74 protein-coding genes and 5 pseudogenes (1 of these 79 cut by a window edge) are annotated in these 90,234 nt (G+C 72.3%); 43 read left to right on the forward strand and 36 right to left on the reverse strand.

Features of this window, described 5'->3' with window-relative positions:
- A protein-coding gene (locus tag CG719_RS06585) for an ABC transporter permease (RefSeq protein WP_100567526.1) crosses the window boundary here: on the forward strand, window positions 1–880 show its end. 1,670 nt of this gene lie to the left of the window's left edge; the window shows 880 of its 2,550 coding nt (coding positions 1,671–2,550); its start codon lies off the left edge, out of view; the stop codon is at window positions 878–880.
- A gap of 717 nt (window positions 881–1,597) precedes the next feature.
- Here CG719_RS06585 and CG719_RS06595 read toward each other — a convergent pair.
- Window positions 1,598–2,149, reverse strand: a complete 552-nt coding sequence (locus CG719_RS06595; RefSeq protein ID WP_100567527.1) for an ATP-binding protein — start codon at window positions 2,147–2,149, stop codon at window positions 1,598–1,600.
- A 182-nt stretch (window positions 2,150–2,331) separates the two neighbouring features.
- Window positions 2,332–2,655, reverse strand: a complete 324-nt coding sequence (locus CG719_RS06600; RefSeq protein WP_100567528.1) for a hypothetical protein — start codon at window positions 2,653–2,655, stop codon at window positions 2,332–2,334.
- Between the two features lie 383 nt (window positions 2,656–3,038).
- Between CG719_RS06600 and CG719_RS06605 the strand changes: the two genes are divergently transcribed.
- Window positions 3,039–4,163: a PLP-dependent cysteine synthase family protein gene (locus CG719_RS06605; RefSeq protein WP_100567529.1), complete on the forward strand. Its 1,125-nt coding sequence runs from the start codon at window positions 3,039–3,041 to the stop codon at window positions 4,161–4,163.
- 22 nt (window positions 4,164–4,185) lie between these two features.
- Here CG719_RS06605 and CG719_RS06610 read toward each other — a convergent pair whose 3' ends face one another.
- Window positions 4,186–5,013 (reverse strand): DeoR/GlpR family DNA-binding transcription regulator, encoded by an 828-nt coding sequence (locus CG719_RS06610; RefSeq protein ID WP_100567530.1) that lies wholly within the window; start codon window positions 5,011–5,013, stop codon window positions 4,186–4,188.
- 292 nt (window positions 5,014–5,305) lie between these two features.
- On the opposite strand from CG719_RS06610, the pseudogene CG719_RS06615 reads away from it, so the two are divergent.
- Window positions 5,306–6,493: pseudogene (locus CG719_RS06615) on the forward strand (hypothetical protein); the annotation flags it as partial.
- A gap of 112 nt (window positions 6,494–6,605) precedes the next feature.
- Here CG719_RS06615 and CG719_RS06620 read toward each other — a convergent pair.
- The 4 genes from CG719_RS06620 to CG719_RS06635 form a co-directional block, all read right to left on the reverse strand.
- Entirely contained in the window at window positions 6,606–9,044 is a 2,439-nt protein-coding gene (locus CG719_RS06620) for a right-handed parallel beta-helix repeat-containing protein (RefSeq protein ID WP_199836536.1), read from the reverse strand.
- A gap of 111 nt (window positions 9,045–9,155) precedes the next feature.
- Window positions 9,156–9,755: an Rv1733c family protein gene (locus CG719_RS06625; RefSeq protein ID WP_100567532.1), complete on the reverse strand. Its 600-nt coding sequence runs from the start codon at window positions 9,753–9,755 to the stop codon at window positions 9,156–9,158.
- A gap of 182 nt (window positions 9,756–9,937) precedes the next feature.
- Window positions 9,938–10,762 (reverse strand): MOSC domain-containing protein, encoded by an 825-nt coding sequence (locus tag CG719_RS06630; RefSeq protein WP_100567533.1) that lies wholly within the window; start codon window positions 10,760–10,762, stop codon window positions 9,938–9,940.
- A 41-nt stretch (window positions 10,763–10,803) separates the two neighbouring features.
- On the reverse strand, window positions 10,804–11,271 hold the full coding sequence (locus tag CG719_RS06635) for a DUF6643 family protein (protein WP_199836537.1): 468 nt from the start codon (window positions 11,269–11,271) through the stop codon (window positions 10,804–10,806).
- A gap of 293 nt (window positions 11,272–11,564) precedes the next feature.
- On the opposite strand from CG719_RS06635, the gene CG719_RS06640 reads away from it, so the two are divergent.
- Complete coding sequence (locus CG719_RS06640) at window positions 11,565–12,950, forward strand: TerD family protein (RefSeq protein ID WP_100567535.1); 1,386 nt, start codon at window positions 11,565–11,567, stop codon at window positions 12,948–12,950.
- Window positions 12,951–12,962: 12 nt separating this feature from the next.
- Here CG719_RS06640 and CG719_RS06645 read toward each other — a convergent pair whose 3' ends face one another.
- A complete protein-coding gene (locus CG719_RS06645; RefSeq protein WP_100567536.1) occupies window positions 12,963–14,162 on the reverse strand; it encodes a glycosyltransferase in 1,200 nt (399 codons plus the stop codon).
- A gap of 39 nt (window positions 14,163–14,201) precedes the next feature.
- Here CG719_RS06645 and CG719_RS06650 point away from each other — a divergent pair, with 39 nt between their 5' ends.
- The 6 genes from CG719_RS06650 to CG719_RS06675 all read left to right on the forward strand — a co-directional run bounded on the left by CG719_RS06650 (window position 14,202) and on the right by CG719_RS06675 (window position 20,871).
- Complete coding sequence (locus CG719_RS06650) at window positions 14,202–14,987, forward strand: glutamate racemase (RefSeq protein ID WP_100567537.1); 786 nt, start codon at window positions 14,202–14,204, stop codon at window positions 14,985–14,987.
- Between the two features lie 102 nt (window positions 14,988–15,089).
- Complete coding sequence (locus CG719_RS06655; protein WP_100567620.1) at window positions 15,090–15,626, forward strand: hypothetical protein; 537 nt, start codon at window positions 15,090–15,092, stop codon at window positions 15,624–15,626.
- Between the two features lie 73 nt (window positions 15,627–15,699).
- A complete protein-coding gene (lnt, locus tag CG719_RS06660; protein WP_100567621.1) occupies window positions 15,700–17,310 on the forward strand; it encodes an apolipoprotein N-acyltransferase in 1,611 nt (536 codons plus the stop codon).
- A gap of 191 nt (window positions 17,311–17,501) precedes the next feature.
- Window positions 17,502–17,981 carry an NUDIX hydrolase gene (locus CG719_RS06665; RefSeq protein ID WP_100567538.1) on the forward strand — a complete coding sequence of 160 codons (480 nt, stop codon included), beginning with the start codon at window positions 17,502–17,504 and terminating at the stop codon, window positions 17,979–17,981.
- A 54-nt stretch (window positions 17,982–18,035) separates the two neighbouring features.
- On the forward strand, window positions 18,036–18,830 hold the full coding sequence (locus CG719_RS06670; protein ID WP_100567539.1) for a 3-hydroxybutyrate dehydrogenase: 795 nt from the start codon (window positions 18,036–18,038) through the stop codon (window positions 18,828–18,830).
- Between the two features lie 100 nt (window positions 18,831–18,930).
- Window positions 18,931–20,871, forward strand: a complete 1,941-nt coding sequence (locus tag CG719_RS06675; RefSeq protein ID WP_100567540.1) for a helix-turn-helix domain-containing protein — start codon at window positions 18,931–18,933, stop codon at window positions 20,869–20,871.
- A gap of 64 nt (window positions 20,872–20,935) precedes the next feature.
- On the opposite strand, the gene CG719_RS06680 is transcribed toward CG719_RS06675, so the two are convergent.
- Window positions 20,936–21,556, reverse strand: coding sequence for a TetR/AcrR family transcriptional regulator (locus CG719_RS06680; protein ID WP_100567622.1), 621 nt, complete (start codon window positions 21,554–21,556; stop codon window positions 20,936–20,938).
- A 279-nt stretch (window positions 21,557–21,835) separates the two neighbouring features.
- On the opposite strand from CG719_RS06680, the gene CG719_RS06685 reads away from it, so the two are divergent.
- From CG719_RS06685 to CG719_RS06705, 5 genes are all read left to right on the forward strand, one after another.
- Window positions 21,836–23,455, forward strand: a complete 1,620-nt coding sequence (locus tag CG719_RS06685) for an MDR family MFS transporter (RefSeq protein WP_234375463.1) — start codon at window positions 21,836–21,838, stop codon at window positions 23,453–23,455.
- 209 nt (window positions 23,456–23,664) lie between these two features.
- Entirely contained in the window at window positions 23,665–24,519 is an 855-nt protein-coding gene (locus CG719_RS06690) for a class I SAM-dependent methyltransferase (RefSeq protein WP_100567541.1), read from the forward strand.
- Window positions 24,520–24,956: 437 nt separating this feature from the next.
- The gene (locus tag CG719_RS06695) at window positions 24,957–27,263 is read left to right on the forward strand and encodes an AbfB domain-containing protein (protein ID WP_442802714.1); all 2,307 of its coding nucleotides are present in this window, start codon (window positions 24,957–24,959) and stop codon (window positions 27,261–27,263) included.
- Window positions 27,264–27,302: 39 nt separating this feature from the next.
- Complete coding sequence (locus CG719_RS06700; protein WP_100567542.1) at window positions 27,303–29,147, forward strand: glycoside hydrolase family 76 protein; 1,845 nt, start codon at window positions 27,303–27,305, stop codon at window positions 29,145–29,147.
- 150 nt (window positions 29,148–29,297) lie between these two features.
- Complete coding sequence (locus CG719_RS06705; protein ID WP_100567543.1) at window positions 29,298–29,669, forward strand: FKBP-type peptidyl-prolyl cis-trans isomerase; 372 nt, start codon at window positions 29,298–29,300, stop codon at window positions 29,667–29,669.
- 66 nt (window positions 29,670–29,735) lie between these two features.
- On the opposite strand, the gene CG719_RS06710 is transcribed toward CG719_RS06705, so the two are convergent.
- Window positions 29,736–30,812 (reverse strand): fatty acid desaturase family protein, encoded by a 1,077-nt coding sequence (locus CG719_RS06710; protein WP_100567544.1) that lies wholly within the window; start codon window positions 30,810–30,812, stop codon window positions 29,736–29,738.
- A gap of 136 nt (window positions 30,813–30,948) precedes the next feature.
- Window positions 30,949–33,036 (reverse strand): SpoIIE family protein phosphatase, encoded by a 2,088-nt coding sequence (locus tag CG719_RS06715; protein ID WP_100567545.1) that lies wholly within the window; start codon window positions 33,034–33,036, stop codon window positions 30,949–30,951.
- A gap of 493 nt (window positions 33,037–33,529) precedes the next feature.
- Between CG719_RS06715 and CG719_RS35765 the strand changes: the two genes are divergently transcribed.
- Both CG719_RS35765 and CG719_RS35770 read left to right on the forward strand, forming a co-directional pair.
- Window positions 33,530–33,955 carry a cupin domain-containing protein gene (locus CG719_RS35765; protein ID WP_442802715.1) on the forward strand — a complete coding sequence of 142 codons (426 nt, stop codon included), beginning with the start codon at window positions 33,530–33,532 and terminating at the stop codon, window positions 33,953–33,955.
- A complete protein-coding gene (locus CG719_RS35770; protein ID WP_199836540.1) occupies window positions 33,952–34,140 on the forward strand; it encodes a helix-turn-helix domain-containing protein in 189 nt (62 codons plus the stop codon). Before CG719_RS35765 ends, CG719_RS35770 begins: the two co-directional genes overlap by 4 nt.
- 25 nt (window positions 34,141–34,165) lie before the next feature.
- On the opposite strand, the gene CG719_RS06725 is transcribed toward CG719_RS35770, so the two are convergent.
- A complete protein-coding gene (locus CG719_RS06725; RefSeq protein ID WP_100567546.1) occupies window positions 34,166–34,873 on the reverse strand; it encodes a MerR family transcriptional regulator in 708 nt (235 codons plus the stop codon).
- 107 nt (window positions 34,874–34,980) lie between these two features.
- Between CG719_RS06725 and CG719_RS06730 the strand changes: the two genes are divergently transcribed.
- Both CG719_RS06730 and CG719_RS06735 read left to right on the forward strand, forming a co-directional pair.
- A complete protein-coding gene (locus CG719_RS06730; RefSeq protein WP_199836541.1) occupies window positions 34,981–36,135 on the forward strand; it encodes a PP2C family protein-serine/threonine phosphatase in 1,155 nt (384 codons plus the stop codon).
- 241 nt (window positions 36,136–36,376) lie between these two features.
- The gene (locus CG719_RS06735; protein WP_234375464.1) at window positions 36,377–37,591 is read left to right on the forward strand and encodes an MFS transporter; all 1,215 of its coding nucleotides are present in this window, start codon (window positions 36,377–36,379) and stop codon (window positions 37,589–37,591) included.
- 64 nt (window positions 37,592–37,655) lie between these two features.
- On the opposite strand, the gene CG719_RS06740 is transcribed toward CG719_RS06735, so the two are convergent.
- Window positions 37,656–40,196: an ABC transporter substrate-binding protein gene (locus tag CG719_RS06740; protein ID WP_159024833.1), complete on the reverse strand. Its 2,541-nt coding sequence runs from the start codon at window positions 40,194–40,196 to the stop codon at window positions 37,656–37,658.
- Window positions 40,197–40,524: 328 nt separating this feature from the next.
- On the reverse strand, window positions 40,525–41,025 hold the full coding sequence (locus tag CG719_RS06745) for an inorganic diphosphatase (protein ID WP_100567549.1): 501 nt from the start codon (window positions 41,023–41,025) through the stop codon (window positions 40,525–40,527).
- 131 nt (window positions 41,026–41,156) lie between these two features.
- Here CG719_RS06745 and CG719_RS06750 point away from each other — a divergent pair, with 131 nt between their 5' ends.
- Complete coding sequence (locus CG719_RS06750) at window positions 41,157–41,336, forward strand: hypothetical protein (protein ID WP_100567550.1); 180 nt, start codon at window positions 41,157–41,159, stop codon at window positions 41,334–41,336.
- 15 nt (window positions 41,337–41,351) lie between these two features.
- Here CG719_RS06750 and CG719_RS06755 read toward each other — a convergent pair whose 3' ends face one another.
- Window positions 41,352–41,819: a hypothetical protein gene (locus CG719_RS06755; protein WP_100567551.1), complete on the reverse strand. Its 468-nt coding sequence runs from the start codon at window positions 41,817–41,819 to the stop codon at window positions 41,352–41,354.
- Window positions 41,820–42,129: 310 nt separating this feature from the next.
- On the opposite strand from CG719_RS06755, the gene CG719_RS06760 reads away from it, so the two are divergent.
- From CG719_RS06760 to CG719_RS37090, 3 genes are all read left to right on the forward strand, one after another.
- Window positions 42,130–42,363: a hypothetical protein gene (locus tag CG719_RS06760; RefSeq protein ID WP_100567552.1), complete on the forward strand. Its 234-nt coding sequence runs from the start codon at window positions 42,130–42,132 to the stop codon at window positions 42,361–42,363.
- A 209-nt stretch (window positions 42,364–42,572) separates the two neighbouring features.
- A complete protein-coding gene (locus CG719_RS06765; RefSeq protein WP_100567553.1) occupies window positions 42,573–45,287 on the forward strand; it encodes a thiamine pyrophosphate-requiring protein in 2,715 nt (904 codons plus the stop codon).
- A gap of 51 nt (window positions 45,288–45,338) precedes the next feature.
- The gene (locus CG719_RS37090; protein ID WP_267895332.1) at window positions 45,339–45,638 is read left to right on the forward strand and encodes a hypothetical protein; all 300 of its coding nucleotides are present in this window, start codon (window positions 45,339–45,341) and stop codon (window positions 45,636–45,638) included.
- Between the two features lie 41 nt (window positions 45,639–45,679).
- On the opposite strand, the gene CG719_RS06775 is transcribed toward CG719_RS37090, so the two are convergent.
- A complete protein-coding gene (locus CG719_RS06775; protein WP_100567554.1) occupies window positions 45,680–46,414 on the reverse strand; it encodes a CAP domain-containing protein in 735 nt (244 codons plus the stop codon).
- Between the two features lie 449 nt (window positions 46,415–46,863).
- Between CG719_RS06775 and CG719_RS06780 the strand changes: the two genes are divergently transcribed.
- From CG719_RS06780 to CG719_RS06800, 5 genes and pseudogenes are all read left to right on the forward strand, one after another.
- Window positions 46,864–47,301, forward strand: a complete 438-nt coding sequence (locus tag CG719_RS06780; protein ID WP_100567555.1) for a Fur family transcriptional regulator — start codon at window positions 46,864–46,866, stop codon at window positions 47,299–47,301.
- 32 nt (window positions 47,302–47,333) lie between these two features.
- Window positions 47,334–49,565 (forward strand): catalase/peroxidase HPI, encoded by a 2,232-nt coding sequence (katG, locus tag CG719_RS06785; RefSeq protein WP_100567556.1) that lies wholly within the window; start codon window positions 47,334–47,336, stop codon window positions 49,563–49,565.
- A gap of 170 nt (window positions 49,566–49,735) precedes the next feature.
- Entirely contained in the window at window positions 49,736–50,194 is a 459-nt protein-coding gene (locus CG719_RS06790; protein WP_234375465.1) for a MarR family winged helix-turn-helix transcriptional regulator, read from the forward strand.
- 52 nt (window positions 50,195–50,246) lie between these two features.
- Window positions 50,247–51,462, forward strand: a pseudogene (locus CG719_RS06795) (MFS transporter); the annotation flags it as partial.
- A gap of 222 nt (window positions 51,463–51,684) precedes the next feature.
- Window positions 51,685–52,209, forward strand: a pseudogene (locus tag CG719_RS06800) (universal stress protein); the annotation flags it as partial.
- A 72-nt stretch (window positions 52,210–52,281) separates the two neighbouring features.
- Here the strand turns inward: CG719_RS06800 and sbnA are convergent.
- Genes sbnA through CG719_RS06825 form a run of 5 tightly spaced genes read right to left on the reverse strand, consistent with a single transcriptional unit; the run spans window position 52,282 to window position 61,323 of the window.
- Entirely contained in the window at window positions 52,282–53,334 is a 1,053-nt protein-coding gene (gene sbnA, locus CG719_RS06805; RefSeq protein WP_234375466.1) for a 2,3-diaminopropionate biosynthesis protein SbnA, read from the reverse strand.
- 36 nt (window positions 53,335–53,370) lie between these two features.
- Window positions 53,371–54,450 (reverse strand): 2,3-diaminopropionate biosynthesis protein SbnB, encoded by a 1,080-nt coding sequence (sbnB, locus tag CG719_RS06810; protein ID WP_100567558.1) that lies wholly within the window; start codon window positions 54,448–54,450, stop codon window positions 53,371–53,373.
- Complete coding sequence (locus CG719_RS06815; protein ID WP_100567559.1) at window positions 54,447–55,451, reverse strand: TauD/TfdA family dioxygenase; 1,005 nt, start codon at window positions 55,449–55,451, stop codon at window positions 54,447–54,449. The genes sbnB and CG719_RS06815 overlap by 4 nt, the downstream gene beginning before the upstream one ends.
- A 56-nt stretch (window positions 55,452–55,507) precedes the next feature.
- The gene (locus CG719_RS06820; protein WP_100567560.1) at window positions 55,508–58,777 is read right to left on the reverse strand and encodes a non-ribosomal peptide synthetase; all 3,270 of its coding nucleotides are present in this window, start codon (window positions 58,775–58,777) and stop codon (window positions 55,508–55,510) included.
- Window positions 58,778–58,791: 14 nt separating this feature from the next.
- On the reverse strand, window positions 58,792–61,323 hold the full coding sequence (locus tag CG719_RS06825) for a Pls/PosA family non-ribosomal peptide synthetase (RefSeq protein ID WP_100567561.1): 2,532 nt from the start codon (window positions 61,321–61,323) through the stop codon (window positions 58,792–58,794).
- Window positions 61,324–61,759: 436 nt separating this feature from the next.
- On the opposite strand from CG719_RS06825, the gene CG719_RS06830 reads away from it, so the two are divergent.
- Window positions 61,760–62,704 carry an MIP/aquaporin family protein gene (locus CG719_RS06830; RefSeq protein WP_100567562.1) on the forward strand — a complete coding sequence of 315 codons (945 nt, stop codon included), beginning with the start codon at window positions 61,760–61,762 and terminating at the stop codon, window positions 62,702–62,704.
- A gap of 66 nt (window positions 62,705–62,770) precedes the next feature.
- Here CG719_RS06830 and CG719_RS06835 read toward each other — a convergent pair whose 3' ends face one another.
- From CG719_RS06835 to CG719_RS06850, 4 genes are all read right to left on the reverse strand, one after another.
- A complete protein-coding gene (locus tag CG719_RS06835) occupies window positions 62,771–63,265 on the reverse strand; it encodes a hypothetical protein (protein WP_234375467.1) in 495 nt (164 codons plus the stop codon).
- A gap of 35 nt (window positions 63,266–63,300) precedes the next feature.
- On the reverse strand, window positions 63,301–63,795 hold the full coding sequence (locus CG719_RS06840; RefSeq protein WP_100567563.1) for a lamin tail domain-containing protein: 495 nt from the start codon (window positions 63,793–63,795) through the stop codon (window positions 63,301–63,303).
- A 173-nt stretch (window positions 63,796–63,968) separates the two neighbouring features.
- Window positions 63,969–64,994, reverse strand: a complete 1,026-nt coding sequence (locus CG719_RS06845) for an alcohol dehydrogenase (protein WP_100567564.1) — start codon at window positions 64,992–64,994, stop codon at window positions 63,969–63,971.
- A 97-nt stretch (window positions 64,995–65,091) separates the two neighbouring features.
- Window positions 65,092–65,898, reverse strand: coding sequence for a thioesterase family protein (locus CG719_RS06850; protein WP_100567565.1), 807 nt, complete (start codon window positions 65,896–65,898; stop codon window positions 65,092–65,094).
- 131 nt (window positions 65,899–66,029) lie between these two features.
- Here CG719_RS06850 and CG719_RS06855 point away from each other — a divergent pair.
- Window positions 66,030–66,545 (forward strand): annotated as a pseudogene (locus tag CG719_RS06855) (GNAT family N-acetyltransferase).
- Between the two features lie 11 nt (window positions 66,546–66,556).
- Here CG719_RS06855 and CG719_RS06860 read toward each other — a convergent pair.
- Complete coding sequence (locus CG719_RS06860) at window positions 66,557–67,711, reverse strand: Gfo/Idh/MocA family protein (protein WP_100567566.1); 1,155 nt, start codon at window positions 67,709–67,711, stop codon at window positions 66,557–66,559.
- Between the two features lie 157 nt (window positions 67,712–67,868).
- On the opposite strand from CG719_RS06860, the gene CG719_RS06865 reads away from it, so the two are divergent.
- From CG719_RS06865 to CG719_RS06875, 3 genes are all read left to right on the forward strand, one after another.
- A complete protein-coding gene (locus CG719_RS06865) occupies window positions 67,869–68,876 on the forward strand; it encodes a LacI family DNA-binding transcriptional regulator (RefSeq protein WP_100567567.1) in 1,008 nt (335 codons plus the stop codon).
- Window positions 68,877–69,116: 240 nt separating this feature from the next.
- Window positions 69,117–70,178, forward strand: a complete 1,062-nt coding sequence (locus tag CG719_RS06870) for a PP2C family protein-serine/threonine phosphatase (RefSeq protein WP_324838192.1) — start codon at window positions 69,117–69,119, stop codon at window positions 70,176–70,178.
- A 169-nt stretch (window positions 70,179–70,347) separates the two neighbouring features.
- The gene (locus CG719_RS06875) at window positions 70,348–70,755 is read left to right on the forward strand and encodes an SseB family protein (RefSeq protein ID WP_100567568.1); all 408 of its coding nucleotides are present in this window, start codon (window positions 70,348–70,350) and stop codon (window positions 70,753–70,755) included.
- A 102-nt stretch (window positions 70,756–70,857) separates the two neighbouring features.
- Here CG719_RS06875 and CG719_RS06880 read toward each other — a convergent pair whose 3' ends face one another.
- Complete coding sequence (locus tag CG719_RS06880; RefSeq protein ID WP_100567569.1) at window positions 70,858–71,202, reverse strand: VOC family protein; 345 nt, start codon at window positions 71,200–71,202, stop codon at window positions 70,858–70,860.
- A 374-nt stretch (window positions 71,203–71,576) separates the two neighbouring features.
- On the opposite strand from CG719_RS06880, the gene crcB (CG719_RS06885) reads away from it, so the two are divergent.
- The 5 genes from crcB (CG719_RS06885) to CG719_RS06905 all read left to right on the forward strand — a co-directional run bounded on the left by crcB (CG719_RS06885) (window position 71,577) and on the right by CG719_RS06905 (window position 74,724).
- Window positions 71,577–72,038 carry a fluoride efflux transporter CrcB gene (gene crcB / locus CG719_RS06885; protein WP_100567570.1) on the forward strand — a complete coding sequence of 154 codons (462 nt, stop codon included), beginning with the start codon at window positions 71,577–71,579 and terminating at the stop codon, window positions 72,036–72,038.
- Window positions 72,035–72,415, forward strand: coding sequence for a DUF190 domain-containing protein (locus tag CG719_RS06890; RefSeq protein WP_100567571.1), 381 nt, complete (start codon window positions 72,035–72,037; stop codon window positions 72,413–72,415). The genes crcB (CG719_RS06885) and CG719_RS06890 overlap by 4 nt, the downstream gene beginning before the upstream one ends.
- Window positions 72,412–72,780 carry a fluoride efflux transporter CrcB gene (gene crcB, locus CG719_RS06895; protein ID WP_100567572.1) on the forward strand — a complete coding sequence of 123 codons (369 nt, stop codon included), beginning with the start codon at window positions 72,412–72,414 and terminating at the stop codon, window positions 72,778–72,780. Before CG719_RS06890 ends, crcB (CG719_RS06895) begins: the two co-directional genes overlap by 4 nt.
- A gap of 98 nt (window positions 72,781–72,878) precedes the next feature.
- On the forward strand, window positions 72,879–73,715 hold the full coding sequence (locus CG719_RS06900) for an undecaprenyl-diphosphate phosphatase (protein WP_100567573.1): 837 nt from the start codon (window positions 72,879–72,881) through the stop codon (window positions 73,713–73,715).
- A gap of 76 nt (window positions 73,716–73,791) precedes the next feature.
- Entirely contained in the window at window positions 73,792–74,724 is a 933-nt protein-coding gene (locus CG719_RS06905) for a glutaminase (protein WP_100567628.1), read from the forward strand.
- Between the two features lie 153 nt (window positions 74,725–74,877).
- Here CG719_RS06905 and CG719_RS06910 read toward each other — a convergent pair whose 3' ends face one another.
- The 4 genes from CG719_RS06910 to CG719_RS06925 form a co-directional block, all read right to left on the reverse strand.
- A complete protein-coding gene (locus CG719_RS06910; RefSeq protein WP_100567574.1) occupies window positions 74,878–76,095 on the reverse strand; it encodes a D-alanyl-D-alanine carboxypeptidase family protein in 1,218 nt (405 codons plus the stop codon).
- A gap of 152 nt (window positions 76,096–76,247) precedes the next feature.
- Window positions 76,248–77,396: a transcription termination factor Rho gene (rho, locus tag CG719_RS06915; RefSeq protein ID WP_100567575.1), complete on the reverse strand. Its 1,149-nt coding sequence runs from the start codon at window positions 77,394–77,396 to the stop codon at window positions 76,248–76,250.
- A gap of 472 nt (window positions 77,397–77,868) precedes the next feature.
- Window positions 77,869–78,837 (reverse strand): acetylxylan esterase, encoded by a 969-nt coding sequence (locus tag CG719_RS06920; RefSeq protein WP_100567576.1) that lies wholly within the window; start codon window positions 78,835–78,837, stop codon window positions 77,869–77,871.
- Window positions 78,838–78,958: 121 nt separating this feature from the next.
- Window positions 78,959–79,447, reverse strand: coding sequence for a MarR family winged helix-turn-helix transcriptional regulator (locus CG719_RS06925; RefSeq protein WP_442802711.1), 489 nt, complete (start codon window positions 79,445–79,447; stop codon window positions 78,959–78,961).
- A 242-nt stretch (window positions 79,448–79,689) separates the two neighbouring features.
- Here CG719_RS06925 and CG719_RS06930 point away from each other — a divergent pair, with 242 nt between their 5' ends.
- The 4 genes and pseudogenes from CG719_RS06930 to CG719_RS06945 form a co-directional block, all read left to right on the forward strand.
- Window positions 79,690–80,505: a putative protein N(5)-glutamine methyltransferase gene (locus CG719_RS06930; protein ID WP_100567577.1), complete on the forward strand. Its 816-nt coding sequence runs from the start codon at window positions 79,690–79,692 to the stop codon at window positions 80,503–80,505.
- A gap of 220 nt (window positions 80,506–80,725) precedes the next feature.
- A complete protein-coding gene (locus tag CG719_RS06935) occupies window positions 80,726–81,097 on the forward strand; it encodes a hypothetical protein (protein WP_100567578.1) in 372 nt (123 codons plus the stop codon).
- Window positions 81,098–81,175: 78 nt separating this feature from the next.
- A complete protein-coding gene (locus tag CG719_RS06940) occupies window positions 81,176–83,191 on the forward strand; it encodes an NADPH-dependent 2,4-dienoyl-CoA reductase (RefSeq protein ID WP_100567579.1) in 2,016 nt (671 codons plus the stop codon).
- Between the two features lie 64 nt (window positions 83,192–83,255).
- A pseudogene (locus CG719_RS06945) lies at window positions 83,256–83,798 on the forward strand (PadR family transcriptional regulator); the annotation flags it as partial.
- A 292-nt stretch (window positions 83,799–84,090) separates the two neighbouring features.
- Here CG719_RS06945 and CG719_RS06950 read toward each other — a convergent pair.
- A complete protein-coding gene (locus CG719_RS06950; protein WP_100567581.1) occupies window positions 84,091–84,759 on the reverse strand; it encodes a hypothetical protein in 669 nt (222 codons plus the stop codon).
- 205 nt (window positions 84,760–84,964) lie between these two features.
- Window positions 84,965–85,990: a fibronectin type III domain-containing protein gene (locus CG719_RS06955; RefSeq protein ID WP_100567582.1), complete on the reverse strand. Its 1,026-nt coding sequence runs from the start codon at window positions 85,988–85,990 to the stop codon at window positions 84,965–84,967.
- Between the two features lie 381 nt (window positions 85,991–86,371).
- On the opposite strand from CG719_RS06955, the gene CG719_RS06960 reads away from it, so the two are divergent.
- Entirely contained in the window at window positions 86,372–87,157 is a 786-nt protein-coding gene (locus tag CG719_RS06960) for a glycoside hydrolase family 75 protein (RefSeq protein ID WP_159024834.1), read from the forward strand.
- A gap of 134 nt (window positions 87,158–87,291) precedes the next feature.
- Here the strand turns inward: CG719_RS06960 and CG719_RS06965 are convergent, their stop codons facing one another.
- The 3 genes from CG719_RS06965 to dhaK are packed head-to-tail and all read right to left on the reverse strand — an operon-like array spanning window position 87,292 to window position 89,346.
- On the reverse strand, window positions 87,292–87,702 hold the full coding sequence (locus CG719_RS06965) for a PTS-dependent dihydroxyacetone kinase phosphotransferase subunit DhaM (protein WP_100567584.1): 411 nt from the start codon (window positions 87,700–87,702) through the stop codon (window positions 87,292–87,294).
- A gap of 1 nt (window position 87,703) precedes the next feature.
- Window positions 87,704–88,309 carry a dihydroxyacetone kinase subunit DhaL gene (dhaL, locus tag CG719_RS06970; RefSeq protein WP_100567585.1) on the reverse strand — a complete coding sequence of 202 codons (606 nt, stop codon included), beginning with the start codon at window positions 88,307–88,309 and terminating at the stop codon, window positions 87,704–87,706.
- A 44-nt stretch (window positions 88,310–88,353) separates the two neighbouring features.
- Window positions 88,354–89,346, reverse strand: coding sequence for a dihydroxyacetone kinase subunit DhaK (gene dhaK / locus CG719_RS06975; RefSeq protein WP_100567586.1), 993 nt, complete (start codon window positions 89,344–89,346; stop codon window positions 88,354–88,356).
- Window positions 89,347–90,234 lie beyond the last annotated feature (888 nt).

Here is a 90,234-nt window from a genome sequence, read left to right on the forward strand (position 1 = left end):
GCGGCTGCCAGAGGTGGACACGGCCGTCGGACTCGGCCGGGGTGTCGCCGAGGTCGACGGCGAGGGGCGAGCCCTGACCGTCACCGACCCGGCCGCGCTCGCCCGCACCTTCGACCTCGGAACCGTGCGCGGCTCCCTGAACGGCCTGGGCGCCGACGGCATCGCCATCACCCGTGACGAGGCCGGGCGGCGGGGCCTGAAGACGGGGGACCGGACACGGCTCACCTTCACCGACGGCACCACGGAGACGTTCACCGTCCGCGCGGTCTACGGCCGGTCCGAACTCGCCGGCGACTACGTCGTCAGCCGCTCCGCCTGGGCCCCGCACCGTACCCAGGACTCCGACGGGCTTGTCGCCATCTCCCTCCGGTCCGGTGTGAGCGCGGAGGCGGGCAAGGCGGCCGTCGAACGGGTCGCCGCCCGGTACGGCGACCCGCAGGTGCAGACCCGGGACGAGTACGCGCGGTCCTCGGCGGGCGCGATCGACATGATGCTGACGCTGGTCTACGCACTGCTCGCCCTCGCGGTGCTCATCGCGCTCCTCGGCATCGCCAACACCCTCACCCTGGCGATCCACGAGCGGACCCGCGAACTCGGTCTGCTCAGGGCCGTCGGCCAGACCCGGTCTCAGCTGCGGGCCATGGTCCGCTGGGAATCGGTCCTGGTCGCCGCGTTCGGCACGGCGGGCGGGCTTGCCCTGGGCGCTTTCCTCGGCTGGGTCCTGGTGAAGGCGTCGGACGGCGAGAGCGGCACCGCGTTCGCCTTCGCAGTACCGCCGATGCAGCTGCTCGTCGTGGCACTGGTGGGGATCGCGGCGGGCGGGCTCGCCGGTCTGCGCCCGGCCCGGCTGGACGTGCTGAGGGCCGTCGCCACCGAGTGAGCGCCGGGACCGGTGCCACCGTGCCCCCGGCCCCGACGTCCACCGCAGGACTCCGACCACACCACCGGGCAGCGACCGCGTGACCATGACCGGCCCGCGCCGCGTTTATGGTCCGGGGCCCGGTCAGGGTCCGCGATCCGGTCACGGCCGTGTCCTGGTCCCGGTCCGTGTCCTGGTCTCGGTCCGCGTTCCGGTTTCGGTCCGCGTCCTGGTCTCGGTCCGCGTTCCGGTCTCGGTCCGTGTCCTGGTCTCGGTCCGCGTCCCGGTCTCGGTGCGCGGTCCGGTCTCGGCCGCGTCCCGGTTTCGGTCCGCGTCCCGGTTTCGGTCCACGGTCCGGTCTCGGCCCGTGGCGCGGTCTCGGTGCGCGGTCCGGTCACGGCCGCGTCCCGGTCTCGGTCCGGGGGCCGGTTATGGCCTGAGGCGCGGTCTCGGTCCGCATCCCGGTCTCGGCCGCGTCCCGGTTTCGGTCCGCGTCCCGGTTTCGGTCCGCGTCCCGGTTTCGGTCCGCGTCCCGGTCTCGGTCCACGGTCCGGTCTCGGTCCGTGGCGCGGTCATGGTCCGCGTCCCGATCTCGGCCGCATCCCGGTCTCGGTCCGGAGCCTGGTCACGGCCCGCGGTCCGGTCGCCGTCCGCGGGCCGTCAGCCGTCACGGTCCCGGCACCGCCGCCCCCGCTGTCGCCCGTTCGGGCGACGGCGGGGATGCGGATGTGGACGTGGTCAGCCGACCACGGCCGATCCGGCCGGGGCGTGGACGGGCCGGACGGGCCGTATGCCGTCGAGCGCGGAGGCGGCTTCGGCCAGGCGACGCGAGGAGTGCTCCCCGGTCACGAGCGCCGGCACCCGGGCCGGCACCGCGATCGAAGGGGCGGCGGTCGGCAGGATGAACCAGACGACCTTCCCCTGCTCGCCCTCCGGCCGCGCGCCCCAGCTCTCGCTCATCGCGGCCACCATCGCCAGCCCCCGCCCTTCGGTGGCCAGCGGCGCGATGTCGCCCATCTCCTCCACCACGGGAAGACGCGGGTCGTGGTCGCGCACGGACACCGTGAGCCGCTCGAGCAGCAGTTCGAGCTCCACGGTGCACAGCTTGTCGGGCCGGGCATGCTGGTGAACGTTGGTCAACAGCTCCGTCACACCGAGCGCGGCTCGGTCTATCAGAGCGTCAAGATGCCAGTAGCGCAGATGCGCCGATACGATTCTGCGGACCTGGCCGATCCGCGACGGCAGGGCTTGGAGCTCCACCGTGCAGTGCCTGCTTGGGTGACTGATCACGGCTGCGACTCCCCGACGTTGAGGTCCGGAAGAACACGACGTTTCGGATGCAGCAGGACGCCTGCGTGACATTGCCGCCTGCTGTCTGACCGGCGGGCTGGTTCGCAGCGTTATCGCCGGTAAACCCTGAGTGACGTGAGACCAGCGTGACCCACGGGGTGATGTCACGCAACTCGCCTCGCTCAGCCGCCGCGCCCCGCCGCCCGGCGGACGGCCTCGACGAACCGGCGGGCCGCGGGCGGCCCCGGTTCGCCCGGTGCGGGGTCGTGCTCGCCCAGGGTCAGCAGGTACCGGTTGCCGCCCAGGTCGGCCAGCGCCCGGTCGTCCGGGGCGTACCAGGGCTGGGACGCGCGCACCGACTGCACCGGTGCGCTGTCGATCTCGCTGCCGTAGCTGGTCAGCAGCTCCAGCCTGCCGTTTCGGATCCGGACCCGTCCGGCCCGGGTGAGTGAGCGCAGCCGCTTGTCGATCCGTACACCCGTGGCCGTGAACTCCGGTTCGGCCATCTCCCCGCCCCTTCGTGCGTGTCGCCTTCGTGCCTGTCGCCGGCTCCCGTTCCGCCCGGTTCACGAGCCGGCCCGGCTCGTTCCAGATTGCTGTGTCCCGTCGGGCCCTTTGTCCCGCCGCGGTGCAGTCTGCACGCCTTCGGCACGCAGCACCAGTGCGCGGGGAGCGCTCGCGGGCGGCACCCGGAGCACTCGCGCGCATGCGCCCCCCGGCCCGTGCGCCCCCTTGTCGTCGGCCAGCTCGGGCGAGAGGCGCTCCCAAGCGTCGCCTTGAGCCGCTCAAAGGTGCGTTTATGCAGGTGAGAAGAGTGTTGAAGGTGTCTATCATCGAGGGCGTCCGGCCGCGCGCGACGCCGTCGGCGCACAGCGTAAGGAGCCCCGCCGTGAGCACTGCCGAGCAGCACAGGACCGGCGACACCCTCGACGTCGACCGCAGCGACGGCGGTTACCGGGACTGGCTGAAAGAAGCCGTCCGCAAGGTGCAGGCCGACGCCAACCGCTCGGCCGACACCCATCTGCTGCGCTTCCCGCTGCCCGAGGCGTGGGGCATCGACCTGTACCTGAAGGACGAGTCGACGCACCCGACCGGCAGCCTCAAGCACCGGCTGGCGCGGTCGCTGTTCCTGTACGGCCTGTGCAATGGCTGGATCCGCCCGGGCCGCCCGGTCATCGAGGCCTCCAGCGGCTCGACGGCCGTCTCGGAGGCGTACTTCGCGAAGCTGATCGGCGTGCCTTTCATCGCGGTCATGCCGCGCACGACCAGCGCGGAGAAGTGCCGCCTGATCGAGTTCCACGGCGGGCGCTGCCACTTCGTGGACGACCCGCGCACCATGTACGAGGCCTCCGCCGCCCTCGCGGCCGAGACCGGAGGCCACTACATGGACCAGTTCACCTACGCCGAGCGCGCCACGGACTGGCGCGGCAACAACAACATCGCCGAATCCATCTTCCGGCAGCTCGAGTTGGAGCGCTTCCCGGAGCCGGCGTGGATCGTCGCCACCGCGGGCACCGGCGGCACCTCCGCGACCATCGCTCGCTACGTCCACTACATGCAGTACGACACCCGTATCTGCGTCGCCGACCCCGACAACTCGTGCTTCTTCGAGGGCTGGACCACCGGCGATCCGGACGTCACCTGCGACAGCGGCTCGCGCATCGAGGGCATCGGGCGTCCGCGCATGGAACCGAGCTTCGTGCCCGGGGCCGTCGACCGCATGATGAAGGTGCCGGACGCCGCCGCCGTGGCCGCCGTACGCGCCCTGGAGGGGGCCATCGGCCGCAAGGCGGGCGGCTCCACCGGGACCGGCCTGTGGAGCGCCCTGAAGATCGTCGCCGAGATGCTCCAGCAGGGCCGCCGGGGCAGCGTGGTGACCCTCCTGTGCGACCCGGGCGACCGCTACCTCGACAAGTACTACTCCGACGCCTGGCTGGCCGAACAGGGCCTCGACAGCGCCCCGTACACGCGGACGCTGGAGTCGTTCCTGACGACCGGGGTGTGGCCGGGCTGAGGCGGCCCTCGACGACGGGCCCTCAGATGTCGGTCTCGTCCTCGGGTTCGCCCGCCACCACCAGCCGCAGGTGCTCCGCGATCTCGGCGCGTGCCTCCGCGGGCAGCCCCGCGTCCGTCACCAGGGTGTCGATCCGGTCCAGCGCGGCGAAGGAACTCAGGCCCACCACACCCCACTTGGTGTGATCGGCGACCACCACCACCCGGCGTGCCGACTGCACAAGACGCCGGTTGGTCTCGGCCTCCGCCAGGTTCGGCGTGGACAGGCCCGCCTCGGCCGATATCCCGTGCACACCCAGGAACAGCACGTCGAAGTGGAGCGCGGCGATCGCCTGGTCGGCCACCGGGCCCACCAGCGAGTCGGACGGCGTGCGCACCCCGCCGGTCAGCACGACCGTCGCCGCGCCCTGCCGCTGACCGGAGGTGCGCTGCGCCGAGTGGAAGACGTCGGCGACCCGGACCGAGTTGGTGACCACGGTCAGATCCGGCACGTCGAGCAGGTGCTGGGCCAGCGCGTACGTCGTCGTACCGCCCGAGAGGGCGATCGCCGTGCCCGGCGCGACCAGCCGGGCCGCCGCCCGTGCGATGTCCTCCTTGGCCGTCAGCTCCAGACCCGACTTGGCCTCGAAACCCGGCTCGTGCGTACTGGCCTCGACCACCGGGACCGCGCCGCCGTGCACCTTCTCCAGCACACCCTGCCGGGCCAGCGCGTCCAGGTCGCGGCGCACCGTCATGTCGGACACGCCGAGCTTCCGGGTCAGCTCGTTCACCCGGACACCGCCGCGGCGCCGGACCTCGTCCAGGATCAGGGCGCGCCGCTGCTCCGCGAGGAGGTTCTGATTCTCACTCACGTGTGCTCCGGTTCCTTTCGCCTCAAGCCGTCCGACCCGCCCCGCTCACCCGCCGGCGACGAGAAGGACCGTCATGCCCTCCGGGGCGTGGACGTCCCATCCTGTCATGGGGCGGTTCCCACCGCGTCGGCACCCGACCCACGCGCACATGCCGCCTTCGCCCCCGTGCGCGGCTCCCGTCACCCGGATCGGGGAGATTCGGTGACGAGGGGTGTGCCGTGTGCCGCGTGAGGCGATCCTGGTGTCCGCACGGACACGGACCGACGGACGCGTCAGGGGAGAAGTGCGAACAGTGGAACGTGCGCAGCGGCACCCGGAGACCGCCGGGCCGGACGCCCCCACCGCACCCGGCGAGCCGACCGGATGCGCCCTGGAGCTCCTGGTCCACGGCGTCGGCGGCACCACGCCGGAGAAGATGCTCGACGCCCCGCGCACGGTGCGGATCACCGGCGACGACACCGCGGCCGTCTTCCGGCGCGCCGAGGACGTCGACGCCGAGAACCGTCCGCGGGAACAGCGTGAGCGCCCTGGCACACCGGTGCCCGAGGCGTACGTCTGGTGCAACCTCACCTCCGGCAACGGCGCCCGCGCCCTGTGGCTGTTGCTGCTGCCGTTCATGGTCGTCAACCTCGCCCACTGGATGCGCCCCGGCGCACCGGGCCGCCCACGCGTGGTGAGCCTGTACGGACTGCTGGTGCGGCTGGCGGGCCTGACCCTGACGGTGCTGTTCGTCGCCGCCGCCTGCGAGGTCGCCCTCGACCTCACGGCCTGGCAGTGCGCGGGCACGCACGCGTGTGCCGCACGGCACTCCTGGCTGGGCTTCCTGTCGCCCGCGGCCGGCGGCTGGTGGAGCGCGCCCGGCCGCCGCCTCGCCCTGGCCGCCCTGGTGCCCGCCGCGCTCACCGGGCTCCTGTGGTACCTGGCGCACCGCACCTGGAGCGCCTACGAGTCCACCCAGCCGATCTCCCGCGACCTGGAGCCCGAGGACGGCACCGGCAGCGCATCCCTGAGCCGCCCCGGCTTCTGGTACGGGCGCCGCCTGGTGGCCCGGCTGCGGGCCGCGCACACCGCCGCGGGCCTGCTGACGGTGGCCGCGACGATCGCCGTGCCCACGGCGGCTCTCGACCGCGGCCCCGGCGGCGACGGGGCCCTCGACACTGCGGGCCGGCTCCTGCTCACCGCACTGCTCGTCTGGGCCGCCGCCGTGATCTGGGTCGTCTGCCGCCGCGGCCGCACCGAGCACCTGCTCGACCGGCAGCTGGACCGCCACCTCGTCCGGCGGCTGCCGCTCGGCGCCCTCCTGCTGCTCCTGCTCACCGCGGTGTACGCCGGATGGTCGCGCCCGGGCTGGGAGTCGGCCAGCCGGCTGGCGGGCGACACCGCCTTCGGCGGCATCGCACTGGGCCAGGGCCTCCTGGTCGTCGCCCTCGCCGTCGTCGCCCACGTCCTGTACCGCACCCGGCCTTCGACGAGGAACGCCGGTGGCTGCTCGCCCGGCTGCGCCCGGACCTGCCGGCACCCCGCGACGGGCAGCTCGACGTCCCGGCCGGAACAGCCCACAACGGCCCCGAGCCACCGGACGATCCCGCCTCTCAGGGAAGCGCGGGCAGGTCCTCGGCGTAGAGCAGCGTCAGATCGTCCGTGCTCGGCTCGGCGAGCTGGGCGACCCGCCCGGCGTGCCGCTCCACCATCGCCTCGAAGGTCTGCCGCGCCGTACGGCCGTTGCCGAACGCGGGTCCCTTGGGGATCGCGGAGAAGTACGCCAGGAGGGCCTCGGGCGTGTCCGGGGCCAGCCGGTACTCGTGCTCCTCCGCCTGCTGCTCCACAATCCTCAGCAGTTCGTCGGGGCCGTAGTCGCTGAAGGTGATGGTGCGGGAGAAACGGGAGGCCACACCCGGGTTGACGGACAGGAAGCGCTCCATCTCCGCCGTGTAGCCGGCGACGATCACCACCACCGCGTCCCGCTGGTCCTCCATCAGCTTCACCAGCGTGTCGATGGCCTCCTTGCCGAAGTCGCGCCCGGCGTCCTCCGGGGAGAGCGCGTACGCCTCGTCGATGAAAAGCACGCCGCCACGGGCCCGTTCGAAGGCCTCCTGGGTGCGGATCGCGGTGGAGCCGATGTGCTCGCCGACCAGGTCGACGCGGGACACCTCCACCAGATGGCCCTTCTCCAGGACACCGAGGGAGGCCAGGATCTCGCCGTACAGCCGGGCGACCGTGGTCTTGCCGGTGCCGGGGGAGCCGGTGAAGACCAGATGACGCTTGACCGAGGCGGCCTTCAGACCGGCCTGCTGACGGCGCCTGCCCACCTCGATCATGTCGGTCAGGGCGCGCACCTCCCGCTTGACGCTGTCCAGGCCGACCAGTGTGTCGAGTTCGCCGAGGACGTCCTTCGCCGTCCGCGCGGGCGCCTCCGGTTCGGCCGCGGCCACCAGCGGCTCCTGCTCGGTGGCGCGCTGTCCGGGGATCGCGCCCAGCAGACCGGTGGTCGGGAGCGCGGTCTGCACGGCCGTCTCCCGGGCAGCCGGCGGGCGTACGCCGCCGCTCTCGTCGCTCGTGCAGTCCTCGACCACGGGGCCCGAACCGTTCCCGGCGTCCGGCCCGCCGTCCGCGAACTCGTAACCCCCGCGGGCGCATCGCTCCGTACGGCACTTCCTGAGCGTCGTACGACAGCCGTCGATCACATGGAAGCCGTAGCCGCCGCTGCCCGTCACCCGGCAGTCCAGGAAACTGCCGCGCCCCCCGGCGGAGACGTAGAAACCGGCCTCGGCGGGGGAGGCGACCGTGCACCGCTCGATGGTCGGGTCGGCGCCCTTGGTGACGATCACGCCGGTCTGGATGTCGTCCAGGGTGCAGTTGTTGAGGGTGCCGCCGCTGCCGTGGTCGCGGAACCAGGCACCCGTGGCCGCGTCCTTGATCCGGCAGTCGTCGAGCTGCGCGGTGGCGCCGTCGCTCACCGACACCGCCGTGTTGCGCACCTGCGACAGGTCGCTGTCGACGACGTCCGCGCGGGAGCCGCGGTCCAGCACGAACAGCGCGTCGGGCACGTCGTGCACCCGGCAGGAGTCGAGCACCGCGGTGGCGCCGTCGCTGATCCACACCGCGGGGTAGTCGCCGGTGCTGTCGAAGATCTCGCACTGGTTGGCGTCCACGCGCGTGCCCGGGTCCCACACCGAGAGGCCGTTGCGCCCGAACTGACGCACCGTGGTCCGGGTCAGGGTGAGCACGGAGCGGGAACGCAGGTCCACCGCGTTCTCCGGGATGTCGTGGATGCGGCAGTCGGCCAGGGTCAGCACGGCGTCGGTGTCGAGCGTGATGCCGTCCCCGGCGGTGCGGTGCACATCGCAGTCGGTGAGGTGCGCGGTGGCGCGGCCGGTGATCTGGACACCGCTGCCCCGGACCTCGTAGACCTCGCAACCCACCGCCTCCAGGGCGGAGTTGTCGCCCGTCGCGGTCAGGCCCGCGCCGGAGACATGGTGGACACGGCAGTTCTCCAGCCGGGGGTGGGCGCCCCCGCGGACCGTCACGCCCGACTGCCCGGCGGCGACCACCTCGCACTCCTCGAACACCCCGCCGGCGCCGTCGAGTACGGCGATCCCGATGCCGGCCGGATTGTCGACCGTGCAGCGGCGCACGGTGGGCCGGGCGCCGCCGCGCACCTCGATGCCGGCCGCGGACCGGGTCACGATCCGCACGTCCCTGAGTTCCGGCGCGCCCTCCTCCACCAACAGGGCGGGCGCGGTGGAGTCCTGGCCCTCGACGTGCAGGTCCTGGACCACCGCGGAGGCGCGCACGGTCAGCGGTACCCCCTCCGTGGGGGCGATGCGCACCGAGCCCGGGGCGCCCTCGGGGCCGCGCAGGGTCACCGCCCGCTGTACGACGAGGTTCTCCCGGTAGGTGCCCGGGGCGACGGTGAGCACGTCACCGTCGGCCGCGGCCTCCAGGGCGGCGGCGAGCGATGCGTACTCACCCGTGCGGCGCCGCCACCGCGATGTACCGGTGTGCGTCACCTGGACCGTGCCCTGTGCCATGGCGCTGCTGAGCCCCCACCTCGTGGTACGCGGGTTGGTTGATGCCGAGTGCGTCGGCCGGTCCACCGTAGCGTGCGCGCGGACGCTCGGTTGACCAGAGCCCAAAGGCCGTCAGCTGCCTGTGCCGGTACGCCCCCAGTCCGGGCCCGCGCGGTCCCAGGCCTGGTCCCAGAGCGCGTCCCGCCGGCGGTCCAGGCGCCAGACGATCAGCCGGCGTATCCCCTCCACCAGGAGCGCGGTCAGCATGCCCGCGCCGCAGCCGGCCAGCACGGCATGGGCCGTGGCCGTCGTGGAGTCCAGGGGGCGGGTCACCGTCCGGCCGTGCTCGTCCGTCCACAGCGTGAAGTGGTCGCCGGGGCGGGGGGATCTCAGGGTCGTCGTGACCGGGCCGTGCCGGCGGGTGCCGTCCGGGGCCGTCCAGTCGGCGAGGACGCGGCTGCGCGGGTCCCGTCCCGTGGTGATCTCCGGATCCGGATCGAGCCGGTTCAGCCTCTGCACCACCGTGGCCGTCACCGGGTGCCGGGAGCTGCCCTGTTCGCGGACGGACTGCTGAAGGGCGTCCTGGGCGAGGAATCCGACGAGGCAGCCGACCACGGGGGCGGCGACGAGGACGAGCAGCAGCGCGACCAGGGCCACCCGGGCCTCGGCGAGATCGGTCCCGCGCCGCAGTGGGTTGTTCCGCCAGCGCCAGAGTCCGGCGATCGCTCGCACCGTTGTCGCACCCCCCTTCCCCTCCGCGACGACTCCGGTCCGTGATAACTCCGGACGGAACCGTTCGCCCCCTCGTCGGCCGAAAAGAGAGGGAAATCACCTCGGGCCGGTGGATGTCATCCCTTTCTCACGAAAGCCCAACGACCGGGCCCCGCTCCCGGGTTCCCGACCGCGGCCGGTGGTCATTCGAGAACGGTGACCGGGTCGCCGAGCCGGATGGTGCCGGTGGACTCGGGCACCAGGTTCTGGCCGAAGATCAGCTCGCCGCCGAAGCGGCGGTGGCGGCCGAGGGTGCGCAGCGGCTCCTTGCCGCGGACGCCGGTGTCCTGGTCGGTGGTGGTCACCACGCAGCGGCCGCACATCTTGACGACCCGGAAGGCGACCTCCCCGATCGCGATGCGCGTCCAGTCGTCCTCGGCCCAGGCGGGGGTCCCCGCCACCACCACGTTGGGCCGGAAGCGGTTCATGGGGAGCGGGCCCTCGGCGGCGTGATCGCCCTCGGCGATCAGGGAGTTGAGGGAGGCCAGGGAGGAGACCGCGGTGAGCAGCAGCGGGAAGGCGTCGGCGAAGCTCACCGTCTCGCCCGGCAGGGCGTAGTCCGGGTCGACGGGCCGGCGCGTGGCGGGGTCGTCCAGGTGGACCAGGCGGACTCCGTCCCCGGCGAGTGCGCCGCACCAGGCGTGGGCGGCCTCGTCCGCCGGAACGGCCTCCACCTTCTCGCCGAAGATGTCCACGGTCACCGTCTCGCCCGGTCGGGGGACGGCGACCGTGACCGGGGCCCGTCCGGGCGCGGAAAGACGCAGACCGCCGCCGGGCTCGGGCTCGGCGGCGGCCAACGCGAGGTGTGGCTGCTGGCGTTGCGTGACGACCTTTCCCCCGTCGTCGACCAGCGCCCAGCGCCGGTCCCCGGCCAGCCCCCAGGGCTGGACGACGGCTTCCGCGAGCGTGACAGCTCGCAGCGCCTTGACCGGGTGGATGTGCAGCGCGTGCAGTTCCGCGTTCCCCATGACCTCATCCTGACAGGAGGCACGGACAGCCGGGGAGCGGATCAGTAGCCGCGGTACTGCTGGTTCCCGTACGGGTCCTGGTAGGGCGCCGGGGCGGGCCGCGGGGTGGCGGGACGCATGGCCTCGTAGCCGGTGCCGTTCGCCATCGGGCGCGGTGGCTGCGGCTGCTGCGGGCCGGGGTACCCGCGCGGCGCGGAGGCCTGTTGCGGGATGTAGGCCGTGGGCGCCGGCTGTGGTGGAACGGGCTGCGCCGCCTGCGGGTAGCCGTAGGAGGGCTGGGACGGGGCCGCCGGGAGGGCGGGCAGCGCCGAGGGCAGCGCGGGCAGGTGGCTGCCGGTGCTCATCTGGCTGCCCGGGCTCAGGTGGCTCCCCGTGTCGTACGGGGCCGGAACACGGATGGGAGCGATCTGCGGGGTACCTCGCTCGGCCACGAGCGAGTCGTAGATCGGAGTGTCCGGGAAGGAGGCGGAGTAGTAGCCGCCGCCATAACTGGAGCGGGGGGAGGTCATGGCCATAAGTAAAGCCCACGATGTGCTGGTTGGGGAGACCGATAAGAGGGTTGTTTTCCGTGTCGGCGGTGACGTGAGGTCGCCAATCTGAGCGAACTTGGCTAAAAAGGGGCATCAGGTGATGCCTGAATGGTGTATGGGCCGATCTTGAGGCCGGGTTACCGGCGGTCGGCCAGCGTGTTCCGGTCCTTGCCATGGGAGTTCGGCGGGACCGGGACTAGGTTGGTCGGGTAGCGAGCCGACGGACTGCCGGGCACGGCCTGTCCGACACGTGATGGGGGCGAAGGATGTCCATGCCGAAGGGGTCGAACACGCCGGTGCCCGCCACCGCCCTGCGCGTCGAGGTGGGCTGGCGCCGCGGTCCGGGCGTTCCCGACGCGGACGTCTCGGCGCTGTTGCTGGCGGGCGGAAAGGTACGGTCCGACGCGGACTTCGTCTTCTACAACCAGCCGGCCCACCCCTCCGGCGCGGTCCGGTACGAGGGCAAGGACACCCTCGGCGACCAGGTGACCGACACCCTGCTCGTCGACCTCGCCCGCGTGGAGCCCTCGATCGAGAAGGTGGTGCTCGCCGCCTCCGCGGACGGCGGCACCTTCGGACAGGTGCCCGGCCTCCACGTCGAGGTACGGGACGCCGCCGGGGGGACGGTGGCCGCGCGGTTCGACAGCACCGGCGCGACCGTGGAGACCGCGTTCGTGCTCGGTGAGTTCTACCGCCGCCAGGGCGCCTGGAAGTTCCGGGCCGTGGGGCAGGGCTACGGCAGCGGACTAGAGGGCCTGGCCACGGACTTCGGCATCACCGTGGACGAGCCCCAGCACACGCCGCCGCCCCCGGCGCCGGCCCCGCGGGCACCCGTCATGGCGCCGCCACCCGCGCCGGCCCCCTTCCCGGCCACGCCCCCGCCGCCGGTCGGCCCGCCGGTTCCCCTGCCGCCACCGGCCGCGGCCCCGGTCACCCTGCCGGCCTCCGGCACTCCCGCGCCCGCGATGCCCGCATCCCCCGCACCCGCGCCTGTCACGCCCGCGCCCGCCGCCGCCCCGGTCCGCCTGAGCAAGGTGACGCTCACCAAGGCGGCCCCCTCGGTGTCGCTGGCCAAGCAGGGCGGAACCGGGGGCGCCATGCGCGTGAACCTCAACTGGCAGGTGCGCAAACAGTTCTCCGGCTGGGGCGGCAAGCGCGGCCGGGCGGCCGCCATGCACAGGGACCTCGACCTCGACCTGTGCGCCCTCTACGAGCTGTCGGACGGCCGCAAGGGCGTCGTCCAGGCCCTCGGCAACGCCTTCGGCGCGCTGCACCGGCCGCCGTACATCCACCTCGACGGCGACGACCGCACCGGCGCCGCCGCCGACGGTGAGAACCTCACCATCAACCTCGACCGCAGCGGCGACTTCCGCCGCATCCTCGTCTTCGTGACCATCTACGAGGGTGCCCGCTCGTTCGCCGACCTGCACGCCACGGTCACCCTCCAGCCGCAGCACGGCGCCCCCGTCGACTTCTCCCTCGACGAGTGCACGGTGCCCTCGACGGTGTGCGCCCTCGCCCTGATCACCAACACCGGCGGCGACCTCGTGGTCCAGCGGGAGGCCCGCTACCTGGTGACCGAACGCGGGGTGAGCCCGCAGCGCACCATCGACCGCGCCTACGGCTGGGGCATGAACTGGACCCCCGGCCGCAAGTGAACGGGCGTCGGCTCACCCCTCGTCGGGCACGGCGTCCGGACGCGCGTACGTGCGGCCCTTCCAGGCCGCACCGCGGCCCCGGTAGTGCTGCACCGCCGAGTCGACCGTCATCAGCAGATAGAGGAACGCGGTGAACGGCAGCAGGGGAGCGCGCCACAACCGCTGCCGGTAGTGACGGAGCATCGGGACGTACGTCGCCGTCATCACCAGCCAGGCCGCACCGCCGGCGAGCGCCGTCACCGCGTCGCCCGCCGCCAGGCCCACGGCCAGGGCCACCGGCGGCACCAGGTACACCAGTGCCAGCCCGGCGACCGTGCCGAGCAGCAGCAGCGGGTTGTGGCGCAGCTGCGCGTAGGCGCTGCGCGAGACCATCCGCCACAGGTCACGCAGCCGCGGATAGGGGCGCACACTGTCCACCCGCTCGGCCAGCCCCAGCCAGATGTGGCCGCCGCCCGCCTTGACGGCCCGGGCGAGGGCCACGTCGTCGATCACCGCCTGCCGGATCGCGTCCGGGATCCGCGCCCGCTCGGCGGCCTCGGCGCGCAGCAGCACACAACCGCCCGCGGCCGCCGCCGTCCGCGCGCCGCGGCGGCCGATCCGGCGGAACGGGTACAGCTGCGCGAAGAAATAGACGAAGGCCGGCACCACGAGCCGCTCCCACCGGCTCTCCGCCCGCAGCCGGGCCATCTGCGAGACGAGGTCGAAGCCGCCGGTGCGCGCCGCCGCCACCAGCTCGCGCAGGCTGTCCGGCGCATGGGCGATGTCGGCGTCCGTCAGCAGGAGGTAGGCGGGGCCACGCGCGCGTGCCAGGCCGATGCCGTGCCGTACCGCCCACAGCTTGCCCGTCCAGCCGGAGGGCGGCTCACCCGGTGAGGCCACGGTCAGCGGCAGCCCGCCGTGGCGCCGAGCCAGTTCGCGGGCCAGCTCCCCGGTGCCGTCGCGGCTGCCGTCGTCGATCAGGAAGACCTCCGCGCGGCCCGGGTAGTCCTGGGCGAGCAGGGAGGGCAGGCTCTCCGGCAGGACGGCGGCCTCGTCCCGCGCGGGAACGACGACGCACACCGACGGCCAGTCGTCGGGCGGCGGGTCCTCACGGGGCGGGAGCCTGACGTCCGTACGCCAGAAGAAGCCCTGGCAGAGCAGCAGCCACAGCCAGGCGGCGAGTGATCCGACGGCACTCCACTCGATCACGCTCACCCGCGCAGTCTGCCCCACCCGGGCGGCCGGTTCGAGGGGATCGACTATCGTGACCGGGTGAAGATCGCGCTCATGGACTCCGGAATCGGGCTGCTGGCGGCCGCGGCCGCGGTACGGCGGCTGCGCCCCGACGCGGAACTCGTGCTCTCCCTGGATCCCGCGGGCATGCCGTGGGGCGCGCGTACGCCGGAGAACCTGACCGAGCGCGCCCTGGCCGTCGCCGAGGCCGCCGCCGCGCACAGCCCGGACGCCCTGATCGTCGGCTGCAACACCGCGACCGTGCACGCGCTCACCGCCCTGCGCGCCTCCCTGGAACCGGACCTGCCGGTCATCGGCACGGTGCCGGCGATCAAACCGGCCGCGGCCGGCGGCGGGCCCGTCGCCATCTGGGCGACGCCCGCCACCACCGGCAGCGCCTACCAGCGGAACCTCATCCGCGACTTCGCCGACGGCGTGCCGGTCACCGAGGTGCCCTGCTGGGGCCTCGCCGAGGCCGTGGAGCACGCGGACCAGACGGCGATCGACGAGGCCGTCGCCGCGGCCGCCGCACTCACCCCCGTCGACGTGACGACCGTCGTCCTGGGCTGCACCCACTACGAACTGGTCTCCGAGCGGATCCGGGCCGCGGTCCGGCGACCGGACGGCCCGCCGCCGGCCCTGCTCGGCTCGGCGGGCGCCGTCGTCGCCCAGGCGCTGCGCCGGATCGGCGCCCGGCCCGAACCGGAGGCCGGGACCGAGGGCCGGGTGACCGTGCTGCTGAACGGACGGGAGGGCGCCCTGCCCGCCCCGGCCCTGGCCTACGCGGAGGGCCGCCTCCTCCAGCAGGCCGCCCCCGTCCGCTGACCCGGGCGGGCCACCGGACTCGTCCGTCCAGAACGGCCGCCCGGTCCGGTCACTCTGCGCGACGCGCTACCGGCGCAGCGAAACCTGAGTAACCTCATGGGTATGAGGGACCACCCCGAGAACAGTTCCCATTCCGAGGTGTGGACCGGACGGGCCACCAACCGGATGCAGTGGCTGCTGGCGCTCGTCGGCGCCGCCTGCATGGCACTGGGCATCGAGCTGGCCGTCGACTCCGCCTGGAACTCGGGCGTCGCCCCGCTGGTGATGTCCGTCGTGGGCTGCATCGCGGCCGGACTGCTGGTCCTCTTCGGCACCCTCGCCTTCGTGCACGTCGCCGTGCGGGTCGACCACGAGTGCCTGGAGGTGCGCTGCGGGCACATCGGCCTGCCGCGCCGCCGCATCCCGCTCGCCCATGTCGCGGGCGCCGAGTTCGCCCCCCATGTCACCCCGCGCCACTGGGGCGGCTGGGGCTACCGGTGGCGGCCCGAGAAGGGCACCGCGGTCGTCGTACGACGCGGCGAGGGCGTCGTGCTGCGCCTGTGGGACGGCCATACGTTCACGATCACGATCGACAACGCCGAGACGGCGGTGCACGTGATCAGGGACCGCCTGCACCCCTCGTCCTCCGGACGTGCCTGACCGGCCTGACCAGCACGAGGACGACGACCGGCCTGATCGGAACGGCGAGGACGACCGGCCGTACACTCCCGGAGTGACCGTCACCGCAACTTCCGTCGACGCGTCGGACCCGCTGCGACCGCAAACCGCGCCCGCGCCCCGGAGGGCGAGGCTCCTCCGGCTCGTGCCCGCCGCCGCTTCCGCCCTGTCCGGCGTCCTGCTCTACCTCAGCTTCCCTCCGCGCCCCCTGTGGTGGCTGGCCCTGCCCGCCCTCGCGGTCTTCGGCGGGGCGCTGCGCGGACGCACCTGGAAGGCGGCCCTCGGCCTCGGCTACCTCTTCGGCCTCGGATTCCTGCTGCCGCTGCTGGTGTGGACCGGCGTGGAGGTCGGCCCCGGTCCGTGGCTGGCGCTCGCCGCCGTCGAGGCGGTCTTCGTCGGGCTGGTGGGAGCGGGTGTCGCGGCCGTGTCCCGGCTGCCCCTCTGGCCGCTGTGGGCGGCGGCCCTGTGGACCGCAGGCGAGGCGGTACGCGCACGCGTACCGTTCCACGGCTTCCCCTGGGGCAAGATCGCCTTCGGGCAGGCCGACGGCGTGTTCCTGCCGCTGGCCGCGGTGGGCGGCACCCCGGTGCTGGGCTTCGCGGTCGCCCTGTGCGGCTTCGGTCTGTGCGAGGCCGTGCGCCTTGCGGTGCGGAGGCGGCGCGGAGACGCGGTACGGGGTCCGGCCGCGGCCGCGGCCCTGCTGAGCGTCGCCGTCCCGGTGGCGGGCGCGGTGGCCGCCCGGCCGCTGGTGAGCGACAAGGCCGAGACCGGCACGGCGACCGTCGCCCTCATCCAGGGCAACGTGCCCCGGGCGGGCCTGGAGTTCAACGCCCAGCGGCGCGCGGTCCTCGACTACCACGCGCGTGAGACGGAGCGGCTGGCCCAGGCGGTGAAGGCGGGCAAGGCCCCCAAGCCGGACTTCGTGCTCTGGCCGGAGAACTCCTCCGACATCGACCCCTTCGTCAACCCCGACGCGAGTGCCGTGATCAGCATGGCCGCCAAGGAGGTCGGGGTGCCGGTCTCCGTCGGCGGCGTCGTGGAGCGGGGCGGCGAACTGTTCAACGAGCAGATCCTGTGGGATCCGGCCAAGGGCCCCGTCCAGACGTACGACAAACGGCAGATCCAGCCCTTCGGCGAGTACCTTCCGCTGCGCCCCCTGCTCGGGGCGATCAACAAGAACTGGACGTCGATGGTCCGGCAGGACTTCAGCCGGGGCACCAGGCCGGGTGTGTTCACCATCGACGGCACGAAGGTGGGCCTGGCCACCTGCTACGAGGCGGCCTTCGACTGGGCCGTGCGCGACACCGTCACGTCCGGCGCGCAGATGATCTCCGTACCGAGCAACAACGCGACCTTCGACCGCAGCGAGATGACCTACCAGCAGCTCGCCATGTCCCGGATCCGCGCGGTCGAGCACAGCCGCACCGTCACCGTCCCGGTGACCAGCGGCGTCAGCGCGATCATCATGCCCGACGGGCGGATCACGCAGAAGACCGGCATGTTCGTGCCCGGCTACCTGGTCCAGAAGGTGCCACTGCGCTCCTCCGAGACGCCCGCCACCCGGCTGGGCACTCTGCCGGAGATCGCCCTGGTACTGGTCGCGGCCGGAGGGCTGGGCTGGGCCGTCGGCGCCGGACTGCGTCGGCGACGCGCCGGGACCGTGTAGCGCCGGACTGCGGGGGGCGTGCCCGGAAAGTGTGGCGCCCTGGACCGCGCGGGTGGCGTTCCTGGCTCGTGGGGCGCGCCGGACTGCGCGGGTGGCGCGCCCGGCACGTGTAACCGTACGCCGGACGTACGCCCCCCGGATGCCCCGGACCGGGCCAAGGCCCCGGGCGCCCGCCCGTTAGGGTCGGCTCCATGGCCATTCCCGACTTCATCCGTACGCTCCGGGCCTCGGCCGGCAGCCAGTTGCTGTGGCTGCCCGGAGTCACCGCCATCGTCTTCGACGACGACGGCAGAGTGCTGCTGGGCCGCCGCTCCGACACCGGCAGGTGGTCGGTGATCGGCGGCATCCCGGACCCGGGCGAGCAGCCGGCCGCCTGCGCCGTGCGGGAGGTCCACGAGGAGACCGCGGTGCACTGCGTCGTCGAGCGGGTGGTCCTCGTCCAGGCGCTGGAGCCCGTCACCTACGGCAACGGCGACGTCTGCCAGTACATGGACATCACCTTCCGCTGCCGTGCCGTGGGCGGCGAGGCACGGGTCAACGACGACGAGTCGCTGGAGGTGGGCTGGTTCGCGGTGGACTCGCTGCCCGACCTGGACGAGTTCAGCGTGTTCCGGATCAAGCAGGCCATGTCCGATGCACCCACGTGGTTCGACCCCATTGAATTGGCCTGAAGTATGGGCCGTGCCCATATGTGGTGCGGCGGGCGACCTGCCTAGGGTCACCCCATGACCTCGCCGCTCCCCGCTCCGCACACCCCCTCGCTCGACCTCGGCGGCCGCACCGCGCTCGTCACCGGCGCCGCCGGCGGCATCGGCCGCGCCTGCGCGCTGCGGCTGGCCGCCGCCGGGGCGAGGGTCAGAGCCGTCGACCGGGACGCGCCGGGCCTGGACGCGCTCGCCGAACGGGCGGGCGGGCTGGCCGGCTCCCTGGAACCGCTGGTGCTCGACCTCACCGACCTCGACGCCGCCGAGCGGGCGGCCGCGGGCACCGATGTGCTCGTCAACAACGCCGGGCTGCAACTCGTGCGCCCCATCGAGGAGTTCCCGCCCGAGGTCTTCCACACCGTGCTCACCGTGATGCTGGAGGCGCCCTTCCGGCTCATCCGCGGCGCCCTGCCGCACATGTACGGTCAGGGGTGGGGCCGGATCGTCAACATTTCCTCGGTGCACGGCCTGCGCGCCTCCGCCTACAAGTCGGCCTACGTGGCCGCCAAGCACGGCCTGGAGGGACTGTCCAAGACCACCGCCCTCGAAGGCGCCCCGCACGGCGTCACCTCCAACTGCGTCAACCCCGGCTACGTGCGCACGCCCCTGGTCGAGGCGCAGGTCGCCGACCAGGCGCGGGCCCACGGCATCTCCGAGGAACGCGTGCTGTCCGAGGTCCTGTTGAAGGACAGCGCCGTCAAACGACTGCTCGAACCGGAGGAGGTCGCCGAGGCCGTGGCGTACCTGTGCGGCCCACAGGCCTCCTTCGCCACCGGTACCTCGCTGGTCCTGGACGGCGGCTGGACCGCACACTGAACGGCCGCCCGGCCCACTGACCGGCCGCCCCGGTTCCACTTCGCGGCCGGGTTGTCCACAGGCTCCAGCGGAGAACCGGCCGATGGGTGATCCTGTGGGCATGTCCAGCGATCACGTGCAGTCCGCCCGGCGACCCGCCGCCAGGATTCCGGCCGGCAGCGCCGAGACCCCGTTTCTCGAGCTGCTGGCCCGGGGCGCGCCCACCGCCGCCTACGAACAGCCCGTGCTGCTCGCCCGCGCCGAGGGCCGGCCGGCCGAGTGGATCGACGCGCTCGAACGGGCCAGACAGCACGCCCTGCGCGTCCGTGCGGAACTGGAGGGCCGGCGGCGCCGCGAGGCGGAGCTGTCGGCGCTGTTCGAGACCGCCCACGATCTGGCCGGCCTGCGCGACCTGGACGCGGTGCTCCCGGCCATCGTGCAGCGCGCCCGCTCGCTGCTCGGCACGGACGTCGCCTACCTCACCCTCAACGACCCCGCACGCGGCGACACCTATATGCGCGTCACCGAGGGCTCGGTGGCCGCCGCCTTCCAGCAACTGCGCCTGGGCATGGGGGAGGGGCTGGGCGGCCTGGTCGCGCAGACGGCCCGCCCCTACGTCACCGACGACTACTTCAAGGACGCACGCTTCCAGCACACCGGAAGCATCGACGCGGGCGTGCGGGACGAGGGCCTGGTCGCGATCCTCGGCGTGCCGCTCATGCTCGGACCGCAGGTGATCGGCGTGCTGTTCGCGGCCGACCGGCGGGCCCGCGTCTTCGAACGGGAGCAGATCGCCCTGCTCGGCTCCTTCGCCGCCCTCGCCGCGGCGGCGATCGACAGCGCCAACCTGCTCACCGAGACCCGCTCGGCACTCGCCGGCCTGGAGCGCGCCAACGAGATCATCCGCGACCGCAGCGGCGTCATCGAGCGCGCCTCGGACGTCCACGACCGGCTCGCCGAACTGGTTCTGCGCGGCGGCGGAGTGCACGACGTGGCCGCCGCCGTCTCCCAGGTGCTCGACGGCGCCGTCGAGTTCACCGAGGCCGCCGCCGCACCCGCCGACGCCCTGGAGGCCTCCCGGGCCGAGGGACACGCGGTGCCGCACGGCCCGGACTGGATCGCCGCCGTCGCCGCGGGCGGCGAACTGCTCGGGGCGCTCGTGCTGCGCGGCCACCGCGGCCTCGACCCCGTCGACCAGCGCACGCTGGAGCGAGCCGCGATGGTCACCTCGCTGCTGCTGCTCGCCCGGCGGTCCGCCGCCGAGGCCGAACAGCGCGTCCGAGGCGAACTGCTCGACGACCTCCTGGACGCCCGCGACCGCGATCCCCGGCTGCTGCGCGAGCGCGCCGCCCGGCTGCACGCCGACCTCGACGCCACACACGTCGTGCTCGCCGCCTGCCTCGGCGCCCCGTCCGCCGACGCCGAGCAGGAGGCCGCCGCCCGCCACCGTCTGTGGTCGGCGGCCTTCCACCTGGCCGCGACCCGGCACGGACTGGCCGCCGCCCGCGACGGCGGCACGGTCCTGCTGCTGCCGCTTCGCCGCGGGGACAGCGCGACCCAGCTGGCCCGACGCACCGCCCGTCACCTCGGCACCACGGTGCGCGAGGCGGTCACCGTGGGCGCCTCCGCCCCGGTCGAGAACCCCGCCGCCCACCCCGAGTCCGTCGCCGCCGCCTACGAGGAGGGGCGGCGCTGTCTCGACGCCCTGCGGCTGCTGGGCCGCACCGGCGACGGCGCCGCCGCCCAGGACTTCGGCTTCCTCGGCCTGCTGCTGGCCGGCGACCGGGACATCGCCGGCTTCGTGGACCGCACCGTCGGCCCGGTCGTCGCCTACGACGAGCGGCGCGGCACGGAGCTCATACGCACGCTGGAGGCGTACTTCGCCCGCGGCATGAGCCCGGCCCGCACCAAGGACGCGCTGCACGTCCATGTGAACACCGTGGCCCAGCGCCTGGAGCGCGTCGGCCGGCTGCTGGGCCAGGACTGGCAGACCCCGGCCCGTGCCCTGGAGATCCAGCTCGCCCTGCGCCTGCACCGCCTGTCGGCACCGGCGCGGAGCTGACCCCCGTACGCGAGCGGGCGTACGGCGCCGGCCGGCCCGGGGGAGCGGGCGGAATCGGACGGGATCAGACGGGATCCGCGTCCGCGACGCGGTCGGCCGATGGCGGGAAGGGAGCGGCGTCCGGCGGGTTCAGCAGATGGGCGACGTCGCGGGCGGCGGCGGTGACCTGCTCGTCGGTCGCGTCCAGTCCCTGGGCCGCGAAGAAGGCGAGGTTGACGCTGAACAGGGCCATGCGGATGCGCAGCGCCTCCTCCACGGAGGCGTCCGGGCCGGTGAGGGCTTCGAAGAGGGCGGTGAGCCGCTCGAAGACGTTCTCCCGGCCGGGATGCAGTTCCTTGACGACGTGCTGGTTGGCGAAGGCGAACCGGATGGCCTGCAGGCCCTGCTGGGAGATCAGGTCGATCATCCGGTCGATGACCTGCGCGCGCAGTCGTGGGCCGGGAGGCTGCGTGCGGGCCCATTCGACCAGGTCGTCGAGGGCCGCCAGATGTTCGGTGAACAGCGAGCGGACGATGTCTTCCTTGCCGTCGAAGTGGTAGTACAGCGCTGCCTTGGTGATGCCCAGGCGCTCGGCGATCTCCCTCAGGGAGGTGGCGTCGTAGCTCTGGGCGGCGAACAGTTCCAGGGCCACCTTGCGGATCTCGGCCTTGGTGTCGCTGCCTCGCCGGTGTCCCGCGCCCGCCATCTCCATCCGCCTTCTTCCTGCTGTGCCGCGCCCGACCGATCGCCGTCGCCCGGGATCTCGCTTGCCAGCTTACCGTCCGGCAAGTAATTTACTTAACGGCCGGTAGGTGACCCTTCGTCGGTCGACGCTGTCGCACACCTCCGCTCCTCGGCCCTCATCGGGCCACCACCCGGAGCGAGGTTCTCCCCGTTCACCGTCCGTCTTCGCGGGCGCTGGGGGCGGTGTGCCACGTGCGGCCCGCCACCTGCCAGAACTCCAGCTTTCAAGAAAGGCAGTCCCATGTCGTCGACCGCAGCCCATCCCGACCAGGAGTCACCGCCCCGCTTCACCCACCGCGAGATCATGGTGACGATGAGCGGTCTGGTCATCGCGCTGCTGCTGGCCATGCTCGACAACATGATCGTGGCTCCCGCCCTGCCGACGATCGTGGGCGACCTGGGCGGGCTCAATCACCTGGCATGGGTGACCACCGGCTACATCCTGGCCTCCACCGCCGCCACTCCCATATGGGGCAAGCTCGGCGACCTGCTCGGCCGCCGGATCACCTTCCTGTCCTCCATCGTGATCTTCCTCATCGGCTCGGCGCTGTGCGGCATGTCGCAGAACATGGGGGAGCTGGTCGGCTTCCGTGCGCTCCAGGGCCTGGGCGCGGGCGGCCTGATGGTGGGCGTCATGGCGGTGGTGGCCGAGATCGTGCCGCCGCGTGAGCGCGGGAAGTACCAGGGCGTGATGATGGCCGTGATGCCGGTCGCCATGATCGGCGGTCCGCTGGCCGGCGGTTACATCACCGACCACCTCAGCTGGCGCTGGGCCTTCTACGTCAACCTGCCGCTCGGCGTGGTCGCGCTGCTGGTGTGCTGGTTCACCCTGGCCAGGCTGCCGCGCGGCACCGGCCGGGTGCGCATCGACTGGACCGGGGCCGCCCTGCTCACCGTCTGGATCACCGCGCTGGTCCTGATCACCAGCTGGGGCGGCAACGAGTACGACTGGTCCTCGGCGATGATCATCGGCCTGGCGGTGCTCACCGTGGTGGCCTTCGCCGCCTTCGTGCTCGTCGAACGCCGTGCCGCTGAGCCGATCATGCCGCTGTCTGTCTTCGGCAACCGCAACTTCTCCCTGGCCGGGGCGCTCAGCTTCATCGTCGGCTTCGCCCTCTTCGGCGGAGTGACCTTCCTGCCGCAGTTCCAGCAGTTCGTGCAGGGCTCCTCCGCCACCAACAGCGGCCTGCTGCTGATGCCGATGATGCTCTCCTCGATGGTACTCTCGCTGGCCGGCGGTGCCGTGATCAGCCGCACCGGCCGCTACCGCAGCCTGCCGATCGCCGGCAGTGTCCTGATGGCCGTCGGTCTCGGCCTGTTCGCCACCATGGACACCGGCACCTCCCGCACCGTCACCTCGCTGTACATGGTCGTCCTCGGTGCCGGCATGGGCTGCCTGATGCAGACCACCATGCTGATCGCGCAGAACAACGCCCCGCTGAAGGACATGGGTGCCGCCACCGGCGCCGCCACCTTCCTGCGCAACATGGGCGGCTCCCTGGGTGTCTCGCTGCTGGGCTCGGTCTACGCCACCACCCTCACCGACTCCGTCGTCTCCCACGGCGGCATGGCGGCGGGCTCCGGTGGCTCGGCCTCGGTGTCGCAGATGACGCCGGAGGTGCTCAAGAGCCTGCCCGAGGCGGCCCGCCAGGTGTTCCAGCGGGCCGTCACCGACGGTGTCAGCTCCGTCTTCACCTGGGGCGCCGTGGTGGCCTGCGTGGGCCTGCTGATCGCCCTGTTCATCCGCCACGTACCGCTGCGGGGCTTCGACGCCCCGGCCGGTGGCGACACCGCCGCGAAGCCCGGAGCGACCCTGGACGACCAGGCGGCGACGGCCGGCGCGGCCCCGGCCGGCGGCTGAGGGCCCAGCACCGTCGCACGATGACGCACCAGCGCGAGAGCCCTGCGGTCCGACAGGAACCGGCAGGGCTCTCGCACTGCTGCTCGTGCTCGTGCTCGACGGAGGCGGTCGCGGGGGCACGCAAACTCGGAGGCGCCACCGCCCGGTGTCTCGTACGATCGGCGCGCACCGACCGTCGAGTACCACTGCCGAGTACCACCAAGGATCTTGTGAACCACTCCGATCTCCGCGCCAAAGTCCCTTCGCTCGCGGCCGGCATGGCCGCCGCCGAGCACAGCCCGGACGTCCAGTTGTCCCAGACCCGCCACCGTGCCGCGCTGGTGGCGGGCTGGCGCATCCCTCCCGGCTCGACCGTTCTCGAACTGGGCTGCGGGCAGGGAGACATGACCGCCGTGCTCGCCGAGGCGGTCGGACCTGCAGGGCGCGTGGTGGCCGTCGACGTGGCCGAGCCCTCCTACGGGGCGCCGGTCACGCTCGGGGAATCGGCGGCCCGGCTCACGGCGGGCCCCCTCGGGCCGCGCATCGACTTCCGCTTCGGCACGGACGTTCTCGACCCGTCGGTCGGCTTCCCCGAGGGCGCCTTCGACCACGTGGTGCTCGCACACTGCTCCTGGTACTTCGCCTCACTCGGGCAACTGCGGGACACCCTGGTCCGGGTGCGTCCGTGGGCGCGGCGGCTGTGGTTCACCGAGTGGGACATGACGCCGGCCTCCGACGGGCAGCTGGCCCACCTGCTCGCCGTGCTGATCCAGGGCCAGATCGAGGCCGCGGGCTCGCGCGGCCAGGGCAACGTCCGCACGCCCTTCTCCCGTGAGGCGTTGCTGCGGCTCCTGCCCGAGGCCGGCTGGACGGCCGACGGCAGCGGTCCTGTCGACACCGGAGAACTTCAGGACGGCGACTGGGAAGTCGCGGCATGCCTCGAACTGGCCGGATCGCAGGAGCGCCTTGCCGTGCTGCCCGAGCCGGTGCGACAGCTCGTCCTGAGTCAGGCCGACGTCCTCCGGGCCCTGGCGAAGCCGCGCGGCAACCGTGCGCTCGCCGCGTATTCGGTCACCGCGCGCTGACACACCGCCCCGGCGGCGAGCCGGTCGAACCGAAGCCGATGTCCGACAACGCGCGCGGCTGGGGCCGGTCCGTTCATGTTCGTCGCCTGTTCCTCAACTCCGTTGCCTGTCAGTCCCGTTGACGCCCCCTGTGCTCAGCACTACCGTTTGAGAGCGCTCTCACAGCGTGCCCGCCCACGTCCCCCTGCACCGCATCGCACCCCATCGCACCGCACCGGGCGGGATTCGGGCTCATGACCCGGACAGGGAAACCCCTCCGGCGAGTCCGGGCCTCCGCCGCCGCGCGGGAGTGGGGCGACCTGCCGTTTCTAGTGTCATGTACGGGACAGCGCTGGCGCATCAACCCCCCACAGCACACAACGGGAGTGACAACCGTGGCGAGACGCCTGACCCCCTCGAAATTCCCGTTCCCCCGCCCGCGGCAGGCCCTGCGGCGCCTGGCGGCCTGCGGCGCGGCTCTGGTGGTGGCCGCCGCCGTGCTCGTCGTGGACGGCGCGGCGCCGAGCCGTGCCGCCACCGCGGCCTGGGCCCCCAAACCCGCGCCGATGACGACGCCCTGGACCAACCAGGTCCCGGTCGACGCCCCGCTGCCGGAATACCCCCGGCCGCAGCTCACCCGCCCCGACTGGCTCAACCTCAACGGCATCTGGGACTTTGCGGTCACCTCCCGCGACGCCGGACAGCCCGCCGTCTTCGGTGAACAGATCCGCGTCCCCTTCGTCCCCGAGTCCGCGCTCTCCGGTATCCAGCGCAAGATCACCCAGAACGACCGGCTCTGGTACCGGCGCACCTTCACCGTGCCCACGGGCTGGAGCGGCCGCCGCGTCCAGCTCAACTTCGGCGCCTCCGACTGGGAGACCACCGTCCGGGTGAACGGACAGCAGGCCGGAGCCGTCCACCGCGGCGGCTACGACGCCTTCAGCTACGACATCACCCCCCTGCTCAACGGCGGCACCAACACGATCGTCGTCTCCGCGTACGACCCGACCGAGACCGGCGGCCAGGCCATCGGCAAGCAGCGAATCCAGGACGTCACCCCGCACTCCGGGCACAGCATCGTCTACACCGCCTCGTCGGGAATCTGGCAGACCGTCTGGCTGGAGCCCACCGCGGCGGCCCGTATCACGCGGCTCGACATGGTGCCGCGCCTGGAGGACAACACCCTGCGGGTGACCGTGCGCGCCGCCGGAGCCGACGGGGCGGGCGTCAAGGTCACCGTCTCCTCCGGCGGAACGCCCGTCGGCAGCGCCACCGGCACGGTCGGCACCGAGTTCGCGGTGCCCGTGTCCGGCGCCCACCTGTGGACGCCCGAGGACCCCTTCCTCTACGACGTCACCGCCGAGCTGACCGGCGGCGCCGGCGGCGACCGGGTCGGCAGTTACGCCGGTATGCGGTCCATCGCCGTCAAGGACGTCGACGGTGTGCGCCGGCCGGTCCTCAACGGCCGGTTCGTCTTCCAGACCGGCACCCTGGACCAGGGCTTCTGGCCGGACGGCATCCAGACCGCGCCAACGGACGACGCCCTCCGGTTCGACCTCCAGAAACACAAGGACCTCGGCTTCAACATGGTCCGCAAGCACATCAAGGTCGAACCGCAGCGCTGGTTCTACTGGGCGGACCGGCTCGGGCTGCTGGTGTGGCAGGACATGCCCTCCATGGACAGCTCCAAGAGCCCGGACAGCGCGGCCCGCACCCAGTGGGAGAACGAGTACCGCGCCATCATCGACCAGCACCGCAGCTCCCCCGCGCTCATCCAGTGGGTGGACCAGAACGAGGGATGGGGCCAGTACGACCAGGCCCGCGTCGCCGACATGGTCAAGGCCTACGACCCCTCCCGCCTGGTCGACAACATGAGCGGCGTCAACTGCTGCGCGGCCAAGGACGGCGGCAACGGCGACGTGATCGACAACCACAACTACGTCGGCCCCGGCAACACCCCCGCCGAAACGGTGCGCGCCTCGGTGCTCGGCGAGTACGGCGGCCTCGGCTACCGGGTCTCCGGCCATGAGTGGTACCCCGGCGGCGGCTGGGGCTACGAGGACCAGCCGAGCCAGGCCGCCCTCAACAACCGGCTGGTCGGGCTGCTGGACGGAATGCGGGAGAACTCCATGCCCGCGGCCGGGCTGTCGGCGGCCGTCTACACGCAGATCACCGACGTCGAGAACGAGACCAACGGCCTGATGACCTACGACCGGCAGGTCGTCAAGGTCGACCAGGCCCGCGTCCGTGCCGCCAACCAGGCACTCATCGCGGCCTCCCGCACGGCGGGCCCGCCGGTCGGGCTGCCGGTGGGGCAGTACGTGTCGATCCGCGTCACCACCAGCGGCTACACCAACCGCTACGTCCGGCACTACGACGGGCTCGGCTACACGGAGGCCGTGGACGCGGGCAGCGGGACGGTGCTCAAGCAGGACGCCACCTGGAAGGTGACGCCGGGGCTGGCGAACAGGCTCTGCTACTCCTTCGAGTCCCGCAACTACCCGGGCGAGTACCTGCGCCACCGCGACTTCCGCGTCCGGCGCGAGGGCGGCGGCGACACCGTCTACCGGGAGGACGCGACCTGGTGCCCGGTCCGCAGCGGCAGCGGCGTCCGGCTGGCGGCGTCCAACTTCCCCGGGCAGTACCTGCGGCACATCAGCGCCGAACTGTGGCTGGCCCAGGCCGGCGGTTCGCACGCCTGGGACAACCCGGCCACCTTCACCGAGGACACCACCTGGGCGATCGAGGCGCCCTGGGCCCCCTGAGTCCGGCCACCGCCCCGACGTGAAGAGGACGGAACCGACATGTCAGTAAGTCAACACCGCGTACTCTGCGGACTGGTGGCCCTGGTGCTGGCCCTGTCCGGGCTGCTCGCCCTGCCCTGTGAAGCGCGGGCCGCGACGCCGGTGTGCGCGCTGGCCTGCGACACCCTCGACCCCGCCAAGGCGGCCCAGGAGACCTTCCCGGTCCCCGACCGGAACATCAGCGGCCGGATCCTTCGACTGCATGTCTCCGAGGCCGACGACATGGCCTGGGCCAGTGTCGACAACGGCGTCACCGGTGACGCGGTCTGGCTGGACCGCTCCTGGGACCGGGGCGCCACCTGGGACGGACTGCTGGGCAAGGCCGCCATCCCCGGCACCTGGACCGGGACGCGCACCCTCATGTACAACGTCACCGATCCGGTGGGACACAGGCGCGGCTGGGTCCGGGCCTGCGGCGACGCGAACGCGGTCACCTGCACCGACTGGTTCCGCCCGCAGGTCTGCGACGGCACCTCCTGCGACGGTGCCGACCCGGCCACCGCGGCCGGCGACGAGCAGCCGGTGCCGGCGACGACCCTGTTCGGGCGCGCCATAAGCCTGCACATGGACCAGCGAGGCGGCATGGCCTGGGGCGTCATCGGCAACGGCGGCGCGGGCGACGAGATCTGGCTGGACCGCTCCTGGGACGAGGGCGCGACCTGGCCCGAGGGCTCCTCCCTGGGCCGCACCTCGGTGCCGTCCGGGCGGACGGGCACCCGGACGGCCATGTTCGCCACCCGCGACCCGCGCGGCCTGCTCTACGGCGGAGCGGTCCGCGCCTGCGGCCGTGAGGCGGCCCACCAGGAGGGCAGCTGCACGGCGTGGGCCAGGCCGGTGCCCACCCGGGCCGCCGCGGCGGCCGATGCGCTCATGGCCTCGTACCAGACCAACGAGGGCTGGTGGCGGAGCAGTTGGTGGAACTCGGCGGTGGCGATCACCGCGCTGGTCGACTTCGCCCAGCACACCGGGCGGCACGACTACGACTGGGCCGTCGCGCGCACCTTCGAACAGAACAACGGCGTCTTCCCCGCGGGCGGGCGCAGTTCGGATCCGGTCGAGGGGCACTTCGTCAGCCGGGCGATCGACGACGCGGCGTGGTGGGCGGTGGCCTGGGTGGCGGCCTACGACCACACCCATCAGCGGCGCTATCTGGACGAGGCGGTCACCATCACGTCCTACGTCCAGCAGTACTGGGACCCGGGCACCTGCGGCGGCGGTGTCTGGTGGGACCGGGAGCGCACCTACAAGAACGCGGTGACCAACGGGCTGTACCTGTGGCTGACGACGGCACTGCACCAACGGCTCGCCGGTGACACGCTGTGGGGCGGCCGGGCGCGTACGGCGGCCGACTGGTACCTGAACAGCGGGCTGATCGACGCCGCCGGCCTGGTCAACGACGGACTGACCTCGGGCTGCGCCAACAACGGCCAGACCGTATGGAGTTACAACCAGGGACTGGCCATCGGCGCCTTCACCCAGCTCTGGCGCGACACCGGTGAGAGCCGGTACCTGACCACCGCCCGGCGCCTCGCCGACGCCGCGCTGTCGGCGCCGGAACTGACCCGCGACGGGGTGCTGACCGAGTCCTGCGACACCGGCACCCGCGCGTGCGACGACAACCAGAAGCAGTTCAAGGGCATCTTCGTCCGGCACCTGGCCGACCTCGCGGACGCCACCGGCTCGGCGGCCTACCGGGCGTACATCGCCAAGCAGGCCGACTCCCTGTGGCGCACCGACCGGGACCCGCTGAACCGGCTCGGCCAGCGCTGGGCGGGCACCGGCCCGAACCAGTCGGACTGGCGCACCCAGGCCAGTGCCCTGGAGGCGCTCACGGCGGCGCAGTAGGACCGGCCCGGCGCGGTCCGTCCACCCCTGACGGGCCGCGCCGACCGCCGCGTCGCACCGCGGCCTTGTAGCGTATGCGGGTAACTGCACGGAGTGATCATGGCCGGTGCGTCCGCACGGAGATCTCCGGCCGAAAGAAACGAGGTTGCGATGAGCCTGACGAAGCCCGAGGTCGACTTCCCCGGAGGCGACGCTCCCGACGACTTGCAGATCAGGGACATCGTCGTCGGGGACGGAGCCGAGGCGAAGGCCGGCGGCATGGTCGAGGTCCACTACGTCGGCGTCACCTTCGCGTCCGGAGAAGAGTTCGACGCCTCCTGGAACCGGGGTCAGCCCTTCCGGTTCCCGCTGGGGGGCGGCAGGGTCATCAAGGGCTGGGACCAGGGTGTCGAGGGGATGCGGGTCGGCGGCCGACGCGAGCTCATCATTCCCCCGCACCTCGCCTACGGCGACCAGTCGCCCAGCCCGCTGATCCCGCCGGGTTCGACGCTCATCTTCGTCGTGGACCTGCTCGGCGTCTGACGGGACGTCACCGCTGCCCGGCCCCGCGCGTCGAGCGGGGGGCCGGGCAGCGCCGTTCGCCTGCCGTCAGGACGCCTCGCGCCGACGCCTGATGGGCTCGCCCACCCGGTGCAGGTGGGTGAGTGCCTCGCGGTAGGACTGGAACAGGCCCGTCTCGTGGTACGGCACGTCGATCTCCGCGCAGTACGCGCGTACGACGACCTGGGCCCGTCGCAGATGAGGGGTGGGCATGCTCGGGAACAGGTGGTGCTCTATCTGGTAGTTGAGCCCGCCGAGCATCACGTCGGTGAGCCGGCCGCCCCGCACGTTGCGGGAGGTGAGCACCTGGCGGCGCAGGAAGTCGGGGCGGTCGTCGCCGGTGAAGGTGGGCATGCCCTTGTGGTTCGGGGCGAACGTGCAGCCGAGATACACACCGAACAGGCACTGGTGCAGGACGAGGAACGCCACGGCCCTGCCGGGGGAGAGCACCAGGAACAGCGCGGACAGGTAGGCCGCCATGTGCAGGAAGAGCAGAGTGCCCTCCAGCAGGCGGCTCTTCATCGACGGGGAGCGCAGCGCCCGCACGCTCGCCACATGCAGGTTGAAGCCCTCCAGCGTCAGCAGCGGGAAGAACAGGAACGCCTGATGGCCGCCGATGAAGCGGGCCGGGCCGTTGCTGTTGCGGGCCTGCTCGGTGGACCACACCAGGATGTCCGGGGCGACATCGGGGTCGAGTTCCTCATGGTTGGGGTTGGCATGGTGGCGGGTGTGCTTGTTCATCCACCAGCCGTAGCTCATGCCGATGCCGAGGTTGCCGAAGAGCCGGCCCCAGATCGCGCTCGCGTGACGCTTCGGGAACACTTGCCGGTGCGCCAAGTCGTGGGCCACCAGGGCGACCTGGCCGAACATCAGGGCCATGAAGGCGGCGACCGCCAGTTGCCACCAGGTGTCGCCCAGCGCGACGAAGGCCGCCCAGCCCGCCGCCAGCAGCCCGATCACCAGACCGAGCCGCACCGTGTAGTAGCCGGGCCGCCGCCGCAGCAGACCCGCCTCGGTGATGCGCTGCGACAGCCGGGCGAAGTCGCTGCCGGCGTCGGGGCGGGATCTGCGGTCACGCACGGCGGCCGGTGCGGTCGTGACCGGGGCGTCGGAGGAAATCGTCATGCGGGCGAGTCTGGCTGCGGCCGTTCCCTCGCCACCAGCCTGTCAGCCGGAGGCCTCGTGGGGGGCCGGGCCCCCGCCCACCGGGGGGGTTGTCCCCACCCCTGTACCGCCTGAGCTGGGCATTCGCCGGTCCGTGTCACTGGGGGCAGGCCTGGCGGACGCGGGCGATCAGCAGCGCGACGTCGTCGTGGGAGTCGGGGTGGTGCAAGGCGTCCAGCAGCAGATCGCAGGTGTCCTCCAACGGGGGCTGGGGACCGGCAAGCCGGTCGAGCAGCGCCTCGAGCCGGGTGTCGAGGGCCTGGTCACGGACCTCGACCAGGCCGTCGGTGTAGAGCGCCAGCCGGTCCCCGGGGGACAGCGCGATGCAGGTGGACCTGAAGGGGACGCCCCCCACGCCGAGGGGCGCGCCGGTGGGCAGGTCCAGCAGTGCGGGGGCGCGGTCCCGGCGGATCAGGACCGGCGGCAGATGGCCGGCGGAGGAGAGGTGGCAGCGGGATTGGTGCGGGTCGTGCACGGCGTAGACGCAGGTGGCGAAGCGGTGATCGAGGTCCGAGGTGGTGCGGTCCAGGTGCTGGAGGAGGGCGGCGGGGTCGAGGTCGAGCGTGGCCAGGGTGCGCGTGGCGGTGCGCAGTTGGCCCATGGTGGCGGCGGCGTCGATGCCGCTGCCCATGACGTCGCCGATCACCAGGGCGGTCTTTCCGCCGGGCAGCGGGACGACGTCGTACCAGTCGCCGCCGACCTCGTAGGCGGCTCCGGCGGCCCGGTAACGGCAGGCGATCTCCAGGCCGGGCCGGTGGGGCGGTCGCAGCGGCAGCAGGCTGCGCTGGAGGGTCTCGGCGGTCTGCCGCTGCTGCTGATACCACAGCGCGTGGTCGATGCACACCGCGGCGCGGGCGGCCAGTTCGACGGCCAGGAGTACGTCGTCGCCGTTGAACGGGACCGGGTTGCGGGCGCGCGCCAGGTCCAGGACGCCGAGCACCCGGCCGCGCACGATCATGGGCACCGCCAGATAGGAGTGCACGCCGGCGCGGGCGAGAACCGTGGCCGCGTTCTGGTCGGCGGCGATGCGCCCCAGGTCCGCGCTGTCCACGTGGGGGACGAGGAGGGGGCGCCCGGAGGCCGCGCACTGCGTGACCAGGCGGTCGGGGCCGTAGCGGGCGATCTGGCCGGCGCGGTCGGCGGCGCCGGTGGCGGGTGTGGGATAGGCCGCTGCCACCGCGAGGGCGCGGAAGAGCAGGTCGCCGCCGCCGGAAAGCACCTTGGAGGGGCCCTTGCCCTCCAGAACGGCGTCGAGCACGTCGACCGCGGCCAGGTCCGCCAGGGCCGGCGCGCACATCTCGGCCAGTTCTCCGGCGGTGGTGTCCAGATCGAGGGTGGTGCCGATGCGCGCGGAGGCGTCGGCGATGCGGGCCAGGCGCTGCCGCGCCGCGATGGCCTCGGTGGCCGCGAGATGCTGCTCGGTGATGTCCACCAGCGACACGGCCAGGCCCAGCACCCGCCCGGCGGCGTCCTCCATCCGGTAGTACGAGGCCGACCACGAGTGGTCCCGGCCGGGGTCGGAAGGGGTGGGGGTGACGACGACCTGGGCCAGTACCGGTGTGCCCGTGGTCAGCACCTGCCGCATCGCGGACTCGATGGGGTCCGCGTCCAGGAAGGTGAGGACCTGGCGGACGGTGCGGCCGACATGGTCCCGGGCAGGAACTCCGTTGATGCGCTCCAGGGCCGGGTTGACCACGATGTACCGCAGGTCGGTGTCCAGGACCGCCAGCCCGATCGGGGACTGGGCGATCAGCTGCGCGGACAGGGCGAGGTCCCGTTGCACGCGTTGCAGGATCTCGTGCTCCGTGATCACGCCGAGCCTGCAGTGCTCACCGCGCTCTCCCTGGAGCTGCACGCTGTGGCACTCCATCAGCCGCGTGCTGCCGTCCTTGTGCCGGGCGGGGAAGACCCCCGCCGCCCCCTCCTGCGCCCTCACTCTGGCGAACAGGCCCGTCACCTGCTCCAGGTGCTTGCCGTCGACCAGCAGCCGGCGCGCGGCCCGGCCCAGGGCCTCCTCCGCGGTGTAGCCGAACAGCTGCTCCGCCTGCGGGCTCCACCAGATGATCTTCCCGTCCGTGTCCAGGACCACCGCGGCGAGATTCAGGACGTCCAGGAGCGCGCCCGGCAGCGAGGGGAAGCCCCCGACCGGTCCGAGGTCGGTCCGGACGGATTCGGCGACACTCATGTCACCCCTCCTTCCGCCCACCGCGGCGGGGCTCTCGTGCTGGTCCGGCCCGTTCCGGCCGACACGTCCATCGTCCCTCCGGACCGGCCGCCCCGCAGCTTCCCCCGGAGCCGTCCGACGACCGCCGGCCGCCGGGGAACGGACGGTGAGGGAGGCCGCGGGTGCCGGCGGACGCCGGCACACGGGAGGAACACACAGGTCAGCCTCATATGCGGGGGATCGGCGCAGTTTGGGCGTATGCGCGGCGACTCCATGAGGCCGTGAACGTCACGACGCCGGGCCCCCGGCCTCTGCGCGCTGAACTCACCTTTCCCCGGAGCGACATGGTGACGACGCCCCTCCGACTCCGGCGGCTCCTGGCCGCCGTCGGCCTTTCCCGTCCCGACGGCCCCCGGGAGGCACTCCGGCTCGTGGAGGACCTCTACCACAGCGGGGACTTGGGAGACCTCGGAGGCAGCGAACTCGTCGACTTGGCACGGGAGATGGACGACTCCTGGACACCGGCGCCCGACCCCGTCACCGCCGGCGAAGAGCTCACCGTCCTGATGTGCGGCTCGTACCAGCTCGACCGGGCCGGCACGCCGCGCTCAACGCCGTCGTCGACCTGCTCGGGGACGAACTCGACCAGCGCAGGCCCGGCACCGACGCGGCGATTCCGGCGCTGCTCGACGCCATGCTGCTGTACATCCTGCGGACCTGGTACCAGGACCACGCGCCGTGCGGCTCGGGCGGCTGGGCCGCGGCGCTCGCCGACCCGGCCGTCGGTTCCGCGCTCCAGCACATGCACGCCGAGCCCGCGACGGCCTGGACCGTCGAGCGGCTGAGCCGGCGGGCCGGCCTGTCCCGGGCCGCGTTCTCCCGGCGCTTCACCGAACTCGTCGGGCGCCCGCCGATGACGTACCGAGCTGGTGGCGGATGACCACGGCCGGACGGATCCTCCGCAACGACGACGCACCGCTCCAGAGCGTCGCCGAGTGCGTGGGCTACCGCTCCGAGTTCGCCTTCAACCGCGCCTTCAAGCGCGAGTTCGGCGTCAGCCCGGGCGCCTACCGGCGGCGGGGCGCCGCCTCGCGGGACCGCCGCTCCCAAGACCGCTCGGCGTGAGCACAGCCGCCTGACGGGCCCCCGGTCAGTCGCTCGACCGGCCGGGGCCGTGGTGGCCCGGCTCGCCCTCCTCCGGCCGCGCTAGTTCCTGACCGCACGCGGTGGTTCCGAACAGGCGCCCGGACTTGTCCTCCTGGGCGAGGCGGCGCAGGGCGAGCAGGGCGGGCTCCAGGAGGACGGTCACCACCACGGCGCGTTCGGCCTGCTCCAGCGGGCCGGACAAGCCGTTGAGCTGCTCCAGGTCGAGCTTCGACATCTTGTCGACCAGCTCGGCGTACGGCAGCAGCGTCCGCCAGTCGATGCCCGCCCCCAGGTCGGCGAGGGCGGCCAGCACGCCGCCCAGCTCCCCGATCGCGGACGTCTTCTCCTCCACGTCCCACCCCATCTCGGCCACCAGCCGGAGCGCGTCGGCGGCGCCGGGCGGCGCGGGCTGCTGCGACTGCTCCTCCTCGGCCGTGAGCGCGGCGGGACGGGCGTTGATCACGATCCCGAGGATCTGATGCAGGTCGCCCTCGTGCGTGATCGCCGACAGGATCTCCTTCGTCGCGCTGACCGACAGGTGCCGCACGCTGATCAGGGTGCGGATCAGCCGGAGCCGACGCAGGTGGTCCTCGTCGTAGACGGCCTGGTTGGCGGCCGTCGCGTGGCCCGGGGGCAGCAGCCCGTCCCGCAGGTAGTACTTGATCGTGGGGATGGTCACCCCACTGCGTCGGCTGAGTTCCGAGATCTTCATCGATTCACTCACTCACGGGATGAACGGGACAACGGATCGCGCGACTATCCAGTATGGCGGTGATCTCCGGGGGGAACTGTTCGACGCGGATGGGGCACATTGGAACCATGCACATCCGGCAGCGCCTCGCCCGGCCGCTGCAGCCTTGGCGGTCGCGGCACGCCTTGGTGGCGATTCCGCTGGTGCTGATCGTCGCGATCACCCTGGCGGACATCCACTCGCCGGAATCCGTCCACCTCGGCCCGCTGCTCGTCGTGGCCCCCGCCCTCACCACCTCGTTCGGCGGCTACCTGCTGACCGGGCTGATCGGGGCCCTTGCGGTGGGGGCGCAGGTGCTGCTTGCCATGCTCCACGGGGGAATGACCGCCCCCAACCACATCTCGCAGCTCATCGCGCTCACGATCCTCACCGCCTTCTGCATGGTCGTGTGCTTCTTCCGGGACCGGCGTAAGGCGGAACTGGCCCAGGTGCGGTCCGTCTCCGAGGCCGCCCAGAGAGCCCTGCTCCGCCCGCTGCCCGACCATCTCGGCGGCCTGCACATCGCCTGCTCGTATCTGGCGGCCGAGAAGGAGGCGTGCATCGGCGGTGACCTGTACGCGGTGGCCCGCACCGGTGACCGTACACGGGTGATCGTCGGTGACGTACGGGGGAAAGGGCTGGCCGCGATCGGAGAGGCGGCCACGCTGCTCGGCGCGTTCCAGGAGGCCGCCCACCACCACCCCACGCTGCCCGCCCTCGCGGAGGCCCTGGACCGCAGTGTCTGCCGGTACCTCACCGAATTCCCGGAAGCCGACGGGGAAGTCCAGGAGCACTTCATCACCGCGCTGCTGCTGGAGATCCCCGAGCACGGCCCCGTGGCCCGGGTCGTCCACTGCGGGCACCCGCCGCCCTTCCTGATCAGGCAGGGGCACGTAGTCTCGCTGACGAGTCCCCGCCCGGCGCCTCCGCTGGGCATGTCGGGGCTGCGGCCGGGCGCCTACGACACGCACGCCTTCTCGTTCCGGCCCGGTGACACGCTGCTCCTCTACACCGACGGTGTGGTGGAGGCCCGCGACAGCAGTCGGGCCTTCTACCCGCTGGAGGAACGGATCGCCCAGTGGGCCAGGTGCGGCCCCAGGACCCTGGTGCAGCACGTGGAACAGGATCTTCTCGCCCACGCCGACGGCGCTCTCGGCGACGACGCCGCCCTCCTCGCCATCCGGCGCACCGCCGCGCCGCACAGCGGTCTGCACCTCAGCCATCGGGTGCACGGCGCTGCCTGACGACGTGGCCCGCCAAGGATTCCTGGACGGACAGTCATCTTCTTGGAAACTCTTCGCGCAATCCCCGCGCAGGGGAAAAAACGTCTCCGCTCGCCTGTTGGCACAAGCAGGCGGTGAACGACGGGCCGGGCCGGCCCCACCGCCGACGGAATCCACCGTCGAGGATGGGAGTTCTCCGATGCCGCTGACGTCGACGGGTCCGCGTACGGGCCGCGCGTCCGAGGAGAGGACCGGAGGGGCTGTGCGCCCGGGCTCCGTAGCCCGGTACGGGGCGGGGTTCTGGACGGTCGCCGCGGTGTTCGTGACGGCCATGGCGTTCTCCACCGTTCCCACCCCGCTGTATCCCGTGTACAAGGCCCACGACGGGTTCTCCACGTTCACGGTCACCGTCGTGTTCGCCGTCTACGCGGTCGGAGTGCTGATCAGCCTGCTGCTCGCCGGGCACGTATCGGACTGGCTGGGCCGCAAGAAGGTCATGGCGGCGGCGCTGGGACTCGAACTGCTCGCCGCCGTCCTGTTCCTGTCCGCCACGGCCCTGCCCGTACTGCTCGCAGCCCGGCTGGTCACCGGTCTCGGCGTCGGCATGCTGACGGCGACCGCCACCGCCTACCTCCAGGAGCTGCACAGCGCCCACCGGCCCGGCACCTCGGCACGGAGGTTCGAGATCGTTTCGACCGCGGCCAATATCGGCGGACTCGGCCTCGGGCCCGTCGCCGCGGGAGTGCTCGCCCAGTACTTCGGTGCGCCGCTCCGGCTGCCGTACGCGGTCTTCGTCGTGCTGCTGGTGGCCGGGGCGGCCGCCGTCGCGCTGATGCCCGAGACCGTCACCAAGCCCGCGGTCAGGCCCGCCTACCACCCGCAGCGGGCCGGGACCGCCCTCCGCGACCCCGGATTCCTCGCCCCCGCCGCGGCCGGTTTCACCTCCATGGCCGTGTTCGGCCTGTTCACCTCGGTGGTGCCCGGCTTCGTCGGCGGCACCCTGCACCACCCGTCCCGGGCACTCGCCGGACTGGTCGTCTCCGCGGTGTTCGCGGCCGCGGCGGCTGTCCAGACGGGCACCGGCCGGCTCCGCGCCCGCACACGCTGGTACGCCGGGCTGCTCGCCCAGGCCGTGGGCATGGCCGTCCTCCCGGCCGGTATCCGCCTCGTCAGCCTGCCTCTGTTCCTGCTCGCCGGGATCATCGCCGGAGCGGGCGCCGGCCTGCTGTTCAAGTCCGCCGTCGAACAGGTCGCCGACGCGGCTGCGCCGGCCCGGCGCGGCGAGGCCCTGGCCGGTCTGTTCCTCGCCTCCTACTTCGGCCTGGCGCTGCTTCCCGTCGGCCTGGGCGCCGCCAGCAGCGCCATGAACCTGTCCGACGCGACGACGTGGTTCTCCGTCGTCGTCCTCGCGCTGCTCGCGGCCGTCGCCGTACGCGGCCGCCGCCACGGCCCCACCACGTCACGTCCTCGTGCCTGATCACGATGCTCCTGGCCCGTCTGCGCGACGGCATCCTCCGTGCCCGGTGACGGCCGGGGGTCCCTCAGCCGGACGGTGACCGGCTGTCCTCGCGGAGGCAGGGGAAGGTGTCGGGCGGGGTGCCCCACTTCTCGGGGTCCTGCCGGTCGGGCAGGATTCCGCAGCTGAGCAGTGTCGTCGTGGCACCGCCCGGCTGGGCGATCTCACGGATGTAGACGGCCTTGTCGGGTGGGAACTTGTTCCTGGCATCCAGTTGCAGCACGCCCGACGCGCCGGGGTACTGCGACACGCCATGGGCGGTGAGCCACAGGTAGATGTCGTTCGGCTGGACGTCGGGGGAGGCGGGCAGGAGATTCTCGACGACCTTGGAGACGATGCCCACGCTGTCGAATCCGCTGGCCGCGTCCGCGTCGGCGCTGTGGCGGTGGAAGACGTCGGCGAAGTCCTGGGTGAACTGCGCGTAGGGATCCCGGGGGTCCCGCGTGGGGGCGTTCGTCGTCTCGTAGAAGAGATTCATGTACGGGTAGGCGCGCGCCGTCTCCGCCGGACGGAGCTGGAAGTCGAGGGGGGCGCTTTCCGAGATCAGGGGAATGGTCGTTCCCGCCGGTGGCTGGCACTCGCCACCGGCACTCCGCATGGCGTTGAGAAGACTGGGCAGTACTCCGGACCGTGCCAGGTAGACGACGATGCCGTGGGTCGCGGTGACCTTGTTGCACACGTCGGTGACGATGCTCTCCGGCGTTGTCGCGCCGGGCTTCTCGCTGTAGGTGATCTCGTCGATGTCGCCGTGCGCACGGTAGGCGCGTACGAAGACGTTCCTCAGGTCCGTGCTGAAGGAGGTGTCGGTCGGGTCGTAGACGACGACGGCGTGGGGCCTGTCGCTGGTGAGGCGGTGAATCTCGGGGGAGTGGCGGATGAAGTCCGCGAGGATCGGACCCAGGCGTGTGTCGGGCGCCGAGATCTGGAAGTAGCGCTGCGGGGAGTAGGGTCCGACCATGGTGCTGCCGGAGACGCCGCTCGCAATGACGGGAATCCCGGCACGGTCGAACTCCTGGACCGCCTTCAACGACTCGGGACGGCTCTGCGTGATGCCGATGACCGCCGCGATGTGGTCGGTGCGCTGCCGGTCGATGATCATCTGTGCGACGTCCGGGTTCTTCGGCGCCGCGGCGTTGTAGGCGCCGTACTGGAAGTACTGGCCGGTGTTGGCGATGAGCAGGCGGATCGGCATCTTGTTCTGGCGGACACCGGAGTTCAGCTTGTGCTGCTGGGCGATCACGCCGCGCAGGATCTGCAGGCCGAGCGGCGGATCGTCGTACACACCGTCCTGCAGAGTCAGGGGAGCGAGAAAGACCAAGGTGCGGTACGGCCCGTCGGGAATCCGGGCGTTCTCCTTGGCGACCTGGTCCTCCAGGTCCCGCAGTTCATTCCCGCGGTCTCCCTGCACGCCCAGATGGCATTGCTTGCCGTCGGTGAGACCCACTCGCTCACCGGTCCCCACGGTCAGGCACGAGGCAGGCGCGCCGGCCCGAGTGGACCAGAGGTGGCTCGGGGCCAGCAGGAGTCCCGCGGTCGCCACGCCCACGACGGGCAGGACCGACGGACGGATCCAGTCCAGGGGGTGGTCCTTGCGGGCCATGACTTCCAGACCGTTCTCGATCTTGTACTTCGCCGTACCGTCCGAGTCGTCCGCGGCCGGCAGCGTGACGAGGCGTACGGGCTCGGCACTGTCTTCGCCGAGGACGGTGCAGACCTTGTCGGCGATGCCGTTCGGCCGGTCGAGGTCGGCGTCGAGCGGGATGGCGTAGTCGGGCGGTGGGCCCGCGCAGGCGGCCAGGACGAGCAGCGGCCTGGTCGGGTGGTCGCCGGCCAGTTCCTCGAAGGTGCCGAGGAACGCCCGACCGGGGCCGTTCGGGTCGTCGATCTCCGGGATGAGAACGACGAAGGACCACCGGCGCCGGTCCCGCAGGTGACTCAGCCAGGTCCTGCCCCGGGTCGCCCTGCGCAGGTCGGTCAGGAGCGCGCGCAACAGGATGCGCCGCACGCGCTGGTCGTCGCGACCCAGTTCGCCGTCACGGCAGAAGTCGAGCGCGGCGTCCAGGAAGCTGCCCCGGTTGCATTCGCCTGCCACCCAGCGCAGGCCCCAGTGCCGCAGATGGAACCGGTAACACAGCTTGGGAAGGTCGACGATCACGGCGGCGACGAGTCCTTGGAGCCAGCCGGTCAGAGCATGCCGGCCCAGGAAGTCCGCCACGTAGGCGCCGGCGCGCAGCGACCTCCGCCTCTGCAGCATTTCCGCGTAGAGGGTCTCGACGATGGGCTGCTGCTCGGCCTGGACGTCTCCCGCGCCGCGTTCCGCTTCCAGTACGGCCCGGCACGTGTGGAAGGCGCGCAGCCGCAGACGCCCCGAGGGCATGGTGCGCTGGAACGTCCGTGCCACACGGTCGATCGTCGGAAGGAAGCCGTCGGCCGGTATCGCGTCGTCGACGACCGCATGCGGCACCCGGCAGTGCGCGTTGCCGTGGCCTCGTGCCAGTCGGCTCTCGTACTCCCGGATCATGAAGGCGGGCCATGTGGCATCACCGCCGTCCTGTCTGCTGAGCACCAGGGCGGGCACCCTCTCGGCCCCTGACCTCCTGGCCGCGAAGGCATCCAGCTGGCGTATCAGACGGTCCGACCACCTGGGGTACCCCGGCGTCGAGTCCCTGGGGCCGGGCGAGTTGGGCACATGTGCCTCCGGGGGAGAAGTAGGGAGGTCAACATGCCATGAGCAGGCAGTGCGAAAGTGCTTTTATCCGCCAATGGCCCGTACTGAGTGGTTCGGATCGTTTCGGGGTCGCGCATTGCCGGCCCCGTGACGCGATGAGCCCGCGCGTTGACGGCGGTACATCAAGCGCGCGGGCGCCGGCCGGCGATGGGGTCCCGCAGTCCCGTCAGCTGTGGACCGGCGTGTGCCCGCCGGTGGCACGGGCGCGGGAGGCGTCGATCTCCGCGTAGGCCTGCTCGCGGCCCTCCCAGTGCGAGCCCTCGACGGACTTGCCGGGTTCCAGGTCCTTGTACACCTCGAAGAAGTGGGTGAACTCCAGCCGGTCGAAGAGGGAGATGTCGTCGATGTCCTGCACGCCCGCGTACCGGGGATCGTGGGCGGGCACGCAGAGGATCTTCTCGTCGGGGCCGCGCTCGTCCTTCATGGCGAACATGCCCACCGCCCGGCACTCGACGAGGCAGCCGGGGAACGTCGGCTCGCCGGTCAGCACGAGCGCGTCCAGCGGGTCGCCGTCACGCCCCAGGGTGCCGTCGATGTAGCCGTAGTCCGCCGGATACCGGGTGGAGGTGAACAGCAGCCGGTCCAGCCGGATGCGGTGCAGTTCGTGATCCATCTCGTACTTGTTCCGGGACCCCTGGGGGATCTCCACGATCACGTCGAACTCCATGGTGTCCTCCTGGCAGGCCTCCAGCCTACGCCGGACGGAGCACCGCCTTCCGGCCGTGGCGAACCGGTGCGGCGGCCGGTGGACCGGGTACTCGGAAGGCCTCCCGGTGAAGGTGAAGGAGTGATGGGCTCATGGCAGGAGACGACGACTACTTCTACACCCGGGATCGTCCGGAGAACCCCGACCTCGAGGAGGACCGCCCGCGCGGTGGCGGTGGCGAGCCCGCCGGCAAGGGTGCGCTCGGGTCCTTCCGGGTCCTGTACATCGTGGTGGCGGTGGTGATCGTGATCATGTTCGTGACGCTCATCTGACGCAGGACGGCCTGCTCACGGGCGACGTTCCGCGGCCGTCACAAGGCCGTGGGTGACCAGTCCGTACAGCAGGTGCGGCACCGCGTCCGACAGCCAGTCCTCGGCCGGCCAGTCAGCCGGGTCGCTCACTCCGAGCCGGGCCATCGGCACGTCCGTCGCGGCCATGGCCAGGGCGCCGGTGACCACACCTCCCAGCCACCAGGGCATCCTGACCCCCGCCCGACGGGCCAGCGCGACGGCCGTTCCCGTGCCGACGCCCACGGCGATGCCGGACAGCGCGCCGAGGCCGGAGAGCCGGTTGTCCCGGCTGTCGTCCGGTCCGGCGACCGGATGGCCCAGGTCCTCCGCGAGCTTGTCCACCACCTGTGCGGGGACCTGGCTGGCCGGCCTTCCCCGCCACGCCATGTCGGCGTAGGTCACGGCGTTCAGTACGGTCGTTCCGGCGGCACCGGCGACGCCACCACGCACCATGCTCCCGATCATGTCCGGCCGGGTTCCCCCAGCCCTGGGTACGAATCGCGCGGGGCCGAAGTCCCCCGCGAGCCCCCCGCGCGAGCTCATGCGCCACGGTGGCGAAGTGCCTCGCGCAAGGCCGTGCGCAGGGCCTGCCCATGGGGCCTTGCGAACACGGCCGCCTCCAGTGGCCGGGAGGTCGCATACCCCTTGCCGCTCTTGGGCACTCGGGCCTCGTCATCGAGGGGCGGACGGCTGCGGCCAGCGACCGCGCCACGGACCGTGACGATCACTGGCCGCGCATCCGGCCCCACGGATTCCGACGGTGGAGGAGAGCGTGATGGCGAGGAACACCGAGACCGGCAAGGTCACCGGCACCCTGGACAAGGACTACAACCTGCTCTGGTACGTCGAGGAGTGCCTGGGCAACGCCCTGCGTCTGGAGACCTACATCGACGACGCCGAGCGCGAGCACGACGCCGACCTGGTCGAACTCTTCCGCAAGGCGCAGGCCGACAGTCGCAAGGGTGCCGAGATGGGCAAGGAACTGCTCCGCGGCCGGCTCGCCGGCTGACCCCTGCCCTACCGTGACTCCCGCACCCGTGCAGCCGGCCGCGTCGAACGCGGCCGGCCTCGAAGCCGCGCTGCTCGCCGAGACCGACGCCGAAGTCCGCTTCGACGCCGGCAGCAGGGGCGCGTACGCCACCGACGGCTCCCTACCGGCAGGTCCCGATCGGGGTCGTCGTCCCGCGCGACATCGAGTCCGGTGCCCGGGCCGTCGAGGTGTGCGCGCGGTTCGGCGCCCCGGTCCTGTCCCGGGGCGGCGGGACCAGCCTGGCCGGTCAGGCGACCAACGCGGCGGTGGTCGTCGACTGGACGAAGTACTGCCACCGGCTCGTGTCGGTCGATCCCGGCGCCCGCACCTGCGTCGTGGAGCCGGGGATCGTCCTGGACGAGCTCAACCGCCAACTGTCCGGCCACCGACTCCAGTTCGGGCCCAAGCCGTCGACGCACACCCACTGTGCGCTGGGCGGAATGATCGGCAACAACTCCTGCGGCGCCTCCACGCAGGCGTACGGCAAGACCGTGGACAACGTACGCCGCCTGGAGATCCTCACCTACGACGGCACACGGATGTGGGTGGGGCCCACCCCGAAGGCCGAGCGGGAGCGGATCGCGGAGGAGGGCGGCCGCAGGGCCGAGATCTACGCAGGCCTCGACCGCATCATCACCGAGTACCTCGCGGACGTGCGGCACGGCTACCCGGACATTCCGCGCCGCGTCTCCGGCTACAACCTGGACTCCCTGCTGCCGGAGAAGGGCTTCGACGTCGCCAGGGCCCTGGTGGGCAGCGAGGGCACCCTCGTGACCGTGCTGCGCGCCGAGCTCGACCTCGTGCCCGTACCGCCGTTCCAGTCGCTGCTCGTCCTCGGGTACGACGACATCTGCACCGCCGCCGACGACGTCCCGCGCCTCCTGGAACACAGCGATCCCAGCCAACTGGAGGCCGTCGACGACCAGGCGCGGGAGCTGCTGTGGTCGCTGAGCCGCAGTGAGAAGGACCCCGCCGTGGCCCTCTCCGACAACCCGGTGCGCGAACAGGAGATGCTCAAGGCACGCGAGGCGGGGCTGGGGGTGACTGCCCGCCCCCCGGACGGCCGGGAGACCTGGGAGGGCTGGGAGGACTCCGCCGTCCCGCCCGACCGCCTGGGGGACCATCTGCGCGACCTGAAAGTCCTGTTCGACGAGTTCGGCTACGACCATCCGTCGCTCAACGGCCTGCTCGCCGCCTGGGGCCGGGCCGACAACCGGCCGAGGTTCATCCAGGCCAGGCACGAGGAGATGGCCGCCTTCGAAGCGGTCGGCTACGTCAAGTTCTCCGGCAAACCGGGCGTGTGCGCGGCCACCTCGGGGCCCGGGGCCATCCACCTGCTCAACGGCCTGTACGACGCCAAACTGGACCACGTGCCCGTGGTCGCCGTCGTCGGCCAGACCAACCGCAGCGCCATGGGCGGCTCCTACCAGCAGGAGGTCGACCTGCCGGCCCTCTACAAGGACGTCGCCTCCGACTTCTGCGAGACGGTCACCGTCCCCGAGCAACTGCCCAACGTGCTCGACCGCGCCATGCGCACCTCCCTGGCCCGGCGTTCGGTGACGGCCGTCATCATCCCCGCCGACGTGCAGGAACTCGACTACTCGCCGCCCGAGCACGCCTTCAAGATGGTGCCGTCCAGCCTGGGCATGTCCTACTACGCGCCGGTGCCGTCCGAGGAGGCTCTCGCCCGGGCGGCGGAAGTCCTCAACTCCGGGCAGAGGCCCGCGATCCTCGTCGGCCAGGGCGCCCGCGGCGCACGGCAGGAGGTCATGCAGGTCGCCGAACACCTAGGCGCCGGCGTCGCCAAGGCACTGCTGGGCAAGGACGTCCTCGACGACGAACTGCCCTACGTCACCGGCGCGATCGGGCTGCTGGGCACCCGGCCCTCGTACGAGATGATGCGGGACTGCGACACGCTCCTGGTCGTCGGCTCCAGCTTCCCGTACACGCAGTTCCTGCCCGAGTTCGGCCAGGCGCGGGCCGTGCAGATCGACATCGACCCCCACATGATCGGCCTGCGCTACCCCTTCGAGGTCAATCTGGTCGGGGACGCCGCCGTGACGCTGCGCCGGCTGCTGCCGTCGCTCAAGGTGGCCCGGGAGCACGGCTGGCGCCAGAAGATCGAGCAGGACACCGCGGACTGGTGGGAGGTCATGCGGCGGCGCGCCGCCGTCGAGGCCGACCCCATCAACCCCGAGTACGTCGCCCACGCGCTGAACGACCTGCTCCCCGACAACGCCATCCTGGCCGCGGACTCCGGGTCCGCCGCCAACTGGTACGCCCGCCACCTCAAGCTGCGCGGTGCCATGCGCGGTTCGCTGTCGGGCACCCTCGCCACCATGGGGCCCGGCGTGCCGTACGCCATCGGCGCGAAGTTCGCGCACGGCGACCGGCCGGCGATCGCCCTGGTCGGCGACGGGGCGATGCAGATGAACGGCATGGCCGAGCTGATCACCGTCGCCAAGTACTGGCGGGACTGGGCCGATCCGCGACTGATCGTCGCCGTCCTCAACAACCTGGTCCTGAACCAGGTGACCTGGGAGATGCGCGCCATGGAGGGCGCACCGCAGTTCCTGCCGTCGCAGTCCATCCCCGACGTCGCCTACGCCGACTTCGCCCGCTCGCTCGGTCTGGAGGCCATCCGGATAGAGAAGCCCGGCGAGGTGACGGGGGCGTGGGAGGCCGCCCTCGCGACGGACCGGCCCTGCGTGCTGGACTTCGTGACCGATCCGGCCGTACCGCCCATCCCGCCGCACGCCACCCTCGACCAGATCGAGGCCGCCGCGACCGCCGTCCTCAAGGGCGACACGGACCGTGCGGCGGTGGTCCGCCAGGGCTTCAAGGCCAAGGTCCAGGAATTCCTCCCCACCCATCGCGACCGGGGTCGCCACCCCAACGCGTGAAGCCCGACACCCCCGGTCCAGGGCATGGACGTACGCACCAAGGAGCGCCTGATGGCTGGTGACACGCTGCCGTTCTCCTGGGATCGGGTGTTCGTGACCGCTGGTGCCGGCTTCCTCGACTCCCACCTGTCCGAGCGGCCGCTGACGCGGACCCCGGGCCTCGGCACCCCGCCGGCCGGCGCCGCCCTGGCCCTGGCCGCCGCCCTGGGCCGGCCCGGCGCCCGCCGGGCGCTGAAGGAGACCGCCGTCCGGCTGCCGGCCGCCGTCGCCCGGCGCCGCACCCTGCCGCCGCATGTCGAACGGGCCGCGCGCCTGCTGGACGGGCGGACGGCCGGAGGAGGCGCCGGATGACCCGAGCGCGGTCCGGCCGGGGTGCCGGACCGCGCCGCGGGTCAGCGGCCGGCTCCGAACTCCTGCGTCCAGTAGTTGCCGGGCTGGGCGAGACCGACGCCGATCTCCTTGAAGGAGCAGTTGAGGATGTTCGCCTTGTGGCCGGGGCTGCCCATCCAGCCCGCCATGACCTGCTCCGGGGTGGCGTAACCGTAGGCGACGTTCTCGCCGTAGCTCTGCCAGCTGTAGCCGGCCCGCGTGATCCGGTCGCCCGGGTTGGACCCGTCGGACCCGGTGTGCGACATGTTCTGATGGGCCGCCATGTCCTCGCTGTGCGCCTGGGCGGCCTTGGTCAGCTTGTCGTTCACGGTCAGGGCCGAACAACCCACCTTGGAACGCTCGGAGTTGACGAGCTCCACGACACGGGCCGTGGCCTCGGACGAGGCGGAGGTGTCCTTGGACGCGGTCGGTTCGGAAGGAGCCCCCGCGTCGGGCGCGCTCGGCTGGGCGGGGGCGGCGGGGCCGGCCGGGGACGCCGGTGAATCGGGGCTGGTCGGGGAGCTGTGGTGGCCGTGCCGGCCCCAGCCGGAACCGCCCGGCTGGAATGGGCCGTGACCGCCGGGCCGGAGTTCACCGGCTCCGCCCGGACGGCTCCCGGCGCCGAGGGAGGGGCTGCCTCCGGGGGCGGACGGACTGCCGTTGCAGGCCAGTGCCGTGGAAGGGACGGCGACTGCGCCCACGGCGACGGCGGCGACGACTATGCGCCGGTAGTGCTGCTGCTTGCGGTGCGTGCCCATGCGTTGACCTCGCTCGGGGTGGGGGGTCGTCATTCTTGGGACGGCTCCGCAAAGGGCGCAAAGGGCCCCTGGTACTACCTCACCTCGTACTTTCGCGAGACCCTTGCGAAAGCGAACGCGGGCGTGCTGCTTCCGGCTCCCGCGGCCCCGGTATTCCTGGCGCCCTGTCAGAAGGCCCTCGACTGAGCGGGGCGAGGGGTGGCGGCGGGGGAGTGGCGCGCCGGCGGGCCCGCCGGGACGGGCGTCCGCACGAAGGCGGACATATCCCCTATATCTCCGGCGGGGCATCTACTATGCCGGACGCTTAGTTTCAGGATGGACCGTGACGGATGTCACGGAACCGCGGGTTCCGAGGCCCCCTCCCCTCGCGGTCACCGCCGCGGAGACACGACAAGACTTTGACCCTTCGTTTTCTTGAGTCGTTCGCGTTTGCGGCGTAGGTTCGGCGCATGACCGGACCTCGGACCGAGGCCACCGCCGGTGAGCTGCGTGCCGCCGGCCTGCGCGTGACTGCCGCGCGGGTGGCACTGCTCGAAACCGTACGGGCAGGTGATCACCTCGATGCCGAGGCGATTGCCTCCGGGGTGCGCGAACGCGTGGGTCACGTCTCCCTGCAGGCCGTCTACGAGGCGCTGCGCGCGCTCACCGCGGCGGGGCTCGTCCGCCGTATCGAACCGTCCGGCAGCCCGGCCCGGTTCGAGGGGCGCGTCGGGGACAACCACCACCACGTCGTGTGCCGCTCGTGCGGTGCCGTCGCCGACGTCGACTGCGCCGTGGGCGACGCCCCCTGTCTGACCGCGTCCGAGGACCACGGCTTCTCGATCCACGAGGCCGAGGTCATCTACTGGGGCCTGTGCCCCGCCTGTTCCACCTCCGGCAGTACCTGAGCTCGCGATCCGCCCAGTCCGGAAGGAAGACCATGTCCGAGAACCCCGATGCAATCGTCACCGACGCGAAGACGGAGGGCACAGGCGGCTGCCCGGTCGCGCACGGCCGTGCGGCGCACCCCACCCAGGGCGGCGGGAACCGTCAGTGGTGGCCGGACCGCCTGAACCTGAAGATCCTCGCCAAGAACCCCGCGGTGGCCAACCCCCTCGGCGCGGACTTCGACTACGCCGAGGCGTTCCGTAGCCTCGACCTGCCCGCCGTCAAGCGGGACATCGCCGAGGTGCTGACCACGTCGCAGGACTGGTGGCCCGCGGACTTCGGCCACTACGGCCCCTTCGTCATCCGGATGGCCTGGCACAGCGCCGGCACCTACCGGATCAGCGACGGCCGGGGCGGCGCCGGCGCCGGCCAGCAGCGTTTCGCGCCGCTCAACAGCTGGCCGGACAACGGCAACCTGGACAAGGCCCGCCGCCTGCTGTGGCCGGTGAAGAAGAAGTACGGCCGGAACCTCTCCTGGGCCGACCTCATGATCCTCGCCGGCAACGTCGCCCTGGAGTCGATGGGCTTCAAGACCTTCGGCTACGCCGGCGGCCGCGAGGACGTGTGGGAGCCCGAGGAGGACGTCTACTGGGGCCCCGAGACCACCTGGCTCGGCGACGAGCGCTACACCGGCGACCGCGAGCTGGAGAACCCGCTCGGCGCGGTCCAGATGGGCCTGATCTACGTCAACCCCGAGGGTCCCAACGGCAACCCGGACCCGCTCGCCGCGGCCCGCGACGTCCGTGAGACGTTCCGCCGGATGGCGATGAACGACGAGGAGACGGTCGCCCTGATCGCGGGCGGCCACACCTTCGGCAAGACCCACGGCGCGGGCCCCGCCGACCACGTCGGACCCGCCCCCGAGGGCGCCACGATGGAGGAGCAGGGCCTGGGCTGGCGCAGCACCTACGGCACCGGCAAGGGCGGCGACGCGATCACCAGCGGCCTGGAGGGCATCTGGACGGACACGCCGACCACCTGGGACAACAGCTTCTTCCAGATCCTGTTCGGCTACGAGTGGGAGCTGTTCAAGAGCCCGGCCGGCGCCCACCAGTGGCGGCCGAAGGACGGCGCGGGCGCGGACACCGTCCCCGACGCCCACGACCCGGCCAGGCGGCACGCGCCCACGATGCTGACGACGGACCTCTCCCTGCGGGTCGACCCGGCCTACGAGCCGATCTCGCGGCGCTTCATGGAGAACCCGGAGGAGTTCGCGGACGCCTTCGCGCGCGCGTGGTTCAAGCTGACCCACCGCGACATGGGCCCGGCCGTGCGCTACCTCGGCCCGGAGGTCCCCGCCGAGACGCTGATCTGGCAGGACCCGCTGCCCGAGGCGGACTACGAGCAGATCGACGCCGCGGACGCCGCCGAGCTCAAGGCCAAGGTCCTCGACTCGGGTCTGTCGACGGCGCAGCTCGTGTCCACCGCCTGGGCGTCGGCCTCCACCTTCCGCGGCAGCGACAAGCGCGGCGGCGCCAACGGCGCCCGCATCCGGCTCCAGCCGCAGAGCGGCTGGGAGGTCAACGACCCCGACGAGCTGGCGACGGTGCTGCGCGCCCTGGAGCAGGTCCAGGAGTCCTTCAACGCCGCCCAGGGCGGCGGCAAGCGGGTCTCGCTGGCCGACCTGATCGTGCTCGCCGGCGGCGCGGCCGTCGAGCGGGCCGCCGCGGAGGCCGGCTTCCCCGTCGAGGTGCCCTTCACCCCGGGCCGCGTGGACGCCTCGCAGGAGGAGACCGACGCGGAGTCCTTCGCCGCGCTCGAGCCCACCGCCGACGGGTTCCGCAACCACCTCGGGAAGGGCAACCGGCTGCCGGCCGAGTACCTGCTGCTCGACCGGGCGAACCTGCTCACCCTGAGCGCCCCCGAGGCGACGGTCCTCGTCGGTGGTCTGCGCGCCCTGGGTGCCACGTACAACGGCTCGCCGCTCGGCGTGCTCACCGAGACGCCCGGCGTGCTGACGAACGACTTCTTCGTCAACCTGCTCGACCTGGGCACGACGTGGCACGCGGTGTCCGAGGACGCCGGCACCTTCGAGGGCCGCGACGCCGCCACCGGCGAGGTCAAGTGGACGGGCAGCCGTGCCGACCTCGTCTTCGGGTCCAACTCCGAGCTGCGCGCGCTCGCCGAGGTCTACGCGAGCGACGACGCGAAGGAGCAGTTCGTCCAGGACTTCGTCGCGGCGTGGGTCAAGGTCATGAACCTCGACCGGTTCGACCTCGTCTGATCGCGGATCTCGATCGAGGATGACGACAACCGAACACATCTGATCACGCCCCGCATCGGCTGATCATGACATCGAGGCCGGCCGGCCCGCTCCGGCCGGCCTCGACATGTTCGCGCCTCCCGGGATCACGGAATCTTGTTTCGTCCTACACCTAAGTGCATAATGCGCTTATGCATAAGTGGGTTATGGACCCAGTGGGCCCCGAGGCGTCGCCCGAGGACCTGATGGTCGCCGTCGAGCAGATGGTCCGGTACGTGCGCCGCAGCGCGACCGCCGGCGGACTGAGCACGGCCGCCTCCTCGGCGCTGTCCCGGCTGGGCCGCGAGGGCCCGTACCGGCTGACGGAGCTGGCGCGGGCGGAGAGCGTGTCCCAGCCCAACATGACCCAGCTCGTGACCCGGCTGGAGCGGGCGGGCCTGGTACGGCGCACCGCGGACCACAGCGACGGCCGGGGCGTCCTCGTGGAGGCCACCGACGCCGGTCTCGAGGTCTTCCGGCAGCGCCGCTCGGAACGGGCCCGGGCCCTCCAGGAACTCGTCGAGGAACTGCCCGAGGCCGAACAGCGCGCGGTGCGTGTCGCGCTGCCGGCCCTGGCCCGTGTCATCGAGGACCGCCAGGCGCGCTCCTGACCCGCCCACGCCACCGCCGACCACCTCGGCCCACCTCACAGGAGAGGCGTACATGAGTGCACCGCACGCAAAGGCCGCCGGCCACGGAAAGGCCGCCAGTCCTTTCAAACAACCCAAGGCCGTCTGGGCCGTCGCGTTCGCCTGCGTCATCTCGTTCATGGGCATCGGCCTGGTCGACCCGATCCTGCCCGCCCTGGCCCAGAGCCTGCACGCCTCGCCCAGCCAGGTTTCCCTGCTGTTCAGCAGCTACCTGATCGTCACCGCTGTCGCGATGCTGATCGTCGGCTGGTTCTCCAGCCGCTTCGGGGCCAAGCGCACCCTCGTCACCGGCCTGGCCGTCATCGTCGTCTTCGCCGCCCTGGCCGGGACGTCGGGCTCCATCGACGGCATCGTCGGCTTCCGCGCGGGCTGGGGACTGGGCAACGCGCTGTTCATCGCCACCTCGCTGGCCGTCATCGTCGCCTCGGCCAGCGGCGGCTTCGGCGGCGCGATCATCCTCTACGAGACCGCGCTCGGCCTCGGCATCGCCGTGGGCCCGCTGCTCGGCGGCGAACTGGGCGCCATCAGCTGGCGCGGCCCCTTCTTCGGCGTCGCCGTCCTCATGGCCATCGCCCTCGTGGCCACCCTGGCCTTCGTCCCGAACCTGCCGAAGCCCGAACGCCGCACCTCGCCCCTCGCCCCCCTCAAGGCACTGCGCCACCGCGGCCTGCTGACCATGGGCATCATGGCCCTGCTCTACAACTGGGGCTTCTTCACCATGCTCGGCTACGCGCCGTACCCGATGGAGCTGGACGCGCACCAGCTCGGGCTGGTCTTCACCGGCTGGGGACTGCTCGTGGCCGCCTTCAGCGTCTTCTTCGCCCCGCGCCTCCAGGCCCGCTACGGAACCGCCCCCGTGCTCTACGCCAACCTGGCCGGCCTGAGCATCGTGATGGCCGTCATAGCCGCCGGTGTCGCCACCCCGACCGTCGTCATCGTGGCGGTCATCGTCAGCGGCGCGTTCATCGGCATCAACAACACCCTGACCACCCAGGCCGTCATGCTCGTCTCCCCGGTCGAGCGGCCCGTCGCCTCCTCCGCGTACGGCTTCCTGCGGTTCATCGGCGGCGGCCTGGCCCCCTACGTCGCCGGCAAGGTCGCCGACGCCACCGACCTGAGCGTCCCGTTCTACCTCGGCGCCGCCACCTTCCTCCTCGCCATTCCCGTGCTGGCCTGCGGCCACCGGCTCCTGCGGCAGGCCGAGACACGCACCGGCGAAGGGGACCCAGTGCCCCAACAGGCAACGTTCGCCCCGTCGCGACGCCCGGCACTCCCCCAGGCTCTTCGAGCAGGGGGGACCCCCACTCCCGCCGCACCGGCCGAAAGCCCAAGTACGTCCAGTACGAGGACTTCCGGCCGGCACTCCCCCAAGCTCTCCGAGCAGGGGGTACCCCCAGAGCACGCACCGGACGCCGCTCCTTGACGGGCAAACGTTGCCTGCCGGGGCACTGGTCACGCCGACTTTCACGCCCGTCGGCCCCGCACCGTCCACCGGCGCGCCGCCCGTGGTCGTCGCCGTCGGTGCCCACGAAGGGGCCGCCGTGATCGTCGACGCCGCGGCCCGGCTCGCCCGGGACTCCGGCAGCCCCCTGGAGGTCGTGCACGTCCAGCAGACCGTCGTCGTCGAGGAACAGGCGGCCGACGCCGAGGACTTCGAGCAGGCCCGCGCCACCGTCACCGCCCACCTCGACCGCCTCGCCGCCCACGGTGTCGCCGCGCGGGGCCAGATCCTCGGCAGCGTCGGCGACCACGCGGCGGCCGGCCGCGCCCTGGCCCGGCACGCCGCCGAGGTGGGCGCGCGTGCCGTGGCGGTGGGCCGCTCGCCGCGCGGCCCGCTGGCCCAGTTCGCCGACGGCAGTCTCACCGCGGCCCTGACTCACGCCGCCACCTGCACGGTGGTCCTGGTCGACCCCGGCAGCGAGCCCCGGCCGCTGACCGCGGCCACGCTGTCCGAACTGCGCGGCGCCGCGAGCTGACCGCAGGCGTGCCTCCGCACGGGGACCGCGGGGCGGCCGTCCGCCCCGCGGTCCCCGTCCGTGCGGCGGGCGCTACCGCTCGCGTGACCCGCCCTGTGCGGACGAGCGGGGATCGACGGCGACGGATCCCGCGGTGACCTCCTCCGGATCGGGTTCCCCCTGGCCGCGCCGGTCGCCGAGGAGCAGGTCGCCGTACAGGTCCTCGAGCCAGGAGGTCTGGTAGATCGTGTCGAGGTAGCGCTCCCCGAGGTCCGGGGCGATGGCCACGGCGGTCAGGTCGCGGGCGTCGTTGCGCGACAGCCACTCCACGGCCCCGCTGACCACCGTCCCCGTGGAACCGCCGAAGAGGAAGCCGCGCCGGGCCAGCCGGTGACAGGCGCGGATGGTGTCGGCCTCCTCGACCCGGATCACCTCGTCGACGAAGGACTCGTCGAGCAGCGGCGGGCGCATGCTCATCCCCAGCCCGGGGATCATCCGCCGGCCCGGCTGACCGCCGAAGGCGACCGAGCCGACGGTGTCCACCGCGACGATCCGCACCGGCCGGTGCCACTCGCGGAAGAAGCGGGCGCAGCCCATCAGCGTGCCCGTGGTGCCCGCCCCGACGAACAGCACGTCGAGAAGCGGGAACTGACGGGCGATCTCCGGCCCGGTTTTGCGGTAGTGGGCCCCCCAGTTGTTCGGGTTGGTGTACTGGCTGAGCCACACGTACCGCTCGTCGGAGGCGCACAGCGCGCGGACGTAGTCGATCCGCGCGCCGAGGAACCCGCCGTTGGCGTCCAGGTCGGCGATGACGTGCACCTCGCTGCCCAGCGCCTCCATCAGCAGCCGCGCGGACAGATTGCAGCGGGAGTCCGTCACGCAGAGGAACCGGTAGCCCTTGCTGGCGGCGATCATGCTGAGCGCCACACCGAGGTTGCCCGACGAGGACTCGATGAGGATCGAGCTGGGTGTCAGGAGGCCGTCCCGCTCCGCGGCCTCCACCATCTCTGTCGCGGCCTTCATCTTGATCGAGCCGGCGAAGTTGAAGCCCTCGCACTTCAGGTAGAGCGAGCGCCCGAATATCGACCGGAGATCAACGTAGAGTTGGCCTTCGTTGAAGGCGTGAGGGGCTGATATGACGGGCACGCTGGCCTCCTGATGCCTGAGCAGGGGAAGGAACGTTCAGCCGTACCGGCGCAGCTCGTGGAAGAAGTCGTCGATGACGTGCAGGTTTCCGGCGCGGGCCACCTCGTCGTAGACGTACTTGCCGACGGCGAGGTCGAGGACCCCCAGTCCGAACGGTGAGAAGATCACCGGCCGGTCGGTGGGCGGATCCACCCGCCCGGTCATGACGTCGTCGAGGGTGCCGTTCAGGAAGTCCCGGCCGCCGGTGAGCTGCTCGGTCAGATGCGGCGAGGTGTCGGCCTTCAGGCAGTGCTCGACGTCGTCGACGAAGTTGGCCCCCGAGAGCAGCACCTGCGGGGCGAGGTCGCGCAGCGACACGTGCAGGACGACCGGGTGGTGGGTGAACCAGGCCGGGTCGGTGACGTGCGGCTCGCCGGCGATCGTCGCGAAGACCAGCAGGTCGCTGGAGCGGATCAGATCCTCGGCGCTCTCGTGGACGGTGATCTCCGGAGCGTCGCCGTCCGCGCCGGACTGGCGCAGATAGCCGCAGAACCCGGCGGCGCTGTCGGCGGACAGGTCGTACACGCCGACGCTGTCGAAGCCGAAGCCGGTCCCCGTCAGGAAGGTGTGGATGTAGCGCGCGATCAGACCGGTGCCGAAGAAGCCGACCCGGGTGGGGCGGGGCCGGTTGCGGGTGAGCCAGTCGGCGGCCAGCGCCGCGGACGCGGCGGTCCTGGTGGCGCTGATGATGGAGCTCTCCAGGCAGGCGATGGGGTAGCCGGTGTCGTGGTCGTTGAGGACCAGGACCGCCGAGGCCCGGGGCAGTCCCGCGCCGACGTTGTCCGGGAAGCTGGAGATCCACTTCAGCCCGTCCACGCCCGCCGGACCGCCGACGGAGGCCGGCAGCGCGATGATCCGGGACGTGGGGCGGTCGGTGAAGCGCAGGAAGTACGACGGCGGGTTCACCGTACTGCCGGAGCCGTGCAGCCGGTACGTCGCCTCGACCAGTTCGGTGAGCTGCTTCTGGCGCCCTTCGAGTGCCTGCTGCACCTGGGCGCCGGAGATCACGGCGAAGGTGGGCACCGGGGCCGTCCTGGAGGCGGCCCGGTCGGTGGCGGGGGAGGTCACGGAGGTCATCGCCGGCTTCCCTTCGTGGTCGGGCCGTACTCGGCCAGGCGCTGGGGCTCGGCCATGGCGACGAGTACCTGCCGGTCACCGGTGAAGGCCTCTCTGCTGTGCGCGGTGCGAATGTTGTCGACCAGCAGCAGGTCGCCGGACTGCCAGGGCTCGCGGCGGGTGTGCGCCTCGTAGGTCTCGTTGAGCAGCTGGATCACCTCCTCGCCGATCGGTCCGCCGTCGCCGAAGCGGGTGTTGAACGGCAGCCCGTCCGCGCCGTACTCGTCCACCAGGTACTCGCGCACCTCCGGGGCCAGCGTCCACTCGTTGAGGAAGGCGATCTGGTTGAACCAGCAGCGCCGGCCGGTGACCGGGTGCCGCACCACGGCGCAGCGCCGCTGCCGGGTGCGCAGTCCGCCGTCGGGCTGCCAGGCGAACTCGATGGCGTGGGCGCGGCAGTAGTTCTCGACGGTCTCGCGGTCCTCGGTGCCGAACGACTCCGCCAGGGACGCCCCGATCTCGTCGTTGTAGCTGCGGGTGAGCAGCCAGCCCTCGCGCTCGAAGCGCTCGGCCAGCCCGGCGGGCAGCGCGTTCAGGACGGCCTCCGCGTCGGCCACCGCGGTCGCCCCGCCCTCGGCGGGCGCGGTCGGGCACGCGAACAGCATCAGCCCGGGCACCTTCAGCGCGTAACTCAGTTCGTGGTGCATGCACATGGGCTGGTTGGCGGGCCAGGCGGTGGAGGAGTACAGACCGGGGCCGTAGGACTCGCGAGGGGCGAAGGCCTCCCGCTCCGGCATCAGGGGGCCGGCCAGTTCCGTGAAGACGGCGGATATCTGCTCCGCCTCCGCCAGTCCCAGGCCGCGCACGAACAGTGCTCCGTGCTCGGCTACCCGTGCCCGCAGCGCCTCGCGGTGCTCGGCCGCCCATCCGGTCGCGTCCGCAGGGGTGTCGACGCACAGGACGGGCGGTCTGCCCGGGCGCATCTCCACCTCCAGCACCGAAGCCGGGGATGAGAACGACATCTGGGTTTCCTTTCGTTCGTCACCAGCGAGGCTCACAGAGCGGGCCTCGACGGTGTTCAGGAGGAGGCCAGCAGCCCGGCGGCGTCCAGTACGGCCGCCGCCGCGGCGGCCGGGCGGGTGCGGGGGAAGTAGTGGCCGCCGTCGGTGAGTTCCCGCAGTTCCACCTGTTCGGCCAGCAGCTCCCAGTCCCGCCAGTGGTCGCGGAAGCCCGCGGTGCTCGGGTCGTCGCCGGCGACGACCACGGTGACCGGCGCGGCCAGTCGCACCGCGGGTGGGCTGTCCAGGGCGTCGGCGAAGCAGCGCTGCGCCGCCACGCAGTCGTGCCGGTAGGCGGCCCCGACCCGTTCGGCGTGCTCCGCGTTCAGCTCGCCGAGTTCCGGGTAGCCGCCGTCCGCACCGATCCGGGCGGCGATCTCGGCGTCGCCGCTCTCGGTCAACTCGGCTGCGGCGGCGCGTCGTTCGGCGGCGGTGCCGAGCAACTGGGCGCCGAGGAACACCCGTGTCACCTCGACCCCGAGAGAGGAGAGCCGCTGGGCGGCCAGCAGGGCGGGCGCGGTGCCGGAGGAGTGGCCCCACAGCATGACCTGCTTCAGGCCGCGATCGGCGATCTCCGTGGCGACCCGCTCCACCACCTGTTCCAGCGGTGCGAACGGCTCCTCGCCGGCGGCCGGGTCGTGACCGGGCAGGTCCACCGCGAGGACGGCGACGCCGCTTCCGGACAGGGCGCCCGCCATCGGCTGGAAGTTGACCGCGTTGCCGCCCGCGTGGGGGAAGCACACCAGCGCGCACGCGGGGGAGGTCTCGTCCGCCGACAGCGGCTGGAGCAGTCCCGGCCGCTGCCGGGCCGTGCCGTCGAGGCACGCGGCGAGTTCGGCGAGCACCGGATGGCGGGTGATGTCCTTGAGGGACACCTCGCGGTTCAGGGCGATGGTGAGCTTCACCGCCGACAGGGAGGTTCCGCCGAGGTCGAAGAAGTGGTCCCGCCGGCCGATCGTCCGCCCGGGCAGGCCCAGCAGTTCCGCCCACGCGGCCGCCAGCCGCCGCTCGGTCGGGGTGCGCGGGGCGTCCTCGGGCTCCCCGGAACCGGCCTGTTCCGCCGCGGGCGCGCTGCGTTCGGCCAGCGCCGTCAGCGCCTTGCGGTCGATCTTCCCGTTGCCGGTCAGCGGCAGCGCGTCCTGCCAGTGGAAGGCCGACGGGACCATGTACGCGGGCAGCGCGGCACCGAGCGCCTCGCGCAACTCCTCCGGCTGAAGCCGCCGGCCGGAGTGGAAGGCGATCAGATGCGTGCTGCGGCCCGCGAGTTCGGCGACGACCACCGCGCCGTCCCGGACCCCGGGAACGCGCAGCAGGGTGTTCTCGATCTCCCCGATCTCGATGCGGAACCCGCGGATCTTGACCTGACTGTCCCGGCGGCCGAGGAACTCCAGCTTCCCGCCGGGGTGCCAGCGGCCCCAGTCGCCCGCCAGATACAGCCGCTCGCCCGGCCGGTGCGGGTCCTCACGGTAGGCCTCACGGGTCCGCTCGGGATCGTTGACGTATCCGCGTCCCACACACACGCCGGAGAAGGCGATCAGTCCGGGCGCGCCGAGCGGCACCGGTGCGAGGTTCTCGTCGACGACGTAGACGCGCACGTTGTTGACCGGGCGTCCCAGCAGCACCCGTTCCGGCACCGCGTCCATGACCTCGTGGTTGGTGTCGTCCGAAGTCTCGGTGAGTCCGTAGGCGTTGACCAGCCCGATGCCGGGCTGGAGGGCGAACCAGCGCTGGACGAGCTCCCGCTTCAGCGCCTCGCCGGTCACCGACACGCAGGCGAGGTCGGGCAGTTCGCGGGGGTGGCGTTCCAGATACGAGGCCACCACCTCCAGATAGGAGGGCACGACCTGCGCCACGGCGACCCGGCCGCGCACGAGCGTGTCGAGGAACCGCTCCACGTCCACGACGGCGTCCTGCTCGACCAGCAGGGTCCGCCCGCCCACCAGGAGCCCGGCCAGCAACTGCCACAGCGAGATGTCGAAACACTGCGGAGCCGTCTGCGCCACCACCCGCCCGGGGCCGATCCCCAGGTCGTCGATCTTGGCGTACAGGTGGTTGAGCATGCCCGCGTGCTCGCACATCGCTCCCTTGGGCTCACCGGTGGAGCCGGAGGTGAAGTAGATGTACGCCAACTGGTCGGGGGAGACCTCCACTTGGAGGTCGCCGTCCGCGTGCTGCTCCGCGTACGCCGTCTCGATCAGCAGCTTCTCGGTCCCCGCCGGCAGCGCGGCCCGCGCCTCGTCCAGGGTGCCGCTGCTGCCCGGCTCGGTCAGCACCAGCCGGCAGCCGGCCCGGGCGAGCGTCGCCTCGATCCGCCCGGCCGGGAAGTGCGGCTCGATCGGCAGGTAGGCACCGCCGGCCTTGAACACCGCCAGTACCGCCGCCAGCCAGTCGAGATTGCGTTCGGTGACCACGGCCACCACGTCCTCCCGGCGCAGACCGCGCGCCAGCAGGGCCCGGGCCAGCCGGTTGGCCCGTGCGTTCAGCTCCCCGTACGTCCACGACCGCTCGCCGTGCACCGCTGCCACCGCCTCGGGGTGGGCCCGTACCCGCTCCTCGAAGAGTTCGTGCGCCCGCGCGGACGGCAGTTCCCGGTGCGGCCCGGCCAGCCCCTCCAGCTGGTCGCGCCTCTCCTCGGGCGACAGCACGCTCTGCCGGGTGTGCTCGGCGTCCACGTCGGCGGCCATCAGACGCAGCGCGGTCAGGTGGTAGCCGCAGATCCGGGCCGCGGCGCCGGCGTCCAGCGCGTCCGTGCGGTACCGCAGCCGTGCCGTCAGCAGCCCGTCCGGCTCGCCGAACGCCACCCGCAGCACCGCCTCGGCGGGCAGGGCGCCGCCCCCGGTGTCCGCCGGGTCGAAGACGGCCTCGAACGGCGGTCCGGAGAGCCCCAGCTCCCGGCGCAGCTGGTCCACGGGAAAGTCCCGGTGCGCGAGCAGGTCCCTTGCGGCGCGGTGGGCGTCGAGCACCAGCCGGCGCCAGGACGACGGCGCGACGGCCAGCCGGCAGGGCAGCGGGCCGGAGTCCGGGCCCGGGACATGGCCCGTCACCACGTCCGGCTCACCGGACAGCACGGCCAGCACCTTGGCGTGCGCGGCCAGCAGGACCGCGCCGGGCGGCACCTCCAGCGCGGCCGCCAGGGCGCGCACCGCCCGCGCCGTCCCGGCCGGCACGATCTGCTCGTGCTCGGCCTCACCGGTCACCGGCTCGCCTGCCCACCGCGGAACAGCGGTGAAGCCGCCGGCGGTCAGCACCTCGCTCCAGAACTCCCTGTCCGCTGCCACGAGCGCTCCCATTGACTGGCCCTTCCTCACTTCGCCGTCGGCGCGGCGGGGTTTCCGCCCCATTCCGCCTTCGCAGGAACTTCCTCGCCCTTCATGAGGAAGGAATCGGGCGCCAGTACGGCCCCGTCGCCCAACGTCACGCCGTAGTGCACGTGCGCGCCGATCCCGAGCGTGCAGTCGGAGCCGAGCGTGGTGCGGTCCGACTTGAAGGTGCCGTCCTCCTGGGAGTGGCACTGGATCTTGCTGCCCGCGTTCAGCACGCAGTCGTCACCGATGACGGTGAGCGTCCGCTCCGTGATGTAGCAGCCGTCGTCGAAGACCCGGCGGCCGACGCGCACGCCCATCAGGCGCCAGACGAGAGTCTTGAACGGGGTCCCGTTGAACACCTCGAGCCATTCGTCCGGCACCTTCCAAAGCCGCTCGTGCCACCAGAAGTACGGGTCGTAGATGGAGCACAGGCGGGGGCGCAGGGCGCGGAAGGCGGCGATGACCCGCTCCACCAGGATGAAGTAGCCGGCCGTGAGGGCCAGGGTGAGGGCCAGATACCCGGCGATCACCACGTGGCCCAGCGTGCCGTACAGGTCGACGCAGGCCAGAGCGAGTCCCGTGAGCATGGCGGCGAGCACCCAGCGCAGCAGCAGGAACAGCGCCATGGAGCGGAGGTTGTAGCGGTTCTTCGCGGCGAGGCTGCGGCGCAGGGCGTCGCCGGTCCTGAGGTGGTCGAAGCGGGTGTCGCGCTCCACCGAACGGGGGATCTCGAAGGACGGTGAGCCGAGCAGCCCGACACCTTCGCGCAGTTCGCCGTCGAGGGGGACCATCACCTTCGTCGCGAGCAGGCAGTTGTCGCCCGTCCTGGCCCCCGCCGGATAGGCGATGTTGTTGCCGAGGAAGTTGTGCGCGCCGATCGACGCCCGGCTCACCTTGAAGGACGTGCTGGAGTATTCGGCGTTGATGACGGAGAGTCCGTCGGCCACCATCGTGCCGCTGCCGACGGACACCAGGAACGGCGTCTCGTGCTGCACCTCGGTGCCGAAGTTCGAGCCGGTCTGCTCCACCCGGGACAGGTCGTATCCGAGCCGGCGCAGGTAGGGGACGATGTAGGAGCTGTCGCCGCAGAGCCAGGGGAAGAACTTGATGTTCGTCAGGCCGGCCACCGTGCGGTGCAGCGCGTACTGGAAGCCGTAGAGCGGATAGACCCGGTCGGGCTTGACGGCCAGGCTCAGCAGCCGGGGCACCGTGAACAGCACGGCCAGGCCCACGACGAGCCCGCCGAAGAACAGCACGGCGGACACGACCAGGGTGTCGGCGAGGAACTTCGGCATCGTGGACAGGGCCGTCCCCGCTTCCAGCCGGTCGCGCAGGGCCGGAACCTGCGAGAACAGTATGTAGACGCCACCGACGCCGAGCGGCAGGTACAGCAGGAAGAGCTGGAGCAGGGAGGTCAGCCCGAAGGCCGCCCGCCGCAGGGTGCCGCATTGGGCCGGTTCGACCCTGATGTGGTCGACCGACGTGGGCTGCGCCGGGGAGCCGTGCCGGCGTTCGCCGGCCGGCACGTGCTGGCCCCGGTACAGGGCGGAGGAGTGGCCGAGCTGTGAGCCGTCGCCCATCGAGGTGTCGATGTCGAGCACCGACTTCTCGCCGATGAAGACGTCCCGGCCGAGGTCGATCCGGCCGGTCTGGATGCGCCCGGCGTGCGCGCGGTAGCAGAGGAAGAACGTGTCCTTGCGGATCACCGTGCCCGCGCCGATGGTGAGCAGGTCGGTGCAGACCGGCACGGAGTGGGAGAGGATCGTGACGTCCCTGCCGATCCGCGCGCCCAGGGCTCGCAGGTACATCACGTACACCGGGTTTCCGATGAAGAGAACCATCGGATTCGCGTGCAGGAGCACCTTGAGGATCCAGAAGCGGAGATAGGCCGCACTCCACACCGGGAATTCTCCGGCCTTCCAGCGGCCGACGAGAATCCACTTCGCCGCGACCGGGAAGACGCACAGGAGGATGAATCCGCCGGTCCCGAACAGCAATGACCGCAGATAGATGTCGACGAGTCCCGTCCCCGAGGCGACCCACTCGTACGCCCGGGCCGTGAACATTCCGACGACGACTGAATACCCGAGGAAAATGGCCAATTGGGCCGCTCCGCACAGCACGTAGCGCGCCGTGCTCGGTGCCGCCCCGGCCGGTGCCGGCGTCCCGCCCGCGGGGGGTGTCGCCGGGGCCGCCGTCGCCGGTGTGCCGACGGCGGCCGGAGCGGCGACCGCGAGAGCTTCCGCCAGGCTGCGGACCGTGGGGTTGCGGTAGATGTCCCTCATGGACACCGACGGCAGATCGGATCTTTTCCGGACCCGTGCGCAGAACTGCGCCATGACAAGGGAGTTGGCGCCCAGGTCGTCGAAGAAGTGACTGTCGGGCGGGACGTGCTCGGCGTGTACGACGTCCGCCAGAATTCCGGCGAGTTCCTTTTCTGTCTCCGTCGCCGCCGGGATGGTGCCTGCGTGCCCGGCGATCACGGGTTCGTCCGGCCCGGGCATCAAGATGTCGGCAGACTTCTCCACCATGCGAGCTCCCTGAAGGAAAGGTCGAAAACCATCGGCCAGCGGTGCCCGGTCTCCGGGACCGTGCGTTTTCGCCTGATCACGAAACCATGGATCAGTCTTGTTCGGTCGCCGCGGGGTTGCCACTCGGATTCGGTGGCGCCGAGGCGGCCGGATCGTTCGGCAAGCTGCTTTTCCTCGGTTCTTCGCACTGCCGGGATGAGTAATCTCACCCGTATGGGGGTTCACTCTCCAGGGGGATAGGGACGCGGCCCGCCACCTCGCGCCGCATGCCGGGGCGTGGCGGCCGCCGGCCCGCACCGGGCCGAGTGGCCTCGGTTCGCACCGGCGCGCAGACTGGCTGTGAGGCGGGGCCGCCCGGGACTGGGCGGCCCCGCGAGGCCGCCCTGTTCAGGGCCGTGCCCGGCCGTTCGCCGGACCGTTCGTTGAGGGGGCCGATATGGCCGTGGAAATCCCGCCCCTGCTGAGACCTTCACGGCTCAGGAGCCGTGGAGGGCTCGGGGGCGAATGCATGGCGGAGTTCCTGGGGACCCTCGTCCTCATCGCCTTCGGATGCGGTTCGGTGGCGATGACGGTCGCGGCGCTGCCCGGCTCGGGTCGTACGTCGGGGCCCACCACGTTCTTCCTCGGCGCCGCCGACTGGCTGGTGATCGGCTGGGGCTGGGCCTTCGCGGTGGCCTTCGGCGTGTATGTGGCCGGCGGCGTCAGCGGGGCGCACATCAACCCCGCCGTGACGCTGGCGTTCGCGGTGCGCCGCAAGTTCCCCTGGGCGAAGGTGGTGCCGTACTGGATCGCGCAGGTGGCGGGCGCCTTCGTCGGGGCCGCGCTGGTGTACGCCGTCTACCACGACGCGATCAACACCTTCGACAGCGTGTCGAAGCCGCCGAAGACGCACGGGCACACCCTCGCCACGTTCTCGATTTTCGCGACCTTCCCGGCGCCCTACTTCCACGGCGGTTACTGGGGGCCGCTCGTGGACCAGATCGTCGGCACCGCCTTCCTGGTCATGCTGATCGCGGCGGTGATCGACCTGCGCAACATGGCTGTGAAGGCCAACCTCGGACCGCTGGTCATCGGCTTCGTGGTGGCCGCCATCGGCATCTCCTTCGGAGCGAACGCCGGGTACGCCATCAACCCGGCCCGCGACTTCGGGCCGCGCCTGTTCACGTTCTTCGCGGGATGGGGAGACCTTGCTCTACCCGGCAGCCTGGCAGGGTCGTTCAGTCACTACTGGTGGATCCCGATCGTCGGGCCGCTGATCGGCGGGGTCGTCGGTGTCCTCGTCTACGACCTGTTCATCGGCGACGTGCTGTACGCGCGTGCCCAGCAGGGCGAGTTGCCGGAGCCCGGACGCACCCGCCCGGCCGAGGAGGGCGACACGTAGGGCCTCTCGTCGCTGCCCTCGCCGGACGGGTGCGTCCGCATCACTGACGTACTGACTGACGTATCGTCAGGAATAGGTCCATCGCCAGACGTTGGAGCGGTACGAGCACGTGATCCGGGTGCCGTTCGCGGTGGTGGTGCTGGCTCCGTGGTCGCCGTTGCGGCAGTACTGCCCCGCCTGATAGCAGTTGCCGGCGTTGGAGCGGATCGAGCAGGTGCCGACCGCGCTGCCGCCGCCACCGCTGCTGCGGGTGGTGCCGGTTCCGGCGGCAGCGGCTGTCCTGGTGACGGTGACCGTCGGGCCGGGCGTCCTGACGGTCTCGGTGGCGGTGACCGTCGCGGTGGGCGCGGGTGTGACGGTCTCGGTCGCGGTGGCCGTGACGGTGGCCGTGGCCGTGACGGTCACGGTGGGCTGCGGCTTCGCGGCCTCGCCGTCGGACTGTCCGCAGCCGAAGGCGCCCACGGCGAGCAGGGCGATGCTCGCCGCCCGCGCGAGTGAGCGCCGGTGCGCCGGACCAATGCCGGATCTGCCGCGCGGTCGCGGCTGGTGGTGCTGGTTCATGGTCCCCCCTGGGGCCGGTACGAGGACGGGCCGGCTCAGCCGTGGTAGCGGATGTAGCCGTCGCCGTCGCGGTCGTCGCGGGCCTTGGTGTAGGAGTGGACGTCGGCCCGGGCTCCGGAGGGCTTGAGCAGGTAGATGGTGTCCTTGTCGTTGTTCCAGAGGAAGTTGCAGTTCTGGCGGTAGACGACGTTCTTGGCGTCGGAGTCCGTGCCCTTGCCGCCGCGCAGCTTCACGTAGTCGCCGGGCTCGAGGTGGTGGTTGGCGCGGAACGTGAACCGGTTGCCGGAAGCGTCCTTGACCACGTAACCCTTGAGGTTGACCGTCGCCGTGCGCGAGTAGTTCTTGATCGTCAGGTACTCGTCCTTGGTGTTGCCGGTGCGGCAGTTGTTGGAGTCCCGCCCGGGCGCGTCGTACTGGACGCCCTTCACCTTGAGCGCGGACGAGTATTCGGCGGCCTGCGCCGGAGCGGCGCCGACGACAGCGACGGTCCCGGCCGCGGCGGCCACGGCCAGCACGGAGCGTATCCGCATGAGGTTCCCCCCTCGGTGGAGCCAATGGAGCGTCAGGAGCATACACAGGAGGTGAGAACGGGGTGACGGGGAGGTGGAGATGGTGTGAAGGTGGCCGTGTCTTCCCGACACGCGAGCCGCTCTCACCATCCCGGTGCGGCCGGGCCGACCGGCCGTGCTCCTGGGCCTGTTGGTCAGCCGGTCGTGAGCACCATGCGGAACCGGGCGGCGCCGGCGAGCATCTTCGCGTAGGCCTCGCCGGCCTGGTCCAGCGGGACGGTCTCGGTCATCGGACGGATGCCGTGCAGGGCGCTGAAGGCCATGGTGTCCTGCACGTCCTGCGCGGTGCCCGACGGGTGGCCGCGGATGACACGGGCGGCCGTGATCAGCTGGAGCGGACTGATCCCCAGCGGCTCGGGCGCCGCCCCGATGACCACCAGCTCACCGCGGTGCGACAGCCCGTCGACGGTCGCCGCGATCGCCTCGGAACTGCCGGCCGTGGCCAGGACGACCTTGGCGCCGCCCAGCGACTGCAGCGCGTCGCCGACCGGGGTGTCCGTCGTACTGTCCACGTAGTGGTGCGCGCCGAGCCGCTTGGCGAAGTCCGCCTTGTCGGCCCCGCGGGCGATCGCCACCGTCTCGAACCCCATGGCCACCGCGTACTGCACCCCCAGGTGCCCCAGGCCTCCGATGCCGAGCACGGCCACCAGATCGCCCGGCCGCGCGGAGCTGCGCCGCAGTCCGTCGAACGTGGTCACGCCCGCGCACGCCATCGGCCCGGCATCGCTCGCCGCCAGCGCTTCGGGGATCCGGGCCAGCGCGTCGACCGGCGCGATCACGCGCTCGGCGAAGCCGCCGTCGTACGACCAGCCCGGCACCTTGAGGTTCGGGCACACGATGAAGTCGCCCTGCCGGCACGGGGTGCAGTGATGGCAGCTGCCGCCGAACCAGCCCACCGCCACCCGGTCGCCCACCTGCCATCCCTGGTCCTGCGTCCCCTCGCCGAGCTGCTCGATCCGCCCGGCGATCTCGTGCCCCGGCACCACCGGGAAACTGATCCCGGGCAGCGCGGCGTCCACGAAGAAGGTGTCGCTGTGGCAGACTCCGCACGCCTCCACGGCGATCGCGACCCGACCGCGGCCCGGCTCCGCCGCCTCACGCTCGACGATCTCGAACGGGCCGCCGGCTGCGATGGCCTGCGCGACTTTGTAGGTACTCATCTGTCTCTCCCGGAAAGCGGGTACGACGGACCCCCGCAACCAGGACATCAGCTCCGCGCCGTTCGCGCGCGCCGTGCGGGAGGAGGCCCCGCCGCGGTCAGCCGCCCGGCATGGGGCGCACGGTGAGGATCTGCTGGGCGTGCCCGACCGGACCGTGCAGATCGTGCAGGACCGTGCTGGTCAGGCCCACGCCCGCCGGGCCGAAGGCCACGGTGGTGTCCAGACCGGTCCAGCGGCCCTCCGGGCGGCGGTGCAGGTGCACGGTCAGGTCGACGTTGGGGAACATCCACGCGGTCGGCGACTCGCGTACGGCGATGCCGTTCGCCGTGTCGACGAGAGCGAGGAAGGAGGCGAGCGGGCTGCTGGGCTCGCCGGCGACCAGGGTGAGCGGGGTGGAGATCCAGGCGGTGGTGCGGCCCGGGGCCGGCGGGGCGAGCGGACGGATGTCCAGGGACGCGATGAAGCCGCCCGGCCACAACTCGCTCATCGCCCAGGGCGCGAGTCCGTCGGGCGGGGTGAGCCGGTCACCGGCACCCCCGGCGACGGCCGCGGTGTCCTGGGCCGACAGCAGCCAGACCCGGGCCCGGACCACCGGGCGCCCGGCGATGCGCACGACGGCTTCCAGGAGTTCGATGGTGCGGCCGGGGCGGAGGGTCTCCACCTCGATCTCGCACTCGTCCAGGGCCGGGGCGCCCAGGATGTCGTAGCTGATCCGGACCGGTATCAGGGCGCTGCCCCCGCGCGCGGCCAGATGGTCCTCGACCGCGTGGACGACCAGCCCGCCCAGCGGGCCGAAGTGCTGCTCGCGCACGTCCCAGGCGCCACCGGCATGCTCGGTGGGCTTGAAACGGTGCTCGTCGATGCGTTCGTAGTAGCTGCCGGGAACCGGGGCGCCGGTGTTCAACGCGTGCTTCTCCTCGGGCTGTTCACAGGAAGCCGATCCGGCACGGGTTTCTCGCGCCGGATCGGCCGGGCAGCCCCATCATGACCCAGCCCATACTTGGCATCTACACCCACCTTCCGTCAGGAGGCCCCGTGTTCTTGCGTGACGTCACCCACGACGACGTGGACGCGTACGTCCGGATGCGCTGCGACCCGGTGATGATGGTCGAGCTCGGCGGACCCCTGCCGGCCGGTGGCATGGCGGACAAGGTGCGCCGGGACGCCCGCCAGGCGGCGGACGGCACCGCCTGGATCAAGATGATCGTCCCCGACCCGCGCACCCCGGAGGAGGTGGCCGGGACGGTGACCATCTGGACCCATGACGGCAACGACGGCCCGATGTCGGAGATCGGCTGGATGGTGCTGCCGCGGTACCAGGGGCGCGGCCTCGGCGGCCGCGCGGCCCGCGCCCTGCTGGAACGGGCGCGGGACGAGGACCGCTGGGGATAGGTGCACGCCTTCCCGGCCACCACCAACACGGCCTCCAACGGCATCTGCCGCTCGCTCGGCTTCCGGTTCGTCGGCGAGCGCGAGGTGGAGTTCGCCGGCCGCGTGCTGCGCACCAACCACTGGGCGATCACCCCGCGCGCGGACCTGACGCCGGAGTGAGGCGGCGCGGGTCAGCCGAGGCTCACCCACCCGCGCTCCTCGGCGGAACGGGCCATCGCGTCCAGTGCCACCGCGGCGGCCACGGCGTCGTCGAGGGTGGCACCGTGGACCCCGCCCTCCGTGACCGAGCGCAGGAAGTGATACGCCTCGATGACCTTGAGGTCGTCGTAGCCCATGGCGTTGGCCGCACTCGGCTGGAAGGCCTCGTACTCGCCGTGACCGGGACCCACGTGGACCGTGCTGACCGGCTGGTCCTGGTACGTGGTGCCGCGGCTGACGCCGAGTTCGCCCATGCGTCGGAAGTCCCACCAGAGCGCGCCCCGGGTGCCGTGGATCTCGAAGCCGTAGTTGTTCTGCTCGCCCACGGAGACCCGGCAGGCCTCCAGGACACCGCGCGCGCCGGAGGCGAAACGCAGCAGGCAGTCGACGTAGTCGTCGTTCTCCACCGGACCGGGTTCGCCGCCCGCCGCCCGGGTGTGTCCCGCGGTGGCGCCGGTCGGGCGAGCCCGTTCCGGCACGAACACGGCGGTGTCGGCGGACAGCGACTCGATCTCGCCGAGCAGGTGGCGGGCCAGGTCGACCCCGTGCGAGGCCAGGTCTCCCAGCACCCCGCTGCCGCCGCGTTCACGCTCGTAGCGCCAGGTCAGGGCGCCCTCCGGGTGGGCCGCGTAGTCGCTGAACAGCCGGATGCGGACATGGGTGACGGTGCCGATCTCACCGGCCGCGATCATCTCGCGGGCGGCGGCGACGGCGGGCGCGTTGCGGTAGTTGAAGCCGACCGTGCCCCGCACCCCGGCCCGGGCCGCGGCGCCGGCCACCGCGCGGGCGTCGTCGGCGCTCAGGCCCACCGGCTTCTCGATCCAGATGTGCTTGCCCGCCTCTGCCATGGCGAGGCCGATCTCCCGGTGCAGGAAGTTCGGGGCGGTGATGCTGACCGCCTCCACCCGGGGGTCGGCGGCGACCTCCCGCCAGTCACGGGTGGCGGATTCGAAGCCGTACCGCTCGGCCGCCTCCTCGGCCCGGCCGGGCACCTCGTCGGCGACGGCGACCAGGTGCGGACGTACCGCGAGCCCGGGGAAGTGGTGGGGCACGCGGGCGTAGGCCTGGGTGTGCACCCGTCCCATCCAGCCGAATCCGACGACGGCCACGCCGAGCGCAGACACCATGAAAGCCCCTTGTTTGGACCGATCCAAAGCCTGGTTGCTCACGATGGGGCCGCCTCCGGGCAGGTGTCAAGCCACCGGGTGAAGCTCCCTTCAGGCACTTCCGGACCCGTCTCCTGCCCCTTTACAAGAGCCCCGCCCTCATGGAACGGTCCACATCGTGCGACCGCCCACCATCCGTGACGTCGCCGCGCGCGCCGGTGTGTCCAAGTCCCTGGTCTCACTGGTGCTGCGCGGCTCCGGCAGCGTGCGCCCCGACAAGCGGCAGGCGGTCCTCGCCGCGGTCGAGGAGCTCGGCTACCGGCCCAACGCCGCCGCCCGCAGCCTCAGCGAGCGCCGCACCCGCACCGTCGGCGTGCTCCTGAACGACATGCGCAACCCCTGGTTCGTGGAACTCCTGGACGGTCTGAACTCCCGCCTCCACGACGCCGGTCTGCACATGCTGCTCGCCGACGGCCACCTGAACCGGCGCCTGGGCGAGGACCTCACCCGCACCTTCACCGAACTGCGCGTCGACGGCCTGGTCGCCGTCGGCACCCTGCGGGATCCGCGCGCGCTGCGCGTCGCGGCCGGCCGGGTGCCCACCGTCGTCGCCGGCACCCGCGAACCCGAACTGCCGGGGGTGGACGTCGTCGCGGGCGACGACGAGCGGGGCGCACGGCTGGCCACCGAGCACCTCGTCGCCCTCGGCCACCGGCACATCGCCCACATCGCCGGCCAGGGCGCGGTCGGCGACCTGCGCCGCCGCGGCTTCGAGGCCGCCGTGCGCGCACACGGGCTCGCCGGCACGGCGGTCGTCGAGCAGGGCGACCTCACCGAGGAAGGCGGCTACCGGGCCACCGTGCGGCTGCTCAGCCGTACCCGGCGGCCCACCGCCGTGTTCGCGGTCAACGACATGGCCTGCGTCGGCGCGCTGTCCGCCGCCGAGGAGAGCGGCCTCCGGGTCCCTGGCGACCTCTCCCTGGCCGGCTACGACAACACCTATCTGTCGCGCCTGCGCCACCTGTGGCTGACCACCGTGGACAACGCCAGCCACGACGTGGGCCGGCGCGCCGCCCAGCGGCTGCTCGACCGCATCGACGACCGGCACCTGCCCCGGACCGTCGACCTGACGAGCCCGGCCCTGGAGGTGCGCGGCACGACCGCGCCGCCCGCCGCGACCGGCTGACGAGCACCTTCCCGGCCTCCCGGACGACCCCGCATCGGCCCCGGCCCGCTGGTTACCCGGACCCCGGGGTTCGGAAGTGAGCCCCCCGGGGTCGTCCGCGCGTCGCGCGTCGCGGAGGGCCCACGTTCCGGTGCCGGCGATCCGGCCCCCGCCGCGGATCAGAGCCCTCGCCCGGCCGGGCCAGGGGTGAGAACATGGCGTGTGTCGCTCATGGACCTACGGCGTTCACCATCGGGACGGGTGCTGGTCCTCATCCCCCTGGTACTGATCGCTGTGGTGGGCGTCGTGGACGCCCTGACCCCGCCCGACGTGCACCTCGGCCCGCTGCTGGTCGCGGCTCCCGCGTTCACCGCCGCGTTCTCCGGGCCCTGGCTCACCGCGCTGATCGGTGCGCTGGCCGTCGGGACCGAACTCTCCATCGGCGCCGTCCAGGGCACGCTCGGCACCCAGAACCTTCAGGCGGAGATCGCGTCGCTGATCCTCGTCTCCGGTCTGATCGTGGTGTTCTGCCTGTTCCGTGACCGGCGCGAGCACCAGCTGACGCAGAGCCGGGTCGTGGCACGGGCCGTCCAGGACGTGCTCTTCCCGCCCCTGCCCGTCCGCAGCGGCCCCCTGCGGATCGCCTGCCTGTACCTCGCCGCCCAGGACGAGGCCACCATGGGCGGGGACCTCTACGCCGCCGCCCGCACCGGACACAGCACCCGGCTGCTCATCGCCGACGTGCGGGGCAAGGGGCTGCCCGCGATCAGCCATGCCGCACTGCTGCTCGGCGCCTTCCGCGCGGCCGCCCACCGCCGGCCCTCGCTGCCGCGCCTGGCCGTGCACCTGGACGGCGCCATGCGCTGGGAGTTCCGGCAGTGGCAGACCGCGCAGATGCTCGACACCGACGAGTCCTTCGCCACCGCCCTGCTCGTCGACATCCCCGACAGCGAGCCCGTGCTGCACCTCCTCAACTGCGGCCACCCCGCCCCGCTGCTCATCGGCGCGGAGACCGCCGAGCCCCTGACCGCGCGGGCCGTCGCACCACCGCTGGGTCTGGGGGAACTGTCCGACGCCGCGGACTACGAGGTCGCCTCGTTCCCCTTCCCGCCCGGCGGCACACTGCTCCTGCACACCGACGGCGTCCTGGAGGCCCGTAGCCCGCGGGGCGAGTTCTACCCCCTCGCCGACCGGGCCGGCGCCTGGGCCGGCGCCCCGCCGGAGGTAGTGCTGAGCCGACTCCACGACGACCTCCTCGCCCACACCAACGGCCGCCTCGGCGACGACGCCGCGGCCGTCGCGATCCGCCGCGGCCCGTCGTGACCGGCACCGGCCGCCTTGGCGCCCGCCCGCGTGCCGCCGGCCGGTGGCACGGGGAATCCACCGGCACCTCGTGATTGTGCCGTGTGCGTTCGGGTACGCGTGCAGAGCCCATGCCCGGCCGGTCAGCTCCCGGGCGGGCCGTTCGAGTGCCGCGACCAGGGAATCCGCCATGCAGACACCAGCGAACGACAACACCCCGACGCCCGCCCAGCAAGCGCTGGACGTGCTTGCCGAGAACGCCGAGGACACGGTGGCACTGGAGACGCTCGCGAGCAGCGACGTACTGGTCCCTGTGCCCGACGACGCGAGCGAGGAGGACGCCACCAACCCCACGGCGGTGGCCCTGCCCGTTCTCGAACAGCCGGGCGGGGCGCCGGTGGTGCCCGTGTTCACCTCCGAACTGGAGATGTCCGACCTGCTGCCCTACGTCTCCCGCTACCGCCTGGTACCGCTCGGCGCGCTCGCGTCCCAGTGGCCGGCCGACGACCTGTCGCTGACCATAGACGCCAGTTCGCCGCACGGTCTGACGCTCACCTCGGAGGGAGTACGCAGCCTGCTGGCCCGGCCCCACGGCTGAGCGGCACCGCGAGGACCGGCCGGAACGGCCGTCCGCGGTGGGCGCGGCAGGCACCACCGTGGCACCGACCTCCGTGGCACCGACCTCCGCGGTGCCCGGCTCTCAGGCGTCCTGGAGAAGGCCGATGAGGTTGCCGTCGGCGTCCCTCGCCGAGGCGATCAGCCGGCCGCCGCCCACGTCCTGCACGTCCTGGAGCACTTCGGCGCCCGCGGCCACCAGCGCCGCCAGCCGGGCCCTGATGTCGTCGACGTGCCAGTACGGCACCGGTCCGGTCATTCCCTTGGCGTGCCCGTTCGGGTCGAGCCCCACGTCCTGCCCGGCGTCCTTGAACCCGACGTAGTAGGGCGCGTCGGCGTACGGCTCGACCTCCAGCAGCGCGCTGAACAGGGCCTTCGCCCGGTCGAGGTCCTTCACGGGGTAGATGATCGTCTTCAGGCCGGCGGTCATGGCGAACTCCTTGATTGCTGTTCGGATCGATATGCGGACGTACGCGGCTCCGCACGCGGCGGAGGCGGCACGGGCCGACGGCTGCGTCGGTGGTTCCACGCTAGAACGGGCGGGTGCCGTGCCGCTTCTTCGATCCTGACCGGTTGCCGGTCGCCTGCCGGGGTGGCGTCACCCGGCTCGCCGTACACACCCCGCCGGGCGTGTGCGGTGCGGATCCGGTCGCGTTAGCCTGTAGCCCGGCCGCGAGAGATTCGCGGCGCGGCGGTGGGGCCCGCCGTACCGAAACCGTGGCACTGGTGCCGCCAACGGTCCCTACTCGCATCAAAGGAGCGCTCCGGCATGTCCGGGCGCGGGCGAGCAGGAGACGTACGAGCATGACTGTCCCGGACAAAGGGAACCTTCGGGAGCGGAACGGCCCCACGCGGTGGCGAGCCCGGCGGGAACAGGCACCGGTGGTCGCCGTGGTGGCACTCGGCGGAGCGCTCGGGGCCACCGCCCGGTACGCCGTCTCGCAGTGGCTGCCGACGCCGGCCGGCGGCTTCCCCTGGGCGATCTTCTGGGTCAACGTGTCCGGCTGCGCGGTGATCGGCGTCTTCATGGTGGTCATCACCGATGTATGGGCCGCCCACCACCTGGTCCGCCCCTTCTTCGGCACCGGCGTGCTCGGAGGCTTCACCACCTTCTCCACCTACACCGTCGACATCCAGCGACTGGTGGACTCCGGCCATGCCCGTACCGGGCTGGCGTACCTCGCCGCGACCCCGTGCGCGGCCCTCGCGGCGGTGTGGCTGGCCATGACGGCGGCCCGCCGTGTTCTGAAGTGGAGGCAGCCATGACCAGGCTCACCGGCAGCGCGCTGCGCGTGACCGTCTTCATCGGAGAGAACGACACCTGGCACCACCGGCCCCTGTACTCGGAGATCGTCCACCGGGCCCATGCGGCGGGCCTCGCGGGCGCCAGCGTCTTCCGCGGTGTGGAGGGGTTCGGCGCGAACTCCCTGATCCACACCTCCCGGCTGCTGTCGTTGAGCGAGGACCTGCCGGTGGCGGTGGTGATCGTGGACACCGAGGAGCGGTTGCGGGCATTCCTTCCGCAACTGGACGAACTGGTCGCCCAGGGGCTGGTGATACTCGACGACTGCGAGGTCATCCGGTACGTCGCCCGCTCGGCCGGACTCGGCGGCACGGACGTCGAGGGCGGGAAGTCCTCGTGAACTGGCTGCTGGTGGTTCTCGGGGCCGCGGTCGGTGCACCCCTGCGCTACCTCACCGACCGCGCGGTGCAGTCCCGGCACGACTCGGTGTTCCCCTGGGGCACCCTCGTCGTGAACGTCACCGGCTGCCTGATCCTCGGCCTGCTGACCGGCGCGGCGGCCGCGGGCGTCGCCGGACCGCGGCTGCAACTGCTCGTGGGCACCGGACTGTGCGGGGCCCTGACCACCTACTCGACCTTCTCCTACGAGACGCTGCGGCTCACCGAGGCAGGCGCGGGCTTCTACGCCTTCGCCAACGTCGTCGGCAGCGTCGGGGCGGGCCTCGCCGCCGCTTTCGCCGGGGCATGGATCGCCGGCGGCTTCTGACGGTCGCCGCGGATTCCGCTGCCCGTCACCGGACCGTCAACTCAGCACCGTAAGTGTGTGTCCACCACTGTCGATCACCATCCTCAGAACTGGATCCCATGAGCGCCATCTCCGTCGGTCAGGCCGTCGTACTCGGAGTCGTCGAGGGGGTGACCGAGTTCCTGCCCGTGTCCTCCACCGGCCACCTGAAGATCACCGAGGGACTCATGGGCATCCCTGTCGACGACAAGTCGGTCGTCGCGTTCTCCGCCGTCATCCAGGTCGGCGCCATCGCCGCCGTGCTGGTGTACTTCTTCAAGGACATCGTGCGGATCATGTCCGCCTGGTTCCGGGGGCTGGCCAACAAGCAGGAGCGCTACCACCACGACTACAAGTTCGCCTGGTGGGTCATCTTCGCGACCATGCCGATCGTCGTGGTGGGCCTGGCCGCGAAGCCCTTCATCGAAGGGCCGCTCGGCTCCCTGTGGGTGGTCGCCGGTTCGCTGATCGCCGGCAGTGTCGTGATGTGGTGCGCGGACCAGATGGGCCGGCACAAGCGCGGTGAGGACGACACCTCCTTCAAGGACGCGATGCTGGTGGGCAGCTCGCAGATCCTCGCCCTGCTCTTCCCCGGCTTCTCCCGCTCCGGCGCCACCATGTCGACCGCGCTCATCCTCGACCTCGACCGGGTCGCCGCCACCCGCCTGTCGTTCTTCCTCGGCCTGCCGGCCCTGACCGGCGCCGGCCTCTACGAGCTCAAGGACGCGCTCGGCGCGAGTGTGGGCGCCGTCCCGCTGGCCGTCGGCACCGTGGTGTCCTTCGTCGTCGCCTACGGCTCCATCGCCTGGCTGCTGAAGTTCGTCGCCAAGCACTCCTTCAACGCGTTCGTCGTCTATCGGATCCTGATCGGCCTGCTGCTGTTCGGCCTGCTCGGCACGGGCGTCCTCAGCAGCTGAGCACGGGGTGGCGGCCGAGACCCGTCGCCCTGCCGTGGTCACCGTCGTGGAGCACCGCGACCGGCCCGGAGGCACAATGGCGATCATGACGTCGTCCCCGACCTATCTTCCGGTCCTCGAGCACATCGCCGAGGAGATCGGGCACACACCGGGCCGCGGGCGCCCGGCCGACTACATCCCGGCGCTCGCGGCCCGGGACCCCCGCGCCTTCGGCATGGCCGTCGCCGAGCTGGACGGCACGGTCTACGGGGTGGGGGACTGGCGGGAGCCGTTCTCCACGCAGTCCATCACCAAGGTGTTCACGCTCGCCCTCGACCTGGCGCGCGAGGGCGACGAACTGTGGGAGCACGTGGGCCGCGAGCCCTCCGGCAACCCCTTCAACTCCCTGGTGCAGCTGGAGTACGAGAACGGCATCCCGCGCAACCCGTTCATCAACGCGGGCGCCCTGGTGGTCACCGACCGGCTCCAGACCCGCACCGGCGACGCGGCGGGCGAGCTGCTGAGCTTCCTGCGCGCCGAGAGCGGCAACCCGGAGCTGGACTTCGACGAGGAGGTCGCAGCCTCCGAGACCGCGCACGGCGACCGCAACGCCGCCCTCGCCCACTTCATGGCGTCCTACGGGAACGTCGACAATCCGGTGCCGGTCCTGCTGGACCAGTACTTCCGCCAGTGCTCGATCGCGGCCTCCTGCGCCGACCTGGCGCTGGCCACCACGTTCCTCGCCCGGCACGGTATAAGGGCGGACGGCTCCCGGCTGCTCGCCAGCAGCCAGGCCAAGCAGGTCAACGCGGTCATGCTCACCTGCGGGACGTACGACGCGGCCGGTGACTTCGCCTACCGCGTCGGCCTGCCCGGCAAGAGCGGCGTCGGCGGCGGCATCATCGCCGTCGTACCGGGCCGGTGCTCGCTGTGCGTGTGGAGCCCCGGACTGGACGAGCGGGGCAACTCGGTGGCCGGCGTGGCGGCCCTGGACCGCTTCACGACCCTCACCGGACTGTCGGTGTTCTGAGGGGCCGCCCGGCGCGGGTCGTCCGATCGTGCGCCGGTCAGGTGCGGACGGCAGCCCGGCGTCCCGGTCCGGTCGGCGTCCGCCGCGGTTCGGGCCGCGACGGCCTCCGGGGGCGACGCCGACGTCCGCGGACCGTGCCCGGTCGTCGGCAGGTCAGACGCGCGAGGCGCGCCTGCGCCGGAACCGCAGGCCGATCAGGAGGGCCCCCGCGCCCAGACCGGCGGCGCCCGCGATGGCCCCCGCCCCCGGCCAGTCCGACTCCTCCGGGCGAGGCGCACCGGCGGACGCGACGACCGCCGCTCCCGGCTTCGTACCGGGCTTCGCTCCTGGCTTCGTCCCGGACTTCGCTTCCGCCGTCGCCTCGTGCGAGACGGGCCGCAGGGCGTCGAGCGAACCCACCGGATCGACGTGACCGGCGGCGTCGAATCCCCAGTCCAGCAGCGCGCGCGCCTCCTCGTAGACGTTGCCCTCCTGAGGGTTCATCAACGTCACCAGGACGGTGCGCCCGTCCCGGTGGGCCGCGGCGACGAGCGTGTTGCCCGCGTTGGTGGTGTAGCCGTTCTTGATGCCGATCAGACCCGGATACGGCTCCACCCCGTTGGCACCGGTCAGCAGGCGGTTGGTGTTGGCGATCTGGAACGTGCCGTCGTTGCCGGGGAAGGCGGCGTGCGCGGTGGAGCAGTACCGCGCGAAGTCCGGGTTGCGCAGTCCGGCCCGCCCGAACACGGCCAGGTCGTACGCCGAGGAGTCCTGCCCGTCGGCGTCGTAGCCGTCGGGGGAGACGACCGTGGTGTCCAGGGCTCCCAGGGAGCGGGCCTTGGCCTCCATCTGCCGGGCTGTCTGCTCCCAGCCGCCGTTGAGCGCGGCGAGCACGTGCACGGCGTCGTTGCCGGAGTTGAGGAACACCCCGCGCCACAGGTCGGCCACCTGGTACGTGTGCCCCTCGACGACCCCCACCAGGCTGCTGCCCTCGCCGATGCCCGTCAGTTCCTTGGCGCTGACGGTGTGCTGGATGCCCGCGGGGAAGGACGGCATCACGGTCAGGGCGAACAGCGTCTTGAGGGTGCTCGCGGGCGGCAGCCTGCGGTGCGCGTCGTGCGCGGCCAGCACCTCGCCCGACGCGGCGTCGGCCACCACCCAGGACAGCCCGGAGACGGCCGGAAGATCGGGCGCCCCGTCGCGGAGCCGGACCTGGGTGCCCTCGTCGTCCAGCAGGCCCGGCTGCGGCACCGTCGCCCTCGGCTGCACTATCGCTCCACGGGACCCGGCGGCCGCGCCGGCGACCGCGACCGGGGAGGTCACCGCCAGCAGACTCGCCGCGCAGAGCGCGCAGGCCGATACGGTGGTGCGCTTGGAAAATCTGATCTTCATATCGCAAACGTAGGGACAAAACGGTGCAGGCGGGACGCTGCCCAGAGCCGAACGGGGTCCGCGAGCACCCGGATGTCCTAGCGCGTACCCCGACGGGCGCACAGCGGGCGCGGTGCTGAGGGTGCGTCGGATGCCCGGCCGGCGGCCGTGGCTCAGCCGGTGGGCAGGGTCGGCCGGACGCGGCGCAGGAACGTGGCGTTGTCGGGCGTGTCGCGCAGCCGCTCCAGCAGCGTCTCCACGCCGGTCCTGCCCTCGCGGCCGCGCAGGGCCCGGCGCAGACCGCGAACCGCCGTCAACTCGGCCGGGCTGAAGAGGAGTTCCTCACGTCGGGTGCCCGAGGGGTCGAGGTCGACGGCCGGGAAGACGCGGCGGGAGGCGAGTTCGCGGCTCAGTCGCAGCTCCATGTTGCCGGTGCTCTTCAGCTCCTCGAAGAAGAAGTCGTCGGCGCGGGATCCGGTCTCCACCAGCGCGGTGGCGAGGATGGTGAGCGAGCCGCCCTCCTCGGCCGTCCGCGCCGCCCCGAAGAGCCGCTTGGGCCCCAGGAGCGCGCTCGCGTCGACACCGCCGCTGAGGGTGCGGCCGCCCGCCGCGGCCGCGTTGTTGTGGGCCCGGCACAGCCGGGTGAGCGAGTCGAGGAGGACGACCACGTCCTCACCGGCCTCGACGAGCCGCTTGGCCCGTTCGACGACGAGTTCGGCGAGCGCGATGTGCTGCTTCGGGGACCGGTCGAAGGTGGAGGCGTACACCTCGCCGTGCACGCGGCGGCGCATGTCGGTGACCTCCTCCGGGCGTTCGTCGAGCAGCACCACCATCAGCCGGCACTCGGGGTGGTTGCCCGCGACGGCGGCGGCGATCTGCTGGATCAGCACGGTCTTGCCGGTCTTGGGCGGTGCCACGACGAGGCCGCGCTGCCCCTTGCCGACGGGCGCGATCAGGTCGGCGACACGGCCGGTGAGCCCGGCGGCGGGGTGTTCGAGGCGCAGCCGCTCGCGCGGGTGCAGCGGAGTGAGGTCGTGGAAGCGGCGCCGGGACCGGGCCTCGTCCGGCGAGCGGCCGCCGATGCCCGTGATCTCGGTGACGACGTGCTGCTGCCCGAGCAGGCCTGCGACGGCGTCGCCCTTGCGCAGGCCGTGGCGGCGGATCAGCGCGGGGGAGACGCGCGGGTCGGAGGGCGTGGGCAGGAGGTCCGCGACGCGCAGATGACCCTTGCCGGTCGCGTCGATGTCCAGGACACCGGTGACGGACTCGGGGGCCGCGGACGTCTGCCGCGGTGCGACGGGGCGTTCGAGTGTGGTGGTCATATGGGGGAGGTCCTTTCGCGGACGGACGGCACGGGATGTGCGGGGGGAAGCGGAAGCCGCGACGGGGAGGCGCGGAGCACGGCCTCCGACGGCGGAAGACACCACCTCGGCCGGCGGCGCGCTGCCCGGGAGGGCGGAGCGCCGCTCAGGGAGAAGGCGAGGAGAAGCAGATCGCGTCGACCGCGACAGACGCGTCGACCCGGTGAGCTGATGAAGAACCGCACCGGCGCCCACAACGGGGCGTACACGAGTGCTGACACCACGATACCACTCGGCTCGCGGACGTGGGAGAAAGTTTCGCCGCCAGGTCCGGCAGACGGACCACCGTTCGTCCAGCGGCTACCTCGGCACCGCGGACGGCCTCGTCGACATCAAGTGGCCCGCCCCCATGCCTGGAGCGGGAACACCGCGGGCCCGGCAGCCGTCCACGCGGCTGCCGGGCCCGCGGGCATGGCAGGGATGTTCCGGGGCGTCAGGCGTACGACCGGAGCCAGCGGAGCTTGGCCGCCTCCTGGTAGGGGCCGCCGCCCTCGTGGTCGTTGAAGTCGTACACCTCGATCTGCTTGTCCTGGTGCGCCCAGGCGTTGAACGCGGCGAACACCGTGGAGGGCGGGCAGGTCTGGTCCTCCAGGGCCGCAGAGAAGAGCGCGGGCGCGCGGCCGCGGGCGGCGAAGTGCACGCCGTCGAAGTACGACAGCGTGCGCAGGGCGCCCTCGGTGCGGCCGCGGTGGGTCTTCAGGTAGAGGCCTATCTCGCGGTACGGGTGACGGTCGGTCAGCGTCGTCCCGCGCGGGAAGTCGCACAGGAACGGCACGTCCGGCGCGATCGCGACCAGGTCCGGCACCAGACCTCCCACCGCGATCGTGATGCCGCCGCCCTGGCTCGCGCCGATCGCCGCGGTCCGGCCCGCGTCCGTGAGCGGGTGCGCGCGGGCCGCCTCTATCGCCCGCACCGCGTCGGTGAACACCCGGCGGTAGTAGTAGTTCTCCGGCGCGTCCAGACCGCGGGTCATGAAGCCGGGGTACGCCGGCGTGCCGCCGACCGGGTCGGAAGTGCCGCCACCGCCGCCCCAGGCGCTGCCCTGCCCGCGCGTGTCCATCACGAAGTGCGCGCGGCCCGTCGACGCCCACAGCAGATGTTCGTGCGGCAGGCCGCGCCCGCCGCCGTAGCCGACGAACTCCACGACCAGAGGCAGCGGCGCGTCGACCCGCGCGGGCAGCGTCAGCCAGCCCTTGACCGGGTGCCCGCCGAAGCCGGCGAAGGTCACGTCGTACACCTTCACCGTCGCCAGTCCCGTGTCCACCAGGTCGAACCGGGCGTCCAGGTCGTGCTCGCGGGCCTCCTGGAGCGTCTTGGACCAGAAGGCGTCGAAGTCCTCGGGCTCGACGGACGAACTGCGGTACTCGCGGAGCTCGTCGAGGGGAAGGTCGAACAGGGCCATCAACAACCGCCTTCGCGAAGAGACTGAAGAGAGCGTGGGGGCCACACGCTACGGCCTCGGTGCGGGCCGCCGTCGGCGGAGGTGTTCGATCCGGACGCGGCGAACGGCGGACCGGGGTGCGTCAGGTGTCGTCCTGGTCCCGGCCGGGCCAGGCGTTGTAGCGGGTGAGATAGCCCGCGAACCGTTCGAGATCGTCCTCCGGCCAGCCCGCCAGGCGCTCGTGGAAGGCCGCGCGGCGGCTCTCGGTGACCCGGGCGAGGATCCGCCGCCCGGCGGCCGTCAGATGGAGCACCTGGACCCGGTGGTCGCCGGGGTCGGTACGGCGCTCGACGAGGCCGGAGCGCTTCAGGGCGGACACCTGGCGGCTGACGGTGGACTTGTCCAGCGCGTAGTGCGCGGCCAGGTCGGTGGCCCGGCAGCCGCCGCTCTCCTCCAGATGCCCGAGCAGCGTGTACGACACCAGCGACAGCTCGGGGTGCATGCGTCCCGCCGAGGCCCGGGCCCGGCGGGCGAAGACCGTCATCTCGCGGTGGATGGTCTCCACGGCCGTCTCCCCGGCCGGCGGCCGCCGCGTGACGCCGCGCTCGTCCGGTTCTGTCGCTGCGGTCACCGAATGCCTCCCCTGCTCTTCCGGGTTGCATAGTACAACTGACCGATGGAGAAGGGGGCGGCGGCCGAGCGTTGGGGTAGGGTGGCCTGCGGCCGCGGAGGGTCCCGGTCACAGGAAGCCCAGGAGGTGAGACCCATTACCGCTGTGTCAGGTCGGGTGCTCTCCCTTCGTAACGGCGCGGATCACCGTCGGTAGGTGACCGCCGGGAGCGCCCTTCGGCTCCCGAAAGGTCCCCGCGTTCCATGCCCGTACTTCCTCCCCTCTCCGCTTCTTCCTCTTCCGCTTCTGTGCCCCCGCGCGCCGGGGTGGTCGCCCAGCTGCGCGCCGCCGGCTGCGTGTTCGCCGAGGAGGAGGCGGAACTGATCCTCGCCGGCGCCCGCACACCACGGGAGATCGCCGCCCTGGTGGAGCGGCGCGTCGCCGGTCTCCCCCTCGAACAGGTCCTCGGCTGGGCCGGGTTCCACGGTCTGCGGATCGCGGTGGAACCGGGCGTCTTCGTCCCGCGGCGCCGTACCGAGTTCCTGGTCGACCAGGCGGTGGCCCGGTCCCCGGAGGCGTCCGTCGTCGTGGACCTGTGCTGCGGCTCGGGCGCGGTGGGCGCGGCGCTGGCCGAGGCGCTCGGCCCGGCCGAACTGCACGCCGCCGACATCGACCCGGCCGCGGTGCGCTGCGCCCGGCGCAACATCGTCCCCAGGGGCGGCGCGGTGCACGAGGGTGACCTGTTCGACGCGCTCCCCGGCAGTCTGCGGGGCCGCGTCGACATACTCGCCGCCAATGTGCCCTACGTCCCCACGGGCGAGGTCGGCCTGCTGCCGCCCGAGGCCCGCGACCACGAGCCGCTGGTCGCCCTGGACGGCGGCCCCGACGGCCTCGACATCCTGCGCCGCGTCACCACCCTGGCCCCCACCTGGCTCGCGCCCGGCGGCTGCCTCCTGGTCGAGACCAGCGAACACCAGACCCCGCAGGCCCTGGCCGCCTTCACCCGGGCCGGCCTGACCGCCCAGCTCGCCGTGTCGGAAGACCTCAGCGCCCACGTGGTGACAGGAACCAGGCACTGACCGCACTCGGCCGGTCCGCGGCACGTCCGAGAGCACCTCGATCACCGCAAAGGCTCCTTCGCGCCGTGCCGGCCGCAGGACCGGTGCCTCCCGGGTGAAGGCGAGCAGACCGGCGGCGGTGGTGTTCCGCCGGAAAACGGTGCTTTGCTGGATTGTGCGAGTGGAGTGCCGCGCGGAGGGAACTTTGTGCGGTACCCAGGCCACGAGAGGAGTGATCGCGATGGCGAGCGAGCCGGAGCACCCCGAATCCGTCTCGGTGGAGCTGAGCGGATGCACCAAGGAAGACGCCCGGACCGTGTTCGACGTGCTGTGTGCCTGCTTCTCCTCCGACCGGTGCGCGGACGACGTGCCCCGGGACTACCACGAGGTGCGCCCGACCGTGTGGCTCGGCACGTTCGACGTGGCCGAGGAGCACGGGGCGGACTGCGGGCCCACCCGGCTCGACGCGTCCGTCACGGCCGACGTGCAGGGCGGCTACTGGGCGATCGACCGTTTCCGCACCACCCTGGGCTCCCTGTTCACCGTCGAGGACCTGAGCATGGCCTCCGGTGACCAGGAGCGCGAACTCCACGTCCGTCTGGAGAACCGCTGACGGCGGGCACCGAGAGGACCCCGGGCCGTTTATGCAACTAGTTGCATAAACGGCCCGGGGTCCTCTACAACTACAGACATGAGCCGTTACCCGCATCTGCTGCGCCCGCTCGACCTGGGCTTCACCACGCTGCCCAACCGCGTTCTCATGGGCTCGATGCACGTCGGCCTCGAGGAGGCCGACCGAGGCTTCGAGCGGATGGCGGAGTTCTACGCGGCCCGCGCCCGCGGCGGAGTGGCGCTCATCGTCACCGGCGGCATCGCCCCGAACGAGGAGGGGCGGCCCTACGAGGGCGGCGCGAAGCTCACCACCGAGCAGGAGGCCGAGCAGCACACGACCGTCACCGCCGCGGTGCACCGCGAGGGCGGCCGGATCGCCCTCCAGATCCTGCACTTCGGCCGCTACGCCTACCACCGCGACCTGGTCGCCCCCAGCCCCCTCAAGGCCCCCATCAGCCGGTTCGTGCCCCGCGAACTCACCGACGCCGACGTCGAGCGGACCATCGACGACTACACCCGCACCGCCCTCCTCGCCCGCCGGGCCGGCTACGACGGCGTCGAGATCATGGGCTCCGAGGGCTACCTGGTCAACGAGTTCATCGCCGCGCGGACCAACCACCGCACCGACCGCTGGGGCGGCTCCTACGAGAACCGGACGCGCTTCCCGGTCGAGATCGTGCGCCGGGTGCGCGAGGCCGTCGGCGAGGACTTCATCATCATCTACCGGCTGTCGATGCTGGACCTGGTGCCCGACGGCTCGACCCTGGACGAGGTCGTCACCCTCGCCAAGGCGGTCGAGGCGGCCGGGGCGACCCTCATCAACACCGGCATCGGCTGGCACGAGGCCCGCATCCCCACCATCGCCACCTCCGTACCGCGCGGCGCCTACGCGTTCGCCACCAAGAGGCTGATGGGCCGGGTCTCCGTCCCCCTCGTCACCACCAACCGCATCAACACCCCCGAGGTCGCCGAGCAGTTGCTCGCCGACGGGTACGCCGACATGGTGTCCGTGGCCCGCCCGATGCTCGCCGACCCCGACTTCGTCGCCAAGGCCGCCGCCGGCCGCCCCGAGGCCATCAACACCTGCATCGGCTGCAACCAGGCCTGCCTCGACCACACCTTCAGCGGACAGATCACCTCCTGTCTGGTCAACCCGCGCGCCTGCCACGAGACCGAACTGGTCCTGTCCCCGACCCGGCGGCGCAAGCGGGTCGCCGTCGTAGGCGCCGGGCCGGCCGGGCTCGCTTGCGCGGTCTCGGCCGCCGAACGCGGCCACCAGGTCACCCTGTTCGACGCGGCGGACGAGATCGGCGGACAGCTCAACGTGGCCCGCAAGGTCCCCGGCAAGCAGGAGTTCGGCGAGACGCTGCGCTACTTCCGCCACCAACTCGACGCGCACGGCGTGGACGTACGGCTGAACACGCGGGTGAGCGCCGGCGGCCTCACGGACTACGACGAGACCGTCGTCGCCACCGGCGTCACTCCGCGCACCCCCGACATCCCCGGCGTCGGCCACCCGAGCGTCCTCGGGTACCTCGACGTACTGCGGGACGGCGCGGCCGTCGGCGAGAAGGTGGCGATCCTCGGCGCCGGCGGCATCGGCTTCGACGTGGCCGAGTACCTCACCGACGGCGGTGACGGGGCGAGCGAGGACCCTGCGGCGTACTTCCGGCTCTGGGGAGTCGACATGGACCAGCGCGAGCCCGGCGGACTCACCGCGCCGAGGCGGCCCGCGCCGCCGCGCACGGTGCACCTGCTCCAGCGCAGCACCACCAAGGTCGGCGCCGGACTGGGCACCACGACCGGCTGGATCCACCGCACCGAACTCAGGCACCGCGGGGTCACCATGGTGCCCGGCGTGCGCTATGACCGGATCGACGACCAGGGCCTGCACATCACCGTCGACGGCACGAGCACGGTCCTGGAGGTCGACACGATCGTGCTGTGCACCGGACAGGAGCCCCGGCGCGACCTGTACGAGGAACTGGTCGCCGCCGGGCGCCGCCCGCATCTGATCGGCGGCGCGGACGAGGCCGCCGAACTCGACGCCAAGCGCGCCGTCAAACAGGGCACGGAACTGGCGGCGGCCCTGTAGGAGACCACCGGCGGCGCACTCGCGGGGCCGGGCGTGTGGGCGGCCCGTCCCTAGGATGATCCCCATGTCACTTCCGCACGCGATCCTCACCGCGCTGCTCGAAAAGCCGTCGTCGGGGCTCGAGCTGACGCGCCGCTTCGACAAGTCCATCGGCTACTTCTGGTCGGCGACGCATCAGCAGATCTATCGCGAGCTGGGACGACTGGAGGCCGCCGGCCTGATCCGCGGCCTGCCCGCGAAGGAACCGGCCCGCGGGCAGAAGAAGGACTACGAGGTGCTGCCCGCGGGCCGCGAGGAGCTGGGCCGCTGGACCGCCACCTCCCAGGATCCGAAGCCGTACCGCGACGCCCTGCTGCTGCGGCTGCGCGCCGCGGCCGTGGTGGGCACCGCGGGCCTCCGGGTCGACCTGGAGCGCCATCTGGAGCTGCACGAGCGGCAGTTGGCGGAGTACCGGGAGATCGAGGAGCGTGACTTCCCGCCCGGCAAGGACAGTCCGGAGGACCGGCTGCGGCATCTGGTCCTGCGGGGCGGTGTCGACCTGGAGACCTTCTGGACGCAGTGGCTGCGCCATGCGCTGGAGGAGTTCACCGAACTGCCCGGCGAACAGACGGAACGGTCCGGGCAGGACGGGGAATTGCCGGGCGGGGGCGTGGAATTGCCCGGTGGGGACCAGGGATCGCCCGGCGGCGTACCGGAATCGCTTGGCGGCGAGGCGGAATTGCACGGCGGCGAAGCCGAATGGCCCGGCCGGGGCCCGGAATGAGGTCGGTCGGGCCCGGCGGGGTGGTCGGTACGGGTGTGGCTCGGAGGGGTGGTCGGTACGGGTGTGGTTGGGAGGGGTGGCCGGTACGGGTGTGGTTGGGAGGGGTGGCCGGTAGTGGTGCGGCTGCGACAGGCCGTCAGTACCGGTGGGCCTTCGCACGGCGCCGCAGCACCCACCCGGTGGCGACCGCCGCCGCCCCGACCAGGGTCCCGCCGGCCGCGAGCGTGAGGGTGCCGTAGTCCTTGACGCCCCCGCCCAGGCCGCCCAGCACACCGCGGGTCGGCACCGCCGTGGGCACGGCGTTCGGCGCGTACGTGCGCACGCCGTTCGGCGCGAAGGTGGGTGCGACGTTCGGTGCGGCCGGTTGCCGGTACGTAGGTGCGGCCGGCTGCCGGTACGTGGGCGCGGCGGGCTGCCGGTACGTGGGCGCGGCCGTCGCGGTGGCGCGGCCGCCGGTGACGGCGATGGACTGAGTGCCCGCCGAGATGTTGTTCGCGCAGACGACGGCCACGGTGTAGGTGCCCGGGCTCACGCTCTGCCAGGCGGCGGACTGGCCACTGGCCGTCCCGGTGAGCGCCACCTGGCGTCCTTGGGTGAAGCTCGTCTGGCCGGCGGAGAGCAGCGAGGCCGTGCCCCAACTGCCGTTGACCTGACTGCAGACGCTGGTCGTCACGGTCACGGTCGAGCCGTTGGCGGTCACGGATATCCCGGCGGCGTGGGCGGCGCCGGTGGAGAGACCGAGTGAGAGTGCGGTGGCCGTCACGGCGACGGCTATGGAGCGGGAGGGTGGCTGAGTGTGGCGCATGGGTCTGTCCTCCGGCGGCACGGTCGGCGGACCATCCCATGTGCCGCCAGAGATAGGGGAATCGCCCGTGCTGCCTCGGAGCCAGCCAACGTCTCCCGGACGCCCCCCGCATGCGGGGCGCGGCCGTACGGGTGGGCACCGCCCGAGCGGCCGACACCCGGTCGGGTGCCCGGGGCATCCCTACTGTTTCCGCCCGGCCGGCAGTTCATGGCTTCCCGGTCGTCACCGACCGTTCGGGTGAGAAGCCGCCCCAGGTGCCGTCCGGGAGCATCGCCCGGATCCGCACCCGGTGGCCGACCCCGGCCTCGCGCCCCAGGTAGAAGCTGTACGAGGCCTTCTCGCGGGGCGCCGTGCCGCCCCAGACGAGGGAGGTGGCCGGCTGTCCGTCCAACTGGATCTGGTACTGCGTCACCACACCGTCGGTGTGCGGCGGGACCCAGCTCAGGTCGAGGTGGTACGCCCCGTCCGCCTGGTGGGTCGCGGCGCGGAAGGACGACGGCGCGGTGGCCCGCCCGTCGTCGGAGCCCGGCGCGGTGGTGAGCCGGACGGCGGCACTGGCGGGGGACAGGTTGTCGGCCGCGTCACGGGCCCGCACGGTGAACACGTAGGACGTGCCCGGCCGCAGGCCGGTGACCACGGTGGCGGTCTGGCTGCCGCCGACACTGTGGATCTTCGTACCGCCTTGGTGGACGTCGTACGACACCACGCCCCGGTCGTCCGTCGAGCGCGACCAGGACAGTTGGACGGCCCGGCTGCCCACCGCCCGGCCGCGCACGTCGAGCGGGCGGCTGGGAGCCGAGTGGTCGGCCGCGACGGCGGCCGGTGTCCTCGCTCGCACCGGCCGGCTGCGCGGACCGAGCCGGCCGTCGGTGCCACGCGCCCGGACGGTGAAGACGTACGTGGTCGACGGGCTGAGCCGGGTGACGTCCACCATGCGCTCACGGGCCGGTACCGCCGTCACCTTCGTGGCGTCGCGGTACACCTCGTACCCGGCGATTTGCGGGGCCGCGGGCAGCGCGTTCCACATCACGTGCACGCTGGTCGCGCTTCCCGCGGCGGCGGTGACGCCGGTCGGCGCACCGGGCAGCCGGCCGCCCTCTCCGTCGTCCGCGGCGCTCCGGCCGCAGGAGGCGAGCAGCACCAGCGCACCGCACAGTGCCACGACACGCCCGGGCACGCGGAGACGGCGGGAAGCGGGGGCGGGAACGCGTCGCACGGGTCTGCCTCCCATGAGTGGCGGCGTGGGCGGCCCCGCACACGGTGCGGGGCAATGGTCCGGACCAATATGGCGTGCCAGCCGGAGCGCATCAAGGGGGCCGGGGTTGGTGGGAGTCCCGGGGCGTTACGTATGCTGAGGTTCCTTCCGGGCTGAACTCCCTCTCATTACAGGGGAGTTCACGCCGTGGCGCGGGCAGCTGTCGTCGCTGCCTCCCGCGCCGTCACGGGCGGCCCGGGGGCCGGGCCGGTAGGGACCCGGGCTCCCGGCCGCCCGATGGGCGGTGCGGGCCATGCGCCGCCCGTTCCCCTAACGTGGGCCGCGCGACCGATTGCTCCGCGATTCACCCCCTGTGGGGTGAATGCCTGTCATGTCCCGAGGAGAGGGGTCCTCACTGTGCGTGCCCAGCCGCTGACGCTCGTCGCGGCGAGTACCGCCCTGCTCGCCCTCACGACTCTGCCGACGCCCACCGTGCCGTACGCGTACCGCACCCGCGGGGAGCCCACGGCGCACGGCGACGACGGTGTACAGGCCGCCGACCTGCTGGCCAGGGTGCGTGACTGCACGCCGGTCTCCCGCGGCCGCTACCGCCTCGGCGCCGGGCAGCCCGCCACCGTCCCGGTGTGCGGACTGCCCGGCGCCGTCTTCTGGAAGGCCGACATGGACATCGACTGCGACGGACGGCCCACCGCGCGCTGCAACCGCAGCACCGACCCGCAGTTCTCCCCGACCGCCGCCTACGAGCAGTCCAACGGCCACCGCCTGGACGCCGCACGGCTGCCGTACGTGGTCCTGCCCGCCCCCAGCCGCATCTGGGACCACCGCGCCCACGGCGTGGGCGGGGGATCGGTCGCGGCCGTCGTCTACGGGGACCGTGTGCAGTACGCGGTCGTAGGCGACATCGGGCCGCGCGAGGTGATCGGCGAGGCCTCCTACGCCACCGCCCGGCGCCTCGGCATCCCCGCCGACCCCCACGGCGGCGGTGTCCGCTCCGGCGTGACCTACATCGTCTTCCAGCACTCCCGGATCGGCGCCATCGAGGACCACGCGGCCGCCGTCGCCACCGGCGAACGGCTGGCACGCCGACTGGTGAACAGCGGCACGGCGACGCCGCCGGCGGACGCCCCGGGGCGTCGGCCGCCTGCGGCGGACGGCGGGGAGGGCGACCCCGCGGACGAGTGACCTGCGCCGCCCGCCTGTGGTGAACGGCGGGACGGCGAGGCCGCGGTAGGACGAACCGCGCCGCCCGCCTGTGGTGAACGGCGGGACGGCGAGGCCGCGGCAGGACGAACCGCGCCGCCCGCCCCCGCCTCCCCTCACACCTTCCGGTAGCCGTACGCCTCCGAGGCCGCCGCCTCCACGGCGTCCAGGTCGGCTCCCGCCGCCGCCGTGACCACCGCGGCGACCGCGCCCTCGACGAACGGGGCGTCCAGCAGCCGTGTGTTCTCGGGCAGTTCGTCACCCTCGGCGAGCAGCGCCTTCACCGTGAGTACCGCGCTGCCGAGGTCGGTGAGCAGGGCCACCCCGGCACCCCGGTCCACGGCCGCGGCGGCCGCGGCGACCAGTTCGGCACTGGTGCCCAGCCCGCCGTCCTCCCGGCCCCCGGCGGCGGCCACGGGCACGCCCGCCGCGCCGCCCGCCAGTCCCTTCGCCAGTTCGAGAACCGAGGACGCCACCTCGGCGCTGTGCGACACCAGTACGATCCCGACCGCCTTCTCGCCGCTCATGTCACGCCACCTCCGCGGCGGATTCGGCAAGTGCGGCGATCAGCAGGGCGGACGAGGTGGCCCCCGGGTCCTGGTGACCGATGCTGCGCTCGCCCAGATAGCTCGCCCGGCCCTTGCGGGCCAGCAGGGGCGTGGTGGCCTCGGCGCCCGCTTCGGCGGCGGCGCGGGCAGCCGAGAAGCCGTCACCGAGCGCGTCCACCGCGGGGACCAGCGCGTCGATCATGGTCTTGTCGCCCGGCGCGGCCCCGCCCAGCGTCATGACCCCGTCCACCCCGGCCCGCAGCGCATCGGCGAGTTGCTTCTCGCTCACCTCGGCGGCGTCCCCGAGCGCCTTGCCGGTGCGCCGCAGCAGCGTCCCGTACAGCGGCCCCGACGCGCCACCGACCGTCGAGATCAGCTGCCGCCCGGCGAGCACCAGGACCGCGCCAGGTGTCTGCGGGTCCTCCTTCTCCAGCGCGGCCCGTACGGCCGTGAACCCGCGCTGAAGATTGCTGCCGTGGTCGGCGTCCCCGATGGGCGAGTCGAGGGCGGTGAGCCATTCCGCCTCGCGGGCCACGGACACGGCGGTCGCCGTCATCCAGCGGCGGAAGAAGTCGGCGTCGAGCACTGGATCTCCCTTGCGTGGTAGGTACGGTCGATGCGCTTGCCGGCTCACCTGCCCCAGCGCAGGCCCGGTGTGCTCACCGGCGCGTCCCACAGCCGCAGCAGTTCCTCGTCGATCTGGCACAGGGTGACCGAGGCGCCCGCCATGTCCAGGGAGGTGACGTAGTTGCCCACCAGCGTGCGGGCGACGGGCACGCCTCGCTCGGCGAGCACCCGGTGCACCTCCGCGTTGAAGCCGTACAGCTCCAGCAGCGGGGTCGCGCCCATGCCGTTGACCAGCAGCAGTACGGGGTTGTGCGGGCTCATGTCCTCCAGGATCGCGTGCACCGCGAAGTCGGCGATCTCGTGCGAGGTCATCATCGGCCGCCGCTCCCGGCCCGGCTCGCCGTGGATGCCGATGCCGAGCTCCAGCTCACCGGCGGGCAGGTCGAAGGTGGGGCTGCCCTTGGCCGGGGTGGTGCAGGCGCTCAGCGCGACGCCGAAGCTGCGGGAGTTCTCGTTGACCTGCCGGCCGATCGACTCCACCCGCTCGAGCGGCTGCCCCTCGTCGGCCGCGGCGCCCGCGATCTTCTCCACGAACAGGGTCGCTCCGGTACCGCGCCGCCCGGCCGTGTACAGGCTGTCGGTCACCGCCACGTCATCGTTGACCAGCACCTTCGCGATCTGGATGCCCTCGTCCTCGGCGAGTTCGGCGGCCATGTCGAAGTTGAGCACGTCGCCGGTGTAGTTCTTCACGATGAACAGGACGCCCGCTCCGCTGTCCACGGCCGCCGCGGCCCGCAGCATCTGGTCCGGCACCGGCGAGGTGAACACCTCCCCCGGACAGGCCGCAGAGAGCATCCCGGGCCCGACGAACCCGCCGTGCAGCGGCTCATGCCCGGACCCGCCGCCGGAGACCAGCGCGACCTTCCCCGCCACGGGCGCGTCCCGCCGCACGACAACCCGGTTCTCCACGTCGACCGTCAGCTCGGGGTGGGCCGCCGCCATACCACGCAGCGCGTCCGCCACGACGGTCTCGGCGACATTGATGAGCATTTTCATCGATACCTCCCAGTGATCTTAGCGAGTGCGGCTCCGACCTGCGCCTTTGCTGGTCGGGGCACGTGACGGCTGTTGTTGATCTTGACGGTCCGTGACGGTCGAAAGCGGGGCGGTACTGACGCTGACTCTACTGACGGGGCATCAATGAACTCGGACGGGCGGACACGGGGAAGCCGGAGCGTTCCTACCGGCAGTATCGACCTTGCGGCACCGAAGGTCACCTGTGGCGGCCGTACAGGCGAACGGGAAACGGGCGCCCACACGCTTACCGGCCGTTCCGCTTGCTCGGCCTGCACCTGTCAGGGGCGGGGCGGGCGGAGGCTGGTCGAGTGGTGGATCCGGGTGCAGCGGAAGGGGCTCTTCTGCCGGCTGGTGTCCGAGCTGACCCGCCAGGCTGTCCGCAGCGCTTCGCTCTCGCCGAGGCAGGGGTGAGAGTGGCCTGGTTCCACGTCGTCTGCGACGAACTTGGTAGTCGCGAGCCTCGACGTTCCTTCCGCTCCAAGCACACGCTGACGGACCGACACGTAGGTTCTTCGTCTGCTTGTGGTACAGCAGCTGCACCTGCATTGACCAGGCGAAACGGTAGTTGGCGCAGTCTTCGGTCGGGAGCTGGTCCGGACATGGTCCGGATCTTGCTCTGGAGGTGTCGGTTCGGTTCATGCTGCGACTGCAGTGCGAGCGATTGGGAGCGAGCGGGACTTGACGGCGCAGATGGTTGCCTGGCCTCGTCGGGCTCTTCCAGCACATAGGAGGCGCCGGTCGCCGGTGACTCGCGGGCCGTACCGTCGCACAACGCAGGGGCTCCGGGATGGTTGCCGCCTGCGGAATGATGGTGTCCCACCGAGTGGTGTAACAGCGATCTCTGCATAGCCCCTGGCCATGGGGCGG

It is taken from the genome of Streptomyces sp. CB01373 (assembly GCF_002803075.1).
In the GTDB taxonomy this organism is placed as follows: Bacteria; Actinomycetota; Actinomycetes; order Streptomycetales; family Streptomycetaceae; genus Streptomyces.

What these genes read in the sequence shown, in the direction of transcription:
- CG719_RS06600 (WP_100567528.1), bottom strand. Translation starts at nt 2,655, where the DNA reads ATGGCCGAACCGGAGTTCACGGCCACGGGTGTACGGATCGACAAGCGG.
- CG719_RS06620 (WP_199836536.1), bottom strand. Translation starts at nt 9,044, where the DNA reads ATGGCACAGGGCACGGTCCAGGTGACGCACACCGGTACATCGCGGTGG.
- CG719_RS06630 (WP_100567533.1), bottom strand. Translation starts at nt 10,762, where the DNA reads ATGGGGAACGCGGAACTGCACGCGCTGCACATCCACCCGGTCAAGGCG.
- CG719_RS06635 (WP_199836537.1), bottom strand. Translation starts at nt 11,271, where the DNA reads ATGACCTCCCCCCGCTCCAGTTATGGCGGCGGCTACTACTCCGCCTCC.
- CG719_RS06640 (WP_100567535.1), top strand. Translation starts at nt 11,565, where the DNA reads ATGCCGAAGGGGTCGAACACGCCGGTGCCCGCCACCGCCCTGCGCGTC.
- CG719_RS06655 (WP_100567620.1), top strand. Translation starts at nt 15,090, where the DNA reads ATGAGGGACCACCCCGAGAACAGTTCCCATTCCGAGGTGTGGACCGGA.
- CG719_RS06665 (WP_100567538.1), top strand. Translation starts at nt 17,502, where the DNA reads ATGGCCATTCCCGACTTCATCCGTACGCTCCGGGCCTCGGCCGGCAGC.
- CG719_RS06670 (WP_100567539.1), top strand. Translation starts at nt 18,036, where the DNA reads ATGACCTCGCCGCTCCCCGCTCCGCACACCCCCTCGCTCGACCTCGGC.
- CG719_RS06675 (WP_100567540.1), top strand. Translation starts at nt 18,931, where the DNA reads ATGTCCAGCGATCACGTGCAGTCCGCCCGGCGACCCGCCGCCAGGATT.
- CG719_RS06680 (WP_100567622.1), bottom strand. Translation starts at nt 21,556, where the DNA reads ATGGCGGGCGCGGGACACCGGCGAGGCAGCGACACCAAGGCCGAGATC.
- CG719_RS06685 (WP_234375463.1), top strand. Translation starts at nt 21,836, where the DNA reads ATGTCGTCGACCGCAGCCCATCCCGACCAGGAGTCACCGCCCCGCTTC.
- CG719_RS06700 (WP_100567542.1), top strand. Translation starts at nt 27,303, where the DNA reads ATGTCAGTAAGTCAACACCGCGTACTCTGCGGACTGGTGGCCCTGGTG.
- CG719_RS06705 (WP_100567543.1), top strand. Translation starts at nt 29,298, where the DNA reads ATGAGCCTGACGAAGCCCGAGGTCGACTTCCCCGGAGGCGACGCTCCC.
- CG719_RS06710 (WP_100567544.1), bottom strand. Translation starts at nt 30,812, where the DNA reads ATGACGATTTCCTCCGACGCCCCGGTCACGACCGCACCGGCCGCCGTG.
- CG719_RS06715 (WP_100567545.1), bottom strand. Translation starts at nt 33,036, where the DNA reads ATGAGTGTCGCCGAATCCGTCCGGACCGACCTCGGACCGGTCGGGGGC.
- CG719_RS35770 (WP_199836540.1), top strand. Translation starts at nt 33,952, where the DNA reads ATGACCACGGCCGGACGGATCCTCCGCAACGACGACGCACCGCTCCAG.
- CG719_RS06725 (WP_100567546.1), bottom strand. Translation starts at nt 34,873, where the DNA reads ATGAAGATCTCGGAACTCAGCCGACGCAGTGGGGTGACCATCCCCACG.
- CG719_RS06730 (WP_199836541.1), top strand. Translation starts at nt 34,981, where the DNA reads ATGCACATCCGGCAGCGCCTCGCCCGGCCGCTGCAGCCTTGGCGGTCG.
- CG719_RS06745 (WP_100567549.1), bottom strand. Translation starts at nt 41,025, where the DNA reads ATGGAGTTCGACGTGATCGTGGAGATCCCCCAGGGGTCCCGGAACAAG.
- CG719_RS06750 (WP_100567550.1), top strand. Translation starts at nt 41,157, where the DNA reads ATGGCAGGAGACGACGACTACTTCTACACCCGGGATCGTCCGGAGAAC.
- CG719_RS06755 (WP_100567551.1), bottom strand. Translation starts at nt 41,819, where the DNA reads ATGATCGGGAGCATGGTGCGTGGTGGCGTCGCCGGTGCCGCCGGAACG.
- CG719_RS06760 (WP_100567552.1), top strand. Translation starts at nt 42,130, where the DNA reads ATGGCGAGGAACACCGAGACCGGCAAGGTCACCGGCACCCTGGACAAG.
- CG719_RS37090 (WP_267895332.1), top strand. Translation starts at nt 45,339, where the DNA reads ATGGCTGGTGACACGCTGCCGTTCTCCTGGGATCGGGTGTTCGTGACC.
- CG719_RS06775 (WP_100567554.1), bottom strand. Translation starts at nt 46,414, where the DNA reads ATGGGCACGCACCGCAAGCAGCAGCACTACCGGCGCATAGTCGTCGCC.
- CG719_RS06780 (WP_100567555.1), top strand. Translation starts at nt 46,864, where the DNA reads ATGACCGGACCTCGGACCGAGGCCACCGCCGGTGAGCTGCGTGCCGCC.
- katG (WP_100567556.1), top strand. Translation starts at nt 47,334, where the DNA reads ATGTCCGAGAACCCCGATGCAATCGTCACCGACGCGAAGACGGAGGGC.
- CG719_RS06790 (WP_234375465.1), top strand. Translation starts at nt 49,736, where the DNA reads ATGCATAAGTGGGTTATGGACCCAGTGGGCCCCGAGGCGTCGCCCGAG.
- sbnB (WP_100567558.1), bottom strand. Translation starts at nt 54,450, where the DNA reads ATGACCTCCGTGACCTCCCCCGCCACCGACCGGGCCGCCTCCAGGACG.
- CG719_RS06815 (WP_100567559.1), bottom strand. Translation starts at nt 55,451, where the DNA reads ATGTCGTTCTCATCCCCGGCTTCGGTGCTGGAGGTGGAGATGCGCCCG.
- CG719_RS06820 (WP_100567560.1), bottom strand. Translation starts at nt 58,777, where the DNA reads ATGGGAGCGCTCGTGGCAGCGGACAGGGAGTTCTGGAGCGAGGTGCTG.
- CG719_RS06825 (WP_100567561.1), bottom strand. Translation starts at nt 61,323, where the DNA reads ATGGTGGAGAAGTCTGCCGACATCTTGATGCCCGGGCCGGACGAACCC.
- CG719_RS06830 (WP_100567562.1), top strand. Translation starts at nt 61,760, where the DNA reads ATGGCCGTGGAAATCCCGCCCCTGCTGAGACCTTCACGGCTCAGGAGC.
- CG719_RS06835 (WP_234375467.1), bottom strand. Translation starts at nt 63,265, where the DNA reads ATGAACCAGCACCACCAGCCGCGACCGCGCGGCAGATCCGGCATTGGT.
- CG719_RS06840 (WP_100567563.1), bottom strand. Translation starts at nt 63,795, where the DNA reads ATGCGGATACGCTCCGTGCTGGCCGTGGCCGCCGCGGCCGGGACCGTC.
- CG719_RS06845 (WP_100567564.1), bottom strand. Translation starts at nt 64,994, where the DNA reads ATGAGTACCTACAAAGTCGCGCAGGCCATCGCAGCCGGCGGCCCGTTC.
- CG719_RS06860 (WP_100567566.1), bottom strand. Translation starts at nt 67,711, where the DNA reads ATGGTGTCTGCGCTCGGCGTGGCCGTCGTCGGATTCGGCTGGATGGGA.
- CG719_RS06875 (WP_100567568.1), top strand. Translation starts at nt 70,348, where the DNA reads ATGCAGACACCAGCGAACGACAACACCCCGACGCCCGCCCAGCAAGCG.
- CG719_RS06880 (WP_100567569.1), bottom strand. Translation starts at nt 71,202, where the DNA reads ATGACCGCCGGCCTGAAGACGATCATCTACCCCGTGAAGGACCTCGAC.
- crcB (WP_100567570.1), top strand. Translation starts at nt 71,577, where the DNA reads ATGACTGTCCCGGACAAAGGGAACCTTCGGGAGCGGAACGGCCCCACG.
- CG719_RS06890 (WP_100567571.1), top strand. Translation starts at nt 72,035, where the DNA reads ATGACCAGGCTCACCGGCAGCGCGCTGCGCGTGACCGTCTTCATCGGA.
- CG719_RS06900 (WP_100567573.1), top strand. Translation starts at nt 72,879, where the DNA reads ATGAGCGCCATCTCCGTCGGTCAGGCCGTCGTACTCGGAGTCGTCGAG.
- CG719_RS06905 (WP_100567628.1), top strand. Translation starts at nt 73,792, where the DNA reads ATGGCGATCATGACGTCGTCCCCGACCTATCTTCCGGTCCTCGAGCAC.
- CG719_RS06910 (WP_100567574.1), bottom strand. Translation starts at nt 76,095, where the DNA reads ATGAAGATCAGATTTTCCAAGCGCACCACCGTATCGGCCTGCGCGCTC.
- rho (WP_100567575.1), bottom strand. Translation starts at nt 77,396, where the DNA reads ATGACCACCACACTCGAACGCCCCGTCGCACCGCGGCAGACGTCCGCG.
- CG719_RS06920 (WP_100567576.1), bottom strand. Translation starts at nt 78,837, where the DNA reads ATGGCCCTGTTCGACCTTCCCCTCGACGAGCTCCGCGAGTACCGCAGT.
- CG719_RS06930 (WP_100567577.1), top strand. Translation starts at nt 79,690, where the DNA reads ATGCCCGTACTTCCTCCCCTCTCCGCTTCTTCCTCTTCCGCTTCTGTG.
- CG719_RS06935 (WP_100567578.1), top strand. Translation starts at nt 80,726, where the DNA reads ATGGCGAGCGAGCCGGAGCACCCCGAATCCGTCTCGGTGGAGCTGAGC.
- CG719_RS06940 (WP_100567579.1), top strand. Translation starts at nt 81,176, where the DNA reads ATGAGCCGTTACCCGCATCTGCTGCGCCCGCTCGACCTGGGCTTCACC.
- CG719_RS06950 (WP_100567581.1), bottom strand. Translation starts at nt 84,759, where the DNA reads ATGCGCCACACTCAGCCACCCTCCCGCTCCATAGCCGTCGCCGTGACG.
- CG719_RS06955 (WP_100567582.1), bottom strand. Translation starts at nt 85,990, where the DNA reads ATGGGAGGCAGACCCGTGCGACGCGTTCCCGCCCCCGCTTCCCGCCGT.
- CG719_RS06965 (WP_100567584.1), bottom strand. Translation starts at nt 87,702, where the DNA reads ATGAGCGGCGAGAAGGCGGTCGGGATCGTACTGGTGTCGCACAGCGCC.
- dhaK (WP_100567586.1), bottom strand. Translation starts at nt 89,346, where the DNA reads ATGAAAATGCTCATCAATGTCGCCGAGACCGTCGTGGCGGACGCGCTG.